Below are 115,343 nucleotides of genomic sequence, written 5' to 3' on the forward strand. Positions count from 1 at the left end.
CACCGACACCGACGCCCAGGGGTGGGGCGTGGTCCGTCAGGACCGCCTCTACCAGCTGGTACGCCAGCACGGCCCGATCGTCGATCGCACGGTACGCGTGGAGTTCGCTCGTCCAGGCGTGCAGGCCTATTCGCTCACCTTCGGGTGATTCGGGCCGGTTCTCGATCCGCGATTACCTCTCCCATGCCCGGCGGCCATCGTATAGATAGCTGCATCTTGCCTCCTTGCGGCAGGGTAGCGCGTGGTATTGGGGCAGATCGGCATAGTGGCGGATTTCGAGAGTCAGGGACTGGGGGAACGGATGTCCTTCGGGCGTTTCTGCGTTCATCCCGGCAAACGCCTCCTGACGCGGGACTCCCAGCCGCTGGAGATCGGCGGCCGTGCGTTCGATCTTCTCATGGCGCTGATAGAGCAACCGGGGCGCGTCCTGTCCAAGCGCGAACTGATGAAGCGCGTCTGGCCTGACGTCGTCGTGGAGGACGGCAGCCTGCGATTCCATATGGCCGGCCTGCGCAAGCTGCTGGGCGAAGGTTCGGACGGTGGCGATGCGCGCTTCATCGCCACGCAGGTAGGGGTGGGTTATGCCTTCGTAGCTCCGGTGGAGCGGCTTGGACTGGAACCGCCGCTGCCGGATCATGCCGCCACCAGACCGGCGTCGCCCGAGCCGCAGGTCGGCGGGACAACCAATATCCCTCCGCCGCTGCCGCACCTGATCGGCCGCGAACGGGACCTCGATCTGCTGATTGCCCGCGTCGCCGACATTCCGCTGTTCACCGTCGTCGGCCCTGCCGGCGTCGGCAAGACCTCGCTCATGATCGAGATCGGGCATCGGCTGACCGCGCAGTTCAACGGCAGGGCGACCTTCGTTGATTTCAGCATGCTGGAGAACCCGGCGCTGGTCCCGCCGATGATCGCGGGGGCAATGGGCATCTCGGTGCAGAGCGGCGATCCGGCTGCGGCGATCCTCGGCCATTTCGGCAGTGACCCGTTCCTGCTTCTGCTCGACAATTGTGAACATGTGATCGACGAAGCCGCACGGATCGCTGAGCGCATTGTCGAAAAGGCCCCGCACGTCCGCATCGTCGCAACTTCGCGTGAGCCGCTGCGGGTTCGCGGTGAGCACGTCCATCGGCTGGATGCGCTGGATTATCCGCTGGACGTGGAGACACTTACGCGCGACCAGCTGCTGGCATACCCCGCCATCCAACTGTTCAGCGAACGCGCCCGCGCTGCCGACAGCGCCTGGGAAATCGACGGGGACGAGGTCCGTCTGATCGCGGAAATCTGCCAGCGATTGGACGGCATGGCCTTGCCGATCGAACTTGCCGCAGTGCGCGCCGCTACACACGGCATTGCCGCCACTGCGCGGCAAATCGGTCAGCGGTTCAGTCTTGCGTGGTCGGGCCGCCGCACCGCGCAGCCGCGCCAGCAGACCCTGCGCGCGACGCTGGACTGGAGCTACGATCTGCTCTCCGCGAAAGAGCGGATCGTGCTCGAAAGGCTGGCGGTCTTCGTCGGCCCGTTTTCGGTGGATGGCGTGCTGGATGTGGTGACGGATGTCGCGCTAGGGTTCGATGAAGCGGCCATCGCGCTGGACGAACTTGCCGCCAAATCGCTGATCTCCGCCAATCGCGTTCGCGGGGCGGGCACGTACCGGCTGCTGGAAATGACCCGTGCCTATGCGCGCGAGAAGCTGGCGGCACGCGGCCCCGACGATCATCGCGCGACCACTCGCCGCCATGCCATGTTCTTCGTGTCGGAACTGGAAGCCATCGCCGCGCAGGACAGCTCCGCACTCCAGGACGCCCGCGCACTGCGGCCGCAACTCGGCAACATCCGCAGCGCACTGGACTGGAGCTTCGGACCGGATGGCGACATCGGCCTCGCGGTGCGGCTTGCTGTGGCGAGCATGCCGGTGTTCCTCAACCTCTCACACCTTGTCGAATGTCGTGCCTGGGCGACCCGCGCGATCGCCGCGCTGGAGCCGAGCCAGCGCGGCACGCCGGTGGAACTGGAATTGCAGGCCTCGCTGGGCATCGCCCTGATGTTCGCGCACGGCAACAGCCCGGAGGCAGGCAAGGCGCTGACTCGCGCACTCGATGTGGCGACCCTGATGGAAGATCATCGCAGCAGCCTGGGCATCCTGGCGCGGCTGCACATCTTCCATGAGCACGTCGGCGACTATGCCCTGACGATGGCCTGTGCCGAGCAAGCCATCGCCGTTGCACAGGCGCTCGCTGACCCGGAGGCGCTCGCCATCGCCTACTCGCTTTCGGGCATCTCGCATTACCAGGTAGGCGACCAGATCTGCGCGCGCCGTGATCTGGAACGGGCGCTGGAGCATAGTTCCGCCGCGCAGGGCAGCCGCTCGGTCGCGCACGGCTTCGATCATCGCAACCGCACCAGTATCGCGCTGGCCCGTGTGCTCTGCCTGTCGGGCGAGCCGGAGGCGGCGCGGCGTCTGGCGGAGCGGACAGTGGTCGAGGCGGTCGCTCTCGACCATCCGGTCACGCATTGCATCGCACTCATCTGTTCGATGTCGATCGACCTGTGGATGGGCGAGTTTGCCCGCGCTCGCGAGACGCTGCCCATCCTGCGCGATTGCGCGCAAACCAATACTCTGGCTCCCTACATCGCCGTCGCACAGGGCTTCGAGGGCGAACTGGCGCTCGAATTGGGGCGTCATGCCGAGGCGGTGCAACTGCTGGAGGACAGCCTCCAGCAGTTGCACGAAGCACGGTATGAACTGCTCACGACGCGGTTCTCGCTTGCTCTGGCGCGGGCATTGACCGCCGTGGGCAGGCTGGCCGATGCGCGCCGGGTCGTGGACACTGCGATCGCAAGGTGCATGGACATCGGCGAAGGTATTGCGCTGGCCGAACTGCTCAGGGTCAAGGCTGCCATCGCCAGTGCCGCGGGCGCTGTGGATGACGCTCTTGCCCTGCTGGATGAGGCGGCAGCCGTCGCCCGATCGCAGGGCGCTTGCGCCTGGGAGATGCGCGTTGCTGCCGACCGGGCGGGGATGCATGTTTGATCAGTCCTGGTGGTTCGTGAGCAGCGCGGCCAAGCCTGCCCGCGCTTCCGGTGACGATCCAGGCACCGGAGTATTCACCGGGCCGGCTTCAGGATCGCGCGCGGTTCAAGGAATGCGTCGAGGCCATAGGCCCCGATCTCGCGCCCAAGGCCGGATCGCCTGAAACCGCCGAATGGCGCGTGGGGATCATGCGGCGCGCCGTTGATGACGACGCGTCCGGCTACGAGATGCCGCGCGACCCGTATCGCGCGATCCTCGTCCGAGGACAGGACGTAAGCCTGCAATCCGAAGTCGGAATCGTTGGCGATTGCCACGGCATCGTCTTCGTCGTCATAAGCGATGACGCTCAGGACCGGGCCGAAGATTTCCTCGCGGGCGATACGCATGGTGTTCGTCACGTCGGTGAAGATCGTCGGCTTGGCGAACCAGCCTTTGTCCAGCCCCTGGGGCCGCCCCTCGCCGCCGGTCAGGAGCGTCGCGCCTTCTTCTTGCCCAAGCCGGATGTATGACTGCACGCGCTCCCAATGCGCGGCGTTGGCCAGTGGACCGATGCGCACTTCCGGGTCGGCTGGGGCGCCGACCCTGAGCCGTTCCGCCTCCAGTTTCAGTCTCGCGGTGATTTCCGCCTCCCGGGAACGGGGCACCAGAATGCGCGAACCCGCAACGCAGGCCTGGCCGCTGTTGGCGAAACCGCTCATTAGCGCGACGGGGACAGCGGCGTCCAGATCGGCATCGTCGAGCACGATGGTCGGGCTCTTTCCCCCCAGTTCCAGCACCAGCCGCTTCATCGTATCGAGGGCGCTGCGCTGGATGATCCTGGCCGCCGGGGTCGATCCGGTGAAGGTGATCAGCGCCACATCGGGATGCGCGGTCAGCGCTGCGCCGACCTCCGGCCCGGTGCCGTTCACGACGTTGAGCACGCCCCTCGGCAGCCCCGCTTCGTGCAGGCATTCCAGCAGCACCTGCGTCTGGATCGCACTCTGCTCGGCCGGCTTGATAACGATGGTCGATCCCGAACCGATAGCATGGGCCAGCTTGGTGGCAATGAAGCCGAAGTTGCTGTTCCACGGCGTGATCGCGCCGACGACGCCCAGCGGCAGCATCGTCACCGCGCTAGAACCCGCCGTCCGCTCGAAGGCATAACTCTCGACCGAAGCGGCCATCACTTCAAAGACCGAGGCGGTGTTCTGCACGGAGAAGGCGATGAAATAGGCCGGCGCGCCGTATTCCTCGGTCATCGCGGCGACGAGGTCGGCACTGCCAGCCTTCACCGCGTCGCGCAGGCGGTGCAGCATGGCGATCCGCTCCGCCTTCGAGGTGCGGGCCATGGCCGGAAAAGCCCGCTTCGCAGCCGCTACCGCGATGCGCAGGTCCTCCGCGTCTCCCAGTCGTACCGTGCCTATCTTGGCTTCGGTCGCCGGATTGAAAAGGTCGAGGCATCGGTTGCCGTGCGGCGTCACGAAGGCACCGTCGATGTAGATCCTGTCGATATTGCGCATTGTCGTCTCCATTCGTCATCGACGATATGGCGCACGGCTCATGATCCGATTAGAAGCGCAATCGGAGACAGGCTGATGAAAGATATTGCGCAATGCCGAAACCCAGTTTTGCCGAGCTGGAAGCCTTCGCCACGGTCGCGCGCAGAGGCGGCTTCCGCGCCGCCGCGCGCGAGTTGGAGGTTTCCTCCTCCGGATTGAGCCACGCGATCGCCGCGCTGGAAGAGCGCATGAACGTGCGGCTGTTCAACCGCACCACCCGCAGCGTCGTGCTGACGGCGGCGGGAGCGCAGTTCCTGGAGGAAATCCTCCCCGCCCTTGCTGCGATCGACGGCGCGATCGAAAATGCCGGAGAGCACGTCGGCGAGCCGTCCGGCGTGCTGCGGCTGAACATGGCAGCTGGCGCCGGGCATTTCGTAATGGAGCCGCTGATCCGGGAGTACCTGAAGTGTTTCGCCCGGATGCAGGTGGAGATCGTCACCGAAGCCGCTCTGGTCGATGTCATCGGCAAGGGCTTCGATGCAGGCGTCAGGCTGCTGGATGCCATTCCGCCGGACATGATTGCGGTTCCCATCATACCGGACCTTCGTTTGGTCGTGGTCGGCGCGCCGGCCTATCTGCAGGGCCGTGCGCCGCCCCTCGTCCCGCGCGACCTGCTGTCGCATGACTGCATCCGCTACCGTCTGGGCAGCGGGCGCATCTACCATTGGGAATTCGTGCGAGACGGCGGGCGGATCGAACTGGATGTGCCCGGTCGCCTCATTGTCGATGACAGCAGGCTGATGCTCGACGCGGCCCTGAACGGCATGGGACTGGCCTACCTGGCGGAGCAAACCGTAGCGCCGCACGTCGAGGAAGGACGGCTGACCCGGCTTCTGGCAGACTGGATGCCGGCGGAGCCGCCCTTGTGCCTCTACTATTCGGGGCGCCGCCAAGTCCCCGCCAAACTGCGCTTTTTCATCGATCTTGTCCGCAGCCATGCGCGAGAACTGAGACCTGCCTGACAGCGGCCTCGTTGCATCCTTTCGATGATACTTGACTGATCGTTCCATAACACCTATCTCGCACAGCATGGCAAGACCAAGGGAATTCGATCAGGATAAAGCGCTGAGCGCGGCCATGGCGGTATTCCGTGAACATGGCTTTGAAGGCACGTCGGCCGGGATGCTGGTCGAGGCGATGGGCATCGGGCGACAAAGTCTCTACAACACGTTTGGCGACAAATGGCAGCTCTACCAGATGGCCCTGCGCCGTTATGCTGCCGACGAAACGGGCGAGCATGTCGCCATGCTGCAAAGCAAGCCGCGTGCTCTCGATGGCATAGAGTCGATGGTAGATCGCGTCGTCGCCAATGCCCGGGATGCCTGCCTGGGGGTCGGCTCGATTTGCGAGTTCGGCCGTAGCCGGCCGGAACTGGTCGCAATCCGCGACACGGCCGACCGTGCCATGCGGACGGTCCTGACCGCTACCATAGCGCGGGCGCAGGCCGAGGGTGACGTGGCGCCGGATTTGGCGCCCGATACCATAGCCTCATTCATCGTCATGAGCTTCTCGGGTTTGCGGATTGCCGCGCGCGCCGGCGCAAGTGACGAAGACTTGCGTATGCTTGGCGATCTGGCCTTGCGCGCCTTGCGATAGATGCGTGCGCGCCTTTTTATTTGCTCTGTTTTAGAATGATTGTTCAATAAAGGAAGCTGACATGCAGGCGATTGTGATGACCGGAACGGGAAGTGCGGATGTGCTCGAACTGGTGGATGTACCAGAACCGCATCCGGCGCCCGGTCCGGGCGAGGTTCTTGTTCGGATTGCCGCTGCGGGCGTCAATTTCATGGATATCGGCGTCCGCCAGGGCATGGCCTGGACGGAGATGCCCAACCCCAAGATCCTGGGCGTGGAAGGCGCGGGACGCATCATCGCGGTAGGACCCGACGTTTCCATGGCAATCGGCCAGCGTGTCGCCTGGGTCTATGCGCCGGGCAGCTATGCAGGGAAGATCCTACTGCCCGCGGCATCGCTTGTGACGATCCCTGACACAGTGGACGACAGGACGGCGGCCGCGATCATGATGCAGGGGCTCACGGCCAGCCATTTCGCCACCGATTTCCACCCTGTGCAAGCGGGTGAAATTGCCCTCGTCCATGCGGCGGCGGGGGGACTTGGGCTGCTGCTGACCCAGATCATCAAGATGCGCGGCGGGAAAGTCATCGGCCGCGTGTCGAGTGCCGACAAGATGACAATCGCCATGGAAGCGGGCGCGGACCATGTCATCGTTGACGCCGAAGGCGATTTCGCTTCGCAGGTTCTGGCACTGACCGGCGGCGAAGGCGTGCATGTGGTCTACGACGGATCCGGGCCGACGACGTTTCAGGGATCAATCGATTCCCTGCGTCGCAGCGGTACGCTCTGCTGGTACGGCCCCGTCCTGGGTGGCCCGGGCCCGCTCGACATCATGAGCCTGCCGCGAAGCATCAAGCTCGGCTACGCGACTTTCTTCGACCATATCCATAGCCCTGAACTGCTTCGGGAGCACGCCGCGCGTCTGTTCGATTGGGTCGTGAGCGGTGATCTCAAGGTCCGGATCGGCGGCATCTATCCGCTGGCGGATGCCGCCCGTGCGCACCGCGACATGGAAAGCCGGGCGACCACCGGCAAGCTGCTGCTGATCCCCTGATCTTCCTGAGCATCATTTTCAAGAAAGGACCTGCAATGAATATCGAACTCGCTACCAAAACCGCCCTTGTCTTTGGCGAATCAAGGGGCATCGGCGCCGCTGCCGTCGAGCGACTGGCGCAGGACGGCTATGCCGTCGGCTTTACGTATGCCAACAGCGAAAAGCAGGCCACGGCGTTGGTCGAGGCTATCGCCGGGCAAGGGAGCGAAGCCGCGGCGATCCGCGCCGACAGTGCGGACCCCGCCGCGATTACCGCAGCTGTCGCGCAGTTGCTGGTTCCATTCAAATTGACTCGGACTTCCAGAACAGAGTGACTCACAAATCCATTTGGACTGACTCCGCTGGGAAAGGCAGGGGCAACGCATAGCCATCGGTATAGCGTAGCGATGCCCCTGCCTCGCGCCGAGCCCTACCCAAGATGCCCCGGACCCATCGCTTTGCGATGGGCTCTCTCACGCCTTCAATAAACGTGTATAGGAGCAATCCATCTGACGGCGGTCAACATCACGGATCGTCTTGGCATGGTCATGATTGGGACATTCGCGACAGTCGGGTTCGGAGTGCCACAGCGTCGAATCCTGCCATGGTGCGGGAGCAGGCGGACGTCCGCTCGCGCCAACATAGCGGACCTTTAGTGATCCCAATGCTATCCCTGAAACCCACCGTTCATTCATCAAGCAGGCAGGTCGGACTCATTGGCTGGCTCTAAGGTGTATCTGTGATCAATCATCAGGCCCTTCTGCCATGTTGGATTTGAGCCGAGCAAGCGCCTGCTCGCATCGCTCACGTCCGTATTTGCTGTCTTCCTTTCGGAAAACCTCCAGCGCCGCTTCGAAATATTCCATGGCCTTTGGCAAATCGTGTTGCCGCGTTCGGCCGCCATCGAAATCAGCGTGATGCGCAAACACCGAACCAATATACATTTGGCAATCCGCCCAACTAAGCGTCAGCTTTTCCTGTTGGAAGACTATACCCGCGATTTCGTAGGATTGGATGGCCCTGAACAAATAATGTTCGGCTTGGGGATGATCAGGATTGAGCCCCTGCTGAAACATGATGTTCGCGAGCTCGAAATGTGTTTGGGCATAACGAAGGGGGAAAACAGTTTCAGGATATGTCTCGATGCTTGCTTGGTAATCTGCGATTGCGCGGATTCGCAGAAACGCCCGCTCATGCTCTGGCCGGTCGGCTTGGCGGGCGCGCCGTTCGAATAGGCGAGCGCGATTGATTTGCGCGGCTCCCCAGATATCGATGCAAAAATGTTTGGCGGCACTGTCGATCGCCTCATCAAAATGACCAATTACCTCTTCAATGCGCGCGTCGGAAAGTGTATCGTTGGTCAAGCGCTCGATCGCGAGAATTATCGCGCCAATTCCACTACTGGCGTGGGCGAGAAGAGGGGCGGCGCCTTCCTCTTCTAGGGTAATCAGTCTGGCGGAACGATTGGTTGTAAGCGCCTCGTTGAGCGCGTCTAGATCGCCGTCATAGACGCCTTTGTCGAGTAAGCAGTTTGCCAAAGCGTTCATCGATGACACGACTTGGAATGCGTCCCCCGCCGTCACGGTTTGTGAGGCAGCTTTACGCGAGTGATCGATAGCGCGTTGCACTAGATTGCGGCGTTCGTCGCCAGACTTTTGGCCGGCTGCATTTCGGAGGATCAGGCCGAGTTGATAATGCGTTCGGCTTTCCCGGATTGAATTGCTCTTGATAGTTTCAAGGCCGAGCATTTCTTCAAGTAATCGGATACCAATCTGAAAACGCGGCCGAAGTGTTCGGAGGCCACTTTCATACATCTTATGCGCATTGTCGTATAGGATACCGATCATCCCTTCTTCGTCGAAATGCTCGAAGAAATTAGCGGCTCGAAGATAATGGTCGAGGGCTTGATCCGGATTCTCCTGCATTAAACTGGTGTCGCCGCGCGTGACACGTATCTGTGCCTGCTTAGAAATCTCGGCCAGCGTGCGCTGAAGCTGGAAGCCCTCCTCGATACGAGCGAGCAGCACATCGACCTTCTCGAACTGTCCCTCAGCTAAGGCAGCATTCACCTCCGTTTTTAGACCTTCCAGTTCGTCGCTACTGGCGTCGATCAGCTCTACGCGCGCGATCAACTGACGCCATTCCTTGGCTTTTGATCGGAGGAAATCTTCAAGATCAGAAAGAGATGCGTCGGGTCTTGCGTGATCAAACTGGTAAGCGAGCGCGTCGATGAGATTGCGCGCCTCGCGATAGGCGCGATCAAGATCGGGATCGACTTGTCTGTTGGTGGCGCGAGCGCACTCCTCCACTTCTGAGTCCGTGATGCCCAGCGCGACGATAATCGGGTCGATCGTCGTCGGATGCGGGTTGTCCACCTGCCCGTTCTCAAGCTCACTGATCCGACGCGTTTTGGCTGGGGTGCCGAAAGCATCTTCGGACAATTGCATCTGCGACAGCCCCTGAGTCCGCCGCTTCTGAAGAATCAAAGCACCGAGTGCCTTACCGAAACTGAAATTGGTCATATTTCCGCTCATGTTCCGCATATTAGCCGCACGTCAACCGCATGCAGAGCCAGATACAATGAGAGACATCTACTGCACCAATCTGGCAGACAGAGGACCCTGACATGTATCTCGTACTACACGTGGTCGATGCGATAATCGCGACGTTTCATGCGTCGCATCCGTTGAACGATTCGGTGCTGGCTGTTGATTTCCACTGAGAAGTGACCCGGGTAGGGCGTAAATTTCCACTGAGAATTGACCCATGTTGAACTCGTCCCTGGCTTTGACAAGCGAGGGTATATGGAGTGTTGGACATGGCGTTATTAAGCGTTATCCGGCGCTGGCATTTTCGCGATCATCTACCGATCCGGGAGATAGCGCGGCGCACCGGACTATCACGCAACACGATCCGCAAATATTTGCGGTCCGAGACGATCGATCCGCGGTTCAAGGTGCCCGATCGACCAAGCAAACTGGACCCATTTGCTGAGCATCTGGCGGCCTGGCTGCGGCGCGAGATGGGCCGATCGCGCAAGCAGAAGCGCACGATCAAGCAGTTTCACGCCGATCTGGTGAGCCTGGGCTATGAAGGATCCTACAACCGGGTTGCCGCTTTTGCTCGGGACTGGCGCGAAGATTATCGGCGCCAGCAACAGATTGGCGGGCGTGGGACATTCGTGCCCCTATCGTTCGCGCCGGGGGAAGCTTTTCAGTTTGATTGGAGCGAGGACTGGGCAATCATCGCCGGGGTTCGGACCAAGCTGCAGGTCGCGCATTTCAAGCTCAGTTACAGCCGGGCATTCATCGTGCGTGCCTACCTTCTGCAAACCCATGAGATGCTGTTCGACGCCCATAATCACGCCTTCCGCGTGCTGGGCGGCGTGCCGCGCCGGGGTATCTATGACAATATGCGCACTGCCGTCGACAAGGTCGGGCGTGGCAAGAAACGCACCGTCAACGCACGCTTCCTGACGATGGTCAGCCACTATCTGTTCGAAGCTGAGTTCTGTAACCCGGCTGCGGGATGGGAAAAGGGGCAGGTCGAGAAGAATGTCCAGGATGCGCGGCACCGTCTGTGGCAACCAACGCCGCAGGCCGAGAGCCTTGATGCGCTGAACCTGTGGCTGGAGGAGCGCTGCAAGGCGTTATGGGAGGACATCCCTCACGGGATCGAACCCGGATCGGTTGCCAATGCCTGGGCCGATGAATCTGAGTGTCTGATGGTTGCGGGCTGAAGCGTCCCGGGTTTTCTGGAGGCTGTGCAGTTTGACTCAGGCAGCCATATCGAGGGTCTCAATGGCCGCATAGTAGTTAGCTTCGGCCTCGGCGGGTGGGATGTAGCCGAGCGGGCCGAAAAGGCGATGGTTGTTGTACCAGTCGACCCAGCTCAGCGTCGCCATTTCCACCGCCGATGCGCTTGGCCAGGACCGCTGGCGCCAGATGACCTCGGCCTTGTAAAGGCCATTGATCGTCTCGGCCAAAGCATTGTCGTAACTGTCGCCGACGCTGCCGACCGAGGGCACGAGGTTGGCCTCCGCCAGGCGCTGGGTGTAGTTCATGGCGAGGTATTGCACGCCCCTGTCGCTGTGGTGGATCAAGCCGTCATCCGGGCCGGGTCTGCGCGCATGGATCGCCTGCTCAAGGGCATCCAGAACGAACCCGGCCGTGGCTGAAGTACTGACCTTCCAGCCCACGATGCGCCGCGCATAGGCATCGATCACGAAGGCCACGTAAACGAACCCTGCCCAGGTGTGGACATAGGTGAAATCGACTACCCACAGGGCGTTCGGCCGGTCCACACGAAACTCCCGGTTCACCTTGTCGAGCGGGCATGGCGCCTTGGGATTGCTGACGGTCGTGGTCGTCTTCTTCCCTCGACGAATACCGGCCAGCCGCATGCTACGCATCAGTCGCTCGACCGTGCACTTGGCGACATCAAGGCCCTCGCGCCGCAACTGATGCCAGACCTTGCGCGAGCCGTAGAGTCCGAAGCTGGCCTCGTGAACGCGCCGGATCTGCTCGCACATGTCGTCATCCCGGCGCGCACGGGCGGAACGCTTCGCCGGATCGGCAAGACGGGCCGCGTGTTCGTGATAGGAGGACGGGGCGATCGCCAGTTCGCGGCAGATCGGCTCGATACCCAGGTCCTCGCGATGGACGTCGATGAACGACATCATCATCTCTCGCGGCGGTCGAGCTCCGCCATCGCAAAATATGCCGACGCCTTGCGAAGGATCTCGTTGGCTCGACGGAGCTCCTTGACCTCGCGCTCCAGCAGCTTGAGCCGGGCCTTATCATCAACACCCTGCGCCGCTGGTGCCGCCCGTCGGCCTGCCTCCGTGCGGCACCAGCGGCGCAGCGTCTCGGCCGTGCAGCCGATCTTCGAGGCAATCGAACTCATCGCCTCCCATTCCGAGCCGTAATCCGCACGGTGCTCGCCAACCATTCGCACCGCTCGATCACGGACCTCAGGCGAAAATCTGTTTCCCATCTTGCTCATACCGGATGCTCCTTCTCACAGTTCGGAGCCTCCGGAAAACCCGGGACGCTTCAGGCAGGCCCTTCGATGGTTTTGTGGAATATCGCAAACGGGTATCGCCGACCTGCCTCATCCACTTTGAGCGCAATCGCTACAGCGTACCGGCCTCTTTCGCCAATCGCACTGTCAGCCTGCGCGTCTATCCTGATCGCTTCCAGGTCGTCGCCGAGGGACAGCCAATCTGCACGCATCAGCGCATCATCAACCGCTCTCACGACGGTCCAGGTCATACGGTTTATAACTGGCGCCATTATCTGGCGGTCGTGCAGCGCAAGCCCGGCGCCCTGCGCAACGGTGCGCCCTTCCTTGAGCTACCCGATGCGTTCCAGCGTCTGCAGCGACATCTGTTGCGCAATCCTGGCGGCGACAGGGAAATGGTCGAAATACTGGCGCTGGTTCTTCATCATAATGAGCAACTGGTGTTGACGGCGGTCACCATGGCGCTGGAGGCTGGCGTTCCGACCAAGACCCATATCCTCAATCTGCTCTACAGGCTGGTCGACGGAAAACCGATCTCCACGCCGCCGGTGACGGCGCCCCAGGCGCTCAAGCTGGTCAGCGAGCCGATGGCCAATGTCGAACGCTATGATGATCTGCGCAAGGAGAAGCGTCATGCGTCATGACCCTGCCAGCGGCGCCATCGTCGTCATGCTCCGCAGCCTCAAGATGCATGGCATGGCGCAGGCCGTCACCGATCTCATGGAACAGGGATCTCCAGCCTTCGAAGCCGCCATTCCGATCCTCTCCCAGTTGCTCAAAGCCGAGACAGCAGAACGGGAGGTTCGATCTGTGGCCTATCAGCTTAAGATCGCGCGCTTCCCTGTCTATCGCGATCTGGCCGGCTTCGACTTTACCAGTAGCGAGGTCAATGAAGCTCTGGTGCGTCAGTTGCATCGCTGCGACTTCATCGACATCGCCGACAATATCGTGCTGGTCGGCGGTCCTGGCACCGGCAAGAGCCATGTGGCAACGGCGCTGGGCATCCAGGCCATCGAACATCATCGAAAGCGCGTCCGCTTCTTCTCGACGGTCGAACTGGTCAATGCGCTCGAGCAGGAAAAAGCACAGGGCAAGGCCGGTCAGATCGCCAATCGCCTCCTGCACTCTGATCTCGTTATCCTGGATGAGCTTGGATATCTGCCGTTCAGTGCTTCAGGGGGCGCGCTGCTCTTCCATCTGCTGAGCAAACTCTACGAGCGCACCAGCGTCATCATCACCACAAACCTCAGCTTCAGCGAATGGGCCACCGTGTTCGGCGACGCCAAAATGACCACGGCGCTTCTCGATCGGCTTACCCATCATTGCCACATCCTGGAGACCGGCAACGATAGCTTCCGCTTCAAAAACAGCTCTGCCAAGCAGATCAGAACCGAAAGGAGAAAACCACGGGTTGACCCGCCCATGACACCCGAAACATAATCCGCAGACGGGTCACTTCTCGATGGAAAACCCGGGTCACTTCTCAGTGGAAATCAACAGGCGCGGGCGCTGACAGGAGACGCCTCATGCTCAAACTCGCCAGGCTTCCCGACCGCACCCCGGTCAAGATCGGGATCACCGTCACACCGGACCTCGACGCGGACCTGCGCGCCTATCTGGAACTCTATCGCACATCCTATGACGACAAGGGCACGACGGTCGCCGACCTGATCCCCGCGATGCTCGAATCCTTCCTTGCCAGCGATCGGGCCTTCGCCAAGGCGCGCAAGGAAACCGCGGCATGATCCGCCGCAGGGAAATCGGCCGGTTCAAGCGGTCGAAGCAGGGCGGATGGGAGGGCGAAATCGAAACCCTCACCATCCAGCGCAAGCTGCGCCTCGTTCCCAATGACAACCAGGTCAGCGATAACTCCCCCGCGTTCCGCGTCATGCTCGGTTGGCAGGTTGTCGGCGAGGCGTGGGAGAAGCAGACCCGGACCGATCCGCCGCGAGATTTCCTGCGTGTCCGCATCGATGATCCTCTTTGCCCGATCAGCGCCGCGCTGTTCCCGGATGTTGAAGGGATGACCGCAAAGTTGATGATGAACTACGGTGAAGGAACTCCACCCTCTCAAGGCGACACCGCCCCGCTCAAAGCCTCTCCAATACTACGCTACGTCACCCCAAGCGACATTCCCGCGGAACGGGTTCGTGCACTGGGACCGAAGCGGTCGTTCTCGCTTAGTGGCCTGAACGACCGCTTCTGCAGTAACCCAACTTTTAGCGTGAAGCGCATTCGGCGACTCGCTGCGGTGAGCAGCCTGCAATTGAGGGCTGCAAGCTTGATCATTACCGCCGCCGCTCCGAAGCCCACAAGCCATGTAACTGGTTTGATACCGGGAGTATGGGGAGGGCGATCAGCCCTCCCAGAATTTCCTCAGGCAGCGTCGACCATGACGATCTCGCTATCCTCCAATGCAGTGACGCGAATCACATCGACATCCTTGATCGCGGCACCGTCACGGGCGTTAACCTGTACCTCGTCGATCTTGATCGCCCCGGTAGCGGGAACCAAATAGGCCTTGCGGTCCTTGCCGATCGGATATTCGACGCTCTCTCCAGCCTTCAGGAAAGCGGCAACGATGCGGGCGTCTGTGCGAATCGGCAGGGCCTCATTGTCGTTCTCGTAGCCGGAGGCTAGCGTGATGAAATGCCCGGCGCGATCGCCCTTTGGGAACGGCCGGGCGCCCCAGCTTGGTGCATCGCCATTCCGAGTAGGCACGATCCAGATCTGGAAGATTTTCGTCGCGACATCCTCGAGATTGTATTCGGAATGGCGCACGCCGGATCCGGCGCTCATAACCTGAACGTCGCCAGCTTCGGTCCGACCCTTGTTGCCCAGGCTGTCTTCATGCGTGATGGCGCCTTCGCGAACATAGGTGATGATCTCCATGTCGCGGTGTGGATGCGGCGGGAAGCCGGTATTGGGCGCGATCGTGTCGTCGTTCCAGACACGCAGGTTGCCCCAGTTCATGCGCGCCGGATCGTGATACCCGCCAAAAGAGAAGTGATGCTTGGCATTGAGCCAGCCGTGGTTGGCTCCGCCAAGGTCTGCGAAGGGGCGAACTTCGATCATGTGATGTCTCCTTTCGAACAGCGTCAGGCTGTCGTTGGAACTGATTTACGCCTTGCGGGAACTTCGATGCAGATAGATAAAGCCGGTGTATTCGTTCGAGAAAGTAGAACAATGAACTCACCCGGCACACCGACATTCGACCAGATCCGTATTTTCCTCACCATCGTCGATCTTGGCAGCTTCGCGGCTGCCGCGCGCAAGCTCAATCGCGCGGTGTCGGTGATTAGCTATGGCATCGCCAACCTGGAGGCGCAGCTCGGGCTGACGCTGTTCGATCGGGAGGGTACCCGGAAGCCCCAGTTGACGGTTGAGGGCCGCGCCTTGCTCGCCGAGGCGCGCAGCATATCGCATGGCTTTGATGGACTGCGGGCAAAAGTGAAGGGCTTGCTCGACGGGCTGGAGGCTGAGGTCGACCTGGCGGTCGACGTCATGGTGCCGTCCGAGCGGCTGGGAAAGGTCCTGCGCAATTTCGCGACGGCGTTTCCGACGGTCCAGCTTCGCCTGCATGTTGAGGCTTTGGGCGCGATTACGGCCATGGTGCTGGATCGCGGCGCGGCGATCGGGATCTCCGGGCCATTGGCGGCCGGCGTCGAGGGCGTCGAGTGCATTGCCGCTGGTTCGGTCCCGATGGTGCCTGTCGCCGCACCCGATCATCCGCTTGGCCGGATGGAACGCATTCCTCCCGGCGCCGGGCGCGAGCATACCCAATTAGTGCTGACGGATCGCTCCCGCTTCACCGAGGGGCAGGATTATTCGGTGATGAGTCCCAAGACCTGGCGCCTAGCCGATTTAGGCGCCAAGCATGCGCTGCTGCGCGAGGGAATTGGGTGGGGCAACATGCCGCTGCCGATGATCGAGCCCGACCTTGTCGATGGCACCTTGGTCCGTCTCGTGATGCCGGATCACATAGGCGGAACCTATCGCTTCGCTGGTGTGTGGCGCAGAGATGCGCCACCGGGACCTGCCGCCTCCTGGCTGCTTGATCAGTTCGTGGCGCTGGGTGCGAACGACAAGGAACTGGAGGGTATGGGTGATGTCTGATCATGCCGCAGGCAGGCCGAAGCGCGGCATGCGGTCGGGCCGACTCGAGGCCTTCACCGATGGCGTGGTCGCGATCATCATTACGATCATGGTGCTCGAGTTGAAGGTGCCGCAGGAAGGCACGCTCGAGGCGCTATCGGACAGCATGCCGATCCTGCTCGCCTACGTCCTGTCCTTCATCAATGTCGGCCTGTACTGGAATAACCACCACCACTTGATGCAGGCGACCCAGCGCATTGACGGTCGCGTCCTGTGGGCGAACCTCTTCCTGCTGTTCTGGCTGTCGCTTGTCCCCTTCGTCATCCGGTGGCTCGATGCCAGCGGCTTCTCGGCGATGGCGACGGCGTCCTATGGCGTCGTGCTGGGAATGGCAGCGATTGGCTATGAACTCACCGAGCGGTCGATCATCGCCTGCAATGGCCATCAGTCGGCTGTGGCGAAGGCCATCGGGCGCGATTGGAAGGGCAAGATCAGCCTTGCCCTCTACGCCGTCGCTGTGCCCGCGGCATTCTTCGCTCGGCCGGTGGCGATCATTCTCTATGTAGCAGTGCTGCTGTTCTGGCTCGCGCCCGACCGCAGGATCGAGCGCACACTGGAGTATTAGAGGGGCTTGGCGGCGGCCGGGTGAAGCATGCAGGCGATCGTGCCCGCGAAGATCAGCCCGCCGGCGAGGATGAGCGGGGCAACCAGTCCGCCATGGGTGACGAGATAGGCGCCGATGGTCGCGCCGAGGAAGATGGCGGCCACGCTACCGATGCGGCGTGCCCAGTTGGGGTTGGCACCGCCAGCAACACTGGAATCGGCCGCAAGACCGGTGATGGTGAGCGTGAGGACGGTCGTGGTGAGGTCCGGAACCTTCAACCGGCGGATGGTCGCATTGCGGAAGCCCATGGCGAGCCCGGTCAACGCGATGATGATATACACGCTCGATCCGGGGGTTTGCGTGGCCACGTCGAACCCGACTGCGACACCCGCAGCGATCCAGAGGAGGACGGCTTCGACGGAGGCGGCGATGAGCAACCAGCAGCGAAGGGGTGAGCCTGCATGGTGCTTGCCGACGCGGCCGGCAATCAGCGCGCCGACCATGAACGACGCGATGGCAAAGACATAAGGCGCGATCTTGAATCCCGGCGCGCCGCTGGCAGCGAAACCGAGGAAGACGACGTTGCCGGTCATGTTCGCCGTGAAGACCTTGCCCAGGCCCAGCACCGATATTGCATCGACAAGGCCCGTCGTCACTGAGAGGAGCAGTAACAGCCAGGGAAGCGGCGATGCGGCGGGCTTTTCGAGGGTCATGACGGTCTCCATGAATGTCTATGACTTACGTCTAGCCGCTGTCGCCGCATCGATGCAGTGGAATAAGATCGATCCTGTCTTTCGATAAAATCGAATAGCAAAGTCAAAAGCGAAAGTTGCTTTCCATGCCCAGCATGGTGATCGTCTTGGCAGGACCGGTCTCACGGATGAAGGCGCCCGGCGCGAAAGCGGACAGGGATGCCGACAATTCCCACTCTGGCGTCGCCTGCCAGGCGATCGTCGCTTCGGCCTCCTGGCCAATGAAGCGTGCCTGGCTGCCGCCTGCATCGCGGATCAGATTGCCGGGTATGTCGTACACGCCGTCCGCAATGCTGTACCGCCAGTACGCCATGCCGGCGAGGCTGACTGACACACCACCACCCAACGTACCGTTGATGCGTGGATTGACGCTGATGATATTGGTCGGACCGACCGGCGAAAGCTCGCCGAAATACTTCCCCTTGGGGAAGAGCGCGTTGAACGTGCCGATCTTGCCGTCGCCCGCCTTGCCATCGCCGCTCACGATATTGACGCGTAGGGTCGCATCCGGCGAGAAGGTGAGCGCGGGAAAGCTATGGCCGACCTCCATGCCCAGCGTCCATGCCGAAATCCTCTGCCCCTCGAAATGACCGAACTGCGCCACTCCCTCGACATTCCAGTGCCAGTCACCCCGAACCCCGTGTGATCGCAGGCCGATGCTATGCCTGACCTCACGCCCTGTCTGGCCGCCAAAACGCGCAAGCCGGTTACGGTAGCCGAGGTAGTAAAGGTCCAGCTCCGGGAGCGTGACGTAGGCGCCCCATAGCGCCTTGTCTTGAGAGGTTGCGTCGTCGAAGCTGCCGGGACCGGGCTGGACGGGCCGCATGTTCAGCAGGCTGATCTTGGCACGCCAGACCGTGACGTCTGCCCGCACGCCATCGAAGGCGAGCGGGACATTGGGGCCATAGCGCGTCCCGACCAACCGTTCGGTGCCGAGCGATAGCATCTGGCGGCCGGCACGCACTGTGACCGGGCCGAGGTCGACCTCGCCGAACCCCTGGAGCAGATCGGCCCGCGTCTGATCTATCGGGCTGGCCGATGGGGAGACGCCGAGCGCGTAGGCCAGGATCGGCTGCACGAAAGCTCGCACCTTGCCCACATGCAGATCGGCATAGGGCAGCGCGCGCAACCAAAGATAGCTGTCATCCGGCACGCCCGCACCGCCCCATAGATTATTCTGATAATTCTCGTTGCGGGCGCGCAGTTCGATGCCGGTGCTCAACCAACTGTCGCCGCCGAGCGGGATATATTTGAGCGGGCCGGTCCAGTGATGCGCGCGTTTCTCCGTATCGGCGAGATCGGACCAGTCCTCGTCATAGCGTGTGATGCTGAGCGTGGGGGCCTGCCATGCCTCGCGCTGCTGGGCGCTGGCAGGTGCCGAGACGGCTCCCGCCAGCAGCCCGGCCGCGATAAGGCTCCTAAGCACGTCGCCGATCCCTTTCGGCAACGAGTGCCACCAGCACGAAGCCGCCGACCAGCCCCACATGCTCGAAGAAGGCATTGGTCGCCATGAAGCGCTCCTGCCCCGCCGGCATCTCCCAGAAGGCGTTGGCGGTGAAGGCAGCCAGCAGCGTAAAGACCCCCAGCATGCCCGCGCCCAGCCAGACGAAGCGGCCGGTCAGGATGAGGATCGGCCCGGCAAGCTCTATCCCGATGGTCAGCGCAGCCCAAAAGGCAGGCGGGCTCATGCCGAAATGCGCCTGTTCGGCGACCGCCGCTGGCCAGTCGGTCGCCTTGACGACGCCACCCAGTAGATAGGCACCTACCAGCGCGAGGCGAGCTAGAAACCAGGTCGGTCGCCAGCCGAGGATCGCATCGACGAAGCGGGGTTCATCCGTGCCGGTCACGGTTTCACCGGCGTATGGATCTCGGCGATGTAGCCGCCGGGGAAACGAACAATCGCAGCCTGGCGATCCCCCTCAGCATGCGCGGGGACCAGCGTCTCGACCCCAGCGGCTGTTGCCTTGGCCAGCGTCGCGGGCAGATCGCCCACCTCATAACCCGTGATGTCGCGGCCGTAGGGCCAGGGAAGTTGGCCGTCCGAGACGATCACGCTCATCTTGCCATAGCCCGATGTCATCCGGATACGGCGATAGCTCTTGCCCGGCTGGCCGATCTCCGCGCCCGGCACGGCCTTTTCGTCGGAGGTGACCGTCGCATGGGCGAAGCCGCTCCACTGCCTTACGAACTGGTCTGCCGCATCGGCGGTCAGGTAGATGCGGTTCTCCGGCACGGTATCGAGGGCAGGATAGTTGGGTTTCGCGGTGTGCCAGTAGAGCTGCATGTTCACGCCTCCTGCCCACTGCACCACGACATCGCGACCAATGGGGTCAGGAAAGCTGGTGATGAGGCGCGTCGCACCGTGCCGCATCGCGGAGGCGACTGCCGCATCAAGGTCGGTCACGAGATAGCCGGTGCGTTCAGCACCGAACGGTACCGGGATCGGGGTGACGAAGCCGAAGACCGAAACGGTGCCGGCCGGGGTCAAAGCGAGCTGCGACTTCGTCTTGCTATCTGTCGGCGTGACCTGGAACACGCCCTGCTTGCTCGCGGTGCCGCCAAAGATGGCGGTGAAACTCGCGACGAAGCGGTCGAAATCCTCCGGCGCGACATAGACATGGGTGGTGTCATATTGCGGACCGACGGAGAAATCGGTGACCGGGTTCTGCGCGGATGCCGTAGTTTGCGCAAGCGCGGGAATAGGGCTGATGGCGACCAGAGCGGTTGCCATCAGGAGGACGATGCGGTTCATGTCAGTATCTCCGTAGAATGTTGTCCGGCGTCCGATCAGGTCGCGAGCACTTTCTACGCGACCAAGAATATCCGAACGATCCGAATAAAATCAGAGTAATAGTTCCAAATTATCGAACAAAACGGAGCGCACCTCCGATCGGGGGCGGAGGGCGCGCTCCTCCTCTCAAACGGCCCAGCAGCCGCAGCCCATGACACCCCAGAAGCTCTGAACGTCGGCGGCGGGCACGTTGGCGCCAAGCGCCGCCGCATGATCATGGCCGTGGACATTGCACGATGAGGCGCAGCCGCATACCGACGCTATCTTCTTGGCCGTATCATCGCCGCGCCAATGTCCGCCGAAGGTCACGACCGGTGACCAGTCGGGCATTGCCTTGGGCGGTTCGGGCGCGAGCGGACCGAAGCTGCCCTCGCCATAAACGATCTTGCCGCCCAGCACGGTCAGCACCGAGCGCAGATGCGTGATCTCGCTCTCAGGCACGCTGAAATAATCGTCGGACAGCAGCGCCAGGTCGGCCAGCTGGCCAGTCTTGATCTGGCCCTTCTTACCGACCTCGTTCGAGAACCATGTGTTCTTCTCGGTCCACAAGCGCAGCGCGGTTTCACGATCGAGGCGATTGCGTACTGGATAGAGCGTCAGGCCGCCCACCGTCTTGGATGTGACCAGCCAACTCAGCGACACCCAGGGGTTGTAGCTGGCGACGCGGGTAGCGTCTGTGCCTGCGCCCACGGGCACACCGGCATTCATCATCTGCTTGATCGGCGGGGTGGCTTCCGCCGCTTTCGCGCCATAGCGCTCGACAAAATATTCCCCCTGGAATGCCATGCGATGCTGGACCGCAATGCCGCCGCCCAGCTCGGCGATCCGGTCGATATTGCGCTCGCTGATCGTCTCGGCATGATCGAAGAACCAGTTCAGCCCTTTAAGTGGGATGTCGTTGTTCACCTTCTCGAACACGTCGAGTGCGCGGGAGATGGTCTGGTCATAGGTGGCGTGCAGACGCCAGGGCCAGCGACGCTCGGCGAGCAGGCGGATTACCGGTTCCAGATCGCCTTCCATCTCGGGCGGCATGTCCGGCCGCGCGATGCGGAAATCCTCGAAATCGGCGGCGGAATAGACGAGCATCTCGCCCGCGCCATTGTGGCGGTAGCTGTCATCGCCATCGCCCGGCTTGATCTGGGTGGACCAGCTGGCGAAGTCCTTCAGCTCCTCCTTCGGTTTTTGGGTGAAGAGGTTGTAGGCGATGCGCAGCGTTAGCTCGCCGTCCTTGTGTAGCTTGTCGATGACCTCATAGTCGTCAGGATAGTTTTGCGATCCGCCGCCCGCGTCGATCACGCTGGTGACGCCCAGCGAGTTCAGCTCGCGCATGAAATGCTTTGTCGAGTTAAGTTGATAGTCCTGCGGCAGCTTCGGTCCCTTCGCCAGTGTCGAATAGAGGATCGTCGCATTGGGCTGGGCCAGCAGCAGACCGGTCGGATTACCCTGCGCATCGCGCACGATCTCGCCGCCCGGCGGATTGGGCGTATCCTTCGTATAGCCCACGGCCCGAAGTGCTGCCGCGTTCAGCAACGCGCGGTCGTAGAGGTGAAGGATGAAGACCGGTGTGTCGGGTGCTGCCGCGTTGATTTCCGCGATCGTTGGCAGGCGCTTCTCGGCGAACTGGTGCTCGGTAAAGCCGCCGACCACGCGTACCCACTGCGGCGGCGGCGTATTTTCTGCCTGCTTCTGCAGCATCGCCATGGCATCGGCGAGCGTCGGAACGCCTTCCCAGCGCAGCTCCATGTTATAGTTCAGACCGCCACGGATGACGTGGATGTGGCTGTCGATGAGGCCAGGGATCAGGCGGCGGCCGCCGGCGTCGATGACACGGGCATTGGGCGCGGCGGCAGAGCGCACTTCCTGCTCGGTGCCGACGGCGAGAAACTTGCCATCGCGGATCGCGACTGCCTGCGCCTGAGGGTTCTCGCTGTCCAGCGTCGTGACCTTGGCGTTGGTAAAGATGAGATCGGTCTGGGTCATGGCGAAACTTTCCGTGGTGGCAGTCAGGGCGGTGGTGGCGGCGGCGCTGGCGAGCAGCTGGCGACGGGTCATCATGCGTCGCGCTTACCGTGTGGGGGCAGTTTGCCCAGTACATGATTTACGCAATCCTGGCGGACGAAGCGGGTCAGTTCAGGAAGGCTGGCGACGCGCTTGGCGACCGGGATCAGCTGTTCTCCGAGCAAGATGCCCGCCAGCCCGACGAGCGCAATAACCGGCGGTGCGGGAGAACGGACACCCATCAGACTGTAGATGATACCGACGATCAGGCCGGCGCCGAGGGAGAGGATATAGGCTTTCATGTCCGTTCTCCTGCGTTGCCTGGGTCAGGCCGGGATGAAAGCGAGAATGTCGGCATTCAGCACGTCAGCGTTCACTGTAAGCATCCCGTGCGAATAGCCTTCATAGATTTTGAGCGTGGCGTTCGGCAGGATCTCGGCCTGAAGGACACCGGCGTTCTTGTATGGAACCACCTGGTCGTCATCGCCGTGCAGGACCAGCGTTGGCACGGTGATCGCCTTGAGGTCGTTCGCCTGGTCGGTTTCGGAGAAGGCCTTGATGCCTTCATAATGGGCCAGCGCGGAGCCCATCATGCCCTGCCGCCACCAGTTGTCGATGACTGCCGCCTTCACGTCGGCGCCTTCGCGGTTGAAGCCGTAGAAGGGACCGGCGGCGACGTCGCGGAAGAACTGCGCGCGGTTAGCGGCGAGGCCGGCGCGCAAACCGTCGAACACGTCCATGGGCAGGCCCCCCGGATAGCGCTCGGTCTTGAGCATGATCGGCGGCACGGCGCTGACCAGCACTGCCTTGGCGACGCGGCCCTGCGGCTCGCCGAACTGCGCCACATAGCGTGCGACTTCGCCGCCGCCGGTCGAATGGCCAATGTGGATGGCATTGCGCAGATCGAGATGTTCGACGACCGCGGCAGCGTCAGCGGCATAATGATCCATGTCGTGCCCGAAATCGACCTGGGCCGAACGGCCGTGACCGCGGCGGTCATGGGCGACGACGCGATAGCCCTTCGAGAGGAAGAACAGCATCTGCGCGTCCCAGTCGTCGGACGAGAGCGGCCAGCCGTGGTGGAACATGATCGGTTGGGCATCCTTGCTGCCCCAGTCCTTGTAGAAGATTTGCGTGCCATCGGCAGTGGTGACGAAGCTGGTCATGGCGGGATCCTGGATGCTGGATTTTGGGTAAGAATGGCGTCCGGGGCGGAAAGGGACGCCCCCGGACGCCGAAGGGTTGAGAGCTTAGTGGGCGCCCTCGGAAGCGTTGAACATGGTCTTGGCGTAGGTGATGCCCAAGCCATAAGCGCCGCCCCACTTCTTCGCGAAACCGGTGGTCATGTCGTAGGTCTCGGTGCGCGCCCAGTCGCGCTGCAACTCGAGGAGATACTGGAGCGAGGTCATCGGCTTCGCACCTAGTTGGATCATGCGCTCGACGGCACGCTCATGGGCTTCTTCGGAGATGTCGCCGCAGGCGTCGGAGATGAAGTAAACGTCGAAGCCCTGATCGATCGCCGAGGCGACGGGACCGACGATGCAGACCGAGGTCCACAGGCCTGCGAAGATGATACGCTCTTTGCCGATGCGGTTCACCTCATCGATGACAGCGGCATCTTCCCAAGTGTTCATCGAGGTGCGGTCGAGCAGTGGCTGGTTCGGGAAGGCGTGAGTAATCTCGCTGAACATCGGGCCGGAAAAGCTGTCGAGGGCGACCGTGGTCAGGATGGTGGAGACGTTGAAGCCAGCAGCGGCGTTGGCGACCAGCGCGGCATTATTGCGCAGAAGTTCGGTCGAAATCGACTTGGTGGCGAAGGCCATCTGCGACTGGAAGTCGATCATGACGAGGGTGTGATCGTTCGGCGTGATCAGGGATTTGCCGGGGGTCGGGTTCGCTTTGATGGTCATGTAGGTCTCCAATCGAATTTCGTTCACTCGGTTCGTTCCGGTGTGCTTGGAGATCTAGCGTGGCCCGTTACTGCTGCGCAGCCTGATAAAACATGGCCTATCATTCGATTAATTAGAACAGTGCAGCGAGTCGAAGTTAAGGGGCCACATTCGCGGATCTGCGACTGGGCGATCTCCCCGGCAGATCGCAACATTCCAGATTCATCTTGATGCGCTGAAATGGCACGCGATCACACCGCCATCCTAACATAATGCACCCTATGCTCACGAGCTGCCAATAAATGATTAAAATTCAAGATGTTGTGAGTTTTTCTTTTCACCTCTCAGGACACATTTTTGAGTCATTTACGCCGAATCGCGAACTCCCCTACGCTGTATCCGTTGCGCTGGTGTTGGAATATGAGGCTGTGCTCAATCGCGCGGCGATGCGCGAGGCGAGTTGGGCATCGAAGATGGAGTTGGATCAGGTGCTAGATGCCGTGGTTGGACAGGCGCGGCGGATCATGTCTATCAGGACCAAGCTTCGTCCGACGCTGCGCGATCCGGCCGACGATATGGTTCTGGAATGCGCGGTCCAAGCCGGGGCAGATGCCATCGTTACTATGAACGTACGGGACTTCACGCCAGCACGAGAATTGTACCGGGTGGATGTCATCAAGCCAGGTGAGTTATTTTTACGCCTCGAACGAGGAGAGATGAAATGAGTAACTATCCTTTGCGGTTGCCAGATCATGTTATGGCAGCGGCCAAGCATCTAGCGGAGCTGAACGGCCCGTCGCTTAACCAGTTTCTGTCGTCGCTGATTGCGGAGCGGGTAGGGGAATTGAGGGCAACCGCAGACATTCGGCTCCGTGCCGAACGCGCTAATCCGGCTAAGGCGCTTGCAATCCTCGCGCAGGTGCCAGATCGAACTCCGCTTGCCGGTGACGAATTGCCTGGGACGCATTGAAGAAGCGGCTGCCTCAATAAAGGGGAAGGTAATGCACCCGGCGCACGGGCAATTCACCCTACGCTCATGATCTGCCAATAAATAGTGTAAAATCAAGAGTTTATGAGCACGGTCCATATTCTCTCAGGGCACATTTTTGCGTGAAATGTTGCGCTGGTCAAGGGATATTCGCAGCATAGTCTAGGGTTCTCTGCGCCGCCCATTCTTCACTATCGCATCAGAAATGGCTTTGATGATTTCGGGGAGCCGGTCAATTAGGCGAGGCAACACCCGCCACACGAGGGTCAGCAGCGTGAGCGCGAATAGCCCACTGGCGCTCACACCTCCTGTCAACAATGTTGATGCAATTTCCGACATACCGATATTTTCAACCACAGTTGAGTGATAGATCAAGGGCAGTGCGGTTCAAAAAAATGAAATAAAGCCGTTGACTCAGCAAATCCACGGAAATCATGGAATAATCAAATTATCATTGTCTATCAGTATGTTGTGACTCACTTCATTTCGAAGTGGCATTAAGTCGCGAGCATTCCGATATCTCGAATGGCTGGCGAACAACTATCCTCACTCAAAGTTTTCATTCAAATTACCGGCGCTATCATTAGGGTGACGCAGAGGGATTGAGCAGTTCGGCGGCAAGCGCGACCAATCGACCTCACCCCAAAGCATCGGCGGCGGTGTAGTTCGGCGCGCGTCGGCGGTCGACGCCCGGCGGCAGCTCTATAGGCGACGCCGATTCGTTATTTTTATCCTGCGCGGGGCGGCCGATTTGAACATGCCCTGTCGTGCCAGAGGGACGCCACCGCCTGCCGTTCGAGCTAGGCCCGCGTCGCGGTATAATTGGGCGTCGTGCGGAAACTGCCTGCCCCGCTCGGCGTGATGCGGCGACGAGCAGGAGGAGGTGAAGTATCGAATCAGTCCCCATTAAGCCGGCCAGACATGCAGGCGGCGGACAGCCCAGATGATCGTCAGTGCGGTGACACTGGCAAGATAAAGCAGGCCGAAGCCGATCGCGCGCATGACGGCGCCATGGTCCGGCGCGGGCACGAAGCGGGGCACGTCGTCGTACCGCGTGAAGTTCAGGCGTCCGGGACAGTCGGGGCAGCTTCGGTGGGGATCGGCGGCGTTGGTGAGCGCGAGAGGCTCGAACCAGCGGCGCAGGCGCTCGTCATAGGCGTCGGCCGCCGCAACGAAAGCAAGCTGGTGCCGCACGTCATTGCCGGCGGCGGCCTGCAGCGTGCCGTCCAGCATCATCGCCGGTGACATGAGGCGCTGCCAGTCGGTCGCACCCGCAACTGCAAGATCGCGCGCGACGAAAGTTTCGCGATCCGATTTGAGCGCGTCGCGATAGAATGCGTCGCGGGCGAAGCGCTTCACCTCAGGGCTTTTCAGCATCTCGGTCGAGCGGCTCTCATCGTGTGGAAAGCGGCCAAGCCATGCGGCGTGAACCGCCGTCTCGTCGCGGTAAAAGGCGTCCATCGCCGCCCGGCTGCGGTCGATATAGGCGATACGCGACGGCGCCGGCAGCGCGGTTCTGACGGCAAGCGCGGCGATAGTCGGCGCCAACACGGTCAGCACCGCCCATCCGAGCACCAGCATGACCACCGAACCGACCGTCCCACGCCAGAAGCTCGCGGCCAATAGGGTCAGCGCCACCCAGAACAGCACCCACATCGCAACCAGCAGCGCCACGCCCAGAATCACCAATGAGCCCAGCGAGCCCGCGATCAGCAGCGCGAGCAGCATTCCGCCGACAATGGCGACCAGCGAAACTATCGCCAGCGCGCTCGCCTTGGCAAGCGCGACCCTACGCAGCGTTACAGGCTGCGCGGCGATCATCCTAAGCACGCCCGAGTCCTGCTCGCCAGTGAGCCGGCTCGCGCCGATCGCGATCAGTCCGAGCGGCACCAGGTAGATCAGGACGAAAGCGAGATCGAAGCTGCCGAGATCGAGCGCGTGCAGGTTTCCGAGATCGAAGGCGGTATCTGGAAATATCTTGTTGAAATCGATGCGGATATGGGAGGGCTGGAGATCCGCCTGACCGGTCGCCAGTCCCGCAAGCGGCAGCGGCGGCTTCACCGCATGCGTCACTAGGAAATAGTTCATGTAGCCGAATGCGTCAGTTGGATCGCGATGATACTCGATCCGCAGCGGCGAAGGTTTGGCGTAGCGCGCGGCGGCTGATTTGGCGGCACTGATCGCTTCGGTCTGCTCGGTGGCGATCGTGGCAAGCGCCGCGTGGGTCCGCTTCACCTGTTCGGCGCCGACCAGCGCTGCCGCGAGCATTGCAGCGAACAGTGCAGCGTACACGGCGACCGCGAGCGGCTGGCGGACCAGCGCCATGACCTCGATGGCGAAGAGGCGGCGGATCATGCCGGTCATGGCCGCACCCTTCGCGCGGCACGGTGGCCGATGGCAACACCGGCCAATAGCCAAAGCACTAGCAGCGCGACCGGCAGGAGTGCCTCCCTCACGGCAGAGCCCAATGGCGCCGGGCGATAGGCGAACGGGGGTAGTTTGGCCCAAACGTCGCGCCCGGCCAGATAAGGGTGCTCCGCACTCCCCGGATGCGCGGCCAGGTTCAGGTTCATGGTGTCGGAAAGCCGGCGCCGATAGGCTTCGGCGGCGCGTAGGAAATCGGCGTGGCGGCGAAGGCCGCTGCCTGCCAGCCCCTCGGACAGCGTCTGCAAGGCGATCGCCGGAGAGAACAGCCCGCTCAGCCGGGCGAGCCGTTCCTGGCGGTCGAGCGCTGCCTCGAATCGGCCAAGCTCGCGATCGAATACCCCATAGTCGTGCTGTTCGCGATCATGCATCATCGTCCCACGCAGATCGACCGGCAAGGCGCGCGCGTCCTCGACCCCATAGCGTGCGAGGATCGCATCCTGGCGCTGCTGGTGAAGGTCGGCGCGGTTGTAGCGCTTGATCTCGGTCTCGATACGCGCCTGCGTCTCGGCATAGATCGGCGTGGGGGCGAAAATCTCCACCGCGCTCGCGGCGAGGCGGGGCGCCACCATGCACAGCAGCACCCAGACGAACAGCGAGGCCGCCAGCGCCGCCCGCGCTGTTCGCGCGATCAGTGACGCGGCGGTCGCGATCAGCAGGAACATCGCGGCATAGCCGATCTGCGCAACCGTCCAGAGCAGCAATCGTGGCCAGGACTGCCACTCGGCAGCCGCCGGCACGAACAGATTGGCGAGCGTGCCGAGCAGCAGCGCGGGGATGCCGACGATCGCCGCGACCGCCACGAGCAACGCGCCCAAGCGCGCGATCAGAAGGTTCGCCGGCACCGCGCCATTCCCCAGCGCCAGCCGCAAGGTGCCGCGCTCCCGGTCCGCCGCGAACGCCGTGAAGCCGAGCAGGATGACCGCGAGGGGGACGAACAGCCGTATTACGCCGGCGGTCGAAGCCACGGCTCCGCGGGAGGTCGCCGGTTCATCCTGAACGGACCGGAAGATCGCGTCGTTCCGGCGATGCGCCTCGATGCGGATCATCCGGCCCAGATAGGGATTGAGACCCGGCTCGATCGCGGCGAGCGGCGGCGTCGGCTTGAATACCCAGATGCCGTAATGCGCCGCCGAGTGCGGGTTTTTGGGGTCCTGTGACAGCCATCGTTCGCGCTCTACGATGGAGAGACTGGCGGCATCCTGCGCGGTTCGGCGGACCTCGCCCAATCTCAGCACGAAGCTGGCCGACATTAGGCCGATCAGGATCACGGCAATCCAGCGCAGGCGCCGGTCCCGTGCGAGCAAGCCCAGTTCGAGCTGCAGCAATCGCGCGATCATACCGCCAGACGCTCCATGTAGAGCTGTTCAAGATCAACATGATCGAGGCGCTTCGGATCGACCTCCTCGGCAATGCGACCGTGGTGAAGGATGCCGACGCGATCGGCGACCTCGTTCAGGCGGTAGAGATCGTGCGTCGCCATCATCACCGCAGTGCCCTGCGCGGCGGTATTGCGCACTATGCGCGAGAATTCGGCGGACGCCGCCGGATCGAGGCCAGATGTCGGCTCGTCGAGCAGCAGCAGCCGTGCCGCGCGTGCCACCGCGATAGCAATACCAACCTTCTGGCGCATCCCTTTGGAATAGCTTCCCGCCTTGCGCAGTTGTGCCTCGGCGGCGAGTCCGGCATCGTCCAGCAGTGCCGCACAACGTTTGTGGTCGAGCGCCAGACCGGCAAGGGTCGTGAAGTAGCGAAGGTTCTCGATCCCTGACATCGCGGGATAGAGCGCGACCTGTTCTGGGATATAGGCAACGTGCCGACGCGCGGCGATCGGATCGGCGCCAGCATCCACGCCCGCCACCTGGACCATGCCTTCGTCGGCGCCAAGGAAGCCGAGGATCAGGTTGATCGTGGTGGTCTTGCCCGCGCCGTTGGGGCCAAGCAGCGCGAAGACTTCGCCGGGAGCGATCGAAAGGTCGATGCCGTCGAGTGCGACCTTGTCGCCGAAGCGCTTGTGTACGCCGGTCAGGGACAGGACCGGCGCCTGCCGACCGAAGGGATCATCGTCTTGGTGGAACATGGGCGGATATCCTTGGGAAATGTCTGGCATCGCGCGGCTCAGAAGCTGACGCTGAGGCTCGCGAAGGCGGAGCGTCCGGTGAAGCCGAAGGGCGAGATTGGGTTGTAGGGGAGGGTTCCTGCATTGTCGGAACCGTTGGTTCCGGCCGCAACGCTCGCCGGTGTCGAGGCGAGATTTTCGGCGGGATAGATGTTCAACAGATTGTTGATGCCCGCCGTCAGCATGATCGCGTTCGTTAGCTGATAGCTCGCCTCGATATCGGTGAGTATGCGGGCGCCGAAGGTCTGGACGATATCGACGTTGGGCGAAGTCGATGAGACCGGCACCAGCCGCACGTCATAGCCGGGCGTCAGCGCCGCGACCTGCGTCGGCGTCCGCCCGGTCAGAGCTACCGCCGAGACCTTTCCGTAACGTGTGTTGGTCAGCCGGATCGTGGCCGCCCCTGATCGATAGGCGAGGCTCAGCAGCAGCTTGTCGCGCGGCTGGCTGTCGGTCAGCCGGACCTGCTGCGTCAGGTCGAACAGCGGGGTCGTGATCCCGATCGCCGCGAGAGGCGGGGGCGTTCCCGCGATGCGCTTGAGCCGCGTCCGGTTGATATTTGCCGCGAAGCTGGCGGTCAGTCGGCCGCTCGCGAACGGGAAATGCGTATTGGCGGTAACATCGATGCCCTGCGTCACCGTATCGACCGCGTTGGTCAGATAGCTGACCGCGGAGATTCCGGGAAATCCGTTCTGTGCCAGCAGGGCGGTGATGCGCGTGTCCTGGAATTGCGAGGAGATGGCGATGCGGTCTTCGATCGCGATGCGATAATAGTCGATCGAAGCGGTGAAGCCCGGCAATGTGACGATGCCGCCGAGCGAGAGGTTCTTCGACGTCTCAGGCTTGAGGTCGCTTGCGCCGACCAGCCGCGCTGCCGGCTCGTCCACCCGGAAGATGCGGAGCAGCACCTGCTGCCCGTTAATGAAGGTACTGGTCGTCGCGTTGAAATAGCTGTGAGCGAGCACCGGCGCCCGGAACCCCGTGCCGTAGTTGGCGCGCGCCGCGAGCCACGGGGTGACGGCGAGGCGGCCGGCGACCTTGTAGCTGGTCGCCTCGCCAAAATCGGAATAACGCTCGTGGCGGAGCGCGCCGACCAGTGTCAGGCGTCCGAACAGCTCCTTCTCTACCTCAGCATAGACGGCGACGCTGTGGCGGGTAGCGCGCACCGCATCGGCATCGGTGGTTCCGGGCGTGGGCTGCGCGCCAATCGGTGCAGGCCGGCCGTTATTGGGGCCACCGGCGATGATCGCGCCGCCATTGCGGTAGCTGTCTGGCTCGCCCGCGATCAGATGATAGCGATCCTCGCGATACTCACCGCCGGCCGCGATCTTCAGCGGCGCGCCGTCGCCAAGCTCGATCGTCCGGATCAGGTCGAGATTGGTCGTCCATTGCCGGTTGTCGGTGCCGCCCCGGTAGAATTCGGTCGGACTCGACGCGCCGAGCGATGGATTGACCGAATGGCTATGGGTGGCGCCGATCTTCACGCCGCCATAGGTCGTCGACAAATCCCAGCCGAGCATCGCCGGATCGCCGCCGCGCATCCCCGCTGAGACGGTAAAGTCGTCGAAGCGCACCCGGGTGGCGGGACGATAGCCGTCAGGAAAGATCGACCGGACCGTCTCGTCCTGCCCGGCGCGACGGAAGAAGCCTTCCGACACACCGTCCAGCCGGCTGTACCCACCTAAGCCGTAGAACTCGATCGTGTCGGCGAGCGGGAGCCGGACGTTCACCAGGCCCGACTTGATCGTGTAAGCTGATTGGCCGAGCGCGAAGACGTCGCGATCGATTGTCGCCTCGCGCGGGTCGAACGTCCCGTTGGCGGGCGTAAGTCCGGTTCCGGAGCCATAGTTTGCCGACGGCGCACGCGTTCCGCCCGCGCCGAAATATTGTTGCCGCGTATCCGGTCGGGCGCGGTTGCTGGCGTTCTGGTCAAGATAGTGGACCGTCGCCCGGATGACGCCGCCATCGCCGACCGGCACCCCGTAGGACGCGCTGATATCCACCAGTTCGCCGTCGCCGGCAGTGTTGGTGCCGACCACAGCTTTGGCCGCCCCGCCGATGCTGTCGTCGAGCACGACGTTGATGACGCCCGCGATCGCGTCGGATCCGTACTGCGCTGCGGCGCCGTCACGTAGTACCTCGATCCGCCCCACCGCGCCGGCAGGAATGGGATTGAGGTCGTAAGTGATGTCGCCGCGGCCGAGGCTGTTGGCTTGGTTGAGCTCGCCGACGGTGTGGCGGCGCTTTCCGTTGACCAGGATGAGCGTCTGTCCGGCCGACAGCCCTCTTAGAGAGATCGGGGTCGCGAAGTCGGCGAAGCTCGACCCCGTGGGCCGCGGCGTGTTGAAACCGGGGACTGCGGCCTTGAGTCCCGACGTGAGGTCCGAGCGGCCGCCCTGCACCACCTGGTCGACCGGTAGCGAATCGATGGGCGTTGGCGAGTCCTCGACCGTCCGACCGGTGAAACGTGTGCCGGTTACGACAATGTCCCTCGCGTCTTCCCTGTTATCGCCCTCCTGCGGCACGACTGGTTGAACCCCCATGGTCTGGGCCAGTGCCGGTTGATACAGGGACGCTCCGGCTAGAGTGATGGCAACCGTTACGGAATCCCGATTGATTAGGCGATCGAACAATTGGCTTCCCCTGAGCAACAGGGGAGACTTTATGACATGAGATATCATAACGCAACCGAGTAGCTTTCCCTGGTCCGAGCGCCGCCGAGCAGGCCAAGCGATAGCGCCAAACTCAGTGTAGACCTCAACAGCATCCACGAGATTGCGCGAGACGTTGAGATAAGCGGCAAACATCGGCTGCGAGACATGCTCACGCTCGCGGATCGCACGGATTTCATCGCCCGCCGGCGCAGGGGCGGGAGCAAGGCACGCCTCATCAAAGCTGCGCAGCGTCGCGCGCGACACCACGCCCGCCTCATGCGCGTCACTCATCATTTCGTGGATCGCGCTCGCAATCTCGCTGGGATAGCCCTCGACGACGATCATGCGTCCGCCGCAACAAGGACATGGTGACGGGCTCTATGGTGGTTCGTCCGGCGTATCAGGTCACGCATCATTGGCAGCCGCCCTGCGCGATTGCGCGCGTCCGATCCCACTTGCGTTCCCGGCAAGGCCAAGGCACCCCAGCTCGGATGCACACAGAGACAGATCTGGAAACGACCCTGCTGGGCCCCGTCCTTTCCAACCGGACGTGCGACGATTGCACGATCTGTTGCACCATCCTGACCGTGGATACGCCTGATTTCAAAAAGCCGGCCGGCACCCCTTGTACACACCTTGGCAGCCATGGATGCAGCATCCATGCCGTGCGTCCGCATATTTGCCGGACCTGGTTTTGCGCCTGGCGCAGGATCGCGGACATGCCCGAAGAGGCCCGTCCAGACCGGTCCGGCATTTTGGTGTCGCTCGATTTTGTCCGTGGGCCGCGCAATTGCTTTGAAGGCGTATCGATCATGGTCCGCTTGCTCCCCGGCAGCGCGGCGATCGGAAATGGCATGGCCGGCGCCATTCTCGACAGCCTCTGCGATGACCTGGTGCCTGTTTGGTTCACTGATGGATCGAAGAAGATGCTGATGCACCCCGAGAGCAGCGTCGTCAGCCTCGTCCTGTCGGGAGAGACCGCGCCTGCACATTTGAGAGCCGAAGTGACCGCCTGGCGAGAGCGCTATGCTGCGTTCGCGACCAAGGGCTAGACCAGGACCCCCGGTCGAGCGTCACCCGTTGGTGCCGATCGTCACGCTCGTGAGCGCCTGAAGGGCCGCAAGCAATCGATCCCCATAGTCGGCGCTCGCCGCAGGCGCCGCAGGCTTTTCACGCCGCATTGCGTGCCAATAGCCGCCACTGGTCCGCGCGCCCTCATCATCGCTCGCGGCCAGCCAGCCTTGTGTCGCCTGGCCAGTTGCAATGTCGACCGGTGCCGAAGCCCCGCCCATGCGCGTATGAACCCAACCCGGATCGACGGCATTGCTCAGAACGTCAGGCCAGTGCCGCGCAACTGTCAAGGCAAGCGCGACGATCTGAAGCTTGGTATCGGCATAGGCCTGGTCCGACTGCCAGCGGCGCCTGGTCCAGTCGAGGTCGTCGAGCCTAGCATTGCCGCCACGATGAAGTCCGCTGCTCATATAGACAAGACGCTTGGGCTGATCGATGCAGGCGGTCAGGACATAGGGCGCCAGCAGATTGACCGCTGTCATGACGCTATGATCTTCCGCCGTTCGACCGCTGCCGGTTGCGCCATAAAGTCCGGCATTGTGGATGACCGCGTCCATGGGGCCGATCGCATTCACCGCATTGGCCAGGCCCCGTGTTTCGGACAGTAGGCTGAGATCGCCGGTCACGATCGTCAACGCTTGGGGTACCTCTGTTTTCAGAGCATCGGCGCGTTCGGCATTGCGCGCATGCAGAACGACAGCATGTCCAGCGGCAAGCAGCGACTGTGCTGCGGCTAAGCCAAGTCCGGTAGAGCTGCCGGTGATGAAGATCCTTGCCACATCAACTCCGTTTCAGGTCTTTTTACGGGAGCCCGTAAGGGGAGAAACGCGTCAAGCCAATTTGCGCTGCCAGCTGTCGCGCTCGGCAAATATCTTCTGCACTTCCGCCATATTTTCTGTCCCCCAGCTGCACAGGGGTTCAAGCGCTTGGGCGAGGCTCTCCCCCAAGGGGGTCAGCGTATAGTCGACCCGCGGCGGCACTTCCTTATAATCCGTACGCAGAAGTATCCCGTCCGCCTCCAATTCCTTCAGTTGCTGGATCAGCACCTTGTCGCTCACGTCGCGGATCGCGCGTTTGAGGGCGCCGTAGCGGTTTGGCCCCTGGAGCAGAAAGTAGAGGATCAAAGGCTTCCATTTGCCGGCAATGACCTTGAGCGTCGCGTCGAGACCGCAGGTGAAATTGGGTGCAACGGTGCCGGCTGAGCAGGTCCCTGCGGGCAGTGAGGAGTCAGGTGCAGGTTCAGGGGTGTTGGACATTTTTGATACTTACCTAAAGGTGCATACTTGTCGGTAGGTATGCGCGCGGCCAGCTACGTGCAACCTTAGATTTGGAGGCACTTATGAACAGACTGGAAGGCAAGACCGCCATCATCACCGGCGGAGGCACAGGCATAGGCCTGGCATCGGCCAAGCGCTTCATCGCGGAAGGTGCGTTCGTCTACATCTTCGGACGTCGACAGGAAAAGCTCGACGGCGCCCTGCTTGAACTCGGCAGCAACGCCCGCGCCGTGGCGGGTTCGGTTTCCGATCCGGCTGATCTCGATCGCCTTTTCGAGACCGTGAAGGCCGAACGTGGATCGATCGACATCCTCTTCGCCAATGCCGGCACCGGCGCGCTGGTGCCCCTCTCGGCCATCACGCCTGACCATTATGACGAAACTTTCAACGTCAACGTGAAGGGCACTATCCTCACTGTGCAGAAAGGGCTGAAGCTCATGGGCGCAGGCGGATCAATTATCCTGACCGGTTCGACCACGGGCGTGATGGGAACGCCCGCCTTCAGTATCTACAGCGCGTCCAAGGCGGCCGTGCGTAACCTTGCGCGCAGCTGGGCGCAGGATCTGCGCGGGACGGGAATCCGTGTCAATGTGCTTTCGCCCGGGCCAACGCTGACCGAACTGGCGGCCGAGGTTGTCGGCAAGGACGCAATGATCGAGATGGGGGCGACCACGCCGATCGGTCATGTCGGTGACCCTTCCGAAGTAGCGGCTGCGGCAGCGTTCCTTGCCTCATCCGACAGCAGCTTCATGACCGGGAGCGAGCTGTTCACCGACGGCGGACTGGCTCAGATCTAAGCCATCGACGTATTCCTTTCGCGCGGGCTCGCCTTATGGCGAGCCCGCGCCCGGCAGCGGGAAAAGGCGAAATCGCGGAAAACTTCACCGCAATCGCTTTTTTATCGATGACACCTGCTTTGCAAATTGGGCGCGCAGGACGAATAGTTGCGCCACAACCAAGTAAGATAGCGGACAGGCTGGAACTGGGTTCGAGAAATCTTCCGCTAAATGACGGGAATGGGTCGATGGCGAAGGTCGCATTTATATCTTACCGCACCAGCGCCACGCCGATGCGCAGGCGGGTGGTGCGGCGGTTGTAGTCCAGCAGATTCTCGCCATAGCCGACGAAGCTCTGTCCAAAGAGATAGAAGTCCGGGCCGCCGCCCAGAATGCGACGCAGCGGGTAGGATAGGTCGGCTGCGATCGATCCTTTGCCGCTGCCGAAGTTCATACGACTGGAGGTGGAGAGGCGCAGACCGTCGTCCTGGCCAATCTCGACGAAGAGGTCGCTATTGCCGCGATAGCGGCGGATGTCGGGATTGTCCGACAGGTCGCCGGCATAGAGCCATGCGCGCGGCGCCACGATCAGGCGGGTTTCGTTGCCCAGCGAGAATGCCGCCATCGTCGCGACATAGACAGTGTTGAGGCTGCGTGAAAAATCACCGTCGCGTCCGTTGGATTCGTGGCGCAGGCCGACCTGCGCGCTGAGCGTCGCCTTGGCCGATAGCGCCTTTGGCGGAGTGGTGTAGAAGAGTTCCGGCTGGAAATCGATGTTGCGGAAAGGAGAGGAATGCGCCCCCAGATCCCAGAACATGCGCTGCGTATAGGCGAAGTAGAAACCGTCGCCCAGCGCTGGGCGGTCTTCGCGTGCCTGGCTGCCGAACAGCTGATATTTGAAGCTGAGCTGGATGCGCGCCTCGCTATTGGTGCTGGGACCATAGGCCGCATAGATCGGCTGATAGGCGCTCAGATTTTCGAGGAAGGCGTTGCCGACGGTGCGGTCGCTGGGTGAGGGGGTGGCGGGCGTTGGCGTGCCGACAGGCGCAGCGGCGACCTGCGTGTCGGCATCCGATGCGGGATGAGTGGTGCGGTTGGGGGCGGGCGCGGCGACCAGCATCACCGCTTGACCGCTCCAGCTGGGGATCGAGAGCAGTGCGCCGTCCTGAAAGGCGTCCGGCTCCAGCCGATAGCGCGCGGTGGCGAAGCTGCGCGGCGCGATGCTGAGCGCGGCGGGGGTGGCGGGATCGCGCCGCAGCATAACAGTACGCCCGGTGCCAAGCGCGCCTGGCCGGACGAGCTGGGCTTCCACCATGTCGGCCACATCTGCCTGCATCGTCGCCGTACCGGTGTTGAGCAGGCGAATATCGACCAGTGTCCCGCCGATGGCCTGTGGTTCCACATGGCCGATCAGCGTTTCGATGCCGTTCTCGGCCAGGGCCGCACCGGGCAAGACCGCGGCTAAAATGGCGGACAGCAGGAGCGTGAGGTCGATCTTCATTAGGCTGTCTTCTGTCGAAGCGGGCGTTGTGCCTCCCTTACCCGATTTCCCGGACCAGACGAAATATTTGTGCTGCTGTGATAACGGGACTGTCAGCCATCCTAGCATTCCCGTGGCCGAAGTGATCGACTGCGGCGTGGCGGCTGCCTCTTCGATGGGATGGGCAGCTTTGCCAAGTCGCTGGCTAGTGGTCACTCGTGAAGCGTCCTCGCAGACGAAGATGGCGGGGAACGGATTGAGACGGCAGACAGCTCTACTTTGGAACCAGATGTTTGACCGCATAGAGGATTGTTTTGAGCCGGTTGCTACTGAAGCCCGTGCTTGCCGCGCAGCATTTGAGCGGCCCGCTCGCCGATGATAGCGCAGGGCGCCTGCGTGTTCCCGGTTGTCACTCTCGGCAGGATTGAGCCGTCGGCAACACGCAAGCCTTCTACACCGTGGACGGCAAGCGTGGCATCGACGACTGACATGTCGTCCAGGCCCATTTTCGCCGTTCCACACTGGTGCCAGTAGGTAACCGCGGCATCTCGAAGGAAGGCGTCATCGATGTCGGTTCCCGCGCCGGGAATGGCCTCGCGGCTGACATGAGGCTTGAACGCATCGCTGTTGCCAAGGTCGCGGCAGAGCTTTACGCATGCACGAGCGGCTTCCATGTCCCGGGGATCAGACATCATGTTCGCATCGACAATCGGCGGTACGGAAGGGTCTGCTGACGCCAATCGTACCTGTCCGCGACTGTGCGGTTGTGCGAGGCCGGCGAACATCGTCCAGCCGTGGGCCGGAACGCCACGAAGCGCGGTACGCTCGCTGGGGACGGGGAACTCGACCTGACAAAACAGCAAATCCGGCGTTTCCAGCTCGGGCCTGCTTTTCCAGTAGAGTGTTGCCTCGCTTCCACTGTTGCGCGGCGCCAACGGCTCGCGATATTCCCACGTACAGCCGAAAGAGACATGATCCTGAAGGTTGCGGCCCACACCTGGAAGATGCTGCACGAGTGGAATGCCGTACTGGGCAAGTTGATCGCGCTCGCCCAGGCCGGACAGCATGAGCAGCTTTGGCGTGTTGATCGCGCCGGTAGAGGCAACTATTTCGGTACTAGCCGTGATCCTCGCGATTGCGCCCGCGCGTTCGATCTCGACCCCGGCGGCCCGGCTCCCATTGAAAAGAACCCTGCGAACAAGCGTGTCGGTCAGAATGGTCAGGTTCGAACGGTCGGCCAAAGGTTGGACATAGGCCCTGTAGAGCGAATGGCGCCGTCCATCGCGCACCAGCATGTCAGTATAGGCTGCGCCACCTGCGCCTTCCATCATTCGCCCGTTGGGATTGTCGAAACGGGGAATGCCGAGCGCCCCGGCGGCATCTAGCAGCGCGCCGGCGAGCGGGCTCGGATTGCGGGCTGGCTGCACCCAGACCGGCCCGGCGGTGCCCCGATATTGCGGATCGGGCGTGCCCTGCCAGTTCTCGATTCGACGATAGATGTCGAGTACAGCATCATAGCCCCAGCCAGGATCGCTCGATTGCGCCGCAAAATGGTCCCAGTCGCTGCGATGGCCTCGCGCCCAGACCATGACGTTGATACTGGACCCGCCACCCAGTCCTTTGCCCATCGACATGGAAAGTGCCCGGCCGTCGAGATGGGGATTAGGTTCGGTCTCAAACCCCCAGTCGCGCTCGCTGCCGAGATTGGTCGGCCAGAGGGCCGGGTCCAGCACAGCTTCCGCTTCGTCGCTGCCGCCCGCCTCGATCAGGAGTACATCGCAAGCGGGGTTTTCGGCGAGGCGCCGTGCAATCACCGACCCGGCAGCGCCTGCGCCGCACACGATGAAGTCATAGGCCGGCTTGAGGTTCGCACAGCGCTGAGCCTGATTTTCGCGCGCACGGCGGTCCTGGTCCCCGGGATCACCAGAGAAGTTGGTATCTGTCATTGTATGGATCTTTCCTTGGTCGGCTTATCGCCGTTCCCGCTGAACCGCTCGGAGCGGGCTGGGATATGGGCTCTGGTTTATCGCGCGGCGGCGAGCGACTGCCTGGCAGCCTCGTCGATTACGTCCGCGACAGCTTTTGGCTGGGTGAAAAAGACTGCATGACTGGCCGGCACGTTGGTAATTTTGGCGCCGATGCGCTTCGCCATGTCCTGCAGCATCCGCTGGTCAAATGCCTTGTCTTGCGTTGCGATTACGGCCCAGCTTGGTTTCGTGCGCCATGCGGAATGCTGGAGCTTGGTGCCGAATGCCGACATTTTGACCGGCACCTGTGAGATGTTGAGAAAAGCAGCGTCAGCCTTGGACGCATCAGCCGCAAATCCGGCAGCGAAAGTGTCGGGCTTGATGAAGCCAAAGCCGTCCTTGCTGGTTTCGATGACGAACTCGGGCGGTGTGGTGTAACCGTCATATTGCTGGGCTGTGGTCTCACCAGCGTCTGGTGAAAGAGCGGAGACATAGACGAGGCCGCGCACGTTGGGGTGCACGCCAGCCTCAGTGATGACGGTACCGCCCCAGCTATGCCCGACGAGGACGGTGGGGCCGTTCTGCTGGTCCAGCACACGCTGAGTGGCTGCCACATCATCGGCAAGTGAAGTCAGCGGATTCTGAACGATGGACACATGATAGCCGCGCGCAGTGAGATTCTGATAGACCGCGCGCCATCCCGATCCATCGGCAAAGGCACCATGTACAAGGACGATATTCTTCACTGTCGGAGCGGCGGCCGCTTCAAGCGGGCTTTTGCTGGTCTGAGCGGCGACTGAAAACGGCACGCTGCTTGCTGCGGCGGTAGCGAGGACGATATTTCGGATCGTTCTGAACATGGGAATGCCTTTCGCTATGAGATAACCTTTTCCATATTGCAATATCATTTATCGCGATAATTATGTGGCATTTGAGATTGCGTTTGTCAACAATAAATATTATCACGATATATATTCTCGCAACGATGCTATTTGAGCGCTATAAAGGACGCCAATATGCCCAAAACCGCTACCTCTCCGGTGCCGCTGGATGACCAGCTCTGCTTCGCAATCTACTCGGCGGGAATTGCGATCCAGCGTGCTTACAAACCGATGCTGGATGCGTTGGGTCTAACCTACTCGCAATATCTCGTGCTTAACGTACTGTGGCGGAATGATGCCCAGACTGTAGGAAGCGTGGCCCATCAACTCGCCCTCGAATCGAGCACGCTCACACCGCTTCTCAAGCGACTCGAAATAGCCGGGTTGGTGCGTCGAACCCGGAACCCTGCCAATGAGCGACAGGTGGTTATCGCCCTCACAAAGGAAGGCGATGACATGCGCTTCCGCGCAGGATGCCTTAACGACACTTTGCTTGAGGCATCCGGGCAAACGCCTGCTGCGCTTGCCAAGCTTAACGGCGAGATCAACCAGCTTCGTAACGCCGTTTATAGTCATATCGGCGGTTGGTCGGCGCCCGAGGCGCCGACCGAAGCGGATTGAGGGACCCGCTCGTAACTTTTATGGGGTCTCAGACTGTCGGCACCGTACCGCCGTCGATCACATATTCGGTGCCTGTGATGCTTGCCGCGAGGTCGGATGCCAGGAAGGCGATCAGATTTGCGACTTCCTCAGGTTTCGCGGGACGGCCGATCGGAATTCCGCCTAGCGTCTCCATGATCATTTTCTTGCCCTGTTCGATGTCACCCCCATGCTCGGCCGCGAGCCGGGTCGCGAGATCAATGGAGGCCTCGGTTTCAATCCAGCCAGGGGAAACCCGCACGACGCGGACCCCTTGAGGCGATACCTGCTTGGAAAGGCTTTTGCTGTAGGTCGACAGAGCCGCCTTCGCTGCTGCATAGGCCGTGGTTGCCTCCGGCAGGGGCAGTTGGCTCTGGATCGATGTGACATGGATGACGACGCCACTGCCTCGTGACGCCATTGCTGGAACGAGTTCGCGATCAAGGCGAACGGCAGGCATCAGATTGAGATCGAGTTCGTTGCGCCATATATCGTCGCTAAGAGCCTCGAACCCTCCTGCAGGAGCAGATGAACCGCCCAGCATATGGACGATGATATCCACGCCGCCCATGCGCTCCTGTACGGCCTCAGCCAAGTCCGCACAGCCTTGAACACTCGTCAGGTCGGCGGCGACGAACAGTGATTCTGGAAAATCGCCAGGGTTGGTGCGGGCGGTCGTCAGGACCTGCGCCCCAAGTTCTCGAAAGAGGCCGACCGTCGCGGCGCCAGCGCCGCGCGTGCCGGAGGTAATCAACGCTTTCTTCCCATTCAGGTTGAGGAAGCGATCAACACCCGCGCCATGGCTGGCGTCCCGCGGTTTCGCGCTCACGGCACGATCTCCAGCTGGGCGATCTTCTCGTTATCGAGGACGAACAGATAGCGCAGGTCTACCGGGCTTCCGGGAAAATCTCCGGTGAGATGGCTTGTGACAACCGTTTGGTCACCCTCGGCCGTTATCGCAAACGGCTCAGCCGTGTAACTGTATTTCTGAGACGAATCCGCCTTCCACCGCCGGATCGTATCGCGGCCACTGTAGGTCTGTCCCTCATCCTTGACCACCGCGGTGGCCGTGAAGCACGCAGAGACTGCGTCAGCGTTGCGGCTTTTGTCGGCGTCGAAATAGTTCGTGATTACATCGGGCAGCGCGATAGCCATCGTTGATCTCCTTCATGCTGACAGGGCGCATCGGGTCGACGCCCCTCTCGATCTGGCCAACATAAGGCTGGACCTTCTTATTGATAATCGGGATAAACCGCGATGTAACATTGCGAAAAGGAGGACAATGTCTCGCGACGGCTTGACTGAACTTGATGCAGTACTCGCGATTGCGCGGCGCGGCTCGTTCCGGGCGGCTGCGTTGGATCTTGGACTTTCGACGACGGCCCTCAGCAACGTCCTCGGGAACGCTGCGGATCAACGCATTTGCGACCGCCGCGCGTGAGAGATACCCGCACCGCTGCTGTTGCAATTCCTTCGCTGTTGCCCCCAAGTGCATATTGATCTTGTCACGGAGGGACGGCTTGTCGCCATCGTTGCCGATGGCTTCGACCTTGGCGTCCGAAACGCAGATATCGTTCCCAGTGACATGATCGCAATTCCGGTGGGGCCTCCCCGCAGCTACGCTGTCGTCGCCTCACCGACTTACTTCCAGACGCACGGCAGGCCGCGCGTCCCGCCCGACCTGCTTGGTCATTCATGCCTTCGCATCCGATTGCCGAATGGCGCGCTTCACCGTTGGCAGTTCGAAAAGGACGGACAACCTTTCCAGATTGAGGTTCAAGGCCCGATCACTCTTGAGGCCAGTCTCTCGCGCATGGCGATCCTGGCCGACGTCGGTATCGGCTACTGCATGGAGTCCGATGTTCGCGATGATATCGCAGCAGGGCGCCTCGTTCGCATTTTGGAAGATTGGACTCCGCCGCTCGCGCCGCTGTGCCTCTACTATCCTAGCCGACGAAATCCGTCGGCTGCGTTCACGGCCTTGATTAGTCTGGCGCGCGAGCTTGCCGGAAGGAACGCACCAGCAGTGCGCAGCTAAGTTCCGATCAGGAAGTCCGATGGTCGCTTTTGTCATTAGCGGCCATTTAGCCAGCGCACCTAAATGGCCGGACTTGGTCGGCAGGAGCCAGAACCGGACCGTTCGCAGCTGGGGTCTGAATATCGTGAGGGTCGGGCCTGGCGTTCGCTCAAACAAGCACGTTCGTGGCCCGATGCCCCGCACTGCCGAAAACTTGTAGATAGCGTTCGATCTCCTCCGGTCTGCCGGTCGCTTTGGCCGGATTGTCCGAAAGCTTGACGGCCGGTCGGCCATTGGCTTCCACTACCTTGCAAACGAGCGATATCGGATCGAGGCCGTCCGTCTCGAATGGCGCGCAGCCTCGAAAGTCGTTGGTAAGGTTGGTGCCCCAGCCGAAGCTCATGCGGACGCGGCCATGGAAATGGCGATAGGTCGCCTCAATGCTGTCGATATCCATGCCGTCCGAGAAGATCAGCAGCTTCTCGCGAGCATCGCGTCTCTTGTCCTGCCACCAGCGGATGATCTGCTCGCCGCCCTCGATGGGCGGCGCGCTGTCGGGACGGAAGCCGGTCCAGTCAGCGAGCCAATCGGGCGCATTTTTGAGGAAGGCGGTCGTGCCAAACGCGTCCGGAAGGGCGATGAGCAGATTGCCACCATAATGCGCGCGCCAGTCTTCCAGCACGCGATAGGGCGCCTTGGCCAGTTCCTCGTCCCCATCGGCCAACGCTGCGAGCACCATCGGCAGTTCATGTGCATTGGTGCCGATGGCTTCCAGATCGGCGTCCATCGCCAGCAGCACGTTGGAGGAACCGATGAAACGCTTGCCGAGCCCTTCCTTTAACGCCTCCACGCACCATCGCTGCCACAGGAAGCCATGGCGCCGCCGGGTGCCGAAGTCGGAGATGACGAGGTCGGGCAACTGGCTGAGGCGTTCCACCTTGCCCCAGAGCTTTGCCTTGGCGCGGGCATAGAGAACGTCGAGTTCGAAGCGGTCCCGGCCCTTCACCGCGGTGCGCGAGCGCAGTTCGTTGATGATGGTCAGCGCCGGGATCTCCCACATCATCGTGTGGGTCCAGGGGCCATGAAAGCGGAGTTCATACTGGCCGTCGATCTTGCGCAGGTCATAGTCCGGCAGGCGGAAATCTGCGAGCCATTGGATGAAGTCCGGGCCGAACATCTGGGCCTTGCCGTAGAAGCTGTTGCCCGCGAGCCAGATCAGCTCCTTCTTGGCGAAGCGGACGGTGCGAGCATGATCGAGTTGGGCGCGCAGTTCGGCCTCATCGATCACATCCGCCAGTCGTACCGTCTTCGTGCGGTTGATGAGTTCGAAGGTCGCCGGCACGTCCGGATAGAGGTGCCGGACCATCTGCAGCATCAGCAGCTTGTAGAAATCCGTATCGAGAAGGCTGCGCACGATCGGATCGAGCCGCCAGTTATGGTTGTAGGTGCGCGTTGCGATGTCCGTGAAAACCATGGGAGACCTGTTAAGCCGGTAATGAGGGTGAGCATAGGGCCGGCGGGCGCGACTGTCAGCCGACGTCCCCAATCGAAGGCGATATGATCCTGCTCGCTATGAACGGTGACAGTAGATTTCGGGCTGCTTTTTTCCAGGTGAATCATATGCACCGAATAGCACCAGCCTCAAGAGTTCTACCGCAAGATCAGATTTCCCCTGTCGCACAAGCTCTTCGCCCGCAAGCATTCGAGGTGTTGGCGCAGTTGGAACAGCCGCCGCGACTCTAATGACACCAGCCACCACGGCATCTGGCACCTTTATTCCAGCCCTTGCATAGCTTTGGAAATAGGCGATCGCGGCCGTCGGATCACCTTCATCAACCTGCAAGGCATATTCAATCGTTCGGCGGGCCGACGCCAACGCGTCATCCTGCTCGGACGGTGAGGCAGTCAGCGTTAATTCGGTCTGGGCGATGCCTTTCCAGGCGATCGCGCGCGCATTTTGCGGCTTCCTGACGGTTGCCGACAGGCTGCGCGGCGACGAACGCGCCAACGCTATGGAAGCGCAAGGGCAAGCGCGCGTTCGAGGTGGAACGCCTTCGCAGCGAACTTCATGCTCGTGGTTGATACATTGGCCAGTAAGGTTTGAGCCGCCATAGGGCGCGTATGGACGAACAAACGAGTGCAATCATCCTGCGCGTAATCGAACGCGCACCGCAATGGATACGGCATGACCTGGAATCGAAGAATGTCGGCGCGCGTGCCAGAGCGGAGGAAACGCTGGCGGCGATGATTGCCAATGCGCTTTGGGAGGAAGCTGGTAACTCTCCCGAAAATTAGGGCAGTGGTAGCACAAGGGAAAGGCATCTAGTCGCCGGCTCTTGTTGATATGCAACCACTGCGCAACCATGGGCTCGAACCTCGTCGGGCCTTGAGCAAGGTGCCGGACAGCGCGCCGTATCCGACACATGATGACTCATTTGAATGTGCGCTTGCGCTTGGCGATCTCGCCATAGCTGAGATGGCCGATCCGATGAAGTGTGAACACCTCCCATGTGTCCAGCGGCATCCGCGCCGTGCGCAGGATCATGCCCTTGCCGTGGGCGACGCCCAGCAGAAACTCGTGCCGCCGGCCTCGATGCATCCGAAAAGTGGTGGCCGTCTCATTGCGCGGCTGCCGTCCATAGGACATCCCAAGCGTCGATCGTCGTCCGCTGCCCGATTGCTTGTCCGGTAAGCCTGTTTATTCGGCCGGACGGCAATGTGAGGGGCAGGGGGATGGCGCCGAAGTTGAGGAAAATCAGATCCTGTCCGCAGTTCATTCCCAATATCGCTGTATGCCCCGTCTCGAAAGCGGCCGGAGATTCTATCCCACGACTTGCAACACGAGCATCGCGGAGGACCCGGATGTCGGAGGAAATCCGTTGTGCGGTGGGACTGTCCGCGTCAAACCAATCCATCTCGGGGCGATGCACCCAGCGACCCTCGTGCGCACGCGTGGGATCGGTGAGATAGTCGTGATCGTTCAACAGGCCCACTTCGTCCCCCATGAAGATGGTGGCCAGGCCGCCGCTGGCGATCGACAAGGCATTGAGAAGGCAGATGCGCTGCAAGGCCTCTTCCCCTGCTTTGCTCATCCGTCGCGCGCTCAAGGCCTGCCAGGGAGCCCAGAGTTCCGTTCGTGCCGTGTACGCTCGTGCCGTCTGCTTGGAAGGCTTCCCCACATGACCAGCTGCCCTGGCCGCCCTCGATGAAGCACGCTGCCCGGGTCAGGCGTTCAATCGGACTGGGATCGAAGCTCGCAAGGTCATCCAGCACAGTACTCCATCTGATAACATCATGGCATCGCACATAGCTCAGCCAATTCGCGCCCGGGGGAAGACTGCCGTTAGCGCGGATGATCGCCTCCGGCAAAGCCGCATCCCCTTCCGAGAGGGCGACCCATCCGGCCACCATGAGCGAATTATTGTAGACCAGATGGCATTCAGCCTCGAAGCCCTCGCCTTCATCCACGCTGAAATAGGGTGGGACAAAAGCGGTCGGAACGATCGCCTCCGCCTTAATGAGCGTTGCGGGGCAGCGATGTCGAGTGCGGCGCGCAATGCGCGGACGATGTGATGCGCTGCTGGGCGGTTGCGACTGTCCGTCCCGGCCTCCTTCCAGAGGAAGGCGATCGAGTCGAACCGGAAAGCCTCGAACCCATGATTGGCCAGGCGCAGCATCGTGTCGAGTATCGCAAGCATCACCTCCGGGTTGGCCCAATTGAGGTCCCACTGGAAGGGATAGAAGGTTGTCCAGACCCAGCCGCCCATCTCGGGCACTTGGGTAAAATTGCCGGGAGCGGTGCGCGGGAAGACCTGGCGCAGATCCTTCTCGCGCAGGCGCGCAGTTTCCTCGTCGACGACGATATAGAAATCTCGGAACAGGGGGTCGCCTGCCTTGGCGGCCAAAGCCCAATGATGATAGTCGGACGTATGATTGAGTGCGAGATCGACGCAAAGGCTGATCCGGCTGTCCCGAAGTTGCGCCGCCAGCCTTTCGACATCGGCCATCGTCCCTAGCACCGGTTCCACCGCCAGATAGTCCGCGACAGCGAAGCCACCATCGCTGTCGCCCTCCCGTGCCTTGAGAAGCGCGAGCAGGTGAAGGTAGCGAACGCCCAGCGCCTCCAGATGATCGACATGCTGTTCAAGCCCCTGGACGGTCGAGGCGAAGCGATCGACATAGGTCGAATAGCCGAGCATTTCTGGCGCCACGAACCAGGCCGGGTCTGCCGCGCGCCTCGCATCGAGATCGCATAATGCCGCAGAACGATCTTCATGCCTAGCTCGCAGGATTGCCTCGACACGCTTCCAGATGGCATCGACATCATGGGCGTCGCCATACAGGCGGTCGAATTGCCGACGAAGCGTCCGGCCAAAATGCTCGAGGCGATGATCGAGAATGGAACGGTGATATATCACAGGGCCTTGAAACGGATTGCCTGGCCGCCGCCGGGTGCCAGTCGGAGCTCAAGCATATCGGTCGCCGTCACGATGCGCCGACTGATCGCAACGCTGTCAGGCGCGGTTCGCCAGTCGGCCCCGGGACCGTCTGCATATATCTGCGCCTCGTAGCGCTTCCCGGCGGCAAGAAAGTCGAGCGGCACGCTCAACGTGCGCGCCGCTTCATTGGTGATGGCTCCCAGGTACCAGTCGGCGCTGCTGCGGTCCTGTCGCGCGGTCATGACATATTCGCCGATACGTCCCTGGAGTGTCCGGCTGGTTTCCCAATCGGTCGGCACGTCCTGGATGAACCGGAATGCATCGGGATATTCATCATAACGTTCAGGCAGATCGACCGCCATCTGAACCGGGCTGTAGAGTATGACATAGAGGGCGAGTTGGTTGGCGAGCGTCGAGGGCACCCGATTGTTCGGCCGGGTCGCGCGATAATCGAAATGGAAGACGCCCGGCGTATAGTCGAGCGGCCCGGACAGGAGCCGGGTGAAGGGGAGGATGGTGGTGTGATCGGGTGCGTTACCAGTGTCGGGGCTGCCCCCATTATATTCCTGACCCCTTGCCCCTTCCCGGCTCAGAAGATTGGGCCAGGTCCGGCGTAGGCCGGTATCTTTGACGGGTTCGTGCGGGAAGACTGAAATGTGGTGGCGCGCGGCCGCTTCGACGACCTTCTGCAGATTCTCGACGGCATATTGGCTGTCCGGCCAGTAGATCGAGTCCAGCTTCGTGCCGACATAGCCGAGCTTGATCGAGCGAACATCATATCGGTCGTAATAGGCGAGTGCGGGTCCGAGCTGGCGCAGATAGTCCTGCACCTGTGCGCCGGTCTCATGATGGCCGATCAGATCGATGCCTTTGGAGCGAGCATAAGCCGATATGGCGCGCATGTCGAAGGCGGGCTGCGCCTCATCGAAGATGAAGCGCGAATGCCCGTTCACCCACCATTGCGGAACCTCCCATCCCTTGTTCCACCCCTCGACCAGAACGCCCTTGATGCCATGGGCTGCTGCCCAGTCGATATAGTGCCGCGTTCGCTCCGTCGTCGCACCGAGGCGCTCTCCCGGCTCCCAGGTGAGCAGACCGGTATGCATCGCCCAGAAGATGCCGATATACTTTCCCGGGTGAACCCAGCTCACATCGCCCAGTCGATTGGGCTCATTGAGGTTGAGGACGATCGTGGAATCGGCAAGACGGGCGGCATCATTGGCTACAATGACGACGCGCCAGGGCGTTTTCTGGCCGCCATGGACCCGTGCACGGTCGCCATTGGGCCATGGCGAGAGATCAGCCTTGAGCATGCGGCTATTCTCCTCCGGCATACGCAGGTTCATCGAGGAATAGTCGACGAGGGCCGCCTCATGCACGGCCAGGGCCACGCCATCGCCTTCGAGCGTCAATGGCGTCTGTGCGGTCTGGAGGGCGGAGAGCGAAGAGCGGCTATACTCATATTCGCTGTATTTCTCGCGATAGGCAGGGATCGACCATGTGCGATAATTCTGGGCGAAATGGAATTCGGTCTCCTCATCTCTCACGATCAGTTGATCGTCGGGTTTCCCCGGCAGCGTGTAGCGAAATCCGAACCCGTCATCGAATACGCGCAGTTCCACACCGAGCTGTCGTCCGTCCGGTGCAGCTAGCGTAAGAATCAGACCATGATACTTGTCGCGCATCTGGCGCCGTTCGCCCCATGGCTGGCTCCAGCTCTCGTCATGGTCGAGGGACTGGGACGCGGCGACACGAAATCCTGAGTCCAGCGGTGCTGCGTTACTGAATCGAAATCCCAAGCGCGAGCGATCGAGGATCGGCCGTCCGTTGAATGTTGCGCGATAGGCCGCCTCTCCCTTGTCGAGGGAAAGCTCGACCGCGAGTCTGCCATCTGGTGACAGGACAGGTTGGCGAAATTGCGCCAGCGCCGTCGCTGGGGCGGCAAAAGCCGCCGCCAGCACCAAGACGGTCCATTTACGCATCGTGGCGGCTCCGTTCAGAAGGTGTAGGTGATGCCGCCACGAACGCGGCGACCGAAGATCGGGCGGCCCTGGAAAGCCGTTTCCTGAACGCCGATGATTGCGCCCACCCGCGGGTTGCCTTCGGTAAGCCCGACCGTATCGAAGAGATTGGTGACGACGAGCTCCGCCGAAAGCCGATCACTGACCTTGTAGCTCGCGCCAAGTCTTACCTCGGTATAGGCTGGAAGGGCGATCGTGTTCGCGGCATCTGCATAGCGCTTGCCGGTATAGGCAACCTCCCCGAAGATCGCCGCCTTGCTGTCGAACAGATGCAAGGTGGGGCGGATCGAGAACATCCAGTTCGGCTGACGGACGATGCGATTGCCGCTGAAATCGAATGTTGTCCCGTTCTCTACGCCGGAGAAGCCGGTGTAGGAGATATCCTGATAGCTTCCACTCGCGGAGATATCGAAGAAGGAGACCGGACGCAGCGACAATTCGACCTCTACGCCCTTGGAGCGGGCTGCCGCCGTCGCATTCTGGGTAACGGTGTTTCCATTCGACCCCGCTACTTGCGTCTGGAAAGCGACGTTGGGGAAGTTGTTGTAGAAGAGCGTGACGAAAGCGGAGAAAGGCCGCGTATTATATTTGAGCCCACCTTCTACGAGATCGATCCGATCTTCAACGGGAACACCGCCGAACCATTGCGCGAACTCAGGCGTCACACGGAAACTGCGGCTGTAGCGCGCGAAGGCGGCAACCCGCCCGCTGAACTCATAGTTCGCGCCGGCCGAGAAGGCCCATTTTCCTGTCTTGAACCGATAGGGGGTTTCGGCGCCAGTGAAGACCAGGACATTGTCGTCGGCGATCGTCGTTGCGTCGCCCAGGTTCATGCCGATCGTTTGCGCAATCGTGCCCTTCTTACTGACATGATGGTAGCGTGCGCCGAGATCGATCCGCAACTTCGGGGTCACTTGCCAACTGTCGGTCGCATAAAAGGCGTTGATATCGACATTGTCATGGAAACGCTGGAGGTTGCTGTGCAGGTTGAGGAGACCATTGGTGGTCAGCGAGACCGTCTGCTGGCCTGCCGCATCAAGACCCACCACATCGAAGAAGCGCGGGCGATCGACACCCTCAACAAGAATGTCGTTCCAGTTCCAGGTCTGCGTCTGGATGAAATGGCTGAAATAATAGCCGAGTGTCACAGTATGTTGGCCAAATCCGGTCGGCAGCTTTTTCGTCACGCTGAGGTCGTTGACGAAGTTGCGCAGCTTGACCCGCGTATTGAAGATGCTCTCGGGAAGAGCCAATTGATTGCCGAGGGCTGACGCTGCGACCTGCTGGCCGGTCGTTGCATCGAGATAGACGGCCGAAGCCGTATCGGGGCGCGCCGCCTGCAAGCGGCTCAGCGCGCTGTCAAGAAAGTCCTCGCTGGTGGACACGCCCGAGGAGAAGAGGCCATTAAAGTCGACACTCCCGCTTGTGTAGCGGGCGCGATTGTTGACCTCCCAACCATCCCCGAACGGCTTGTTGAAGATGAGCGTGCCTGTATCCGTGCTCGTGTGAACGCCGTCGGTCAGATCGACATCCTTGGCGAATGCGCCGGTGCCATCGGGCACAGTGAGGCGCGCGAAGGCGTTATTGACGAGCGTTCCGTCACCAGCATCGAGGCCGGGCAGTCCCTTCTGCGGGTTTGCCAGTGGAATTGCAGTATAGAAGATGTTGCGATCGTCAAGCTTGCGATAACTGATGAGGAGCGAACCCTCGTCGGCAAAATCATATTGAAAGCCCAGTCGCAACTGGCCGCCACGGTTCCCCGTGAAGCCAGGGTCACGAAGACCGCTGTCACGCCGATAAAAGCCACCGATCGAATAAGAAAGGCGCTCGGTCAAAGGCCCTGAGATGTTGATATCACCGCGATAATGATCCCAGTCACCAAGCTCTATTTTCGCCAGCCCCTGGAACTCGCGCGTCGGCCGCTTCGTAATCACGTTGACAACGCCGCCCGGCGCATTGGACGCGGTGATGGAAGCTGAGCCGCCGCGAACGATCTGCAAGGAGTCTACCGTTGCATCGACGCGGAAGAACTCGTCGGCGTTGGTGAAGGCACCCGCCCCTTCCTCCCAGACCGGAAGGCCATCCTCCAGCAGCGGAAGATAGCGATAATTGTCAGCCGGGAGGCCACGGGAATAGACGTTGTTACCGACTTCGCCGCCGGAGCTTTCGACATAGATGCCGGGCGTCGATGAGATCAAGTCAGCGACGCTGAGTGGGGCCTTCTGCTTGATCTGTTCATCATCGATCGTGGTGATGGCGTAGGACGTCTCGAACTTGCGGCGGCCGGTCCTTGTGCCCGTCACGACGATGTCGTCAAGACCAAGCGTACCTTGGGCGGTCTGGGCGCGGTCGACCTGCGCTGACTCACCATCGGCGCTGCTAACCGTGTCTTGCCCGAACGCCATTTGCGGAAGCGCTACGAGGCAAATCCCCGATGAGCAGAACAACAGATAATGCCGGAAATACCCCATGATCCTCTCTCCCTCAGCGTCGCGAGATCGCTATCGATTCTCTTCATGTCTTTGGTACATCGGACAGCAAACGTTTGCAATATAGAATTGCAAACGTTTGCCGATAATCTGCATGTAGATTGAGTCAATTTGGGGCGCACTTCTCCATGCAACGCCTTGAACCGATATTACGGCGCCCAGACCAGATGGTAGCGATGATGAGACGCAGTCCAGCGCAGCTAAATGTTGTGTGACAACCGCTGCTGCAGCCGATAGCCTGAACCCTCGGAGAAAAATGAAGTGAAGCGTCCCGGGTTTTCGGAGGCGGTTTCATTTGAGTCATGCAACCATATCGAGGGCCTTGTTGGCTGCATAGTAGTTGGCCTCGGCTTCCGCGGGCGAGATATGCCCGATGGGGCCGAAGAGGCGATGGTGGTTGAACCAGTCGACCCAGCGCAGGGTTGCCATTTCCACTGCCGACGCGCTTGGCCATGACCGCTGCCGCCAGATGACTTCGGCCTTGTAGAGGCCGTTGATCGTCTCGGCCAAGGCACAGTTGTAGCTGTCGCCGAGGCTGCCCACCGACGGCACGAGGTTGGCCTCGGCGAGGCGCTGGGTGTAGTTCATGGCAAGGTATTGGGCGGATTCAATTGGTCGTCGCTATGGTGGATCAACCCGTCATCAGGGCCAGGTCTGCGGGCATGGATCGCCTGTTCCAGAGCATCCAGCACGAAGAGCCGGCGGTAGCCGACGTGCTGACCTTCCAGCCCACGATGCGCCGGGCATAGGCATCGATCACGAAGGCCACGTAGAGGAACCCTGCCCAGGTGTGGACGTAGGTGAAGTCGACCACCCACAGGGCATTGGGCCGGCTGACGCGGAACTGGCGGTTGACCTTGTCCAGCGGGCACGGCGCCTTCGGGTGGCTGATGGTCGTGACCGTCGTCTTGCCCCGCCGGACACCTGCCAGCCCCATGGCGCGCATCAGCCGCCACCGTGCACTTGGCGATCACTACACCTTCACGCCGCAGTGGGTGCCAGACCTTGCGCGTGCCGTAGAGACCAAAGCTGGCTTCATGGACACGCTTGATCTGTGCCCGCATTCATCATCGCGCCGAGCACGGACAGGACGTCTGCCAGGATCAGCAAGCCGCCTGGTGTGTTCATGATAGGAGGACGGGGCGATCGCCAGTTCACGGCAGATCGGCTCGATACCCAGGTCCTCGCCATGGGCGTCGATGAACGCCATCATCATCTGCCGTGGCGGTCGAGCTCCGCCATCGCAAAATACGCAGACGCCTTGCGCAGGATCTCGTTGGCCCGTCGCAGTTCCTTGACCTCGCGTTCCAGCAGCTTGAGGCGTTCCCCGTCACTGGCGGCCTGCGCCGCTGGTCCCGCTCGTCGGCTCGCCTCTTCGCGGCACCAGCGGCGCAGCGTCTCGGTCGTGCAGACAACCTTCCCGGCGATCAAGGTCATCGCTGCCCACTCCGACCGGTAATCCCCTCGATGCTCATCCACCATCCGCACGGCACGGTCGCGAAACTCAGGCGAAAACTTGTTCCTTGCTGCGCTCATCACAGCTCCTGCTCACAGATAGGAGCCTCCGAAAAACCCAGGACGCTTCATTCTTCCATGGCCCGTCCCCCGTAAGCAGGGGGCAAGGCGCCGGCCCATCCGACGCAACCCCCGGTTCTTGCTTACTACGAGGGCGGGCTACCTTCACCGACCGATCATATGGTCTAAGAGCAGGCCAACATGGCCGTCTTGCCAGTGATGGGCGGACCGCCAACTATCCACCTCGCTTAAGCGTTCACCGATTGTTCGGCCTTGGCGTTGTCTGGCGTATTTTCCCTCAATAAGGATTGTCCGATAGGACCGGTCTCAAAAATGCGATGGAGCATTGTACATCGTTGCGTGCACGTACGACTGCTTCCACGCAAAGCCGATCGAGAAGGATTTTCACGATTCTGTTTCGATGCGGCATATAGCTTCCCATCACTTGCATGCCACCCGGCAGCAGTTTCTTGATCTGTATATCAGTCAGGATTGGGCCGTCCTGCAAAATGGCCAGCGGGATAGGCCGGCTCCTGAAAGTTTCGTAGATGATCTTGGCGTCCATGTCCTGTGCCTGCTGTCAATTCATGGTCCCTGGCGACCAACCACTTGAAGCGAGGACAGCCGGGATGGCTTCAGGCCGTAAATTCCGCCGGAAGTCGGTACAGGTTAGAGTCCGACTTTTCCTAAGGCCATGTTCATGAAAGGAAATTCAGCTGAACCGTGCGCCATGAACGGCTTGATGAAATTGTCCGGCAAAGACAGTCACCTTGGCCCAATCTCTCCATTGCCGGCAATTTTAGATGGTTGGCGCTCGGCTGTACCACCTGGGTCGAGCTGTATACCGTGAGCGCTCTTCGCCGCTCCGACGATAGCTTCACCCACCAAATTCTCTTCCACAGCGAGGTCGTGTCCCGGCCGGTCAGCTCCGCTAACGTCGAGCTACACCACCAGCCGGGACAGGACCCGTCGCGGACCAGTATAGTAGCGTTCTGCACCCCAATCCCCTGCAGGCCGCAGAAAGGACATCTATGATCTTGACGCGCTGGCGGCCTTGACCAAGGCGAGGAAAAGCTTTGGGTGAAGTTCTCGACGCTGGGACAGGGCAAGGCTTTTGCAGAAGCTGATCGCGCGCCAGCCTGCTCTTCGTCTGGGGTTGCTGCTGGATGATCTCGCCGAGGCCTTGCTCATTGTCGGTATAGCCGATCTGCGCACGCGCAAAGGCGCACTGCTGGTACTGGAATGGATCGATGACGGCTTTACCGCCCCATTGCTGCCGCCATCGGTTTTAAACGCATTCAGGCCAAAATTGCGGGCGCTGCGGCTGAGGAGCGTGCGGCCATCGAGTATCCACATGTGTGGCTGTCGGAAGACCAATTGGAACGCTATCGCGTCGATGCCGGCTGGGCGGCGATTTTTCAATGACTCATACCCCGCGCCTTTATAGGGACACTGCATGGACGAACCTACCAAGATGACCATATTGCGCGTGATTGAGCGCGCGCCGCAATGGATTCGGCATGATTTTGAGGCAAAAGATTCAAGAGTCCGTGCCAGAGCAGAGGAAACGCTGGCGGCGATGATCGAAAATGCACTCCATGGCGATCAATCGGGAGTTTGAGACGCGGATTTGTGAGGAGCAACGAAAGCATGTGTCGCTGGACCGTCCAATCGCTTGCTACCGCCCTGGCGCTCACCTTCAGCCTATCACAGTTCGCCTCGGCGGAGACGAAAGCGCAAATTCGAGTCCGCTGCGAGGGTGGCCGGTATTTTCTCCTGCGCCTCGATCCTCAACGAGCAACCGTCGTCGCGGAAAAGCGCCGCTATGAAATGCGCCGCAAAGTATCTTCTCTTGGCCAATATTATCATAGTACCGAAGCAACGCTGATCATTGACGGCAATTTTGTCGCCTTCGTTCCGAGGGAGGATTGGGATTGGCAAGGTTGCCGGATCGATCGACCACCCGAACCATCAACGAAGGATTGAGCCGGAGCGTCACTATGAACCACAAGGATATCGACACGGACCGGATCGATGAGGCGGTGCTGGCGCTGCTGTTCCTGACGCTACACGAGGAGGATCAGCTATTCGGCACGGCTAGGTCTTGGAAGTCCTTCGACTGGAGCGCGCTCGACCGCCTGCATCAGCGAGGGTTGATCCTCGATCCGGTGGGCAAATCGAAATCCGTGATCCTGACACGGGAAGGCAGACGGCGCAGCCAGGAACTGTTCGGCCAGCTTTTCACGAAAACCGCGTGACGATGGGGCAGAACGAGGCTTCGCCGGATGCAGTCCTTGTAATGACGAAGCCCCGTCCTGTCTAACCTATGGCTGGATGGCATTTATGCGCCATGAACCGATAGAGCGGGAGACTGCCATGGCAGTCTGTGATCGGTTGGCTTGCCTTCCATATTATTGATGCAAGAAGAGCAATAATTTGGCAAATTTGATCTGCCCATGTTATCGGACGAAGCTCTTCTCGCGACACATTCCGGTGCCTTGATGCTGACGATCAATTGTGAACTGCTGGATCTTCGAGCCCTTGTCGCTGTTTCCGAAGGGCGCAGCTTCCATCGTGCGGCGCAGCAACTCAACCTGTCCCAACCCGCGCTAAGTAGACGAATACAGAAGCTCGAAAATGCTGTGGGAACCTTGCTGATCGAGCGGACCACCCGCACTGTTCGGCTGACACCTTCAGGACAGGAGGTCATTCCGCTTATCCGTCGCATGCTGGACGAAATCGACGGATCGCTCGTGGGGCTGATGGTGCAGGGCGAGCATCAGGCGGGGCGCATTACGATGGCTAGCGTACCCAGTGCCACCGTGCGTTTCTTGCCGGAAGTGCTGCAACGGTTCGCAGAGGATTATCGTAATACCCGCGTCCGCATCCTCGACCTGTCCGCCACCGAATGTGCGGAGGCGGTGCGGACGGGGGAAGCGGAATTCGGCTTGTCGCTGCCCGTGTCCGTCGATGCGGACCTGTCCTACACAGCGCTGCATGAAGACCCTTATGGCTTGATATGCCGCAAGGATGATCCGTTGGCGGCGATGTCGGACGTGGCGTGGGCCGACCTGATCGGTATGCGGCTTGTCACCGTCCACCGTGCCAGCGGCAATCGCACGACGCTGGAAGCGGGCCTTGCCGCGCACGGCATCAATCTGACATGGTTCTATGAAGTCACGCGGTTGACATCGGCGCTGGCACTGGTCGATGCGGGGCTGGGTCCGTCGATCCTGCCGCGCCTCGCCTGCGCGGGGCCAGAGGCGCGGGATCTGGTCTGGCGGCCGCTTGGCGAACCTGTCATCGCGCGCACGATCGGGCTGCTGAAACGGCCTGCCGCGCCGCTGTCGCCTGCTGCGGCGCGGCTCGTCACTCTTCTGTCCGAAGCGTGGGCGGCGGCGTGACCAGACTGATCGTCGCGCCATCCCATCGCGCGACCAGCAACGACGCGCTGATATTCGCCAGCCCGCTGGTGAGCGCCCGCATGGTCGACAGGATGCGATCCACCGCGATCAGCATCGCCGCTGCGCCGACCGGTATATCGGGCAGGAGCGACAGGGTCAGCAGAAGGGCGGAAAAGCCGCTCCCCGTGACGCCCGCAGCCGTCTTGGACGTTGCCAGCATGACGATCAGGTACAGTGCCAGCCGGTCCGGCGGCATCGCGATGTCAAGCGTTTCGGACAGGAACAGCGTTGCCACCACCAGATAGACCGCTGTTCCTGCAAGATTAAGGGTATAGCCAAGCGGCACGACCAGACCCACGACCGCAGGGCTGGCTCCCAAAGCTTCCAGTTTCGTCATAAGTCGCGGCAACACGACCTCGCTGGATGACGTACCGGCCACGATGAGCAATTCGTCGCGAAAATAGCGCAGCAGCCTGAACGGTGACAGGCCCGTCACACCCCGGACGACGATCAGGAGTATGGCGATCACGGCCATGCAGGCCAGCGCTAAAGTGGCTACCAGCATCCCCAGCGAACCGATAAAGCCGATGCCATAGGTGCCGACCGTATAGGCGATCGCGCCAAAGGCGCCGACGGGCGCGATCCGTACGAGAAAGCCGAAAATCGCGAACTGCAATTTGGTCAGCGCTCGCAATCCCTTGGCGATCGGATCACCCGCCGGGCCGATGCGCACCAGCCCGAAGCCGACCAGGCCCGCGATGAACAGCACCGGCAATACATCGCCAGCGGTGAAGGCGGAAAAGAAGGTTTCCGGCACCATCCGCAGCAGGAATTCCCCCGGACCGTTGATCGGCGCGGCGGCCAGTTGCCGGTGCAGGTCGAGATTTACGGGAACCGGCGGCAGGCTCAACCCCGCGCCGGGCCGCATCAGGCTGGCGACGGACGTGCCGGCCAGCAGGGCGATGATGGTTATCGCCAGAAAGATGATCAGCGCGCGGGCGATGGTCGACCCGGTGCGCAGCGCCCCACCATGCAGCACGATGCCGTCGACGATGGTGCAGAACAGGATCGGCGGCACCATCATGCGCATCGTCTTGATGAAGGCGATGCCCAGCGGACCCAGCACGACACCGACCGCAGGCCAGACATGACCCACGATCGTCCCGGCGACGATGCCCAGAATCATCTGGACATAAAGCTGACGAAGCACCCCTGCTCTCCCCATTTATGCGCAAAGCACATCAACTGCGCCGGTCATTGCATTTGATAAATCTATGGCCAGCCGCTTCTATCGTCAAATGAATGTCGCGTCGCGGATCGGTTCGCATCCATCGACGCAAGGATCGCCCGTAGAGGCAGGCGCAAGGGAGCGGAACGGCAATGCAACGGCCATCGGATAATTTTTCATGACCGCTTTGCGATCGTTCCGCTTGCGGCGGCGCATGGGATCGGCGCTGGCCCTGTTGGTTGCGCCTCTGCTCTTTGGGTGTCAGACCGCGTCCACTACGCCCGTGCTCAAGGCGGCACCTTCCGCCGAACTGCACGTCCTGACGTCAGGCGGTTTCAACATCGCGTTCGACGCGCTGGCCAAACAATATATGGCTGAAACCGGCACGCGCATCGTCACGGGACACGGCCCGTCCATGGGCGACACGCCCCAGGCCATTCCTGCGCGTCTTGCCCGGCATGAGGACGCCGATGTCGTGATCCTTGCCCGGTCTGCGCTTGACCGGCTGGCGGTTGAGGGCAAGGTGACGCCCAGCACGCAGGTCGATCTGGGCCTGTCGAAAATCGCGATTGCGGTCAAAGCGGGTGCGCCCGTTCCCGACATTTCGACGCCGGAAGCTTTGCGCGACACCTTAATCGCTGCGAAATCAGTGGCGTGGTCGGACAGTGCGAGCGGCGTCTACATCCAGACCACGATGCTCGATAAACTGGGTATCGCCGATCAGGTCCGTCCCAAGGGCCGCATGATTCCCGCCACGCCCGTCGGCGAGATCGTCGCCAGCGGGCAGGCCGAGATCGGCTTCCAGCAATTGTCGGAACTGAAACCCGTCAAGGGCATCCGTATCATCGGCCTGCTGCCCGACTCCCTTCAGAAAGTCACGGCCTTCTCCGGCGGCATCGTCGCCTACTCCACCAGACAGCAACCGGCCCGCGCCCTGCTGGACTATCTCTCCTCCTCCAAGGCCGATGCCGTCATCCGCGAAAGCGGGCTGGAACCAGCATCACGAAAGGCAAATCCATGACCGCGCAAACGACGCTGGCTTCCGGCGGCACCGCCGAAGTCACGGCGGAAAAAAAGCAATCCGCCTTCAAATCCATCTTCATCGTCGCCAGCGGCAACTTTCTGGAGATGTTCGATTTCATGGTGTTCGGCTATTACGCCACCTATATTTCGAAGGCCTTCTTTCCGACCGGCAGTGAATTTGCGTCGCTTCTGCTGACGCTGATGACCTTTGGCGCGGGCTTCCTGATGCGGCCGGTGGGTGCGCTGGTGCTGGGCGCTTATGTGGATCATCATGGGCGCCGCAAGGGGTTGCTGCTGGTTCTGGGCCTGATGGCCCTGGGCACGTTGGCTATCGCCATTACGCCGACCTATGAGCAGATCGGCCTTGCCGCGCCGCTGATCATTCTAGCGGGACGCCTCGTTCAGGGTCTGTCGGCAGGGGTCGAGGTCGGCGGCGTATCCGTCTACCTCAACGAAATCGCGCCGCCGCACCGCAAGGGCTTCTTCACCTCGTGGCAGTCGGCCAGCCAACAGGCGGCGGTAGTGTTCGCCGCGCTGATCGGCCTGATTGTATCGACCAGCCTGTCGCCCGAAACGATGCAGGCCTGGGGCTGGCGCATCCCCTTCATCATCGGCTGCGTGATGATCCCCTTCCTGTTCATCATCCGCCGCCATGTCGAGGAAACCGAAGCCTTCCTTAACCGCAAGGAACATCCCAAGATCGGCCAGATCATGCGGATCATCGGCAATAACTGGGGCATCGTTCTTCAGGGCGCGCTGATGGCGGTGATGACGACCGTCTTCTTCTACATGATCACGGCTTACACCCCGACTTTCGGCAGCAAGGTGCTGAACTTGGGCGCAGGCGACGCGCTGTTCGTCACCGCCTGCGTCGGCCTCACCAACTTCATCCTTTTGCCCGTCATGGGCGCGCTGTCGGACAAGGTCGGTCGTCGACCGCTGCTGATCACCGCAACGGTGCTGGGCGCGGTGCTGGCCTATCCGCTGATGAGCTGGCTGGTTGCCGATCCCAGCTTTGGCAAGCTGCTGGCCGTCGAACTGCTGCTGGCCGCGATCTACGCCACCTATAACGGCGCCTTCATCGTCTATCTGACCGAGATCATTCCGGGGCATGTCCGCACCGTGGGCTTCAGCCTGGCGTACAGCATGGCGACGGCGATCTTCGGTGGCTTTACCCCGGCGATCAGCACCGCGCTGATCGGCGTGACGGGGGACAAGGCGATCCCCGGCGCGTGGTGCGCCGCCGCCGCCGTCATTTCCCTGCTCGCGCTGCTGATCGGCAGCCGTATCAACCGCCGCGCAGAGGATCAGGCCTAAACACTCACTGACGTTTCAAAACCAACGATAAAAAATCCGGGAGAATTTGAGATGCACACCAAACTGAAAAGCCTGTTCGCGCAAGGGTCAGCGCTGATGCCGATGGCATTGGCGCTGGCGATCGCAACGCCGGTCATGGCGCAGGATGCGGCCGCGCCGGTCGCGGAAACGGCGACGCCTGCCGATGATGCGCCACCTGCACAGGGCACGGCCGCCGTCGATGACGCATCGATCGTCGTCACCGGCAGCCGCGTCGCCAACGGCTTCAAGACACCGACCCCGGTGACGATGGCCAGTTCCGAACAGTTGCGCGTCGCAGCACCAACTAATCTGGCCGACGGCCTGAATCAGTTGCCGGCCTTCAGCGGCAGCACGAAGACATCCAGCCCGTCCACCACCAACAGCCGTGGCGGCAGCAGCGGCCAGAATCTGCTCAACCTTCGCGGCCTTGGCGCGCAGCGGACACTGATCCTGCTCGACGGACGTCGCCTGCCTGCGACCAACAGTGGCGGGTCGGTCGACATCAACATCATTCCGCAGGAGCTGGTCAGCCGGGTCGATGTCGTCACCGGCGGCGCATCGGCGGCCTATGGTTCGGACGCGGTGGCGGGCGTCGTCAACTTCGTCCTCGACACCAAGCTCAAGGGCTTCAAGGCCGAGGCGCTGACCGGTATTTCGACGCACGGCGACCTGCCATCCTTTGGCGGCTCGCTGGCCTATGGCACGGCGGGCGCCGACGACCGGCTGCGTTTCGTCGCGGGCGTGGATTATTTCTACCAGAAGGGGTTGCGCGCGGATCAGGAAACCGGGCGCGACTGGTTCGACGGCAATGCAGGGCAGATCGTGAACCCTGTGGCAGGCGCGCGTCCGCTCAACCTCATCATCCCCTCGATCCGCAGTTCGATCGGCACCTATGGCGGCCTGATCAGTTCGGGGCCGCTCAGGGGCACGCAGTTTCTGGAGGGCGGCAGGTCTGCGCCCTTCAACTATGGCACGGTGACAGGCACGGCATTCCAGAGCGGCGGCGACGGTGCGCGTGCCAATATCGGCCTGCAACCCACGCAGGAACGGTATAACGGCTTCGCCCGCGCCGAATTCGATCTGTCGTCGGCGGCGACCTTCTTCGTCGAAGGGCTGTATGCCCGCAGTCACACGAACCAAGGCGCATTCGTTAGCCAGAATGTGGGGTCGAACGCGGCCTACACCATCTATCGCGACAATGCCTATCTGCCGGCCGACATCCTGGCCCGCATGATTGCGGCCAATGTCGAGTCGTTCCAGCTCGGCCGGTTCGAAAAGGAACTCCCGCTGGTCGAAAATGAATCGACCATCGACGTCTATCATGGCTCGGTCGGCGTGCGTGGCGACCTGGGCGGACCGTGGAAATATGATGCGTCCTATAATTTCGGCCAATCCGATCAGGAACTGCGTTCCAATAACCTGACCATTGCGCGCAACCTCTATGCGTCCGCCGACGCGGTGCGCAATGCGTCCGGCCAGATCGTCTGCCGCTCCACGCTGGCGGGTCTCGACTCGGGCTGCACCCCGCGCAACCTGTTCGGACCGCAAGCGGCCAATCAGGCGATCACCGACTATGTCACCGGCGACAATGTGCTGAACCTGCGCCTGCGCCAGCATGTCGTGTCCGCCAACATCAACGGCGACCTGGGCGAAAGCATCCAGCTGGCCGGGCCGATCGCGATCGCTGCGGGTGTCGAATATCGCAAGGAAACGGCGAACCAGACCACCGACGCGCTGTCGCCCACGCGCATCGACTTCACCGGTATCCGCGGCGGACCAGCCGCGCTGTCCGGGCGTCAGGGGCCTTATCGCTTCTTCAATCCTCTGCCATTCTCCGGCGAATATGATATCCGGGAAGGCTATCTGGAAGTCGCGATCCCGATCCTGAAGGACAGCCCGATCGCCCAGTCGCTCGACCTCAATGGCGCGGTGCGCTACGCCGATTACAGCACATCAGGCGGCGTCACGACATGGAAGCTGGGCGGAAGCTGGGAATTGAACGATGCCCTGCGCCTGCGTGGCACCATGTCACAGGATATTCGCGCGCCCAACCTGCTCGAACTGTTCAATCCCGCGACGCAGCTCAACGGCAATGTCGTCTATAATGGCGTGACCACGCCGCAGGTGAACTTCGCCACCGGCAACCCCAATCTGAAGCCGGAACGCGCGCGCACCCTGACCTTCGGCGGCGTCTATCAGCCCGGCTGGCTGCCCGGCTTCCAGGCGTCGCTCGACTATTACAAGATCAAACTGAAAGACGCGATCTCCACGCTGCCAGAACAGCGGGTGGTCGACGAATGTGCGGCGGGCAATCAGGTCCAGTGCGCGAACATCACGGTGCTGCCTTCGGGATCGCTCAGCATCCTGCGCCCCAACCTCAATCTGGCGGTGCAGACCGTCGCGGGCATAGATTTCGAGATTGGCTACAAGACCGACTTTGCCGGCGGCGACCTTAATGTGCGTCTGATCGGCAACCATGCGACGACGAACAATTCGCAGACGCCGGGTTCTCCGGTCCGCGAAGGGCTGGGTGAAACGATCACGCCCAAATGGAGCGGGGTGCTTCAGGCAAACTGGTCGAACGAGGCCTTTTCCCTGTTCGTGCAGGAACGCTTCATCAGCGCGGCAAAACTGGACGCCACCCGGATCGAAGGTATCGACATCAACGACAACAGTACGCCCGCGGTGTTCTACACCAACGTCACCGGCACCTATAATCTGAACATCGGCGGCGGAAAGCAGCAGATCTACCTGTCGGTGGCGAACCTGTTCAATCGCGCGCCGCCGCTGTCGCCTCCGCCCGTCACCACCTTCACCACGGCGGCGAGCAGCGCATATGACCCCATCGGCCGTTATATTACGGCAGGCGTGCGGGTTTCTTTCTGAACGACCATCGCGGGCGCGGCATGAGTGTCGCGCTCGCACTTTCATAGGGGAGAGGAGATAATGACCAATGCCCGTCTCGCCACGATGCGGCCGGTGCCGCAGCATGTGGTCGATCATATGGTGGCCGGAATGGTTGGCCAGACGAGTGACGTGCTGATGATGCAATTTGGCATCAGCTATAATACTTGGCGTAAGATCCGGGCGGGCGATCCGATCCGGGATTCGGTTGCACAGAGATTGGAGCGACGTGTTCTTGGCAGCGACGCAAGGGGCGACAGGTCAGGGCTGGAAAATATGGCCGGATAAGATCGCGCCGGAAACCAGCGGTCGAGACGCTTCCTTTCCCATAAAATCGGGGCATTCCGTTGTCTGATCAGCCCCGCAACTACCGCATTATCGCGCTGGTCGTCGCCTTTGCGCTGTTCATGCAACAACTTGACGCGACGGTGCTGACCATCGCCCTGCCTGCCATGGCGCGCGATCTAGAGGTCACGGCGTCCAGCCTCAGCCTTGCGCTGACGGCCTATCTGGTGTCCCTCGCGGTGTTCATTCCCGCCAGTGGGCGATTAGCCGACCGTTTCGGCTCCCGCACCGTCTTTTGTGGTGCGATTGCCGTCTTCATGGCGGGATCGATCGCCTGCGCCCAGTCCACCAGCCTCGTCATGCTGGTCGCGGCCCGCTTCATCCAGGGGCTGGGCGGGGCGATGATGGTTCCCGTCGGCCGCCTTGTCCTGTTGCGCAGCGTGGCGCGACAGGATCTGGTCGCGGCCCTGTCCTGGCTGGTGATGCCCGCTCTGGTCGGGCCGATCGTGGGACCGCCGGTCGGCGGCCTGATCGTCACCTATCTGGACTGGCGATGGATATTCTACATCAACATCCCGATCGGCATGGTCGGGCTCGTCTTGTCGCTCCTGCTAATCCCGCAGGTAAAGGACGACGCCCCCGGCCGATTTGATGGCAAAGGATTCCTGTTGTCGGGCATGGCGCTGGGCTGCCTGATATTCGGCTTCGAACTGGCCAGCCGCCCGCTGTCCGTCCTGGTGATAGTCCTGCTGCTGGGCAGTGGGGCGGTGTTGGCCTTCGCCTATTTGCACCATGCCCGCCGGATCAGCGACCCGATCCTCGACCTGTCGCTGTTGGGCATCCCGACCTTCGGGCTGTCGGTGGCGGCGGGTAATCTGGCGCGGATCACGCAGGGTGCGCAGCCATTCCTGTTACCCCTGCTGTTCCAAATCGGCCTTGGCTTATCTGCTGCGACAACCGGCACGATCATGATGGCGAGCGCGGTCGGGGCGTTGGCGATGAAGCCGATCGCGCCAGCTATCATCCGCCGGTTCGGCTATCGTGACAGCCTCACAGCTGCCACGATAGCCGCCAGCATCGGCTATGCCAGTTGCGCCTTTTTCCGCCCAGACTGGCCGTTGGCCGCGATCGTCGCGATCTTGGTGGCCTCGGGCTTTTTCATGTCTTTCCTGTTCACAGCCTATAACGCCGTTGCCTTCGTCGATGTCGAGCAATCGCGGATGAGCGCCGCGACTAGCCTATATGGCACGTTCCAGCAGCTTAGCCTGTCGCTCGGCATTTGCGTTGCGGCCGCAGCGCTCGAACTGGGTACACGGCCGTTCGACACCTATGCCGGTTTCATGATCGCGTTTCTGCTCGTGAGCGCCATTTCCGCAGGAGCGACAATCCTCAATCGAGGCTTCGCCGCCGACGCAGGACTATGAGGGGAGGGGATGATAGGCATCGGATGGATGATCTCCGGTAACCGCCCGATTGGTACGGCCCGCCTAATAGCGGGGTGATTTCGTAAGAGACGGTCATAGCGACGTCTCATGATTGAGGTTTGCGATGCGGACGGAGATACTGGGTCAGGAACGGCGGTGGCGGTGGACGGATCAGCAGAAGGTGGAGATCATCGGATCCGTCGGTGTCAATAGCGCGACGCTGGCAGATGTGGCTCGTCGCCACGAGGCGGTGAATGGCTCACCATGTCGGAGGCCGCAGCCAAGTTCGGCGTCACAAACCACAAAATCCGCTGTGTCGTCGAAGCTGGCTTGCTCCCGACCGAGCAGATTATGCCTGGTGCACCGCATCAAATCCGCGCCGCGGACCTCGAAAAACCCGAAATCCAAGCCGCGATCCCGCGAAAAAGTCCGTGTCGCACTCAAGACGAAAACCAAAAATCCCTGTTTCCCACCATTTGAAAAGGAGCAGCACAATGAATCAGGCATCGCTCTGGGACGGCGTAACTGGCTCTTCGCTGGCGCCGACACAGGCGCCGAGACGCTGGCACGTGAAAGCGCCAGGATGAACGGCCTGGATCCGCAGGCGTACCTCGCCGACGTGCTCGAGCGTCTCCACGATCACAAGATCAACCGGATCGACGAATTATTGCCGTGGAAATGGGCACCGATAAGCGCGCCTCAAGCCCTCGCTGCCTGATGGCCACGGTCACTCACATCCGCACCCTCGACTATGTCGCCACGATGCTCGGCGAGGACGTGGAGTTGCTCGAAGCGATCGTCTGGAATGACGACAACCTGACATACGGCACCATCATCAGCGTCTACACCGGCCCGGACGAGGCCGTCACAGCGCTGACCGACGACGGCGTCGAAGAATTGGGCGACATGCTTAGAAATGCGCGCCTTACGACTCAAGCCTGGTACGACTTCCTCGATGCCTTCGTCGATGATCCCGAACTCGCCGCCCGCTTCAAGGCCCAAACACTGCGGTAACAATCGGCTTGCGATTACTCTATGTAATCGCAAGAACAATCGGACGGTTACGTTGTGTCGCATCCCACTGACAGCTTTCGCGATCCTGTTGCTGTCTGGTTGCCAGACACGCCCTACGTCGACCGCGCGTCCGGCCGAACGTCATGTCCTGACCTCAGGCGGCTTCAGCGCGGCCTTCGATACGCGGACTACAGCATCTCGGGCGGTGTCACGACAGGGAAGCTGGGTGGCAACTGGCAGTTGAACGATGCGTCGCGCTTTCGCGGCACATGGTCTCAGGACATTCGCGCGCGCAATCTGCTCGAGCTGTTCAATCCCGCAACGCAGCTAAACGGCAGCCGCTTCGGCAATGGCCGCTGCGTGCGTCCACAGCGTCGTTTTTCAGCCTCTTCACGAACGGTTTGGCGTGGATTGGTGGGTATCCCGTTGGTCGGTTTATTCGGGACACCACTTATTTTTGCGGATTCGGATGCGCCTTGGCCCAATCCAGCGCACCCTGCAGGGTGGTCACCCAGACCTCGCTACGGTGGGCAGCGAGCCATGCGATCAGCTCGCGATGCGCGGCGTCGGAGACCTGCAGGTAGTCACCGCCGACGCCATGGAACAGGTAGACCGCCATGCCACCGCCTGCTTGCGCCTGCTTGGCGAAATCGATCAACTGCGCACCTGTGACCCCCTCATCGAAGCCACGTGAGGGGATATGCATCGGATCCATCCGGTCGACGTCGGCGCGGAGGTCGTCGGACGAGGCGTAGACCCCGCGCACATAGGTCACCAGATTCGCGGCCCTGAGAGCCTCGATATAATCGAGGGAGCCGACCATGGTCTGGCCACATGGCGATGCGAATCCGTGGGTCGGTTTGCCATCCAGCGCGGTCAGAAAAACGTTCTGCTGCTCGATCTCTTTCAGCATGCTCGCCAGCGTATAGGCCTCGGATGTGTTGCGCGGGTCGGTGGAAAATTTGGAGGCAGGACAGGGGTGGAAGATGGTGTGGTTGGCAAGTTCATGGCCCTCCGCGCCCACGGCGCGCCAACGCGGAACAGCCTCCACCTTCAAGCCAGAAAGGAAGAAGGTCGCCTTGAACCCAGCCGCGTCCAGCACCGGCACGGCATGGTCGAGTTGGGAGTCCAGGGCGTCGTCGTAGGTCAGCACCACCGCCGCCTTGGTCCCCTCAGGCCATGTCGTTGCCGATGCGGCCGACACACCCCAGACCAAGCTCAGCGCGAGTGCCAGAAGCGTCTTCATCGTTATCACCCTTCTCAACAATCGAATTCGGCGAAATTTTGATGCGGCTACCATTCACGCGACGGACACACAACACGCTCGCTGCTTACCAGTCGCCCTGTCCGGGCACGGCCTGCGGCCCTCCTGTGCGACCCGTTCCCGAACTTCGCGTCCCGGAACCAGTTGAGCACGCGATAAACTTCGAGCGATGCAACGTTCGAATTGAACGGGCCTGGAATGGCCTAGAGTGCAACGTTTTCCTCGCCGCTTCCTTTTACCCGCACTCCCGCCGACACTCTCAACGCCGCCACAAGTGGCGCGGATGGGGAGTCCTTCATCGTTCCGCGCCGCTAAAGCTACAAAACTCCCTCGATTCTGAAGGCAACGCCGAACGGATGCCGCGCGCCGGCGGGCAAGGTCACCCGGAGGCCCGTTTGATCCTGGTGGAAGGCCAGCGGCGTCTTGTCGCCGACCATGGTCACCCGTCGCACTGCTCTCCTGACGTGGCGGTCGTCTCTAGCGAGAGTCGTGACAACGACCTCTCCCCCCTCGGGCTGACCCAGGGTAATCGCATAGAGCGCGTCGCCTTTTGTCGTAAAACGGATGTCCCGAGGCGTGAACGGCTTCTGCTTGCCTTCGCTGAACATACCCGCAGCTACGGTCGTCGGTCCTTCACCGAAGATCGTCCAAGGCCGCGTGCCGTGGATCGCGTCGGAGAACCTGCCCATCCAGCCGCCGATCTCCTCGACGATCCGTCGCTCCTCGGAGTCGATCGTGCCGTCGCCGCGAACGGGAATGCTGAGCAGCAGATTGCCGTTCTTGGAAACGATGTCGCAAAGCCGATGGATGACCTCGGCGGCGGGCAGGTAACGCTTCTCCTCGAATATCCGGCGATTATAGTGCCAATCGCCGATGCAGGTATCGGTCTGCCACGGCTCGGGGCTGATCTCGCTGCGCAGGCCCCGCTCGACGTCGGCGACGATCCCCGGGCGGTGGGTGTCGTGGGGTTTAATGTTGATGACCGCGTCCAGCTTGCCGTGCCATTGCACCGACGCGTTGTAGTAATGGGCGGCGATGTCCAGGCCCGCCTGCTCAAGCGGCAGGTCGAAATTGTCGAAATAGACGAGATCGGGCCGATAGCTGTCGATCAGGTCCTTGCACCGCAAATACCATTGGCGGGTGAATGCCGGATTGTTCAGCGGAGCCTTCTCGGTCCACACACGGTCGTTGGCCTCGTGCCACGCGGCGGCGGCGGCGTTCGTCTCGACACCCTCCGGCAGCGGCATGACCGAGCCGGCATAGAGCTGCTGTGGATCCAGACCTTCCCACCATTTCCCTTGCCCATCCACCGCGAAGCGTTTGAAGGCATCGTAGCGCTCACCCTTGCGCGGCCCTTCGGTGTCATAACCGTAGGCGGTCTGGAACCAGTGCCAAGCATGGGCCGAATGATTGGAGACGCCGAAACGCAAGCCCTGCTTGCGGGCGGCCTTCGCCCATAGGCCGATGATGTCCCTCTTGGGACCGACACGGACCGAGTTCCAGTCATGGAACCTCGATTGGTAGGCGTCGAAATTGTCGTGGTGATTGGCCATGGCCACGAAATATTTCGCACCAGCCTTGGCGTAGAGATCCAGCAGGTCCTCGGGGTTCCAGTTCTCCGCCTGCCATCGGGGATAAATGTCGATGAAGCCGGTATCGGCCGGGTGGCCATAAGTCTTGAGATGGTGGTCGTAGGCAGGCTGGCCGGGCATGTACATACTGCGAGCGTACCAGTCGCCCGCCTCCGGGACGCATTGCGCACCCCAATGCGCCCAAAGCCCGAACTTGGCGTCGCGGAACCAGTCGGGCGCCCGATAGCCGGCATTGAGAGAATTCCAGGTTGGTTCGAATGCCCCCTTGGCGATTTGATCGAAATCAGGAGGAACCAGATCGGCTGCCAAGGCCTTCGACGCACCAACCAACCCCGCCGCTGCGACGGCGCTAAAAAGGCTTCGTCTCGTGATAGTCATTGCAACATTTCCTCGCCCGGGCGCGCTTCATTTACGTATATGAAACAGTGTTTTCAAATTAATTTGTCCGACTATTTCTTTGCTGTCAAGGCATCGATCCCGACCGACTTCAGCGCACCGGCGTCGCGCTCTATAACAAGGGGAAACATTGTGTAGGCTTATTTACAGTTGGACTCTTATCAAGGGTGACCGAGGCCAGCGCGGGGCGGCCCGGCCAGGTTGCGGGATAGCCCTGGGCGAACTGCCGGACTGTCACGCGGGGGTCGGAGCGGCCGAATTCCGCCGGCACGGGTATCCAAACGGCGTGCCTCAACCGTCTTCAATGCGCGCTTCTTCTCGGGACACCCGGCCGTCATGATCCGTGTCGGCCACGTCGAACCGCTGTACCTCCAGCATATGGACAAAGGCCTCGAACGACATTTCTCCATTGGCGTCGAACGGCGGGTTTTTCGGGCGATGGCGGAGGGAGAGAATGGGGTCGCGGGCCTTGAAGATCAGATGCTTGAAGGCATAGCCGCGAAGTTCACCCCTGGTGATCGACCCGCTCCGATCGCTATCGATCGCATCGAAACGAACGCGCACGGCTGCGCGGAATTCGGCGCGATCCAGATAGCCATCGCCATTTCGATCGAGCGCTGACAGGCTGCTTCCGTCACTGGTGTTCGCCTCTGCGTCCGAAGCCGTGGAGAAGATGACGGCGAGCAGGATCGCACGGCCAATATCACGCATCATGGGGTCTCCCTTGTGTTGGGCCTGGAACTGATTCAACAACAGCTCCAGCCTCGAAACCGGGTCCTTTCGGACTTGATCGACCGGATGGATGAAAGCGCCGCTTGATCCATTGCTCGAGGTCGTCGAGATAGGTGAACACGGCCGGCACGATCAGCAGGCTAAGCGCCGTCGAGGCGAGCAAGCCGCCGATGACGGCGATCGCCATCGGTTGCCGGAAGCTTGCCCCCGAACCAAGGCCGAGCACGATCGGCGCCATGCCGGCGATCATGGCGACGGTGGTCATCACGATCGGGCGGGCGCGTTTGTGACAGGCGTCGATCAGCGCGTCGCTGCGCGAAAGCCCGCGATCGCGGATGCCAACGATCGCGAACTCGACGAGCAGGATCGAATTCTTGGCGACGACGCCCATCAACATCACGAGGCCGAGCATGGAGGGAATGTCGAAGGCACTGCCCACGACAAGCAATGCCAGGAACGCGCCGCCGATCGATAAAGGCAGTGCCGCGAGGATCGTGATGGGTTGAAGGAAATCCGCAAACAGCAGGACAAGCACGCAGAACACGCACAGAATCCCGACCACGATTGCAAGGCCGAAGCCTGAGGCGAGTTCGGCCTGAATCTCGGCATCGCCTGTCTTCATCAGGTGGACACCCGATGACAGGTTCTGCAATGCCGGAAGCGCCGCGGCTTGTTTGAGCGCCGTGCCTAACGGGACGCCGCCAAGGTCGGCATTGACGGTTACATAGCGGTGGCGGTCATAGCGATCGATCTGCACTGGTCCGCTCTCGATCGAAAGATCGGCCACGCTCGACAACGGCACCAGCGCATCGCGGGCGTTGACGCGCGGATTGGCGAAGGTGTCGAGGCTGTACCGGTCGAGGTCCGGGAACCGCACCCGGATGTAGAGCTGTCGATTGTCGAGGTTCAGGCGCGCGACATTCTGGTCGCGGTCGCCCGCCGTTGCGACGCGCACGACATCGCCGATCGTCTGGGTGGTGACGCCAAGTTCGGCGGCGCGCGCGAGATCCGGTCTGATCACGATTTCCGGCCGATCGAGGCTGGCCGTGGTCTGGATATTGGAAAGCCCCGCGACCTCCCGCAGTTCGCGAGCGAGTTGCTCCGCCGTGGCGACGAGCGCCTGGCTATTGTCGCCGAAAAGCGTGAGCTGCATCTTTTCGCCCGGACGACCCGCGCCGATCGAGAAACGCGCGCCTGGAATGGCGAGCAGGCGGGCGCCGACCTGCTTCTCGATTTCCGCCTGCGACGGACGCTCGTTGGGGGCGGCGAGCGCCAGTACGAGCGCTCCCTTTTCAATCCTGCCGGCTTGCTGAAGTCCCCTTCCCGCTTGTTGAGGTTGCCCTATGGTCGTGAAGATCGTCCGTATTCCCGGCACGTCCTTGATGGCGAGCCGGGTGGCCTCGGCAACGCCGAGCGTGTCGTCGAGCGAGCTTCCGGTCGGAAGCTCGAAGTTGATCGTGGTGCTACCGCGATCCGTGGTTGGCAGCAGACCGAAGGGGATAAACGGTACCAGGGCGAGCGACGCAACAAAGAACAAAGCCGCACCGCCGATCGCGATGCGCCGATGTCGAAGACACCAGTTCGCGGCCGTCAGGTAGCGAAGCATCACCCAGCCGTCCTTTTCTTCCCTGGGTGGACGCGGCTTGAGGATGTATGCTGCCATCATCGGCGTCAGCAGACGGGCGACCAGCAGTGAGGAAAGCACCGCGATTACCACGGTCCAGCCGAACTGCTTGAAAACCAGGCCCGCCACGCCGCCCATCATCGCGGTCGGCAAGAACACCGCCACCAGGCTCATCGTCGTCGCGATCACCGCGAGCCCGATCTCGGATACCGCCTCCTTGGCGGCATCGCGGATCGGCTTGCCCGACCGCGCATGGCGCTCGATATTCTCGATTTCGACGATCGCATCGTCCACCAGGATGCCCGCTACGATGGCGAGCGCCAGCAAGGTCACGACGTTGAGGCTGTACCCGAGCACAGCCATGCCCGCGAACGCCGGCAGGATCGAAAGCGGCAGCGCCGTCGATGCGATCAGCGACGCTCGCCAGTCGCGCAGGAATAGAAACACCACGAGGACCGTCAGGCAGGCGCCCTCGTAGAGCATGTCCATTGAGGCATGATATTGATCAAGCGTGAAATCGACCGTGCCCGACACCTGATCGAAGCTCAATGAGGGATGTTGTACCCTGATCTGCTCCAGCGCCCTCCGCACATCTTCGGCGATCCTGGTCTCGTCGAACCCCTTTGCCCGATAAATCTGGAAGCCGACTGCAAGCTTGCCGTCGCGGCGCGCGAGCTGCGTCCGTTCGGCGACCGTGTCCCTGACGGTAGCGACCTGATCGAGGCGCAGATGGCGTCCGCCCGGAAGCACGATCGGCAATGCGGCTAGGTCGGCGGCCTGCCGCACGGTTGCGATGGTGCGAACCGACTGTTCCTGGCCGCCGATCTGGCCGCGACCGCCCGAGGATTGCTGCTGGACCTGACGAAGCGCCCGCGAGACGTCAGCCGCGGTGACGCCTAGCCCCGCCATGCGCACCGGATCGACCTCGACACGGACCTCGCGGTTCACGCCTCCGATCCGCTCGAAGCGTCCGATGCCTCGAATGGCCGAGATGGCCTTGGCCAGCGTGTCGTCGACGAACCACGACAGTTCCTCCTCATTCATCCGCGAGGAGCCCACGGCATAGACCAGGATGGCGCCGCCGCTGGTGCGCACCGCGCTGACCGTGGGTTCAAGCACATCGGTAGGTAGATCGGAACGAACCCTGTCGACAGCGTCCTTCACACTGATGAGCGCCTCGGGGATCGCCGTTTCAAGGGCGAATACAGCGGTAATCGCGACCTGCCCGTCGCTGATCGAGGTCGTGATGTGCCTGACGCCAGCCACGCTTGCGATCGAATCCTCGACCTTGCGCGCGACCTCAGTCTCAAGTTGCGCCGGCGCAGCGCCTGGCTGGGTGAGCGTCACCGTAACAGTCGGTCGGTCGAGATCGGGCAAGTCCTGGATAGGGAGATTAAAAAATCCCCAAAGGCCGCCGAGCGCGAGCAGCGTGAAGAGCAGGATGACCGGAATCGGATTGCGGATCGACCATGTGGCGAGATTCACCGATCGCGCCTCGCGCCCGCGGCCGAAGTTCCTCGCCTTTCCACCGTTGCCACGCGGACGACATCGCCCTCGTTGAGGAAGGCCGCACCCTGGATGACCACCTGATCGCCTTGGCCAAGTCCATCGATGATTTCCACGTCGGACCCGTTGCGACGGCCAACTTTCACCTCCGACAGGGCGACGCGCGGTGTCGCGCCCGGATCTGCGGGTTTCACAACATAATTGCGACCGTCCCGAATGATGACGCTGGCCGCCGGGACGACCAGCGCCGGGCTTTCGCCCAGCCGTACCGAGCCATTGGCGTACATGCCTGCGCGCGCCCGGCTTCCGGGCGCTAGATCGGCGTAAACGATGCCGAGGCGGGACTGCGGATCGAGGCTGGGTGCGGTCTGGCGTACGCGGGCGAAGGCCTGACTGCCGTCGGGAAGGTCGAGTGCGACTGGCTGGCCTCGCTTCACCTGCACGAGCTGCACGGCCGTGAGTTCTCCGCGCCACTCAAGGCGACCCTGACGGATCAACCGAAACAGTTCCTGGCCAACGCCAGCGACCGCACCCAATGTGGCGGTGCGCGCACTAATGGCGCCGTCATCGGGGGCAACGACGACGGTATAGCGCAACTGGAGACGCTTGGATGCGAGTTCGGCGGCGGCCATCTTGGCCTTGGTGACGAACTGGAGAACATCCACCGCGCTGATCGCACCGCTGGCCCGGAGCTGAAGGTTGATTGCGCGCTGGCGATTGGCCTCGGCTTCGGCGTAGCTCGCCTCCAGCCGCGCCTCGTCAGCCTGCAGCAGCGCGGAGTCGATGCGCGCGAGCACGTCACCTTTCGCCACATGGTCGCCAACATTTACGCGGACTTCGATGAGCGGATAGCCGCCGACCTGAGCGCCGATGCTGGCCTCCTGCCAAGGCGAGAGAGAACCCTGCGCGGAGAAGCTTACCGGCCAGACGACCCGGCGCGGCGCTGCCACGGCCACGGTGAGCGCCGGCGTGGACTTCGTCGCAATGGGGGGTGACTCGCGGCGGGCAAAGCCAAGAACGCCAAAACCGACAATACCGATGATGACGATAACGATCGCAAGGCCAATGAGAATCCAACGGCGCGGGCGAGGGCCTGCAACTTCACCCATGGATGGCGCCGCCCGCAAGCTGCGGGCGGTTGCCCTCTACGCTTTGGAACGGCCCGATCACTTCTGGCGGCGTCCGAAGACGTAACTCACCGCCAAGCCACCGGACCATTGATTCCGCGAACCGAAACGGTCGACGATGGGCGAGTCTGCTGCGGTGCCGAGCAATCTGTCATATTTGGCATAGCCGAAAACGCCCCAGCGGCGGCTCAATTGCCGACGTGCGCCGAGGGCCACGCCCGCAGCGAACAGACCGCCGTCGGGGCGATAGGCGGGCAGGCCCGTCGCAGCCGCCTCGCGCGGCGTGACGGCAAAATAGGTTTTCGCATAGCGGCCACTCGCCAGGGTCAATCGCGGTCCAAGGGACCATAGCCACCGATCGCCGTCGCGCGCGACATAGTCGGCCCTGATCACGCCGGTGAGCGCCTTATGCCCGTTGACCCCCTGCCGCGCTTCGGCCGACAGGTAAAAATGAGAATCGAGCGAGTAGCGAACGAAAGCGCCCGCTTCTACAGTGAAGGCGACCTTGTCGAGCCCACCGACATCGTCTCGGCGACGCTCCCCCACCAAACCAATTACGGGACCGAATATTATGGCGCCCCGGTTGTAGGCCACCACGCTGGGATTCTCATCAGGCGGCCTGAAAGGAAACAGCTCGTCTCCGCGCCTGCGCGAAACGTCGACATAGGGGCGCAGGCCCATTCCGTCGGCACCCGGAAAGCTGGGGACCAGCCGTGCTCCCAGCGTCACGCGGGTTTCCCGCACGCCTTCATCATCGTCCTGCGCTTCGGCGGGCACAGGCATGAGCGCCAGCACGGTAAGCACGAAGGTGTTGAGCAAGCGCGTCGCCATCGCACGCGCCCCGAAATTCTGCGCGGACGGAGAAGGGATCTGCAGGCGAAGGTGGGTCTGCGTCTTCGTATCGACTGTGGACATCGCGCGCCACCTCATCTGCTTCGCTCCATGGGAGCCGCAGAGTTAGAGGAGGCCGCGACGGCGTAGTTTTAACTTGTGTGAAGAGTTGTTTCGTCGCTCGGTGTGCGAAAAACTACAGGTTCATACTGGGGATGACGATCCTGACCGTGAACCCGGCTGGTATCTCCTGCCTTAGAAAAATGTCCCCGCCATGAGATCGTACTGTCGCTCGCGCAATGGAAAGGCCCAATCCAAAGCCCCCGGAACTGCCGCCTCTTGCGTCATCAACCTTGAAGAAGGGGGCGAACACCTGGTCGTGTAGAGACTCCGGAATCCCCGCGCCATTGTCGATGATATCAATTTCGGCGGCAGTGTCCTGGTTGACATGCAAGCGGACGCGCACTTTGGAGCCATGCTGCAAACCATTGTCCACGACATTGCTGATGGCCCGCGCCAATGTGCTGGGCCGACATATCCAGGTGAGACGCGCCGGCCCCTCATAGGAGACATCATGGCCGATATCCGCGAAGTCGGCGCAGATGGTTTGCAAGATGCTTGGCAGATCCGCACGCGATGGCCTTTCGCCACCGGCGTCGTCGCGCAGGAAGTCCAAAGTCTCGCGCAGCATCCGATCGACACGCTCGAGTTCGCGCAACATCCCCTCGCGCATCGGCTGATCGGCGACGCGTTCCACGCGCAGGCGTAACCGCGTCAGCGGCGTGCGCAGATCATGGCTGACCGCCGCAAGCATTCGCGTACGGTCATCGATGAGAGCACGGATTCGCGAGCGCATATCGTTCAACCCGTCGGCAAGTTGAACAATCTCAATCGGCCCCTTGCGAACGATCAGCCGATCATCGTGCGGAGAGCGCCCGAAAGATTGCGCGGCCGTCGCAAGCGTGGACAGCGGCGCAATGATCCGGCGAACTGCATAAACCGACAATACCAGGATCAGCAGGATCACCATTGGCGTCATCAGCGCTACGAGAGCCCCGACGAAACCCCAGATGTGCGTTGTCTCGGGCTCGAAAACGAGCACCTCGCCGCTGCTGAGTCGCGCAACCAACTGGCTGTCGGAAAACCGGCGAACGAGCTGGATGCTGCGGAGCCTTTCACGCTGGTTGGTATCGGGTTCGTTATAATTGGGCGACGTCTCGGCACCTTGGAAATCTGTCCGCTTCCCAAGCTGGACCTTGATGTTCGCGCGCTGCGCCGTCTCGACAATGATCGCGACCTTTGCAGGGTCATTCGCAGCCTCTGCAAGCTGAGCGACGGCGGCCATCCGTTGGATCTCATTTGCCGAATCGCGATCGGGAACCCGCACGTTGAATAGAAGAACCACGGTAACTGTCAGTAGAATGCCGAGCAGAATCGAAATGACGGCAAGCAGGCTGATCTGCGTCTGGACTCTATTGAACTCCAGACGTGGCCACCGCATCACCCTTCCTCCACCTGGGGCGTGAACATATAGCCGCCCAGCCTCACTGTCTTGATCAGCGTGGGGTCGCGTGGATCTGTTTCGATTTTCTGCCTGATCCGGCTCACATGAACGTCGATGCTGCGATCGATCTGCCCCACCGGCCCGCCGTGAACGCTTTCGATCAACTGTTCGCGCGAGAGAACCCGGCCGAAATTTCGGCAAAAGGCGAGAAGGAGATCAAATTCCACGCTTGTCAGCGCGACTGTCACCCCCTCGGGATCGCACAACCGTCGCGTGGCAGGGTCGATCACCCAACCGTCGAACGCAAGCGGCTTTGCTCTTTCTCTCGCAGAATCGATACCGCTTCGCGTGCGACGAAGGAGAGCACGGATGCGTGCTATGAGTTCGCGGGAATTAAACGGCTTGGGGAGATAGTCATCGGCGCCGATTTCGAGACCGATGATGCGGTCGACATCCTCACCGCGCGCAGTAACCATTATGATCGGTATGTCGGATGACGCGCGCAGCCGACGGCAGATACTCAGCCCATTCTCCCCCGGCAGCATCAAATCCAGCACGATAAGGTCGACCTGCCCGCGACCGAGGAAGCCGTCCATCTCCCACGCCGATCGGGCCGCGGACGCACTGAAGCCGTTATCGGATAGCATGTCTACAAGCAGGCGAGAGATTTCCGGATCATCTTCTACAAGCAGGATGTGGGGCGTTGATGCCAACGACCGCATGAGTGCCGGAGAGCGCGTCTTTTCCGTCATGAGGCTATTTTGATTAGCAGCGCCGGGCACGTCAGCAACTCAAATATGTCTTTTTGTTAAGGCGTAGGTCGCAACGCATGGTCATGGACGGGGTGGTCGGTTTAATGCGTCTTCATCAATGCCGGATGCACATCGAGCGAGTAGGGCAGGGGGCTATGCCGTGAGAGACTGCCACTCGCCCTGAGCGGCCGAGCTCCTTCTTTGTAGGCCTTCCGATCGGTGAGATGACGTTCGAGGGAGAAGTGATTGTGGAAATTGGCATGGACGGAGACGAATTTCAGCAGTGCTTCATTCGCCTGAATCTGAGCATCGCCTGTTGTCTTCGTCGCTAAGGTTGGTGGCTACTGTCGATATAATTGTTGGTTCACCGGCTGATTTCCTGTCTCGCGAATGCCGCGCCAATGAAGCTTAGGCCGTCATAGGCTGTTTGTGGATCGGTTTTCGGGATTTGCTAGGCGGCATCGGTTTTGATTCAGGCTCAGGATGTGGACGCTGCCGGGGGCGAATGGCCCAGATTGCCGAGAAAACGAAGCGCTACCCGAGTGATCTGACCGACGAGGAATGGGAGCGGATAACGCCGATGATGCCCAGGCCCGGGCGTCGCGGTCGGCCTCGCGAGGTGGATTTTCGCGAAGTGATCAATGCAGTTCGCGATCTGGTTCGTTCGGGGTTTGGCCGGGGCGGATGCTGCCGATCCATTTTGGAGCTTGGCAAACGGTCTATGGCTGGTTCCGAGAACTGGCCCGTAGGTTTCTGTTCCAGACCATTCACGACATCGAACTGACGCTGGATCGTGAGCGCCAGGGCCGGGAGGTCAGTCCGAGCGCAGCGGTGATCGACAGCCAGTCAGTCAAGGCGCTATCGGCAGAGTAGCGCGGGTTTTATGCAGGCAAGAAGATCGTCGGGCGCAAACGCCACATTGCTGTCGACACCGATGGCCGGCTGCTGATGGTCCCCATTATTACCGCCGACATTTCGGACAGTGTGGGCGCGCCGACGATCCTTGATGGTATTCGCAAGCGTTAGCCATGGTGAAGCATCTCTTTGCCGACGGCGCTTATGACCGCCTGAAACTCATGGACAAGGCCAGCTATCTCGATTTCGTCGTTGAGGTCATTCGTCGCAGCGATCAGCAAAAGGGCCTCAAGGTGCCGCCGCGCCACTGTTGGGGTGGACGGCACCGTACGGCATCGAAATGTGCCAGAGTGAGTCGTTGCGAACTCAAGCAGGAGGCCGTCCATCCCAACAGTGACCGCTACAGGTCGCGACGCTGTTTGGAACTCGCGCTGCGGAAACCATCTTGGCTAGCGGTCATGTGCAACCGCAACAAAGGCTGGACATATGAACGCAAGCGATCCGATCAAAAACATATGCATGCATCTTGCAAGCTGGGGCCGTCCACATATGGGCCGTCGAGCGTAACCGCCCCAGAAGCTGATCAGCGAGGTAGCGGCTCAGAAACGGTAGGAGAGCATGAGGTCCCCCGCCGATATCCCGGAACCCGGATGGTGAGCCGTAAGGCCGCTCGCGCTCGCGCTAGCTTGGTCGATCCCGAAATAGGTCCGGCTATGCTCCGCGTTCGCCAGCATGCCGTTATGGGTGTTCGATATTTCATGGATGAGCGCGAGTTCGACATGCTGCGGTTCTTCCAAGCGCGTTGCCGCCGAACCGATAGCTGACGAAACCACCCGTCTCGATCGCGGTGTCGATCTCTGGAAGCAGGCCAACGGGACGATCGGCATCCCTGCGTTGTAGGAGCGGTCCGATGACCGGACCGATCGCGAACCATGGGTCCGACGAGACATCGACCCGTGCACCAGCCCCGCGAATCTGAAAATTGATGTCACCCTAGCAAATGTCTGCGACGGCGATTGGAAACGGACGGACATCACTGGCAACATAATGCCCAGACGACGCCAGCTCCGAGCGCGAGAATGTCCTGACGCGCGCCATCGTCCGGTGTCGTCGTCTGAGCATGGCCGGCGGTGGTGGTCATGACTGCCGCACAGGCAAACGAGATCGAGAGGAATATACGTATCGACAGGACTCCTTCGTGGGGACTCAATTGGGGGGGCACCGAAGGTGCATGGTCAGGAGCTTCCTCTGGTGGCCAGTCGAGGGCGCCGGTTTCAGGAGGCGTGTTTGACGACTTCGCCTCGGATTGGGGCTGGTGGGGTGCCCCTGATCCGAATTCAGTTCGTCACCATCCTCGCCAGCCGCATCCCGAGCACCACGCGAAGGCTAAAGAGCCCAAGGCTTAAGGTCAGAAGCGGAAGCCTGTGGCGATAGCATAGGTGCAGGCCGCGGCGATGACGATGCCGACAAGTGCCTTCCATGGCGATGCTTCGACATGATCGATCATATCCTCTGCGGATGCGGCACGGTGGCCATGGATCATGGGACCGACCAGATCATGGCGCAGGCGCAGTAGATAGAAGAGGATCGCGACCACATGCAGTGCGGTCAGCGCCAGCAGCAGGTTGAACAACACACCATGGATGTCCGACGCGCTGCGCCCCTGGTCGAAGCTAACATAGTCGGCGAGCGGCCCGGATTCGAGGCCATCCACATCCACGGCGAACAGCCCCGCTGTCACCATTCCCATCAGGGCCGCGAGCATCAGCAGCACGCTCCAGCCGCCGACCGGATTATGACCGGGCGTGGCGCGATATGGGCGTTGCCCGAGCGTGCGAAGATAAGCGATGGCCGCGCCCGGTCCGCGCACGAAATGCGCAAAGCGAGCTGTCCTCCCACCGAAAAAGCCCCAATAGAGGCGGAAGGCCAGCAGGAAGAGGATGGCGTAGCCCGATAGGCGGTGCCATTCCATCTCATGCCGCTCGCCACTCCACCAGGAAAAGGCGAGCAGGCCGACCAGCAGCCAGTGGAACAGCCGAATATAAAGATCCCATATCCGGACGTGCAGGGACGCGGCAGCGGCGGGCACGGTCAGGTATCGGCACGAAACTGGCGATGGCAGGCGGCACAGGTCGCGCCGGTCGCCTTGGCCTGGACGCGGATCGCTTCGGCATTGCCGCCATTGGCGACGACCACCAGCTTGCCGGATTCGCCGATCAACTTGGCCATCTGCGCGTCGAAGTTAGCGCGGTCGGTCCAGATGTTCGGCAGCGCGTCGGTGGGAACACCGGCAGCCGGGCCGCTGCCGGCGGGGAAGAATTTGGGCTGTTCGCGTGCCGTTGTGGCGAGGGCCTGGGCTGCAGCGACTAGCGTGGCCTTCACAGGTGCATCGCTCTTGAGCTGGTCGTTCAGTGCCTTCATGGCGGCGCCCATCTTCTTATAGCCCGCCTGGCGTGCGGCTATGGCCGCCTTGGGTGCGGAACTGGCTGCGGGCGCGGCTGTCAGCGGCCCCATCGTTGCGAGTGCGGCAAACGCCGCTGTGAGCAAGGCTAGGGTTCGATGAGTTGGCGATATGGTCATGCGATAATTCACCCTGCTAGATGCTGTTAGTTTTGGGGAACGGTTTGCAGAGTGGCACCCGCCATCTGCACTGCGGTCTTGTCGGGAAAGACTGAGCGAAAAATCTGCTTCACCTCGGCCAGGCCATTGTCCGCCATCTGTGCGGCGGTGGCGCCGGATTTGCTCTGGATATCGGTGCGTGCGCCATGCGCAGCGAGGATACGCAGCATTCCCTCCAGTTCGAGCTGGACCCCACCGCCGATCAGCAGGTGGAGCGGGGTCATGCCGCTTGCGTTGGCGACATTAACATCGGGGGCAAGGCCAAGGGCATAGTCGAGCGTGGCCGCGCTGCCGCCGCGGGCCGCCGCCAGCACCACATTGGTGCCATCCACCGCGACGAAGCGCGGATCGGCGCCCGCAGCGAGCAGCAGCTTCATCGCGGTTTCATGTCCGTTGGCGGCGGCGATCAGCAGAGGCGGCGTCGGCGGTATGGGTGGTGGCGGCTGGCCGAAATTCGCTTCCGTCACCCACTTGATGCGCGACGAGCCGGTCAGACCGTTGGGATCGGCGCCCTTTGCCAACAACAGGCTGATCAATCTGGCATCGCCGCCGGCCGCTGCGCTATGGAGCGGTTGCTCGCCGGTCCGGTCGCGTTCGGCCAGGTCCGCGCCACGCGGGACCAGCAGGGCGGCGGCACCGTAATTCTTCTGATAGAGCGCCAATTGTATCGCGCTGCTATTTTCGGGGCCGCGATAACGGCTGTCAGCGCCCGCCGCGAGCAGGGCTTCGCTGGCCGGGACGACACCGCTCTTGATAGCGAAGAAGAGGGGGGTGAAGCCGCCCTTCGACACCCGGTTCGGGTTCGCGCCGGCCTTCAGCAGCAGGGTGATCGCTTCGGTCCGGCCGGACGCTGCGGCCCACATCAGCGGCGTCTGGCCGCGGCTGTCGGGCCTGTCGGCGGGGGCGCCTATGGCCAGCATGCGCGCCACGGCGTCGGCCGGGCCATAGCGGGCGCAGATGGCAAGCGGGGTCGCGCCATCGGCACGCGCCGCGCGGATATCGGCGTGCGCGTCGAGCAACTGCGTGACGATCCCGGCATCGCCCAGTTCGCAGGCAAGCGACAGCGGCGTGACGCCGTCCTGGTCACCGTCGTTCGCGGTCGCACCGCCGGCCAGCAGGGTGGCCACCATCGCCGGGTTCTGGATATTCACCGCCCAGGCGAGCGGCGTGGCGCTGAAGGCGAGGCGCTGGTTGGGATTGGCGTGCTGCGTCAGCGCCGTCTGGGCACCGACCAGATCGTTCGCCTGGATTGCACGCGCTAGCCCGTCGTCCACGGTACGCGCCTGGACGGTGCCGCCCCATGCGAGCAGGGCGAACAGGACGATGACTGGGCGGACGGGATCATGCATGGGCCAGCGCCGCGAACGGACCTGTGCTGTCGCCGAAACTGGTTGCGGGCACATCCAGCAGATGCAGCGCGCTCAGCAGCAGGTTGGACATGGTAGTCCCCTTTTGCGCAACGATATGCCGGTCGCCCGGCACCAGTCCGCCCGCTACGATGACGGGCAGGTCCATATGATCATGTTCGTTGGGATCGCCGAAGGCCGATCCGCGCAGCACCAGCGTGCGGTCCAGCAGCGACCCCTCGCCATCTTTCACCGCCTTCATCCGATCGAGATAATAAGCGAAATATTCCATATGATGCCGATTGATCCGCGCCAGCTTCGCCATCTTTTCCGGGTTGTTGCCGTGATGGCTGAGCATATGGTGCGAATCCGGCACGCCGATTTCGGGATAGGTGCGGTTGCTGAGTTCGCGCCCGATCATGAAGCTGCCGACGCGGGTGATGTCGGCTTGCATCGCCAGCACCTGCAGGTCGATCATCAGGCGGACATGCTCATCGAACGAATCCGGGATGCCCGCCGGGCGCTCAAGCCCGGCCGCCTCGGCGCCGCCGCCCGAGGCAATGGAACGCTGGATGCGCCGTTCGATGTCGCGGGTCGCCTCCAGATATTCGTCCAGCTTGTGGCGGTCCTCCCTGCCGAGCGTGCCGGACAGGCGGGCGCTGTCGTCCATCACGAAGTCCAGGATGCTCGATTGCCGCCGCAACTGGACAAGGCGGCTCTGGGCATCCAACGCGTCGCCATCGCCGAACAGCCGTTCGAACACGTCGCGCGGATTGGCGGTGACGGGTAGCGGCACCGTCGGGTTCCGCCAACTGATGCCGTTGGTATAGGCGCAGCTATAGCCGATGTCGCAGCTTCCCAGCAGGCTGGCCTGGTCGATGCCCAGTTCCAGCGAACTGAGCTGGGTCGCGTCGCCCAGGTGGTTGGCATAGGCCTGATCGACCGAAATGCCGCAATGTATGTCGGTGCCCTCGGTCTGCTTGACGTGGACGCCGGTGATGAAGGCGGGGCAGGAGCGGCCATGCCCCGCAGGCCGATCGCCCATCGCCGCCGCGCTGGGATGGCCAAGGCCGGTAACGACGCTGATCTGCGCGCGGTGCGACGCCAGCGGCTCCAGCGTCGGCGGCAGTGTGAAGCCCGGCCCCTGCGTCGTGGGCAGGAACTGGTTCATCATCATACCATTGGGGGAGTAGAATATCTGCAGTCGCTTGGGCTGGGCGGCGATATCGGCTGCCTGGGCCGAAGGCATCATCGCCTCCAGCAACGGTAGCGCCATCATCGTGCCCGTGCCGCGCAACAGGGTACGGCGGCTCAAGGGCTTGCGCAGGATTATCATCGTGCCAACCTCATTTCGTGGCCGTCCTTCGCAGGGTGAAGGGGGCGCTGTGCACAATCCCTTTGATGACCGTCTGGATATGATAGTTGTCCGCCGCCGCGCTCCGGCCGATTGTGCGAATGGCGGGCATGTCGCGCGCGTCCACGCCACGGGCCAGTGCGTAGGTAAGCAACCGCTCGGTAAAGGCGTTGGCGAACTCGTCCTTGCGCGCCAGCAATATCTGCTGAAGCCCGGCGAGCCCGGCAAATTGGGTGCCATCCGGCATCCGCGCCGACACGTCGATCGGCTGGCCCGCATCCTTCTGGCGGAAGGCGCCGACCGCGTCGAAATTCTCCAGGGAAAAGCCGAGCGGGTCCATCTTCACATGGCAAGCGGCGCAGGCCGGGTTCTTGCGGTGCAACTCCAGTTGCTCGCGTGCGGTCAGCAGGCGGCCGTCATGCTTGTCCTGCAACGCGGGGACGTCTGGCGGCGGCGGCGGCGGCGGCGCGGCCAGCAGATTGTCGAGGATCCACTTGCCCCGCTTCACCACTGACGTGTGGTTGCCGTAGGATGTGACGGTGAGGATGCTCGCCTGACCCAGCAGTCCGCCGCGATGGGACGCGGGGTCCAGGCTGACGCGGCGCATCGCCGTGCCGTTGACGCCGCTGATGCCATAGTGATCGGCCAGCCGCTGGTTGAGGAAGCTATAGTCCGCCGCGATGAAATCGAGCAGGCTGCGGTTGGTCCGCAGCACATAGCTGAAGAACATCTCGGTCTCTCGCGCCATGGCGCTGTGCAGGCGGCTGTCGAATTTGGGGAAGACGGTGATGTCCGGCCGCTGCTGGTCCAGATTGCGCAGATAGAGCCATTGCCCCGCGAAATTCTTCGTCAACGCCTCGGCTCGCGGGTCAGCCAGCATCCGTGTCACTTGTGCGTCCACGATGCCCGGCTGTTGTAACTGGCTGGTTTCGGCAAGGCGCAACAGGGTTTCGTCAGGAATGCTGCTCCACAGGAAGAAAGAGAGGCGCGAGGCCAGTTCAAGGTCGGTCAGGCGCCGGACGCTGCCAGGCTGGCTGCCCGTCGGATCCTGTTCGACCAGGAACAGGAAGTGCGGGGACACGAGGATGGCCTCCACCGCCGCCTCGACGCCATGCTCGAAATCGGACTGTGCGCGCTCGGTGGCGTAGACCCGCATCAGCGGCGTCATGTCGCTGTCGGTGACGGGCCGACGATAGGCGCGGCGGGCGAGGGTGGCGACGATGCGCCGGGCGCAGGCGGCTTCGGCCGAGGCACGGGGCGGCCTGCACAGGAAGATGCGTTCACGGCTGGGCGTCTTGCCGACGCTGCTGGGCGAGAATGGGCCGGCCACGTCGATCTGCAGCACGTCGCGGGGGAAATTCTGCTGCGAATAGCGTGGCGACATTCGGTAGGAGGGCACGTGGACCGTTTTCACGCGCACGCCATCGACCGAAACGTCCATCGGCAGCAGTACCGGCGCATCGATCGGGACCGGCACCTTGTCGAGATCGTTGCGCAGCGTCTGCACGCTTTCGTCCGGCGCGATCTGGCGGCGGAAGGACAGGCCGATGACATGCGCGCCAGCCTTCAGCGGCACGCGGACGCTGACCTTGTCCTCCTTCTGCCGGTCGGTTTCATTATTGGTGTTGGCGTTCAGCCAGCCGCTGACCTCATAGGTCGCGTCATAACGGGCATAATAGGTAAAGGCACCGCCGCCGCGCGAACCGAGCGGCAGGTCGTCGCTGGCGCGCTCATTATAGGCGGGCCGACCGGAGTTCATCACCGACCCGTCCTTGGGCACTTCATAGGAGGTCACGAATTCGCGGCGCGATGTCAGCCCGGTCGCCATCCGGCCGACCTTGCCCGCCACCGCGATATAGCGGTCCATCAGGGTCGGTGACACGCTGAGTACGTCGGCGATATTGTCGAAGCCATAGCCCGAATTATCCTGCGGCAGCTCCCGGCTGACATCGATGTTCAGCGCCAGCAGATCGCGCACGGCATTGGCATATTCGACCCGGTTGAGGCGGCGGATGGTGGAGCGGCCCGGATCGGGATGGGCGGCGGCATAGGTGTCGAGTGAGGCTTCCAGCCACTGTATGAAGGCGGCCCGCGCGGCCGGTGTCGGCTGCGGCTTGTTGAGCGGGGGCATCTCGCCCTGCCGGGTGCGGCGCAGCACCTTTTCCCAGATGTCCATGTTCGCGCCATGCAGCAGGTCGACATTTTTCAGATCGTCGAGCGACAGATTGGCGATCTTGTCGCTGTCATTATGGCAGCGTGAACAATAGTCGCCGAGGATTACGGGCGCGGCGTCGGGGGTGGCCGATGCGACGGCGGCGGGCAATTGCGGTACGTCGTCGGGCCGCGCCAGAACGGATGCCGTGGCGACAAGCGCGCTCAGCGCCAAAATGCAACTGGGCAAAGTCGGACGCCAGTTCAGGCCCATCAATTCCGATCCCATTGTCCCGCAAGCGGCCGTGCGCCGCTCCTTCGTCTCAAACATAACGGACAGCGGCCCATCGTCCGCCGTTCGCCCCCGAATTTGGATATGAGCGCGGACCTATGGGGGAATCAGGATTGCGTCCATTGCCGTTATCGGCACGGCAGGATCGCAAAATTAGGCCGCCCTCCCTCTGCTGCACGACAACCAGCCCGTTAATCTCCAACGGCACGAAAACCGCTCTGATTTCGGCAACGGGACGTCCGTAATATCATCATTGAACATCATGGGAGCGGCCGTCAGAAGGACCGCCGAACCGCTTAGCGGCTTGGGGGGTGACGAGATGCGGGTGGCTGCACTGTTGATGGCGCTGATATTGGGCGCCGGGCCGGTCATGGCGCGGGCGCCCGTCGGCCCTTTGTCCAACGAGGCGCGGACGGCCGCCTATCTGGATCATATCGCGGACAGCCCGCCGCGCCTGCGCATCTTCCTGCAGGCCATGCCCAAGGGCGGCGACCTGCACAATCATGCGGGCGGGGCGAATTTCGCGGAGGATTATCTGCGCTGGGCGGCGGCGGATGGCCTCTGCATCGCGACCGATAGCTATCATATCGTCGATCCGCCCTGCGACGCGCCGGGCCGGATCGCGGCGGCCGGACTGGAGCGCGACTATCCCCATTATTCGCGCGCGATCGACGCCTTTTCGACGCGTGGTTTCGAGGCGGGCGTGGGTGATCCCATGGTGTCGGGCTATGACCGCTTCTTCGCGACCTTCGACGCGTTCGGCGCTGCCTATGGTCGGCATGTTGGCGAAGCCATGGCGCTGACACGCCAGCAGGCCGCCGCCGATCATATATCCTATGTCGAACTGGGCAGCGGCGCGCGCGCGGGCTGGCTGCTGGGCCTGAAGATGGCCGATGCGGATGCCAGCGATTTCGCCGCCCTCTATGCCAGGATCGCGCCGCTGCTGCTTGAGGCCGTTGCGAGCGCGCGCGCCGACTATGACCGTTATGAGGCGGAAGGGGCGGCGATCGATGGGTGCGGGACGGCAACGCCTCGGCCCGCCTGCGGCGTGGAGATACGCTATCTCTACACCGCCATCCGTACCAATCCGCCCGCGCAGGTCTTCGCGCAACTCACCTTTGGTTTTGCCTTGGCCGAGGCGGATCCGCGCTTCGTTGGGGTCAACATCGCTGCGCCCGAGCATGATCCCGTGGCCGTGCGGGACTATGCGCTGCATATGGCGATGATCGCCTTCCTCAAGGCCCGGCACCCGACGGTGAAGCTGTCGCTTCATGCCGGCGAACTGACGCTGGGGCTGGTACCTTCGCGCGATCTGGCCTTTCACATTCGCGACGCGGTGGAGATCGCGGGCGCCCGCCGGATCGGCCATGGCATCGATATCACCTATGAGACCGACGCGCCGTCGCTGCTCGCGCGGATGGCGCGCGACCGGATCGCGGTAGAGATCAACCTGACCAGCAACGCGGTCATCCTGGGCGTGAAGGGCAGGGATCATCCGCTCTCGCTCTATCGCGCGGCCGGCGTCCCCGTGGTGCTGTCGACCGACGACGAAGGCGTGTCGCGCAGTGACATGACCAACGAATATCTGCGCGCCGTCACGGAGCAGGGGCTGCGCTATGCCGACCTCAAGCAGATCGTCCGGGACGGGCTGCACTATAGTTTCCTGCCCGGCGCCAGCCTGTGGCAGGATCGCGCGGGCGGGGCACGGGTTGCGGCTTGCGCCATCATGGATGCGCCGGGGTGCAAGGCCTGGCTGGCGGGGAGTCCGAAGGCGACCAGCCAGGCGAAGCTGGAGCGCGAGTTGGAGGCATTTGAGGCTATGCCGCGCTGATCCGCTTGGGCACGATCAGGTTGAGGATTACCGCCACCAGCGCGGCAGGCAGGACGCCAGAGGTCAGGATGATGCGCAGGGTTTCGGGCAGGTGCGACACCGCGTCCGGCTCCAGCTCCAGTCCGATGCCGATCGACAAAGCGACGCCGAAGATCAGCATGTTGCGTTGAGACCAGTCGACCCCCGACAGGATCGACAGCGCGGCGGAGGCGACTATGCCGAACATCATAATCACGCCGCCGCCTAGCACCTCGATCGGGATGGTGGTGATGAGCGCGCCGACCTTGGGGGCGAGGCCGCACAGGATCAGGAACAGCGCGCCGATCGTCACGATATGGCGGCTCATGATGCCGGTGATCGCGATCAGCCCGACATTCTGGCTGAAGGAGGTATTGGGCATCGCGCCGAAGATACCGGCCAACGCGGTGCCGAGGCCATCCGCGCTGGTAGCGCCGATGAGTTCGCGGTCGGTGGCCGGGCGCCTGGCGCCGCCCTCGCAGATGGCGGAGACGGCGCCGATCGATTCGATCGCGGAAATGAAGCCCATCAGGCAGAAACCCAGGATCGCGGGAAGCGACACGGCAAAGCCGAAATGGAACGGTTGCGGTATCATCACCCACCCGGCGGCTTCGACCGGGGCAAGCGACACCCGCCCCATCGCCGCAGCGACAGCATAGCCCGCGAGCAAGCCCAGCAGCACCGAGGCGGTCGACCAAAGCCCGCGTCCGTAGAAGCTGAGGCCCAGGGTGACGGCCACGACGACCCCCGCCAGCAGCCAGCTCGTTCCCGCGCCATAAGCGGGCGTGCCCTGTGCCATGACGCCGCCAGCGGCATATTGCACCCCGACCCGCATCAGCGACAGGCCGATCATCAATACCACCAGCCCCGTGACCATCGGCGGCAGGGCGAAGCGGATGCGGCCGATACAGCTACTGACGCAGGCGTGGAACAGGCCGCCGATAATGGCGGCGGTAGTGAGTTGGGCCATCGCGATCACCCCCTGCCCCGCGACAATCGGAATCATCACCGGCAGGAAGGCGAAGCTGGTGCCCTGCACGATCGGCAGGCGCGCACCGACCGGGCCGAGGCCGATCGTCTGCATCAGCGTGGCGATGCCAGCGAAGAACATGGCCATTTGGATCATGTATATCATCGGACCGGGATCGGGCGAGCCGAAGCCGAACCCGGCCGCGCCCGCGACGATGATTGCCGGGGTCAAGTTGCTGACGAACATCGCCAGCACATGCTGCACGCCGAGCGGGATCGCGACGGCGAGGCCAGGGAAATGATCGGGATCACGGGCCTGCTCCGCCGTCATGATGCCCGTGCTATCTGCGCTGCCGATATCGGAGGCGAGGGAATGGGTTGCGGTCATGGGGCACTCCACGGGCGGGGCAACGAGGGGCGGGCGGCCATCAGGCGAGGCTCATCAGCCGGGTGAGCGAGCGATCGGCCGCGCGCAGGATAGTGGCGCGGTCGGCCTGAACCAGTTCCCCGTCGCGCACCACGGCGCGCCCTTCGACGAATACATCGCGCGCGCCTGCGGGCGGGCTGAGGATCAGGCCTGCAACCTTGTCCCAGGCGCCCATGGAGGAGAAGTTCACACCGTCCCAGAGGACGATGTCGGCGCGCTTGCCCGGCTCGATCGAGCCGCAGTCGTGACGCCCCAGCATCTGCGCGCCGCCACGGGTCGCGATGAACAGCGCGTCGCGCGGATCGAAGGCGGCGGGGCCACCGATCGCGCGCTGGAGCAGCATCGCCTGCCGCGCCTCCAGCAGCAGGTTGCCGCTGTCGCTGGAAGCCGATCCGTCGACGCCCAGGCCCAGCGGCACGCCCTGTTCGAACACCGCCTTGAGCGGGGCAATGCCCGAGCCGAGGCGGCAGTTGGAGCAGGGGCAATGGGCGATGCCGGTGCCGGTCCGGGCGAACAGCGCGATTTCCCGCGCATCGAACTGGACGCAATGGGCGTGCCATACGTCCGGGCCGACCCAGCCCAGACTTTCGGCATAGTCGCCGGGACGGCAGCCGAAGCGTTCGAGGGAGAAAGCGACGTCGTCGGCATCTTCCGCCAGATGGGTGTGCAGCATCACCCCCTTGTCGCGCGCCAGCAGCGCCGCGTCGCGCATCAGGCCCTGGCTCACAGAAAAAGGCGAACAGGGGGCGACGCCGACGCGCACCATCGCGCCGTCACGGGCATCGTGGAACCGGTCAATCACCCGGATCGTGTCGTTCAGGATCGCGCGCTCCTCCTCGACCAGGCTGTCGGGTGGCAGGCCGCCGTCGCTTTCGCCCACGCTCATCGCGCCGCGCGTGGGGTGGAAGCGGATGCCGATCCCCTGCGCGGCGGCGATCGTGTCGTCCAATGTCACGCCATTAGGGAAAAGATAGAGATGATCGGAGGTCAGGGTACAACCGGACAGCGCCAGTTCGGCGAGGCCCAGTTGCGTCGCGGCGAAGACATCCTCCGGCCGGTACTGCGCCCAGATCGGATAGAGGCGTTTGAGCCAGTCGAACAAGGAGGCGTTAATCGCGCCGGGCAGGGCGCGGGTCAGCGACTGATAGAGATGATGGTGGGTGTTGACGAGGCCGGGCATGACGACGCAGCCACGCGCGTCGATCACCGTGTCGGCGTCCACCAGCCAGGACGTGAAATCCGTCGTCGGCCCGACCGCCAGGATGACGCCGTCCCGGAACGCGATGGCCCCGTCGGCGATCTCGCGGCGGGGATCGTCCATGCAGACGACGATATCGGCATTCCGGATGACGGTGAGGGCCATCCCTATTGCGGCACGGTCTTTTCGTACCGGTCCCAATGGCCGACCAGTTCGTCCACCACCTTCGATCCCACCAGATAGAGGCTTTCCAGCGCCGCGGTCATGCCGGCATAGCCTTCATTCTCGGTCAGCAGATAATGGGCGGCGGTGTCGCCGGGCGGCGGCATGGTGAAATTGCTGCCCGCGCGCAGCACCATGAAGCGGTCCTTGTCCACCCGGCCGATCCGGTCGAGATAGACGATCGACTGATAGGTGCCGGTCTCCTCCATGGCGGAGGTGACGAACTCGCCCTTGCCCTGCGTCCAGTAACGGACCCAGTCATTGGCCCATTCGGTCATACGCGCGCCGTGCCAGAAGGTCATCGCCGCCAACTGGTCGCCCTTGAGCACGAAGGGCGGGCGTTGCGCCATCGGATGGTTGGTGAAGCGCGCCCGTTCCTTCCGGATCGAGGGATCGTCGGGCAGCACCATGTCCTTGGTCAGGCCATAGGCCCAGTCGCGTAAGCGCGGATTGATCTCGAATATCTCGCCCTGCCCGACCGGCGGGCTGGGATCATTGGGGCCTTTGCTGTGCAGCGGGAAATAGCCCGATTTCCAGTCGGCGGGGATTTCGCGCGCGTCGATCTCATGGGCCAGGTCGCCATCGACCAGATAACGCGCCCAGGCGGCCGACCCGATCGAGGCATCCGCCGGATCGATGCCCGCGATGCCCGCGACGAGCCAATAGGCGTGGGTCAGGTCGAACCGCTGGTCGAGGCCCAGCGCCATGGTCGCGGTCGCCGACTTGATGTTGCCCATGCCGGTGACCATGCCCAATGTCTGGGTCTTGGGATCATAATAGAGGTCGTGGTGGGACTGCGGGAAGGGGATGCGCATGTCGAGATGCCGCCGTTCCTTCCACAACTGGAACTCGCCGGGCGCGTCGCCGCTGTCCTCGCCGATTTCGAACATGGTGACGATCACCACGCGGATGGGCAGGGGATGGGTGCAGGCGGCGCCTGGTGCGCAACTTTCGATGCCGGTGGGCGCGGCATGGGCCGGGACGAGTGGGAGAAGCGAGAGGCAGACGCTCGCCAGCAAGGCAGTAGGTGTCAGGAAGCGAATGATCGGGGCCTTTCCCTTGTCATATAAAAGCGGCGCCGACACTTGGCCGACGCCCCTATTTTTCCTCAGAATTTGTAGCTGACCGTCGCCTGGAAGCTGCGGGGCCGTTCGGGAAGCACGATGGTGCTGCCGAACAGTTCGGTGAAGTTGGCTCGGTAGTAGGTTTCGTTGGTCAGGTTCTTGACGTTCAGGCGGAACAGCCAGTCGTCCTTCTCGTAGGATACGCCCACATCGACCAGCGTATAGGCCGGCAGCTTTACCACGCGCGACTGGCCCGAATAGACCGAGTCTACCTTGACCACGCTCGCCGAGAAGGCGAGGCCGCTGTCGAAGGAATAGGTGCCCGTCAGCGAGTAGAGATTCTTGGGAATACCCGCACGCCGCGCCGCTGCCTTGTCGGAGATCAACACCAAGCCGCCCTGCTGGCCGCCATAGATCAACGACGGATCAGTGACGTTGACCAGATCCTCGGCGCCGAAGAAGCTGAAGGTCGTGCCTGCATCCAGGAAGGTGAGGTTGGTGACGACGGTGCGGGTGTAGGCGCCGGTGAGGAGCAGATGCCGGTCAACGGACCAGCGCATTTCCGCCTCGACACCCTTGGTCTGCACCGACTGGTTCACGGTTGACGACTGGATGTCGTGATCCGTCCGCTCCTGCTTGTAGACCGATACGGCCGCATACAGCTTGCTGTCGAGCCAACTGCCCTTCACGCCGGCTTCATACAGCTTGGAGGCGGTGATGAAGGTCTTGCCGATGGCGGTGGCCGGGTCGATTTCCGACCCCTGTCCCGCAATCACCGTCGATTGGCGCGATAAGGTCACATAAGGAATGAGGCCGAAGGGCAGCTTGTAGGAAGCGCTGCCATTCCAGGACCAGCCGCCTGCGCTACCCGAACCGTTCGGGACGACGCCGGTGGGGTCTTCCAGCTTCTCCAATATGTTCGTCGATTTGACCTTGACCTGGTCGTACCGCAGGCCGCCGATCACATCGAGGCCGAAGTTGAAGTCCATGTCGACGAGCGCAGCCATCCCGTAATCGGTGTAGTGGCCCTTGAGATAGTTGGTGAAATTGCAATCGCACTCGGTCGACAGAAGGCGGTCCGACAGTGGCGTATATCCGACCGTCAGATCGACACGATGGAAATATTCGTAATTGAAATCGTCGCCATGTAGGAATTTGGTGTAGCGGATCGACGGTGATGCCTGGATCGAGAATTTACCGGCCGCGGTATCGAACGTCTTCGATACGACGATCTTGTCTTCGAGAACCCAGGATCTGTGGAACTGCGAGAAGCCGTAGCTATTCTCGTTGATGTTTTTGATGCCATCATAGAATAGCTGGTTTTTGATCTCATAGCCGCTGTCCGGCGCGAAGATGATGTCGAAATAACCGGTCTTCGCGATGTTATCGAGGCGATCATTCTTGCCCGTCAGCACGTCTCGCCGGCTAAGCTTGGCCGTCCCCACATTGTCCAGCGCGAGCGGCGCCGTGCTGGAGTAGCAGGCGTCCGTGATCGAGGCGGCGAACACGCCACCGCCGCAGGCAAATCCACCGAACGGGTTGAGGCCCTTGCCGCTGAGTTCCGCCTGCGACAACTGGCCGTCGCCATCGGTGTCGAGTGGCTTGGCCGAGCCGGTCATATAGGTGCCATTATCGACCAGCGCCTGGGTCAGGCGGTTCCAGCCGCCATTCTGCTGGCCTTTGAAATTCTGGTACATGCCGCCGAATTCGATGCGCAGGCTGTCGGTCAACTGGTTGTCGAACGCGGCTTGCAGGATGGTCTGCTTGGTCGACATGTTGCGGTAATAGCTGCCGGAATCTTCCATTTCGGCATACAGGCTGTAGCCGAATTCTGTAGCGCCCAGCTTGAGCGGGCCACGGACCTGGGCCTTGAGGACGTTATAGTCCCAGCTGCCACGGGTGTAGCTCATCTCGCCTTCGGGATGATCGAGCAGCTGGCCGTTCGCACCACGCGCCGACTTTGGCACGAAGTTCATGTAGCCGCCGGTCTTGGAGGGGCCGTAAATCGGCGAGGATGGACCGCGGACGATGTCGATGCGTTCCGATGCGCCGATCGGTGTGGGATAGTTGCCGGGATTGTCGAGGCGGCGGACACCACGAAAATAGACTTCGCCGGGTGTACCGCGAATGTCGAGCGCGCCGCCGACACCGAAGAAGCTGTTGGTGAAGGTGCCGGGCGATTGTGCGACCAGGCCGTAAATATCGGTGATGCCGAAACGTTCGATCTGCTCGCTGCTGATCGTCGATGCGGAGCGCGGCGTTTCCACCAGCGTCTTGTTGAAGCCGAAGATAGAGCCGACATTCGCGACGGGCAGCGCCTCAAGCGCGCCGGTGACGACGATTTCGGCGCCTGGCCCCGGATCGACGGCAGGGGTGGCATCCTGCGCCCAGACCGTCGACGTCATCGCGGTGCAGGACAGCAGGCCGGTGGCGATCAGGGCAAATGACTGGTAACGACTGCCGCGGTGCGGCACCGCATTTCCCAATGCGTGCAAGCGATCAATTTTCGCCATGAATATGATACCCCCTTCGAAGCAGAGGCGAAATTTGTTGGCGCTCTGCTGGTTAAATTCCCTTTTCTCCTCTCCATTTTATTGTGATAATTTATATTTTATTTGATTTTATCGTTTCTATTATTGGTAATATCGCACTTGGTTGGAAACGGTATCTTCTTATAATTCCCGCTCCTGACCAGCCCGATGGGCAAGGACCGTGCCGGAAAAACCGCAGGGTGCCATTGGCGCGCGCGAACCGGCGGCACGCACACCGCCGCAGCCGCAAAGGCGCAGGCCGTGATGATGCTCGAGCGGATGCCCCACAATTTGCCTCCCGATGCGGTTGTCCCCACGCCGCCGACCCTGCCCGCAAGGCTGCGCTGCAACGAGCGCGGCCTCAGTCTCATGGGCGCACCACAAGGCGATGTGGTGTGTATTGCAACTAGGGGCTTGACGTGATGCGATCAAATGCAATGAATTCGACGCAGTGTTGCAAAAAATAGGGTGGGTATGCCGGCACTTTCACGTTTTCTGCGCTATTTCATAGCGGTAGGCCGGCTCGGATCGATCCGGCGCGCGGCGGACGACCTCAATGTTTCGGCTTCGGCGATCGACCGACAGATATTGAACGTCGAAGCCAATCTGGGGATGCCGCTGTTCGAGCGGCTGCCGACCGGGCTGCGCCTGACCGCGGCGGGCGAGATCATGATGGCGGCGGGCACCAAGTGGCAGAAGAATATGGCCGACGTGCGGGCGCAGATAGAGGATCTGCGGGGCCTGAAGCGCGGCCATGTCGATATCGCGGTCATCGATGCGCTGGCCAAGGGTTATATCCCGGCCGCGATCCAGGCGCTGCACAGCAAATATCCCGGCATCACGATCGGCGTCCGGGTGCTGGAGAATGATGCGGTGCGCCAGGCAACGGTGCGCGGCGAGGTCGATTTCGGCATCTTCTTCGAGCCGCAGACGGTTCGCGACCTGGCGGTGCGTGCCTTCGTGGAGGTGGTGCTGGGCTTCGTGACGCCGACGGGGCATCCGCTGGGAACCAGGCGGGAGGCGCGCTTTTCGAGCTGTGTCGGATCGAAGTTGATCGTGCCGGCCGAGCCGCTCGCCGTCTATGAACAGATTTCCGTGCTGGAAGGGACAACCGGCGTGGCGATCGACCGGGCGGTCTCGTCCGACAATATCCAGATGATCACTTCGCTCGTCACCCAGGGGGTGGGCATCGGCATATTGACCTCGCTCGACGTGATTACCGAAGTGCGGCGCGGCATCCTGTCCTTCACCAAGATTTCCGACACGATCCTGCGGCCGATGACGCTGGCGCTGTGCACCGCGTCGGCGCGCACGCCCTCCTATGCGGCGGGGATCGTGTTGCAGGAGATCGAGAATGGCTTCCCGCAACTCAGCTATCCGATATCGATCGACGGTCCCGCCGGACCTTGATGCATGATCCAGTCTGTCGATTGCCCAATGCGTGCAGACCGGATAACGGATGCCCTTTCCCGACCGTCAACGGACTAACCTGACATGAGCCTATCTGCCGAGCCGCAACTCCATTATATCTCCAACGACGCCTTTGTGGCCGACGTGCAAAAGCTCGCGCAGCAGATCGAGCGCGACGAGTGGAAGCCCGATTTCGTCATCGGCATCGGCCGGGGCGGGCTGGTCCCGGCAGTCTACATCTCGCACCAGACCGAATTGCCGATGCTGTCGATCGACCATAGTTCCAAGGTGCCGGGCTTTGCCGACGAACTGCTCGCCAAGGTGGCGGCGAAGAGCGCGGCGGGACTGCGCCTGCTGTTCATCGACGACATCAACGATAGCGGCGGCACGATCGACTATGTCCGACGCCTGCTGGCGGACAACGGATGCCGGGCGGACAATTTGCGCTTCGCCGTCATCGTCACCAACAGCCGGTCGCGCGTGACGGTCGACTATTGGGCGCAGATCATCGATCGGGACGAGGACAAGCGCTGGTTCGTCTTCCCCTGGGAAGCGGTCGGCGCCAAGGGCACGATCGTCGAAGAGGCGCTGTCCGTGCCCGAACGGCTGAGCTGAGCCGATGCGGATTTGTGTCTATCTCGGCTCCTCTCCCGGCAATTCCCCCATCTATCGCGAAGCGGCCGAGCGGGTCGGCAACCTGCTCGCCGAACGGGGCATCGGCCTGGTCTATGGCGGCGGCACCGTGGGGCTGATGGGGGTAATCGCCGATACGGTCTGCGCCGCGGGCGGGGAGGTGATTGGCGTCATTCCCGAAGCGCTGCGAGCGCGGGAACATGACCATCCGGGGATTACACAGCTACATGTCGTCAAGACGATGCATGAGCGCAAGGCGATGATGGCGAAGTTCGCCGACGGCTTCCTCTGTCTGCCGGGCGGTATCGGCACGCTGGAGGAGATATTCGAGGCCTGGTGCTGGTCGCAGCTTGGCTATCATGAAAAGCCGTGCGGGCTGCTCAATGTCAACGGCTTCTACACGCCGATGTCGACCTTCATCGATTCGGTGGTGGCGGAGGGCTTTCTTCAGCCGCGCCACCGGGCGATGCTGCTGATCGAGGATGAACCGGAAATACTGCTGGACCGGATGGCGCAATATCTGCCGCCCCAGACCGAACATTGGCTGGGCGACGGGGACGTTTAACCGATCGCGTCGGTGAGCTTGATCGTTATTATGCGGCTTTAATGGGTGGCCAGATAGGCGTCCAGTCGCGCCAGATGCGCCACTATCGTCTGTTCGGGCAGGAAGGAGCCGGTGAAGCTGTTGCGGGCGAGGGTCGCCAGTTGCGCCTTGTCCAAATCGCGCGCCGCCGCAACCGCGCGATAATTGTCGGCGACATAGCCGCCGAAATAGGCGGGATCGTCGGAATTGATCGTGGCGCGCAGGCCCAGGTCCAGCATCCGGTCGATCGGATGATCTGCCAAATCGTCGACCACGCATAATTTGAGGTTGGAGAGCGGGCAGACGGTCAGCGTCATCCCTTCCTGCGCGAGTCGGCCGACCAGGGCATCATCTTCCAGCGACCGGTTGCCATGATCGATCCGGTCGACGCGCAACAGGTCGAGCGCCTCATAGACATAGGCGGGCGGGCCTTCCTCCCCGGCATGGGCGACGAGGCGAAGGCCCTTGGCTGCGGCGGCAGCGAAGACGCGGGCGAATTTCTCCGGCGGATGGCCCACTTCGGAGGAATCGAGGCCGACGGCGGCGATCCGGTCGAGCCAGGGGTCCGCAGCGGCGAGCGTCTCGAACGCCTCCGCCTCGCTCAGATGGCGCAGGAAGGAGAGGATGAGCGCGCTGCTGATACCGTGGCGCGCCTGCGCATCGGCCATGGCGGAGAGCAGGCCTTCGATCACCACGGCGAAGGGAATGCCGCGATCGGTGTGCGTCTGGGGATCGAACATGATTTCGGCATGGACGACGCCATCCGCCGCCGCCCGGTCGAAATAGGCAACGGCCAGATCATGGAAATCCTGCTGCGTCCGCAACACGTCCGCCCCGGCATAATAGATGTCGAGGAAATCCTGGAGATTGCTGAACGCATAAGCGGCGCGGACATCCTCTACGGTGGCGTAGGGGATGGGCACGCCGTTGCGCTGGGCGAAGGCGAACATCTGTTCCGGCTCCAGGCTGCCCTCGATATGCAGATGGAGTTCGGCCTTGGGCAGGCCGAGGATGAAAGTGTCGAGATCGGTCATCGTGGAACTGTGGCCGCCAACGGCGCCGAATGCCAGAGGGCGATGCAAAAATCAGGATGCCGCACGAACGCTTCCCGCCCTTTCCCAGGCGCAATCGCCCATGATGTAGGTGCGGGCGACGGCGCGGTCGTCACCCAATATCTGGAGCGCGAACAGCCGGTCGGCGAGCGGGGCGTTGCGGGTCCGGCGCGCAAGCAAGGGTGTCGATTCGCTGTCCAGCACGACGAAATCGGCCTCCTGTCCCGGTTCCAGGCCGCCGACCCGATCGGCGATGTGGAGCAGCGCGGCGCTGCCAGCGGTAGCCAGATATAGGGCACGGAACGGATCGAGCGGATAATGGCGCGACAGGGCCGCCTGATACGCCAGACCCGCCGTGTGGAGCAGAGAGAAAGACGTGCCCGCGCCAACGTCGGTGCCAATGCCAATGCGGACGCCATGCGCGTCCGCCTGTCCGAAGTCGAAGAAGCCCGATCCCAGGAACAGGTTGGAACTGGGGCAGGTCGCGATCCCCGCACCGCTTTCGGCCAGCCGGGCGCAAGCGCGGTCAGGCAGATGGACGCCATGGGCGAAGACCGAGCGGTCGCCGACCAGCCCGAATCGGTCATAGGCGTCGAGATAGTCCAGTGCCTGCGGGAAGCGACCGGCCACGGCGGCGCATTCGCGCAGATTTTCGGCCAGATGGGTATGCAGCAGCACGTCGGGATGGTCGGCGAGCAGCGCCCCGGCGACATGAAGCTGCGCATCCGACGATGTCAGCGCGAAGCGCGGCGTCACCGCATAGCCCAGCCGCCCGCGTCCGCGCCACCGGCGGATCAGGGTCTCGCTCTCGTCGCGGCTGGAATCGATCGTATCGGCCAGTCCTTCCGGGCCAAGGTCCATCAATACCTTGCCCGACAATAATCGCATCTTCCGGTCGAGCGCAGCATCGAACAGCGCATCGACCGAATGGGCATGGACGGTCGGAAACACCAGGGCGCTGGTGGTGCCGTTGCGCAGCAGTTCGTCGAGGAAGACGGCCGCCGTCCGCTGGGCATGGGCGCGATCGGCAAAGGCCTTTTCGGCCGGGAAGATATGGCGGTCGAGCCAGTCGAGCAACTGTTCGCCATGGGAGGCGATATGGTCCATCTGCGCATAATGGACATGGGCGTCGATGAAGCCGGGGACGATCAGGCCCGGCAGAGGCTCGATCGCGAGGCCTGGCCAGCGGTCGGCCAGCGTCGCATGATCGCCCCGCGCGACGATGATGCCGTCTTCCACGACCAGCAGCCCGTCCGGCTCGTGCCGGATCGCGTCGGGGTGACGATGCGGATCGCGTGATACCGACAGGAGTTCGCCGCGAAATCCCCGGATCGTCATGCGATCCTCAATTGCAGCAATTGGGCCAGCACGGCGATGGCGATGACGTCGGGTTCCTTGCCGGTGACGCCGGCAACCCCGATCGGCGATGTCAGCCGACTGCGGCTTGGCGCATCGATACCGTCGCGCTCCAGCCGCGCGTGGAATCGCGCGCGCTTGGTGGCGGAACCGATCAGGCCGATGAAGGCGCAGGGCGGGCGGCGGAGGGCGGCGTGGGTCAATCGATAGTCCAATCCATGGTCGTGGGTCAGGATCAGGATGGCGGCGTCGTCCGGCGCGTCGGCGACGCATTGTTCGATCGCGGCTTCGGGCACGACAGCGACGCCCTCGATCGTCTCGAACACCGGGCGGGTGTCGAACCAGGACAGGCGGAAGGGCAGATTGGCGGCATGGCGCGCGATCGCCTGTCCCACATGGCCTGCGCCGAACAGATAGAGCGGCCTGCGATGCTGGCCGATGATCTCGGCCAGGCTGTCGCCCGCGCGGGGACGGTCGCCGCGCGCGGACAGGCCGGACGGCATGGCATGGTCGTTGACGTGGCGCGCCACCCGATCGGTCATGAAGGTCGATACCAGGATGCGCTCCTCCGTCGCGTCCGCGATCCAGCCAAGGTCGGCCGGATCGACATGTTCGACCAGCAGCCTCACCCGCCCGCCGCAGCACTGGCCCAGCAGCGGACCGAGCGGATAGTCCTGTACGCGCCAGCTTCCCGGCGGGTGCGCCAATATCGTGCGCGCCTGCTCCACCGCGCGAAATTCGAGCTGGCCGCCGCCAATCGTGCCTTGGAGTGCATCGGCCGTGACCAGCATACGGGTGCCCGCACCGCGCGGCGCGGAGCCTTCGCTCGCCACGATGCTGACCAGTGCGCTCGGTTCCTTGCCCGCGACATCGCGCAGCCAGCCCAGCCATTCGGTCATCGGGCACGATGCTCCGTCACCGCGCGCAGGATGCGTTCGGGCGTGGCGGGCGCATCAAGGCGAGGGAGCGCGCGGACATCGGGCGCCACCGCCGCCACGGCGCGGGTCAGGGCCGAGAAGACCGAGATGGCGAGCATGAAGGGCGGTTCGCCGACGGCCTTGGATCGGTTGATGGTGGGTTCCACATTCTGGCCGTCCCACAAGGTGATCGTCATATGGGACGGCCGATCCGACGCGGTCGGGATCTTGTAGGTCGCAGGCGAATGGGTGAGGAGGCGGCCCCGATCGTCGAAGATCAGCTCCTCCGTGGTCAGCCACCCCTGTCCCTGGATGAAGCCGCCCTCAATCTGGCCGATGTCTATCACCGGATTGAGCGAGCGACCGACATCGTGGAGGATATCAACGGCCAGCACCTTATGCTCGCCGGTCAGCGTGTCGATCGCCACTTCCGACACCGCCGCGCCATAGGCGAAATAATAGAAGGGGCGGCCCTGATGCGCGGCCCGGTCATAGGCGATGCCCGGTGTGGCATAATAGCCGGTGGCGGCGAGCGAGATGCGGCCGACATGCGCTTTGCGGCAGAGCTGGGCGAAGGACAGGAGCTCGGCCCCGGCGAGGATACCTTCGGGCGTGAAATGCACGTCGCTGTCGCTGCAGCCGAAGGTCCGGGCGAGGAAGCCGGTCAGGCGATCGCGTATCGTCATCGCCGCGTTGTAGGCAGCCATGCCGTTGAGGTCCGCACCCGAGGAGGCGGCGGTGGCCGACGTGTTGGGCACCTTGTCGGTGCGGGTCGCGGTGATCCGCACCCGATCGATTGGCACGGCGAAGACGTCGGCGACCACTTGCGCGACCTTGATATAGAGGCCCTGGCCCATCTCCGTGCCGCCATGGTTGATCTGGATCGAGCCGTCGGCATAGACCAGTACCAGCGCGCCCGCTTGGTTGAGATGGGTGGTGGTGAAGCTGATCCCGAACTTGACCGGGGTGAGGGCGATCCCCTTCTTGATGACCGGACTGGCCGTGTTGAAGGCGGCGATCGCGGCGCTGCGGGCCTCATAGCGGGCGTCTGTGCGCAGCCGGGCGATGATCTGCGGTGCGATATTGTCGGTTATCGTCATGCCATAGGGCGTCACGTCGCGGCCTGGGCCGTAGAGATTGATGCGCCGGACCTCCAGCGGATCATGCCCCAGATGCGCGGCAACTTCATCCATGATCCGCTCGATCGCCAGCATCCCCTGCGGCCCGCCAAAGCCTCGAAAGGCGGTGTCGGACACGGTGTTGGTCTTGAGCCGTTCCGAGACGATCTCGACATCGGGCAGCCAGTAGCAATTGTCGGCATGGAACATCGCCCGGTCGTTGATCGCCGGGGACAGATCGACCGTGGCGCCGCAGCGTGAGGCGAGGCGCAAGCGCAGCGCCAGCACGTGGCCTTCATCATCGAAGCCAACGTCATAGCCGATGCGGAAGGCATGGCGCTTCCCGGTCATCACCATGTCGTCGTCGCGGTCGCAGCGGAACTTGGTCGGGCGGCCGGTCCTGTCCGCCACCAGCGCCGCCGCCGCCGCGAATAGCGCGGCCTGCGTCTCCTTGCCCCCGAAAGCACCACCCATGCGCCGCACCTCCACCGTCACGTCGGCGGAGCTGCGGTGGAGCATGTGGGCGACCAGATGCTGGACCTCGCTGGGATGCTGGGTGGAACTCAGGATATGGATCTGGCCGTCCTCGCCGGGGGTGGCGACCGCGACCTGCCCCTCCAGGTAGAAATGATCCTGCCCGCCCATGTCGAAGCCGCCGGCCAGGCAATGGGGCGCCGTCGCCAGCGCGGCATTGGCGTCACCGCGCGCCATGCGCTGGGTCGGTTCGATCAGCGATCCCGCCGCCCGCGCCGCCTCGATCGTCAGGCTGGCGGGCAGCGGCTCATAGTCGATGCGGCCAAGGCGCGCGGCCTTGCGCGCAGCGCGCTGACTGGTGGCGGCGACCAGAAAGACCGCCTGCCCGACGCACAGGACTTCGCCGTCGGCCAGCAGCCGGTCGTCGCCTGCGACCGGGCTGACGTCATTGGCGCCGGTTATGTCGGCGGCGGTGAAGACATGCACTACACCCTCGGCGGCGCGGACGGCGGACAGGTCCATGGCCAGGATGCGAGCATGGGCATGGGCGCTCTGGCCGAAGGCGAGATGCAGCATGTCCGCCGGTTCCGGCCCGTCGTCAGCGTAGCGGGCGGCGCCGGTGACATGCAGATGGGCGCTGTCGTGCGGGTGCGACGGCTTGGACAGCACGTCCCATGCGGGATCGCGCTCAGCCATGGACGGCGTCCAGGTCGAGCACCGATACGGTCTGCCCCTGGGCTTTGTGCCACAGGCGCAGCAGCAGGTTTGCGGCGGCGTCGAGCCGGTAGGTGGCGGTGCCGCGTACGTCGCTGAGCGGGGCGTAGTCCGTGCGCAGGGCGCTGGCGGCCTGTTCCATGGTGGCCAGCGTGAAGGGCTGTCCGACCAGCGCGGCTTCGCACAGGCGCGCGCGGCGCGGCGTGGCCGCCATGCCGCCGAAGGCGATGCGCGCGGCGCTGACGTTCCCATCACGCACAGTCAGATGAAAGGCGCCGCAGACCGCCGAGATGTCACTGTCGAAACGGCGCGACAATTTGGCGATATGGATGACGGCATCGGGACCGGGCCGGGGAATCCAGAGGCTTTCGACAAATTCCCAGGGGCGACGGTCCTGCTTGCCATAGTCGAGGAAATACTCCTCCAGCTTCATCGTCCGCCGACCGTCCCGGCTGCGCAATGTCAGTTCGGCGTCCAAGGCGATGAACGCAGGCGGCCCGTCGCCGATCGGCGATCCGTTGGCGATATTGCCGCCGATCGTCCCGGCGTTGCGGACCTGCAATCCGCCGATCCGCCGGGTCAGTTCGCCAAGATCGGGATGGAGGCGCGCCAAGGCCGCATGGGCATCGGCATAGCGCACGCCAGCCCCCAGTCGGACGCCGGCCGGGCTTTCTTCTATCCCCTGCAATTCGGCGATGTCGCCCAGGAAGATCAGCGTGTCGATGGTGCGCAGCCCCTTCGTCACCCACAGCCCGACATCGGTGGCGCCGGCGACCATGCATGCATCTGGATGGTCGGTGAGGAGGTCGGCCAGCGCGGCGCAACTGCGCGGTGCAAACCAGCGGCGATCGCCATGCTGGCCGGACACGGTGCGGGCGTCCGCGAGCGCTTTCAGCGCTATGACGGTCCTGCTGTCATCCCGCTGCAGCGGCCCGGTCGCGTCCGCCGCCGCAAGGATCGGGCCGTAACCGGTGCAACGGCAGAGATTGCCCGCCAATATATCGGCGACCGGCAGGTCGTGGCCGCTGGCGCCGACACTGCGGCCATAGAGCGACATGACGAAACCGGGCGTGCAGAAGCCGCATTGCGAACTGCCATTGCCGGCCATGCAGGCCTGGAGCGGATTGAGCGCGCCGCCGGGCGCCAGGCTTTCCACCGTCAGCAGCGCCCTGCCGTCCAGCATCGGCAGGAAGAGGATGCAGGCATTGACCGCGCGCCATGCGATCGCGTCGCCGTCCAGATCGCCCAGCAGCACGGTGCAGGCGCCGCAGTCACCCTCGGCGCAGCCTTCCTTGGTGCCGGTGCGACCCATGGCGTAGCGCAGATGGTCGAGCAGGGTGGCGGTGGGATCAACGTCGGCGATCTCGACCGTTTCACCGTCGAGGAGGAAGCGCACGCTCATCTCAACTGCCCCGGTAGGTCGAATAGCCATAGGGCGAGACGAGCAACGGCACATGATAATGGGCATCCGCGTCGGCAATGCCGAAGTCGAGGACGACGATGTCGAGGAAAGGCGGGTCGGGCAGGTCGACGCCCTGCGCGCGAAAATAGGCCGCGACGGCAAATTCCAGCCTATAGCGGCCGGGTTCTACCGGGGGCAGGCCGGGGCATCGGCCGTCCGCATCGGTGACGGTGACGAACAATATGGTCCCGTCGTCGTCGATCAGGCGCAGCGCGACGGCTGCGGCGGGGCTGCCATGGCTGGTGTCGAGGACATGGGTGGAAAGACTGGCCATCATGCCGCCTCCTCTGTGGATTTTGGCCATTCGCCGACAAACTCCGCCTCGTCATAGGCGATCAGGTCGGCGACCAGTGCGGTCCGATCATCCAGGAAAAGCTGGTCGGTGATGCCCTTCACCAATCGCGGCAGCGCGGTCCGCAGGCCCGACAGGGCGGAGGCGGACAGGCCCAGGCTGATGAGCGCGGAATAGTTGAAGGCGAACAGGCCGTGCAGCGCGGCGGCGGCGCTGCTCGTGCGGGGCAGCAGCTCGAAGCCCGGTCCGAGATAGGGATGCGCGTCGATCAGCGCGTTGGCGCTGCCCGGCGGCGGCGCGAAGCGATCGGCCCAGCGGGCGATGCCGTCGGCGACGAGGGCAAGTTCCGGGCGCAGGCCGGGATCGCTGACGAGGCCGGTGGACAGGATAACGAAGTCGAAATCATGACGGCCCTGTGGCGTCGTCACCCGGACCCGATTCTCCGTCTGCTCGACCGCCAGCCAGGGCGCGCCCAGATGCAGGGCAAAGCCTGGCCATGCGGCGGCGCGGTCGAACGTATCGTTGGTCGGCGGCTGATTGTGCCCCAGGAAGGACGCCATGACCGCATATTTGTCGGCATCGTCCAGCGCGGGATAGCGGCCGGTGAAACCGACCCGCTCCATGAAGCGGATCGGGTTGATCCGCGGCAGGATGGGTCGGCGGATGAAGACATGGGCCGCCTCGACGCCCAGCGCCAGTGCTGCATTGGCATTGTCGAAGGCCGATGCCCCGCCGCCCAATATGCCGATCCGCCTGCCCGCCAGCGCGGCATAGTCGATCGGCGCGCTGGTATGGGCGTAGAGGGCAGGGGACAGCGCATCGCGGATCATCGCGGGCGTATGCCATTCGCCGCCACCATGGATGCCGGTCGCCAGCACGACCTTGCGCGTCAGCAGCGGTGGCTGGCTGTCGAGATGCAGGCGATGGATGCCATCCCCCAGCGGCTCGATCAGCGTCAGTCGGGTGTCGTTGCGCACCGGTAGCGCCAGCACGCGGCGATACCAGCGCAGATAATCCATCCAGTCGCCGCGCGCGATCTTGTCGACCGCCTCCCAGCCCGCCGCGCCATGCTGCGCTTCCCACCAGGAGCGATAGGTGAGGGCGGGGATACCGAAATCGATCGGGGTGAGATCCTTGGGCGTGCGCAGGGTAATCATCCGCGCATAGGTTTCCCAGGGGCCTTCATAGCCTTGGGTATTTTCGTCGATGACGAGGATGTTGGATACCCGTTCGCGCAGCAGGCCGAAGGCGGCGGCAAGCCCGCTCTGCCCACCGCCGACGATCACGACGTCATGGACATGGCCCTGCGGATGCGCGCGCGGCCGGGTCCAGTCGGTGCCGCCATGTCCGATCAGGACGAGCTGCCTTGCGAGGTCCGCTTCCAGCGCGGGCAGGCCGATGGTCGCGCTCATGCGACGTCCTTCAGGCGCAGGCGGACGATCTCGCCGATCTGGGCGAGCGCGGTTGCGATCTCTTCGTCGCGACCATGGTCGAGACGGCTTTCCATGGCCGCCAATATACCCGCCTTGTCGGTCAGCCGCACGCAGATGATGAAGGGAAAGTCGAAGCGCGCGCGATAGGCGGCGTTGAGCGCGTGGAAGCGCGCATATTCGTCCGGGGTCAGGCGATCCAGCCCGGCGGAGGCCTGCTCGGCGGCAGACGCCTCGGTCAGCGTCCGGTCGATCGTCGCCTTGCCCGCCAGTTCTGGGTGGGCGCGGATGAGCGCCAGTTGCTCCTCCGGCGTCGCATCATGGACAACCGCCATCAGATCGGCATGGCGGTCGCCCGATGATGGCCGTGCGTCGGCGCGCGCCTCCACCCAAGGGCTATGTTCGAACAGCGCATATTTGGGGCGATTCAATGCGTGTTCCCCTCCAGGCTGACATGGGCGGAGACGACCTTCCAGCCATCAGGAAACTTGACCCAGCTCTGGGTCTGGCGGCCGCGGCGGTCGCTATTCTCGCGGAAGAATTCAGCGTCGGCGGTGGCGAATGAATCTCCGTAGACGGTGATGGCGACCTTCCCCAGCTTGCGCTGGGGCGATCCGCCGCGTCCTTTGCGAAATTCGCGGATTGCCTCGATGCCATAGAGGACTTCGCCCACGCCATAGCGGTTGGTGGTCGGCGCGTCATGGAACAGCGCGTCCATCGCGGGCACGTCGTCCGCCATCAGCGCGCGCTCATATTCGGCGAAGGCGGCGGTGACTTCGGCGAGCAGGATCGGATCGTCAATTGTCATGCGGGGTGGACCTCCATCCAGTGGCGGGCAATGTCGATGCGGCGGGCGACCCAGGCGTCGCCGCTGTCGATCACATGATCGAGGAAGCGGGCGAGCGCGGCGGCACGGCCGGGCCGCCCGGCGATGCGGCCGTGCAGGCCGACCGACATCATCCGGCCACCCTCGGCGCGAAGCTGGTCGAACGTGTCGCGCAGATAGCGGAAGAACTGCTCGCCCTCGGTAAAGCCATTGAGCGCCACGAACTTCATGTCGTTGGCGTCGAGCGTATAGGGGACGATCAGCTGGCCCTGCGCATAATAAGGCAGGTCGTCGGCATAGCTGTCGGCGTCATAGATAAAGCCGCCCTCCTCGCGGATCAGTCGCGCGGTGTTGGGTGACGTGCGGCCCTGATACCAGCCCAATGGCCGGCTGCCGGTCAGTCGCTCATGCAGGTCGATGGCCTGTGCGATATGCGCGCGCTCCACATCTTCGGACACATATTGATAGTCGATCCATTGGAGGCCATGGCTGGCGATTTCCCAGTCCGCCGCCAGCATGGCTTCGACTGCGGCCGGGTTCATCGCCAGCGCGTTTGCGACGCCGAATATCGTCACCGGCAGGCCGCGCTGCGTGAACAGCCGATGCAGCCGCCAGAAGCCGGCGCGGCTGCCATATTCGTAGAGACTCTCCATCGCCATCGCGCGGGCAGGATGGCTGGTGGCGCCGACCATTTCCGACAGAAAGGCCTCCGACCCCTTGTCGCCGTTGAGGACGCTGTTTTCCGCGCCTTCCTCATAATTGACGACGAACTGGACGGTGATGCGCGCGCCATCGGGCCAGCGCGGGTCGGGCGGGGTCGGGCCATAGCCGATGAGGTCGCGGGGGAGGATCATGCGTCCCACGCCTCCAGCGCCGCGCCGACCGCTGCGCCGGGGGGCAGGTGGAACCCCTCGCGCATCAGACAGGCTTCCAGTGCACCCAGCGTTATCAGCACCTTATGCTTCATCGCATTATAGCCCATGGCGCCGATGCGCCAGATGCGCCCCTGGAGCGGGCCGAAGGCGGTGCCGATCTCGATCTCGAAATGGTCGCGCATCGCGGCGCGGACCCGGTCATTATCGACGCCATCGGGGATGAACACGCCGGTCACATTGGTCATGCGATGGGCGTCGTCGCCGAAGATCGTCAGGCCCATGGCGCGCAGGCCCGCGCTCATCGCCCGGCCGGCTGCGGCATGGCGGGCATAGCGCTGCTCCAGCCCCTCGCCCAGCATCACCCGCGCACATTCCCGCGCGGCATAGAGCATCGAGGTCGCTTCGGTATGGTGGTTCAGACGCTTATCCGACCAGTAATCCATCACCATGGCAAGGTCGAAATAGTTGGAGCCGATGCGTGGTCCCGCGCCATCGACGCTGTCGGTGCTGCGGATGCCCGCTTCGGTGTGGCGGCGGGCGAAGATATGGTCGGCCGCAAGGTCCGAGATGGTGATCGGCGCGGAGCCGGAGGGGCCGCCCAGGCATTTCTGTAAACCGCCCGTGACGACATCGACGCCCCAGCGATCGGTGGCGATTTCCATGCCGCCGATAGTCGCGGTGGTGTCGACATAGCTGAGCGCGCCCGCCGCGCGGCACAGGGCGCCAAGGCCCTCCAGCGGCTGGGCCATGGTGGTCGAGGTATCGCCATGGACGCAGGCGACAACCCTGGGCGCGGTGCGCGCAAGGGCGGCGGCGATCGCCTCCATCGGCACGACCTCACCCCAGGGCGCATCGACGGTTTCGATGACCGCGCCGATGCGGGTCAGGATTTCGCGCAGCAGCAGGCCGAAACGGCCGAAATTGACCACCAACACCCTGTCGCCGGGCGCGACCAGCGATACTAAGGCGGCCTCTATCCCCGCGCGCGCGGTGCCGTCGATCAGCATGGTCCACTGGTTGTACGTCCCGAAGATCGGGCGATAGAGCGCCATGACCTGATTCATATAGTCGGTCATTTCGGGATCGAACTGGCCCAGCAGATCGGCCGACATGGCACGCAACACACGGGGATGGGCATTGACCGGCCCCGGTCCCATCAACAGCCGCTGTGGCGGGTCGATTTCGCCGAACAGGTCAGAGGGCAGGGTCATCGGCCAACATCCTTACAAATTGCAGCATCACCCGCAGCGCGGCATCGGCGTCGTCCGGCGCGACATGCTCGGCCGGGTTGTGGCTTATCCCGCCCCGGCAGCGGATGAACAGCATGGCGGTCGGGCACAGGGCCGCCATCACCATCGCATCATGTCCTGCGCCCGACACCAGCCGCCGCGGCGGCTGGCCCTCCGCCACGATAGCCGCGTCTAGCAGATCCATCAGGCGCGGATCGCAGGGACTGGCGGGCAGGTCGTGGACTTGCTCGGTCCATATCGATAGCGTCCGTCCGGCGGCGATCCGGGTGATCCGGTCGATGATCGCGTGCGCCGCCCGATCGCGCCGCGCCGCATCGCCCGATCGTATGTCGATGGTGAAGGTCACATGGCCCGGAATGACATTGGCCGCACCTGGCGCCGCCTCGATCCGGCCCACGGTCGCCACAAGGTCGGACGTGTCATCGCGCGCGATCGTCTCGATGGCCAGCATCATCTCCGCTACACCGGCCAGCGCATCGCGCCGTAGCGGCATCGATGTCGTTCCGGCATGACCGGCCGTGCCGATGATTGTCACCGACAGGCGCAATTGCGCGGCGATGCCCGTCACGGTGCCCAGTGCCAGCCCCTCGGCCTCCAGCACCGGGCCTTGTTCAATATGTGCTTCGAGATAGGCGAGCGTCGCGCCAGGCACGCGGGCGGCGGACAGATAGTCGGTCAGGCTGACACCGGCCTGCGCCAGCGGTACGCCCTCGCCATCGACAATCTCTAGTGCTTCGGGTGCCAGCGTACCGGCGACGGCGCGGCTGGTCAGCATGGCGGCGGGGAAGCGCGATCCTTCCTCGTCCCCGAATGCGATCACCTCGATGGGAAAGGGCAGGCGTTCCCCTACGCGATGCAGCACATCAACCAGTTCGATGCCCAGCATGATCCCCAGCGGCCCGTCATAGCGGCCGGCATCACGCACGCTGTCGAGATGGCTGCCGATCAGCAGAGCGGGAGCGCCGGGCGCGTTGCCTTCATAGCGGCCGATGAGGTTGGCGGCGGCATCGCGGAGGACGATCATGCCCGCTTGCGCCATCCATCCGGCCAGCGCTTCCTGTGCGGCGGCATAAGCGGGCGTCAGATAGCCGCGATAGAGGCCGTCTTCCATGTCGCTATAGGGGGCGACGCCCAGCGCGTCGCAGCGTGCAACGGCTCTCGCGCCGCCGGGAGGGAAGCTGCTCACCATGACGCCACCTGCCCGTCGCTGCGCGGATCGGTCGCGCCGTCGAGACTGCCGTCGGGATGGCGGACGATCGCCCCGGCATGGCCCATCGTGGCCGTGCGCGGCTCCACCCGCTCGACATCATGACCGGCCGCCGCCAGTTCGGCGTAGAGTCCTTCTTCGAACCCATCCTCCAGCTTGAGCGTCGTGCTGTCCTCGCCCCAGGTCCGCCCCAGCAGCCAGCGCGGTGCGCTGATCGCCTGCTGGAGGTCAATGCCGAAACGGGCATAGCGGGTGAAGAGCGCGGCCTGGGTCTGTGGCTGGCCTTCGCCGCCCATCGTGCCATAGGCCATGACCCGCCCGTCATCGAAGCGGGCTAGGGCGGGGTTGAGCGTATGGAAGGGCTTGCGACCGGGTGCCAGCGCGTTCCAACCGTCCGCCGCCAAACGAAAACTGCTGCCGCGATTCTGCCAGGTGATGCCGGTCTGCGGCAGCACCACGCCCGATCCGAATTCGAAATAGGTCGACTGGATCGCGCTCACCATCCGCCCGTCGCGGTCTGCGGCGGCGAACCAGCAGGTATCGCCCTGCGCCGACGGGCGAGGCCAGGGCAGGGCGCGGGCCGGATCGATTGACGCCGCGATGTCATCCAGCGCGGCTGGATCGTCGAGCAGGCCCTGATAGTCGAAGTCGTGGAAAGCCGGATCGCCCACATGTTGGTCGCGCAGCAGGAAGGCCTGCTTGGTCGATTCGACCAGACCATGGACATGGTCGAAGCCATCCGCCTGCGCGGCGGCAAGACGATCGAACAGCGCCAGGATCATCAGCGACGCAAAGCCCTGGGTGGGCGGGGCGCTGTTATAGAGATCGATGCCGCCGATCCGTGCGTGCAGCGGGACCGGGCGGGTGGCCTGATGCGCGGCAAGATCGGCGCGGCCGACCGGGCTGCCTAGCATCGCCAGATCCTGCGCCACCTTGTCGGCCAGGGCGCCGGTGTAGAAATCGGCGATCCCATCGACGGCGATCGCCCGCAACGTGGCGGCCAAAGCAGGCTGGCGCAGCACAGCGCCTTCATGCAACGGAACGCCATCGGGTTCGAAGATCGCGCCATAGGCGCCCGGCTGGATGCGCAACTCGCTGCCCTTGGCGGCTGCGATGGCCGCACCGCCAGGAGTCACGGCCACGCCGGTTTCAGCATGGTGGATGGCGTCGCGCAGCAGCCGGGACAGCGACAAAGCCCCACCGCCACTCTCCAACATGGCCGCCCAGCCCGACAAGCTACCTGCCACCGTATTGGCCGCCAGGGGGCCGCGCGTCGGTACTGTGGCATGACCCGCATAGAGGCCAAGGTCGGCCCGCGCCGCCGCGCCGCCGCAGCCATGCACGCTATCGATCGTCCCATCTGGTTGTACGACCAGCCAGAAGCTGTCGCCGCCGATACCGGTCATATGGGGATAGACAACCGCCAGCGTGGCAGCGACGGCAACCGCTGCCTCCACCGCATTGCCGCCGTCTTTCAGCACGTCGCAACCCGCCTGCGCCGCCAGCCAATGGGGGGCGGTCACCATGCCGTTCGTGCCGCTGATGGTGGAAAGCGTCATCATCCTAGTCCGGCAGGGCGGCGACGAAGGCGCGCACCACGTTCGCGCTGTTAACCGAGGCCAGCGCCATGAAGGTGTTCATCTGGTTCGTGCCCGCATCGCCCCCGGCGAGGTCGGACAGGCTGCGGAAGACGATCGCCGGGACGGCATTGGCATAGGCGACCTGTACCACCGCCGCGCTTTCCATGTCGAGTACGCGCGCCTTCCACGCGGTTGCCAGATAGTCGCGAAACTCGGCATTGTCGGCATAGACCCCGGCGCTGACGCCCGTCCCGCCGACCACGAACTTGGGATCATGGGCAAGGCAATGGGTAGGGGCGGCCTGCCCATCGACGCAGCGGCGCAGCGTCACGTCGGATGCGACCCTGCGGGCGAGCGCCAGTAGTGCGGGATCGACCGCCAGCCTGTAATGGCGGCGCGACGGATCGGTGGCATTGCCCAACCTTACGCCGCGCGGGAACATCATGCCGAAATGGGGCGGCGCATCCTGGTCGACCGGCTCCGGCACAACCCACCCCTCGGGCGTCTGGCGCGCGAAGGATACCTCCAGATATTGCGCCCAGTCTTCTGGCACCACGACGTCACCGATCGACAGCGCCGGATCGACACCGCCCGCTATGCCGGAAAAGACGATCCGCTTTACGGTGAAACGGTCCAGCACCAACTGGGTGTTCATTGCGGCGTTGACCATGCTGACGCCGCTCTGCATCAGCAGCACCGGCTTGCCCACCATGCGTCCGGTCAGGAAAGTCAGGCCGTTGATATGGTGCGTTTTCGGCTTTTCGACCGAATGGGCCAGCGCATCCCATTCGGGCGCAAAGGCGGTCATGACCACGGTGCGCGGCGTCCGGTCGAGCGGTGTGGCGGTGGCGACTGTCGGCAGGACAAGGGCCAGCAGCGCGATGAGGAGCGCGCGCATCATGCCGCGCTCATCCAGACGAAGCGGACGACGAACAATGCCGCGAGCAGGAAGAGGAACCAGTCCGCCTTGGTCGCGGTCCCACGCAGCAGCTTCAATATGGCGTGGGCCGTGATGCCGAAGGCGAGGCCATTGGCGATCGAGAAGGTCAGTGGGATCAGCGCCACCGTCAGGAAGGCCGGGATCGCCGACAGCGGGTCTTCCCACTCCACCTCGGTCAATGGCAGCAGCATCAGGCCGCCCACGATGATGAGCGCGGGCGCCGTCGCCGCCAGCGGGACGATCTGCGCATAGGGGGCGACGAACATGGTGGCGAGGAACAGGATACCGGTGACGACCGCCGTCAGCCCGGTGCGCCCGCCCGCCTGCACGCCGGCCGCGCTCTCGACATAGCTGGTGACGGTGCTGGTGCCCGCCATCGACCCGATGATGGTGGCGGCGGCGTCGGTGATGAGGATGCGGTTGAGACCCGGGATGCGTCCCGCCTTGTCGATCAGCCCCGCGCGTTTGGTGACCGCGACCAGCGTTCCGATATTGTCGAACAGGTCGACGAAAAGGAAGACGAACAATATTTCGAGCAGGCCAAGACCATGGCTGCCGGTCAGGCCGAACACGCCCGACAGGTCGAGCTTGAAGGCGGTGCCGGTCAGCGAGCCGAGGCTGTAGGGTTCGGGACTGACGACCACCTGGCCGCAAAGCCAGCCGACCAGCGTCGTTGCGACGATGCCGATCAGCATCGCGCCGCGCACGTTCCAGACGCTGAGCACGCCGATCACCAGCAGGCCGAACAGCGCGAGCGCGGCGCCCGGCGCCTTGAGGTCGCCTAGAGCCACGAAGGTCGCGGGATTGGCGACGACGATGCCTGCATTTTTGAGGCCGATGAAGCCGATGAACAGGCCGATGCCACCTGCGACTGCGGCGAACAGGTGCATCGGGATAGCGGCGACGATCATCTGGCGCACGCCGGTCAGTGTCAGGATCAGGAAGGCGATGCCGGAAATGAACACGCACCCCAGCGCGATCGGCCAGGGCACGCCCATCTGCTGGACGACGGTGAAGCTGAAATAGGCGTTGAGGCCCATGCCCGGCGCCAGCGCCAGCGGGGTGTTGGCGACCAGCCCCATCAGGATCGATCCGAAGGCGGCGGCAAAGCAGGTCGCGGCTGCCACCGCTGCGATCGGCATCCCCGCCTGACCCAGGATCGCCGGGTTGACCAGCACGATATAGGCCATGGTCAGGAAGGTGGTGATCCCAGCCAGTATCTCGGTCCGGGCCGAAGTGCCCCGTTCCGACAGGCTGAAATAGCGTTCGAGCGCGCTAACTTTCGATTGTACCACCGCGTCTGTCATTCTGCTTCCCTCGCTCCGGCCGGCGACGTTACGCCGGTCAGCCCCTTGTCTTCCAGTAGCGCGGCAAAGCGGAACAATGTCGCTTCGCCCCCCGGCCTGCCTATCAGTTGCAGCCCCAGCGGCAAGCGGCCCGGACGGCGCAGGGGTACGCTCAGCGAGGGCAGGCCGGTGAAGCTGATCGGCTGGCTGTGAATGCCCAGGTCCGCGCGCGCGGGCGACAACGCGCCGTCGATCAAGATGCGCGGGTCGGCGACCGGTGGCGCAACGCAGGGCGTGGCGGGCGCGAGCAGCACATCATGGTCAGCGATCAGTTCGATGATCCGCTGCTTATATTGCGCGCGGAAGGCCTGAGCGGCCTTGTACAGGCTGTCGGGCAGCAGCGCGCCGGCCAGCAGGCGATCGCGGGTCGCTGGGTCGAACGCCATCGCGTCACGGCCGAGCGCGTCGCGATGCAGCGCGCCGCCCTCCGCAGCGGTAATCAGGAAAGCGGCCGATCGCGCCCGCGCGATATCGGGCAGGTCGATCAGCGGCGCGTCCGGGGCGATAGCGTCCATCGCCGCGATCTGGTCGGGATCAGCATTGTCGCGGAAGCGCCCGCCTAGCCGCGCGACGCGGATGGGTTCGCGGGGCTCTTGCGCAGGGGTTCCGGTCAGCACCTGCCAGACGCATTGCATGTCGGCGACCGACGATGCGAAGGGGCCGATATCATCGAAACTCGCCGCAAAGGGAAATACCCCGCCCATGGGTAACGCGCCATGGGTGGGCTTGAGGCCGTATATGCCGGTCAGGCTGGCGGGGACCCGCACCGATCCGTTGGTGTCGGAGCCAAGCGAGAAGGGCAACAGCCCGGCCGCGACCGCCGCCGCCGATCCGCCCGAAGAGCCACCCGCCAGCCGGTCGAGATCGTGGGGGTTGCGCGTGGTGCCGTGCTGGGCGTTGATCGTCGCAAAGCCATAGGCGAACTCGTCCATGTTGAGGGTTGCGACCAGCACGGCCCCCGCTTCGCGCAGCCGGACGATCGCTTCGGCATCCACCCGCGCAGGCGCGGCGTCAACATAGAGGGCGGACCCGGCGGTCGTCGGCAGGCCCTGCACATCGAACAGATCCTTGACGCCATAGGGGACACCTGCCAGCGGTCCCGGATCGCGCCCGGTGGCGATGGCGGCATCGACGGCCTTCGCCTCTGCACGCGCCCGGTCGGCGAGTGGGCGCGTGACGGCGAGCAGAGGCGGATTGCCCGCTTCCAGCCTCGTCAGGCATGTATCGATGACTGCGCGTGCGGTGATGCGACGGCCGCGCACCGCATCGGCGATGGCTACGGCGGAGTTAGCGATGTCGGAGATCAGGCGCATGGTCTGAAATCCGGCCCGAAAAGCCGGTCGGCATGCTGGGCGAGCAAGTCAAGGTTAGCGATGACCCCGGCCAGGCAGAGATCCGGGATGGTCAGGCCGCGCGCGGCTGCCGCCGCTGCGATCTCATTTTCCGAACGGGGAATCGGGCCGGGCTGCATGGCAACGAAGGACGCTTCGCTCATGCCGCATTGGCGCCTTTTGCCGATGAATTAGGGGCGAACGGGAGGGATAGGACGGGTGCGCGCATGGCAGATCCTATGAAGCCGATTTTGCCCGCCCGATCCAACGCAATGATCGGCACGGAACGTTGCAAAAATGAGAGCGGTCGGTCGGCAGGATCAAGCCTCAGGCCCGGTCATTGAAGAGACCGGTCGCTTATGGAAGGAGGCGACATGGAGCTGAACTGTCCTTTGTCAGAACATTTGGCACAGTTCGCGGCGTAGATTAGCGGAGTGCAGGCCTCGTCTGGGAATGCTGTTATGCGGCGAGTTTGCGCTGACTTTCCCAACAGCTGATCGTCACGCGGAAAATTAATCATACGCGAACTCCATCGAGGCAAAAAAGCATTCGCTGGGACGATTTTCCGCAGGGGGGCTTGTCGCCGTTAGCATCAACAGCACAGATTTGGGGTTGTGATTTAGGGAGGGTCTGG

At 62.8% G+C, this 115,343-nt stretch carries 98 protein-coding genes, 7 pseudogenes and 2 other annotated features (1 of these 107 running past the window's edge); of the genes and pseudogenes, 38 read left to right on the plus strand and 67 right to left on the minus strand.

Annotated features, from left to right (window positions below; translation table 11 throughout):
• Positions 1–148, plus strand: partial view of a redoxin domain-containing protein gene (locus tag MOK15_RS20760; protein WP_242933576.1) — the final stretch only. 944 nt of this gene lie to the left of the window's left edge; the window shows 148 of its 1,092 coding nt (coding positions 945–1,092); its start codon lies beyond the left edge, outside the window; it ends in the stop codon at positions 146–148.
• Between the two features lie 93 nt (positions 149–241).
• Positions 242–3,034 carry a winged helix-turn-helix domain-containing protein gene (locus MOK15_RS20765; protein WP_242933577.1) on the plus strand — a complete coding sequence of 931 codons (2,793 nt, stop codon included), beginning with the start codon at positions 242–244 and terminating at the stop codon, positions 3,032–3,034.
• Between the two features lie 74 nt (positions 3,035–3,108).
• Here the strand turns inward: MOK15_RS20765 and MOK15_RS20770 are convergent, their stop codons facing one another.
• Positions 3,109–4,533: an aldehyde dehydrogenase family protein gene (locus MOK15_RS20770; protein WP_242933578.1), complete on the minus strand. Its 1,425-nt coding sequence runs from the start codon at positions 4,531–4,533 to the stop codon at positions 3,109–3,111.
• A 92-nt stretch (positions 4,534–4,625) separates the two neighbouring features.
• Between MOK15_RS20770 and MOK15_RS20775 the strand changes: the two genes are divergently transcribed.
• From MOK15_RS20775 to MOK15_RS20790, 4 genes are all read left to right on the plus strand, one after another.
• On the plus strand, positions 4,626–5,534 hold the full coding sequence (locus MOK15_RS20775) for a LysR family transcriptional regulator (protein WP_242933579.1): 909 nt from the start codon (positions 4,626–4,628) through the stop codon (positions 5,532–5,534).
• A 67-nt stretch (positions 5,535–5,601) separates the two neighbouring features.
• The gene (locus tag MOK15_RS20780) at positions 5,602–6,168 is read left to right on the plus strand and encodes a TetR/AcrR family transcriptional regulator (protein WP_242933580.1); all 567 of its coding nucleotides are present in this window, start codon (positions 5,602–5,604) and stop codon (positions 6,166–6,168) included.
• A 61-nt stretch (positions 6,169–6,229) separates the two neighbouring features.
• Positions 6,230–7,201: a quinone oxidoreductase gene (locus tag MOK15_RS20785; RefSeq protein WP_242933581.1), complete on the plus strand. Its 972-nt coding sequence runs from the start codon at positions 6,230–6,232 to the stop codon at positions 7,199–7,201.
• A 35-nt stretch (positions 7,202–7,236) separates the two neighbouring features.
• Positions 7,237–7,515 carry an SDR family NAD(P)-dependent oxidoreductase gene (locus MOK15_RS20790; protein ID WP_242933582.1) on the plus strand — a complete coding sequence of 93 codons (279 nt, stop codon included), beginning with the start codon at positions 7,237–7,239 and terminating at the stop codon, positions 7,513–7,515.
• Positions 7,516–7,923: 408 nt separating this feature from the next.
• On the opposite strand, the gene MOK15_RS20795 is transcribed toward MOK15_RS20790, so the two are convergent.
• Positions 7,924–9,702: a helix-turn-helix transcriptional regulator gene (locus MOK15_RS20795; protein ID WP_242933583.1), complete on the minus strand. Its 1,779-nt coding sequence runs from the start codon at positions 9,700–9,702 to the stop codon at positions 7,924–7,926.
• A 296-nt stretch (positions 9,703–9,998) separates the two neighbouring features.
• Here MOK15_RS20795 and istA point away from each other — a divergent pair.
• Positions 9,999–10,907: pseudogene (gene istA, locus MOK15_RS20800) on the plus strand (IS21 family transposase); the annotation flags it as partial.
• A 48-nt stretch (positions 10,908–10,955) separates the two neighbouring features.
• On the opposite strand, the gene MOK15_RS20805 reads toward istA, so the two are convergent.
• A protein-coding gene (locus MOK15_RS20805) for an IS3 family transposase (RefSeq protein ID WP_242931456.1) occupies positions 10,956–12,184 on the minus strand; the annotation gives its coding sequence in 2 pieces (ribosomal slippage) (positions 10,956–11,896 and positions 11,896–12,184; 1,230 coding nt in all).
• Positions 11,789–11,903: a sequence feature (AL1L pseudoknot), on the minus strand. Its footprint overlaps the gene before it by 115 nt.
• Positions 12,185–12,237: 53 nt before the next feature.
• Between MOK15_RS20805 and MOK15_RS20810 the strand changes: the two are divergent.
• The 4 genes and pseudogenes from MOK15_RS20810 to MOK15_RS20825 form a co-directional block, all read left to right on the plus strand.
• A pseudogene (locus MOK15_RS20810) lies at positions 12,238–12,846 on the plus strand (IS21 family transposase); the annotation flags it as partial.
• Positions 12,836–13,642: an IS21-like element helper ATPase IstB gene (istB, locus tag MOK15_RS20815; protein ID WP_242930106.1), complete on the plus strand. Its 807-nt coding sequence runs from the start codon at positions 12,836–12,838 to the stop codon at positions 13,640–13,642. The pseudogene MOK15_RS20810 and the gene istB, both read left to right, overlap by 11 nt.
• Positions 13,643–13,728: 86 nt before the next feature.
• Positions 13,729–13,947 (plus strand): DUF2274 domain-containing protein, encoded by a 219-nt coding sequence (locus tag MOK15_RS20820; protein ID WP_242933584.1) that lies wholly within the window; start codon positions 13,729–13,731, stop codon positions 13,945–13,947.
• Positions 13,944–14,231 (plus strand): annotated as a pseudogene (locus MOK15_RS20825) (DUF736 domain-containing protein); the annotation flags it as partial. The gene MOK15_RS20820 and the pseudogene MOK15_RS20825, both read left to right, overlap by 4 nt.
• A 347-nt stretch (positions 14,232–14,578) precedes the next feature.
• Here the strand turns inward: MOK15_RS20825 and MOK15_RS20830 are convergent.
• On the minus strand, positions 14,579–15,277 hold the full coding sequence (locus MOK15_RS20830) for a pirin family protein (protein WP_242933585.1): 699 nt from the start codon (positions 15,275–15,277) through the stop codon (positions 14,579–14,581).
• A gap of 111 nt (positions 15,278–15,388) precedes the next feature.
• On the opposite strand from MOK15_RS20830, the gene MOK15_RS20835 reads away from it, so the two are divergent.
• Entirely contained in the window at positions 15,389–16,318 is a 930-nt protein-coding gene (locus MOK15_RS20835; RefSeq protein WP_242933802.1) for a LysR family transcriptional regulator, read from the plus strand.
• Positions 16,311–16,922 carry a TMEM175 family protein gene (locus MOK15_RS20840; RefSeq protein ID WP_242933586.1) on the plus strand — a complete coding sequence of 204 codons (612 nt, stop codon included), beginning with the start codon at positions 16,311–16,313 and terminating at the stop codon, positions 16,920–16,922. Before MOK15_RS20835 ends, MOK15_RS20840 begins: the two co-directional genes overlap by 8 nt.
• Here the strand turns inward: MOK15_RS20840 and MOK15_RS20845 are convergent.
• The 8 genes from MOK15_RS20845 to MOK15_RS20880 form a co-directional block, all read right to left on the minus strand.
• Entirely contained in the window at positions 16,919–17,614 is a 696-nt protein-coding gene (locus tag MOK15_RS20845; RefSeq protein ID WP_242933587.1) for a YoaK family protein, read from the minus strand. The genes MOK15_RS20840 and MOK15_RS20845 overlap by 4 nt on opposite strands.
• Positions 17,615–17,717: 103 nt before the next feature.
• Positions 17,718–19,079, minus strand: a complete 1,362-nt coding sequence (locus tag MOK15_RS20850; protein ID WP_242933588.1) for an alginate export family protein — start codon at positions 19,077–19,079, stop codon at positions 17,718–17,720.
• A complete protein-coding gene (locus MOK15_RS20855; RefSeq protein WP_242933589.1) occupies positions 19,072–19,500 on the minus strand; it encodes a DoxX family protein in 429 nt (142 codons plus the stop codon). The genes MOK15_RS20850 and MOK15_RS20855 overlap by 8 nt, the downstream gene beginning before the upstream one ends.
• Positions 19,497–20,405 (minus strand): glyoxalase, encoded by a 909-nt coding sequence (locus MOK15_RS20860; RefSeq protein WP_242933590.1) that lies wholly within the window; start codon positions 20,403–20,405, stop codon positions 19,497–19,499. Before MOK15_RS20860 ends, MOK15_RS20855 begins: the two co-directional genes overlap by 4 nt.
• 165 nt (positions 20,406–20,570) lie before the next feature.
• Positions 20,571–22,499, minus strand: coding sequence for an amidohydrolase (locus MOK15_RS20865; protein ID WP_242933591.1), 1,929 nt, complete (start codon positions 22,497–22,499; stop codon positions 20,571–20,573).
• A complete protein-coding gene (locus MOK15_RS20870) occupies positions 22,496–22,744 on the minus strand; it encodes a XapX domain-containing protein (RefSeq protein ID WP_242933592.1) in 249 nt (82 codons plus the stop codon). Before MOK15_RS20870 ends, MOK15_RS20865 begins: the two co-directional genes overlap by 4 nt.
• A gap of 24 nt (positions 22,745–22,768) precedes the next feature.
• Entirely contained in the window at positions 22,769–23,608 is an 840-nt protein-coding gene (locus MOK15_RS20875; protein ID WP_242933593.1) for an alpha/beta hydrolase, read from the minus strand.
• An 84-nt stretch (positions 23,609–23,692) separates the two neighbouring features.
• Positions 23,693–24,352 (minus strand): isochorismatase family protein, encoded by a 660-nt coding sequence (locus MOK15_RS20880; RefSeq protein WP_242933594.1) that lies wholly within the window; start codon positions 24,350–24,352, stop codon positions 23,693–23,695.
• A gap of 281 nt (positions 24,353–24,633) precedes the next feature.
• Between MOK15_RS20880 and MOK15_RS20885 the strand changes: the two genes are divergently transcribed.
• Positions 24,634–25,056 carry a PIN domain-containing protein gene (locus tag MOK15_RS20885; RefSeq protein ID WP_242933595.1) on the plus strand — a complete coding sequence of 141 codons (423 nt, stop codon included), beginning with the start codon at positions 24,634–24,636 and terminating at the stop codon, positions 25,054–25,056.
• Positions 25,053–25,301, plus strand: a complete 249-nt coding sequence (locus MOK15_RS20890; protein WP_242933596.1) for a pilus assembly protein HicB — start codon at positions 25,053–25,055, stop codon at positions 25,299–25,301. The genes MOK15_RS20885 and MOK15_RS20890 overlap by 4 nt, the downstream gene beginning before the upstream one ends.
• Positions 25,302–26,225: 924 nt before the next feature.
• On the opposite strand, the gene MOK15_RS20895 is transcribed toward MOK15_RS20890, so the two are convergent.
• From MOK15_RS20895 to MOK15_RS20910, 4 genes are read right to left on the minus strand one after another with little or no spacing between them, the layout of a single operon-like run.
• On the minus strand, positions 26,226–27,683 hold the full coding sequence (locus MOK15_RS20895) for an ABC transporter permease subunit (protein ID WP_242933597.1): 1,458 nt from the start codon (positions 27,681–27,683) through the stop codon (positions 26,226–26,228).
• Entirely contained in the window at positions 27,680–29,083 is a 1,404-nt protein-coding gene (locus MOK15_RS20900) for a DUF3526 domain-containing protein (protein WP_242933598.1), read from the minus strand. Before MOK15_RS20900 ends, MOK15_RS20895 begins: the two co-directional genes overlap by 4 nt.
• Positions 29,080–29,823 carry an ABC transporter ATP-binding protein gene (locus MOK15_RS20905; RefSeq protein WP_242933599.1) on the minus strand — a complete coding sequence of 248 codons (744 nt, stop codon included), beginning with the start codon at positions 29,821–29,823 and terminating at the stop codon, positions 29,080–29,082. Before MOK15_RS20905 ends, MOK15_RS20900 begins: the two co-directional genes overlap by 4 nt.
• A 38-nt stretch (positions 29,824–29,861) precedes the next feature.
• Positions 29,862–32,861: a TonB-dependent receptor gene (locus MOK15_RS20910; protein ID WP_242933600.1), complete on the minus strand. Its 3,000-nt coding sequence runs from the start codon at positions 32,859–32,861 to the stop codon at positions 29,862–29,864.
• Between the two features lie 146 nt (positions 32,862–33,007).
• Between MOK15_RS20910 and MOK15_RS20915 the strand changes: the two genes are divergently transcribed.
• Positions 33,008–33,568 (plus strand): YkgJ family cysteine cluster protein, encoded by a 561-nt coding sequence (locus MOK15_RS20915; protein WP_242933803.1) that lies wholly within the window; start codon positions 33,008–33,010, stop codon positions 33,566–33,568.
• A gap of 21 nt (positions 33,569–33,589) precedes the next feature.
• Here MOK15_RS20915 and MOK15_RS20920 read toward each other — a convergent pair whose 3' ends face one another.
• Positions 33,590–34,366 (minus strand): SDR family NAD(P)-dependent oxidoreductase, encoded by a 777-nt coding sequence (locus tag MOK15_RS20920; RefSeq protein ID WP_242933601.1) that lies wholly within the window; start codon positions 34,364–34,366, stop codon positions 33,590–33,592.
• 51 nt (positions 34,367–34,417) lie between these two features.
• Positions 34,418–34,843: a helix-turn-helix domain-containing protein gene (locus tag MOK15_RS20925; protein ID WP_242933602.1), complete on the minus strand. Its 426-nt coding sequence runs from the start codon at positions 34,841–34,843 to the stop codon at positions 34,418–34,420.
• A gap of 83 nt (positions 34,844–34,926) precedes the next feature.
• Between MOK15_RS20925 and MOK15_RS20930 the strand changes: the two genes are divergently transcribed.
• Entirely contained in the window at positions 34,927–35,661 is a 735-nt protein-coding gene (locus tag MOK15_RS20930) for an SDR family oxidoreductase (RefSeq protein WP_242933603.1), read from the plus strand.
• A 250-nt stretch (positions 35,662–35,911) separates the two neighbouring features.
• Here MOK15_RS20930 and MOK15_RS20935 read toward each other — a convergent pair whose 3' ends face one another.
• The 3 genes from MOK15_RS20935 to MOK15_RS20945 form a co-directional block, all read right to left on the minus strand.
• Entirely contained in the window at positions 35,912–37,141 is a 1,230-nt protein-coding gene (locus MOK15_RS20935) for a phospholipase A (RefSeq protein ID WP_242933604.1), read from the minus strand.
• Between the two features lie 305 nt (positions 37,142–37,446).
• On the minus strand, positions 37,447–39,066 hold the full coding sequence (locus MOK15_RS20940; protein ID WP_242933605.1) for a GMC family oxidoreductase N-terminal domain-containing protein: 1,620 nt from the start codon (positions 39,064–39,066) through the stop codon (positions 37,447–37,449).
• 77 nt (positions 39,067–39,143) lie between these two features.
• Positions 39,144–39,995: an alpha/beta hydrolase gene (locus tag MOK15_RS20945; protein ID WP_242933606.1), complete on the minus strand. Its 852-nt coding sequence runs from the start codon at positions 39,993–39,995 to the stop codon at positions 39,144–39,146.
• Positions 39,996–40,103: 108 nt separating this feature from the next.
• Here MOK15_RS20945 and MOK15_RS20950 point away from each other — a divergent pair, with 108 nt between their 5' ends.
• Positions 40,104–40,589: a MarR family transcriptional regulator gene (locus tag MOK15_RS20950; RefSeq protein WP_242933607.1), complete on the plus strand. Its 486-nt coding sequence runs from the start codon at positions 40,104–40,106 to the stop codon at positions 40,587–40,589.
• Between the two features lie 28 nt (positions 40,590–40,617).
• Here MOK15_RS20950 and MOK15_RS20955 read toward each other — a convergent pair whose 3' ends face one another.
• Both MOK15_RS20955 and MOK15_RS20960 read right to left on the minus strand, forming a co-directional pair.
• Positions 40,618–41,436, minus strand: coding sequence for an SDR family oxidoreductase (locus MOK15_RS20955; protein ID WP_242933608.1), 819 nt, complete (start codon positions 41,434–41,436; stop codon positions 40,618–40,620).
• Complete coding sequence (locus tag MOK15_RS20960; RefSeq protein ID WP_242933609.1) at positions 41,433–41,762, minus strand: nuclear transport factor 2 family protein; 330 nt, start codon at positions 41,760–41,762, stop codon at positions 41,433–41,435. The genes MOK15_RS20955 and MOK15_RS20960 overlap by 4 nt, the downstream gene beginning before the upstream one ends.
• Positions 41,763–41,889: 127 nt before the next feature.
• Between MOK15_RS20960 and MOK15_RS20965 the strand changes: the two are divergent.
• Positions 41,890–42,645 (plus strand): annotated as a pseudogene (locus MOK15_RS20965) (LysR family transcriptional regulator).
• Positions 42,646–42,793: 148 nt separating this feature from the next.
• Here MOK15_RS20965 and pncB read toward each other — a convergent pair.
• Positions 42,794–44,098 carry a nicotinate phosphoribosyltransferase gene (gene pncB / locus MOK15_RS20970; protein ID WP_242933610.1) on the minus strand — a complete coding sequence of 435 codons (1,305 nt, stop codon included), beginning with the start codon at positions 44,096–44,098 and terminating at the stop codon, positions 42,794–42,796.
• A 96-nt stretch (positions 44,099–44,194) separates the two neighbouring features.
• Positions 44,195–44,632, minus strand: a complete 438-nt coding sequence (locus tag MOK15_RS20975) for a hypothetical protein (protein WP_242933611.1) — start codon at positions 44,630–44,632, stop codon at positions 44,195–44,197.
• A gap of 113 nt (positions 44,633–44,745) precedes the next feature.
• Between MOK15_RS20975 and MOK15_RS20980 the strand changes: the two genes are divergently transcribed.
• The gene (locus MOK15_RS20980; RefSeq protein WP_242933612.1) at positions 44,746–44,919 is read left to right on the plus strand and encodes a DUF6771 family protein; all 174 of its coding nucleotides are present in this window, start codon (positions 44,746–44,748) and stop codon (positions 44,917–44,919) included.
• 136 nt (positions 44,920–45,055) lie between these two features.
• Here MOK15_RS20980 and MOK15_RS20985 read toward each other — a convergent pair whose 3' ends face one another.
• The 7 genes and pseudogenes from MOK15_RS20985 to MOK15_RS21015 form a co-directional block, all read right to left on the minus strand.
• A complete protein-coding gene (locus MOK15_RS20985; protein ID WP_242933613.1) occupies positions 45,056–45,223 on the minus strand; it encodes a hypothetical protein in 168 nt (55 codons plus the stop codon).
• A gap of 19 nt (positions 45,224–45,242) precedes the next feature.
• Positions 45,243–45,716 carry a hypothetical protein gene (locus MOK15_RS20990; RefSeq protein ID WP_242933614.1) on the minus strand — a complete coding sequence of 158 codons (474 nt, stop codon included), beginning with the start codon at positions 45,714–45,716 and terminating at the stop codon, positions 45,243–45,245.
• Positions 45,717–45,935: 219 nt separating this feature from the next.
• Positions 45,936–47,042, minus strand: a complete 1,107-nt coding sequence (locus tag MOK15_RS20995) for an alpha-amylase family glycosyl hydrolase (protein ID WP_242933615.1) — start codon at positions 47,040–47,042, stop codon at positions 45,936–45,938.
• The gene (locus tag MOK15_RS21000; RefSeq protein ID WP_242933616.1) at positions 47,039–49,045 is read right to left on the minus strand and encodes a glycoside hydrolase family 97 protein; all 2,007 of its coding nucleotides are present in this window, start codon (positions 49,043–49,045) and stop codon (positions 47,039–47,041) included. The genes MOK15_RS20995 and MOK15_RS21000 overlap by 4 nt, the downstream gene beginning before the upstream one ends.
• Before the next feature lie 14 nt (positions 49,046–49,059).
• Positions 49,060–51,489 carry a TonB-dependent receptor gene (locus tag MOK15_RS21005; RefSeq protein ID WP_242933617.1) on the minus strand — a complete coding sequence of 810 codons (2,430 nt, stop codon included), beginning with the start codon at positions 51,487–51,489 and terminating at the stop codon, positions 49,060–49,062.
• 384 nt (positions 51,490–51,873) lie between these two features.
• Positions 51,874–53,109, minus strand: a pseudogene (locus MOK15_RS21010) (IS3 family transposase).
• Positions 52,714–52,828, minus strand: a sequence feature (AL1L pseudoknot). Its footprint overlaps the pseudogene before it by 115 nt.
• Positions 53,110–53,386: 277 nt before the next feature.
• Positions 53,387–53,653: a hypothetical protein gene (locus tag MOK15_RS21015; RefSeq protein WP_242933618.1), complete on the minus strand. Its 267-nt coding sequence runs from the start codon at positions 53,651–53,653 to the stop codon at positions 53,387–53,389.
• 549 nt (positions 53,654–54,202) lie between these two features.
• Between MOK15_RS21015 and MOK15_RS21020 the strand changes: the two genes are divergently transcribed.
• The 5 genes from MOK15_RS21020 (at position 54,203) to MOK15_RS21040 (ending at position 56,492) form a co-directional block, all read left to right on the plus strand.
• Entirely contained in the window at positions 54,203–54,535 is a 333-nt protein-coding gene (locus tag MOK15_RS21020; protein WP_242933619.1) for a hypothetical protein, read from the plus strand.
• A gap of 9 nt (positions 54,536–54,544) precedes the next feature.
• A complete protein-coding gene (locus MOK15_RS21025) occupies positions 54,545–54,709 on the plus strand; it encodes a DUF6771 family protein (RefSeq protein WP_242933620.1) in 165 nt (54 codons plus the stop codon).
• A gap of 29 nt (positions 54,710–54,738) precedes the next feature.
• Complete coding sequence (locus MOK15_RS21030) at positions 54,739–55,074, plus strand: hypothetical protein (RefSeq protein WP_242933621.1); 336 nt, start codon at positions 54,739–54,741, stop codon at positions 55,072–55,074.
• Between the two features lie 14 nt (positions 55,075–55,088).
• Positions 55,089–55,346 carry a DUF6429 family protein gene (locus MOK15_RS21035; RefSeq protein ID WP_242933622.1) on the plus strand — a complete coding sequence of 86 codons (258 nt, stop codon included), beginning with the start codon at positions 55,089–55,091 and terminating at the stop codon, positions 55,344–55,346.
• A 243-nt stretch (positions 55,347–55,589) separates the two neighbouring features.
• A complete protein-coding gene (locus MOK15_RS21040) occupies positions 55,590–56,492 on the plus strand; it encodes a LysR family transcriptional regulator (RefSeq protein WP_242933623.1) in 903 nt (300 codons plus the stop codon).
• On the opposite strand, the gene MOK15_RS21045 is transcribed toward MOK15_RS21040, so the two are convergent.
• Positions 56,458–57,717 carry a cation:dicarboxylase symporter family transporter gene (locus MOK15_RS21045; protein WP_242933624.1) on the minus strand — a complete coding sequence of 420 codons (1,260 nt, stop codon included), beginning with the start codon at positions 57,715–57,717 and terminating at the stop codon, positions 56,458–56,460. The genes MOK15_RS21040 and MOK15_RS21045 overlap by 35 nt on opposite strands.
• 181 nt (positions 57,718–57,898) lie before the next feature.
• On the opposite strand from MOK15_RS21045, the gene MOK15_RS21050 reads away from it, so the two are divergent.
• The 7 genes and pseudogenes from MOK15_RS21050 (at position 57,899) to MOK15_RS21080 (ending at position 65,708) form a co-directional block, all read left to right on the plus strand.
• The gene (locus tag MOK15_RS21050; protein WP_242933625.1) at positions 57,899–58,741 is read left to right on the plus strand and encodes a substrate-binding domain-containing protein; all 843 of its coding nucleotides are present in this window, start codon (positions 57,899–57,901) and stop codon (positions 58,739–58,741) included.
• Positions 58,738–60,060 (plus strand): MFS transporter, encoded by a 1,323-nt coding sequence (locus MOK15_RS21055; RefSeq protein WP_242933626.1) that lies wholly within the window; start codon positions 58,738–58,740, stop codon positions 60,058–60,060. The genes MOK15_RS21050 and MOK15_RS21055 overlap by 4 nt, the downstream gene beginning before the upstream one ends.
• Positions 60,061–60,111: 51 nt before the next feature.
• Positions 60,112–62,967, plus strand: a complete 2,856-nt coding sequence (locus tag MOK15_RS21060; RefSeq protein WP_242933627.1) for a TonB-dependent receptor — start codon at positions 60,112–60,114, stop codon at positions 62,965–62,967.
• A gap of 60 nt (positions 62,968–63,027) precedes the next feature.
• Positions 63,028–63,273 (plus strand): hypothetical protein, encoded by a 246-nt coding sequence (locus MOK15_RS21065; protein ID WP_242933628.1) that lies wholly within the window; start codon positions 63,028–63,030, stop codon positions 63,271–63,273.
• 59 nt (positions 63,274–63,332) lie between these two features.
• Complete coding sequence (locus MOK15_RS21070; protein ID WP_242933629.1) at positions 63,333–64,694, plus strand: MFS transporter; 1,362 nt, start codon at positions 63,333–63,335, stop codon at positions 64,692–64,694.
• Between the two features lie 505 nt (positions 64,695–65,199).
• Positions 65,200–65,412, plus strand: a pseudogene (locus tag MOK15_RS21075) (transposase domain-containing protein); the annotation flags it as partial.
• Entirely contained in the window at positions 65,412–65,708 is a 297-nt protein-coding gene (locus MOK15_RS21080) for a hypothetical protein (RefSeq protein ID WP_242933630.1), read from the plus strand. The pseudogene MOK15_RS21075 and the gene MOK15_RS21080, both read left to right, overlap by 1 nt.
• 451 nt (positions 65,709–66,159) lie before the next feature.
• On the opposite strand, the gene MOK15_RS21090 is transcribed toward MOK15_RS21080, so the two are convergent.
• The 8 genes from MOK15_RS21090 to MOK15_RS21125 form a co-directional block, all read right to left on the minus strand.
• Positions 66,160–66,954, minus strand: coding sequence for a polysaccharide deacetylase family protein (locus MOK15_RS21090; protein WP_242933631.1), 795 nt, complete (start codon positions 66,952–66,954; stop codon positions 66,160–66,162).
• A 335-nt stretch (positions 66,955–67,289) separates the two neighbouring features.
• Positions 67,290–68,942: an alpha-L-fucosidase gene (locus tag MOK15_RS21095; protein WP_242933632.1), complete on the minus strand. Its 1,653-nt coding sequence runs from the start codon at positions 68,940–68,942 to the stop codon at positions 67,290–67,292.
• Positions 68,943–69,251: 309 nt separating this feature from the next.
• Entirely contained in the window at positions 69,252–69,674 is a 423-nt protein-coding gene (locus tag MOK15_RS21100) for an EF-hand domain-containing protein (protein ID WP_242933633.1), read from the minus strand.
• Positions 69,664–72,801: an efflux RND transporter permease subunit gene (locus tag MOK15_RS21105; protein ID WP_242933634.1), complete on the minus strand. Its 3,138-nt coding sequence runs from the start codon at positions 72,799–72,801 to the stop codon at positions 69,664–69,666. The genes MOK15_RS21100 and MOK15_RS21105 overlap by 11 nt, the downstream gene beginning before the upstream one ends.
• Positions 72,798–73,931, minus strand: coding sequence for an efflux RND transporter periplasmic adaptor subunit (locus tag MOK15_RS21110; protein ID WP_242933635.1), 1,134 nt, complete (start codon positions 73,929–73,931; stop codon positions 72,798–72,800). Before MOK15_RS21110 ends, MOK15_RS21105 begins: the two co-directional genes overlap by 4 nt.
• Before the next feature lie 57 nt (positions 73,932–73,988).
• Entirely contained in the window at positions 73,989–74,864 is an 876-nt protein-coding gene (locus tag MOK15_RS21115; protein ID WP_242933636.1) for a MipA/OmpV family protein, read from the minus strand.
• Positions 74,865–74,976: 112 nt separating this feature from the next.
• Positions 74,977–76,281 (minus strand): HAMP domain-containing sensor histidine kinase, encoded by a 1,305-nt coding sequence (locus MOK15_RS21120; RefSeq protein ID WP_242933637.1) that lies wholly within the window; start codon positions 76,279–76,281, stop codon positions 74,977–74,979.
• Positions 76,281–77,036, minus strand: a complete 756-nt coding sequence (locus MOK15_RS21125) for a response regulator (RefSeq protein ID WP_242933638.1) — start codon at positions 77,034–77,036, stop codon at positions 76,281–76,283. Before MOK15_RS21125 ends, MOK15_RS21120 begins: the two co-directional genes overlap by 1 nt.
• A gap of 505 nt (positions 77,037–77,541) precedes the next feature.
• Here MOK15_RS21125 and MOK15_RS21130 point away from each other — a divergent pair.
• Together MOK15_RS21130 and MOK15_RS21135 are read left to right on the plus strand one after the other, a co-directional pair.
• Positions 77,542–78,196, plus strand: a pseudogene (locus tag MOK15_RS21130) (IS5 family transposase); the annotation flags it as partial.
• Positions 78,197–78,653: 457 nt separating this feature from the next.
• Positions 78,654–78,791: a hypothetical protein gene (locus MOK15_RS21135; protein ID WP_242933810.1), complete on the plus strand. Its 138-nt coding sequence runs from the start codon at positions 78,654–78,656 to the stop codon at positions 78,789–78,791.
• 508 nt (positions 78,792–79,299) lie between these two features.
• Here MOK15_RS21135 and MOK15_RS21140 read toward each other — a convergent pair.
• The 5 genes from MOK15_RS21140 to MOK15_RS21160 all read right to left on the minus strand — a co-directional run bounded on the left by MOK15_RS21140 (position 79,300) and on the right by MOK15_RS21160 (position 85,650).
• The gene (locus tag MOK15_RS21140; protein WP_242933804.1) at positions 79,300–79,986 is read right to left on the minus strand and encodes a cytochrome b/b6 domain-containing protein; all 687 of its coding nucleotides are present in this window, start codon (positions 79,984–79,986) and stop codon (positions 79,300–79,302) included.
• Positions 79,983–80,405, minus strand: a complete 423-nt coding sequence (locus tag MOK15_RS21145; RefSeq protein ID WP_347567240.1) for a cytochrome c — start codon at positions 80,403–80,405, stop codon at positions 79,983–79,985. The genes MOK15_RS21140 and MOK15_RS21145 overlap by 4 nt, the downstream gene beginning before the upstream one ends.
• Before the next feature lie 92 nt (positions 80,406–80,497).
• On the minus strand, positions 80,498–81,859 hold the full coding sequence (locus tag MOK15_RS21150) for an ankyrin repeat domain-containing protein (RefSeq protein ID WP_242933640.1): 1,362 nt from the start codon (positions 81,857–81,859) through the stop codon (positions 80,498–80,500).
• Positions 81,852–83,192, minus strand: a complete 1,341-nt coding sequence (locus MOK15_RS21155) for a DUF1552 domain-containing protein (protein WP_242933641.1) — start codon at positions 83,190–83,192, stop codon at positions 81,852–81,854. Before MOK15_RS21155 ends, MOK15_RS21150 begins: the two co-directional genes overlap by 8 nt.
• A gap of 10 nt (positions 83,193–83,202) precedes the next feature.
• Positions 83,203–85,650: a DUF1592 domain-containing protein gene (locus MOK15_RS21160; RefSeq protein ID WP_242933642.1), complete on the minus strand. Its 2,448-nt coding sequence runs from the start codon at positions 85,648–85,650 to the stop codon at positions 83,203–83,205.
• A 322-nt stretch (positions 85,651–85,972) separates the two neighbouring features.
• On the opposite strand from MOK15_RS21160, the gene MOK15_RS21165 reads away from it, so the two are divergent.
• The gene (locus MOK15_RS21165; protein WP_242933643.1) at positions 85,973–87,484 is read left to right on the plus strand and encodes an adenosine deaminase; all 1,512 of its coding nucleotides are present in this window, start codon (positions 85,973–85,975) and stop codon (positions 87,482–87,484) included.
• Here the strand turns inward: MOK15_RS21165 and MOK15_RS21170 are convergent.
• The 4 genes from MOK15_RS21170 to MOK15_RS21185 are packed head-to-tail and all read right to left on the minus strand — an operon-like array spanning position 87,471 to position 93,895.
• Positions 87,471–88,859, minus strand: a complete 1,389-nt coding sequence (locus tag MOK15_RS21170) for a nucleobase:cation symporter-2 family protein (protein WP_242933644.1) — start codon at positions 88,857–88,859, stop codon at positions 87,471–87,473. The two genes, MOK15_RS21165 and MOK15_RS21170, sit on opposite strands and share 14 nt — an antisense overlap.
• 40 nt (positions 88,860–88,899) lie before the next feature.
• Positions 88,900–90,261, minus strand: a complete 1,362-nt coding sequence (locus MOK15_RS21175; RefSeq protein WP_242933645.1) for an 8-oxoguanine deaminase — start codon at positions 90,259–90,261, stop codon at positions 88,900–88,902.
• Positions 90,262–90,263: 2 nt separating this feature from the next.
• Positions 90,264–91,403: a purine nucleoside permease gene (locus tag MOK15_RS21180; RefSeq protein ID WP_242933646.1), complete on the minus strand. Its 1,140-nt coding sequence runs from the start codon at positions 91,401–91,403 to the stop codon at positions 90,264–90,266.
• Between the two features lie 23 nt (positions 91,404–91,426).
• On the minus strand, positions 91,427–93,895 hold the full coding sequence (locus MOK15_RS21185; RefSeq protein WP_242933647.1) for a TonB-dependent receptor plug domain-containing protein: 2,469 nt from the start codon (positions 93,893–93,895) through the stop codon (positions 91,427–91,429).
• A gap of 492 nt (positions 93,896–94,387) precedes the next feature.
• Between MOK15_RS21185 and MOK15_RS21190 the strand changes: the two genes are divergently transcribed.
• The 3 genes from MOK15_RS21190 (at position 94,388) to MOK15_RS21200 (ending at position 96,521) form a co-directional block, all read left to right on the plus strand.
• Positions 94,388–95,323: a LysR family transcriptional regulator gene (locus MOK15_RS21190; protein WP_242933648.1), complete on the plus strand. Its 936-nt coding sequence runs from the start codon at positions 94,388–94,390 to the stop codon at positions 95,321–95,323.
• A gap of 84 nt (positions 95,324–95,407) precedes the next feature.
• The gene (locus MOK15_RS21195; RefSeq protein ID WP_242933649.1) at positions 95,408–95,938 is read left to right on the plus strand and encodes a phosphoribosyltransferase domain-containing protein; all 531 of its coding nucleotides are present in this window, start codon (positions 95,408–95,410) and stop codon (positions 95,936–95,938) included.
• A gap of 4 nt (positions 95,939–95,942) precedes the next feature.
• On the plus strand, positions 95,943–96,521 hold the full coding sequence (locus MOK15_RS21200) for a TIGR00730 family Rossman fold protein (protein WP_242933650.1): 579 nt from the start codon (positions 95,943–95,945) through the stop codon (positions 96,519–96,521).
• Between the two features lie 38 nt (positions 96,522–96,559).
• Here the strand turns inward: MOK15_RS21200 and MOK15_RS21205 are convergent, their stop codons facing one another.
• From MOK15_RS21205 to MOK15_RS21285, 17 genes are read right to left on the minus strand one after another with little or no spacing between them, the layout of a single operon-like run.
• Positions 96,560–97,573, minus strand: a complete 1,014-nt coding sequence (locus tag MOK15_RS21205; protein ID WP_242933651.1) for an adenosine deaminase — start codon at positions 97,571–97,573, stop codon at positions 96,560–96,562.
• Between the two features lie 51 nt (positions 97,574–97,624).
• Entirely contained in the window at positions 97,625–98,929 is a 1,305-nt protein-coding gene (guaD, locus tag MOK15_RS21210; RefSeq protein ID WP_242933652.1) for a guanine deaminase, read from the minus strand.
• Positions 98,926–99,846 (minus strand): xanthine dehydrogenase accessory protein XdhC, encoded by a 921-nt coding sequence (gene xdhC, locus MOK15_RS21215; protein WP_242933653.1) that lies wholly within the window; start codon positions 99,844–99,846, stop codon positions 98,926–98,928. The genes guaD and xdhC overlap by 4 nt, the downstream gene beginning before the upstream one ends.
• A complete protein-coding gene (xdhB, locus tag MOK15_RS21220; RefSeq protein WP_242933654.1) occupies positions 99,843–102,152 on the minus strand; it encodes a xanthine dehydrogenase molybdopterin binding subunit in 2,310 nt (769 codons plus the stop codon). The genes xdhC and xdhB overlap by 4 nt, the downstream gene beginning before the upstream one ends.
• Entirely contained in the window at positions 102,145–103,602 is a 1,458-nt protein-coding gene (gene xdhA, locus MOK15_RS21225) for a xanthine dehydrogenase small subunit (RefSeq protein WP_242933655.1), read from the minus strand. Before xdhA ends, xdhB begins: the two co-directional genes overlap by 8 nt.
• The gene (gene uraH, locus MOK15_RS21230) at positions 103,574–103,906 is read right to left on the minus strand and encodes a hydroxyisourate hydrolase (RefSeq protein WP_347567250.1); all 333 of its coding nucleotides are present in this window, start codon (positions 103,904–103,906) and stop codon (positions 103,574–103,576) included. Before uraH ends, xdhA begins: the two co-directional genes overlap by 29 nt.
• The gene (locus tag MOK15_RS21235) at positions 103,906–105,336 is read right to left on the minus strand and encodes an FAD/NAD(P)-binding protein (RefSeq protein WP_242933657.1); all 1,431 of its coding nucleotides are present in this window, start codon (positions 105,334–105,336) and stop codon (positions 103,906–103,908) included. Before MOK15_RS21235 ends, uraH begins: the two co-directional genes overlap by 1 nt.
• Positions 105,333–105,785 carry a 2-oxo-4-hydroxy-4-carboxy-5-ureidoimidazoline decarboxylase gene (gene uraD / locus MOK15_RS21240; RefSeq protein WP_242933658.1) on the minus strand — a complete coding sequence of 151 codons (453 nt, stop codon included), beginning with the start codon at positions 105,783–105,785 and terminating at the stop codon, positions 105,333–105,335. The genes MOK15_RS21235 and uraD overlap by 4 nt, the downstream gene beginning before the upstream one ends.
• A complete protein-coding gene (gene hpxZ, locus MOK15_RS21245; protein ID WP_242933659.1) occupies positions 105,782–106,162 on the minus strand; it encodes an oxalurate catabolism protein HpxZ in 381 nt (126 codons plus the stop codon). The genes uraD and hpxZ overlap by 4 nt, the downstream gene beginning before the upstream one ends.
• Positions 106,159–107,034: an allantoinase PuuE gene (gene puuE / locus MOK15_RS21250; RefSeq protein WP_242933660.1), complete on the minus strand. Its 876-nt coding sequence runs from the start codon at positions 107,032–107,034 to the stop codon at positions 106,159–106,161. Before puuE ends, hpxZ begins: the two co-directional genes overlap by 4 nt.
• Positions 107,031–108,266 (minus strand): alanine--glyoxylate aminotransferase family protein, encoded by a 1,236-nt coding sequence (locus MOK15_RS21255; protein ID WP_242933661.1) that lies wholly within the window; start codon positions 108,264–108,266, stop codon positions 107,031–107,033. Before MOK15_RS21255 ends, puuE begins: the two co-directional genes overlap by 4 nt.
• A complete protein-coding gene (locus MOK15_RS21260; protein ID WP_242933662.1) occupies positions 108,250–109,494 on the minus strand; it encodes an allantoate amidohydrolase in 1,245 nt (414 codons plus the stop codon). The genes MOK15_RS21255 and MOK15_RS21260 overlap by 17 nt, the downstream gene beginning before the upstream one ends.
• The gene (locus MOK15_RS21265) at positions 109,488–111,071 is read right to left on the minus strand and encodes a gamma-glutamyltransferase (protein WP_242933805.1); all 1,584 of its coding nucleotides are present in this window, start codon (positions 111,069–111,071) and stop codon (positions 109,488–109,490) included. The genes MOK15_RS21260 and MOK15_RS21265 overlap by 7 nt, the downstream gene beginning before the upstream one ends.
• A gap of 4 nt (positions 111,072–111,075) precedes the next feature.
• Complete coding sequence (locus tag MOK15_RS21270; RefSeq protein WP_242933663.1) at positions 111,076–111,993, minus strand: 5'-methylthioadenosine/S-adenosylhomocysteine nucleosidase; 918 nt, start codon at positions 111,991–111,993, stop codon at positions 111,076–111,078.
• On the minus strand, positions 111,990–113,339 hold the full coding sequence (locus MOK15_RS21275) for an NCS2 family permease (protein WP_242933664.1): 1,350 nt from the start codon (positions 113,337–113,339) through the stop codon (positions 111,990–111,992). Before MOK15_RS21275 ends, MOK15_RS21270 begins: the two co-directional genes overlap by 4 nt.
• A complete protein-coding gene (locus MOK15_RS21280; RefSeq protein WP_242933665.1) occupies positions 113,336–114,691 on the minus strand; it encodes an AtzE family amidohydrolase in 1,356 nt (451 codons plus the stop codon). The genes MOK15_RS21275 and MOK15_RS21280 overlap by 4 nt, the downstream gene beginning before the upstream one ends.
• The gene (locus MOK15_RS21285) at positions 114,682–114,873 is read right to left on the minus strand and encodes a DUF4089 domain-containing protein (RefSeq protein ID WP_242933666.1); all 192 of its coding nucleotides are present in this window, start codon (positions 114,871–114,873) and stop codon (positions 114,682–114,684) included. The genes MOK15_RS21280 and MOK15_RS21285 overlap by 10 nt, the downstream gene beginning before the upstream one ends.
• Between the last annotated feature and the right edge of the window lie 470 nt (positions 114,874–115,343).

The organism is Sphingobium sp. BYY-5 (assembly GCF_022758885.1).
GTDB lineage: Bacteria > Pseudomonadota > Alphaproteobacteria > Sphingomonadales > Sphingomonadaceae > Sphingobium.

Bases quoted from the DNA above. Each gene is read 5' to 3' on its own strand.
- MOK15_RS21200 (WP_242933650.1), top strand. From the start codon at position 95,943: ATGCGGATTTGTGTCTATCTCGGCTCCTCTCCCGGCAATTCCCCCATC.
- MOK15_RS21100 (WP_242933633.1), bottom strand. From the start codon at position 69,674: ATGATGCGTGATATTGGCCGTGCGATCCTGCTCGCCGTCATCTTCTCC.
- MOK15_RS20985 (WP_242933613.1), bottom strand. From the start codon at position 45,223: ATGCATCGAGGCCGGCGGCACGAGTTTCTGCTGGGCGTCGCCCACGGC.
- MOK15_RS20980 (WP_242933612.1), top strand. From the start codon at position 44,746: ATGGACGAACAAACGAGTGCAATCATCCTGCGCGTAATCGAACGCGCA.
- pncB (WP_242933610.1), bottom strand. From the start codon at position 44,098: ATGGTTTTCACGGACATCGCAACGCGCACCTACAACCATAACTGGCGG.
- MOK15_RS21265 (WP_242933805.1), bottom strand. From the start codon at position 111,071: ATGACGCTTTCCACCATCAGCGGCACGAACGGCATGGTGACCGCCCCC.
- MOK15_RS21270 (WP_242933663.1), bottom strand. From the start codon at position 111,993: ATGATGCGCGCGCTCCTCATCGCGCTGCTGGCCCTTGTCCTGCCGACA.
- MOK15_RS21035 (WP_242933622.1), top strand. From the start codon at position 55,089: ATGAACCACAAGGATATCGACACGGACCGGATCGATGAGGCGGTGCTG.
- xdhA (WP_242933655.1), bottom strand. From the start codon at position 103,602: ATGGCTATTCGACCTACCGGGGCAGTTGAGATGAGCGTGCGCTTCCTC.
- MOK15_RS21095 (WP_242933632.1), bottom strand. From the start codon at position 68,942: ATGACTATCACGAGACGAAGCCTTTTTAGCGCCGTCGCAGCGGCGGGG.
- MOK15_RS20770 (WP_242933578.1), bottom strand. From the start codon at position 4,533: ATGCGCAATATCGACAGGATCTACATCGACGGTGCCTTCGTGACGCCG.
- hpxZ (WP_242933659.1), bottom strand. From the start codon at position 106,162: ATGACAATTGACGATCCGATCCTGCTCGCCGAAGTCACCGCCGCCTTC.
- MOK15_RS21160 (WP_242933642.1), bottom strand. From the start codon at position 85,650: ATGGGATCGGAATTGATGGGCCTGAACTGGCGTCCGACTTTGCCCAGT.
- MOK15_RS20910 (WP_242933600.1), bottom strand. From the start codon at position 32,861: ATGATCGTCGTCGAGGGCTATCCCAGCGAGATTGCGAGCGCGATCCAC.
- MOK15_RS21000 (WP_242933616.1), bottom strand. From the start codon at position 49,045: ATGCGTAAATGGACCGTCTTGGTGCTGGCGGCGGCTTTTGCCGCCCCA.
- MOK15_RS20940 (WP_242933605.1), bottom strand. From the start codon at position 39,066: ATGACAGATACCAACTTCTCTGGTGATCCCGGGGACCAGGACCGCCGT.
- MOK15_RS20925 (WP_242933602.1), bottom strand. From the start codon at position 34,843: ATGTCCAACACCCCTGAACCTGCACCTGACTCCTCACTGCCCGCAGGG.
- guaD (WP_242933652.1), bottom strand. From the start codon at position 98,929: ATGACGATCCGGGGATTTCGCGGCGAACTCCTGTCGGTATCACGCGAT.
- MOK15_RS21015 (WP_242933618.1), bottom strand. From the start codon at position 53,653: ATGGACGCCAAGATCATCTACGAAACTTTCAGGAGCCGGCCTATCCCG.
- istB (WP_242930106.1), top strand. From the start codon at position 12,836: ATGCGTCATGACCCTGCCAGCGGCGCCATCGTCGTCATGCTCCGCAGC.
- MOK15_RS20785 (WP_242933581.1), top strand. From the start codon at position 6,230: ATGCAGGCGATTGTGATGACCGGAACGGGAAGTGCGGATGTGCTCGAA.
- MOK15_RS21260 (WP_242933662.1), bottom strand. From the start codon at position 109,494: ATGGTGAGCAGCTTCCCTCCCGGCGGCGCGAGAGCCGTTGCACGCTGC.
- MOK15_RS21205 (WP_242933651.1), bottom strand. From the start codon at position 97,573: ATGACCGATCTCGACACTTTCATCCTCGGCCTGCCCAAGGCCGAACTC.
- MOK15_RS21090 (WP_242933631.1), bottom strand. From the start codon at position 66,954: ATGAAGACGCTTCTGGCACTCGCGCTGAGCTTGGTCTGGGGTGTGTCG.
- MOK15_RS21120 (WP_242933637.1), bottom strand. From the start codon at position 76,281: ATGCGGTGGCCACGTCTGGAGTTCAATAGAGTCCAGACGCAGATCAGC.
- MOK15_RS20835 (WP_242933802.1), top strand. From the start codon at position 15,389: ATGAACTCACCCGGCACACCGACATTCGACCAGATCCGTATTTTCCTC.
- MOK15_RS20960 (WP_242933609.1), bottom strand. From the start codon at position 41,762: ATGGCTATCGCGCTGCCCGATGTAATCACGAACTATTTCGACGCCGAC.
- MOK15_RS21185 (WP_242933647.1), bottom strand. From the start codon at position 93,895: ATGGCGAAAATTGATCGCTTGCACGCATTGGGAAATGCGGTGCCGCAC.
- MOK15_RS20935 (WP_242933604.1), bottom strand. From the start codon at position 37,141: ATGAAGATCGACCTCACGCTCCTGCTGTCCGCCATTTTAGCCGCGGTC.
- MOK15_RS20875 (WP_242933593.1), bottom strand. From the start codon at position 23,608: ATGACCAGCTTCGTCACCACTGCCGATGGCACGCAAATCTTCTACAAG.
- MOK15_RS20885 (WP_242933595.1), top strand. From the start codon at position 24,634: ATGATTAAAATTCAAGATGTTGTGAGTTTTTCTTTTCACCTCTCAGGA.
- MOK15_RS21050 (WP_242933625.1), top strand. From the start codon at position 57,899: ATGACCGCTTTGCGATCGTTCCGCTTGCGGCGGCGCATGGGATCGGCG.
- MOK15_RS21255 (WP_242933661.1), bottom strand. From the start codon at position 108,266: ATGACCCTGCCCTCTGACCTGTTCGGCGAAATCGACCCGCCACAGCGG.
- MOK15_RS20900 (WP_242933598.1), bottom strand. From the start codon at position 29,083: ATGATCGCGCGATTGCTGCAGCTCGAACTGGGCTTGCTCGCACGGGAC.
- MOK15_RS21285 (WP_242933666.1), bottom strand. From the start codon at position 114,873: ATGAGCGAAGCGTCCTTCGTTGCCATGCAGCCCGGCCCGATTCCCCGT.
- MOK15_RS20870 (WP_242933592.1), bottom strand. From the start codon at position 22,744: ATGAAAGCCTATATCCTCTCCCTCGGCGCCGGCCTGATCGTCGGTATC.
- MOK15_RS21135 (WP_242933810.1), top strand. From the start codon at position 78,654: ATGAGCGCGAGTTCGACATGCTGCGGTTCTTCCAAGCGCGTTGCCGCC.
- MOK15_RS20830 (WP_242933585.1), bottom strand. From the start codon at position 15,277: ATGATCGAAGTTCGCCCCTTCGCAGACCTTGGCGGAGCCAACCACGGC.
- MOK15_RS20945 (WP_242933606.1), bottom strand. From the start codon at position 39,995: ATGATATTGCAATATGGAAAAGGTTATCTCATAGCGAAAGGCATTCCC.
- MOK15_RS21005 (WP_242933617.1), bottom strand. From the start codon at position 51,489: ATGGCGTTCGGGCAAGACACGGTTAGCAGCGCCGATGGTGAGTCAGCG.
- MOK15_RS21235 (WP_242933657.1), bottom strand. From the start codon at position 105,336: ATGAGCGCGACCATCGGCCTGCCCGCGCTGGAAGCGGACCTCGCAAGG.
- MOK15_RS20780 (WP_242933580.1), top strand. From the start codon at position 5,602: ATGGCAAGACCAAGGGAATTCGATCAGGATAAAGCGCTGAGCGCGGCC.
- MOK15_RS21190 (WP_242933648.1), top strand. From the start codon at position 94,388: ATGCCGGCACTTTCACGTTTTCTGCGCTATTTCATAGCGGTAGGCCGG.
- MOK15_RS21170 (WP_242933644.1), bottom strand. From the start codon at position 88,859: ATGACCGCAACCCATTCCCTCGCCTCCGATATCGGCAGCGCAGATAGC.
- MOK15_RS21065 (WP_242933628.1), top strand. From the start codon at position 63,028: ATGACCAATGCCCGTCTCGCCACGATGCGGCCGGTGCCGCAGCATGTG.
- uraH (WP_347567250.1), bottom strand. From the start codon at position 103,906: ATGGCCAGTCTTTCCACCCATGTCCTCGACACCAGCCATGGCAGCCCC.
- MOK15_RS21110 (WP_242933635.1), bottom strand. From the start codon at position 73,931: ATGGGTGAAGTTGCAGGCCCTCGCCCGCGCCGTTGGATTCTCATTGGC.
- MOK15_RS20880 (WP_242933594.1), bottom strand. From the start codon at position 24,352: ATGACCATCAAAGCGAACCCGACCCCCGGCAAATCCCTGATCACGCCG.
- MOK15_RS20930 (WP_242933603.1), top strand. From the start codon at position 34,927: ATGAACAGACTGGAAGGCAAGACCGCCATCATCACCGGCGGAGGCACA.
- MOK15_RS21125 (WP_242933638.1), bottom strand. From the start codon at position 77,036: ATGACGGAAAAGACGCGCTCTCCGGCACTCATGCGGTCGTTGGCATCA.
- MOK15_RS20865 (WP_242933591.1), bottom strand. From the start codon at position 22,499: ATGATGACCCGTCGCCAGCTGCTCGCCAGCGCCGCCGCCACCACCGCC.
- MOK15_RS20990 (WP_242933614.1), bottom strand. From the start codon at position 45,716: ATGAGCAAAGCAGGGGAAGAGGCCTTGCAGCGCATCTGCCTTCTCAAT.
- MOK15_RS20775 (WP_242933579.1), top strand. From the start codon at position 4,626: ATGCCGAAACCCAGTTTTGCCGAGCTGGAAGCCTTCGCCACGGTCGCG.
- MOK15_RS21165 (WP_242933643.1), top strand. From the start codon at position 85,973: ATGCGGGTGGCTGCACTGTTGATGGCGCTGATATTGGGCGCCGGGCCG.
- MOK15_RS21080 (WP_242933630.1), top strand. From the start codon at position 65,412: ATGGCCACGGTCACTCACATCCGCACCCTCGACTATGTCGCCACGATG.
- MOK15_RS20950 (WP_242933607.1), top strand. From the start codon at position 40,104: ATGCCCAAAACCGCTACCTCTCCGGTGCCGCTGGATGACCAGCTCTGC.
- xdhC (WP_242933653.1), bottom strand. From the start codon at position 99,846: ATGACCGAATGGCTGGGCTGGCTGCGCGATGTCGCGGGCAAGGAACCG.
- MOK15_RS21045 (WP_242933624.1), bottom strand. From the start codon at position 57,717: ATGGGGAGAGCAGGGGTGCTTCGTCAGCTTTATGTCCAGATGATTCTG.
- MOK15_RS21040 (WP_242933623.1), top strand. From the start codon at position 55,590: ATGCTGACGATCAATTGTGAACTGCTGGATCTTCGAGCCCTTGTCGCT.
- MOK15_RS21195 (WP_242933649.1), top strand. From the start codon at position 95,408: ATGAGCCTATCTGCCGAGCCGCAACTCCATTATATCTCCAACGACGCC.
- MOK15_RS21150 (WP_242933640.1), bottom strand. From the start codon at position 81,859: ATGCATGATCCCGTCCGCCCAGTCATCGTCCTGTTCGCCCTGCTCGCA.
- MOK15_RS21145 (WP_347567240.1), bottom strand. From the start codon at position 80,405: ATGGGGCCGCTGACAGCCGCGCCCGCAGCCAGTTCCGCACCCAAGGCG.
- MOK15_RS20820 (WP_242933584.1), top strand. From the start codon at position 13,729: ATGCTCAAACTCGCCAGGCTTCCCGACCGCACCCCGGTCAAGATCGGG.
- MOK15_RS21115 (WP_242933636.1), bottom strand. From the start codon at position 74,864: ATGTCCACAGTCGATACGAAGACGCAGACCCACCTTCGCCTGCAGATC.
- MOK15_RS20895 (WP_242933597.1), bottom strand. From the start codon at position 27,683: ATGACCGGCATGATCCGCCGCCTCTTCGCCATCGAGGTCATGGCGCTG.
- MOK15_RS21175 (WP_242933645.1), bottom strand. From the start codon at position 90,261: ATGGCCCTCACCGTCATCCGGAATGCCGATATCGTCGTCTGCATGGAC.
- puuE (WP_242933660.1), bottom strand. From the start codon at position 107,034: ATGATCCTCCCCCGCGACCTCATCGGCTATGGCCCGACCCCGCCCGAC.
- MOK15_RS21055 (WP_242933626.1), top strand. From the start codon at position 58,738: ATGACCGCGCAAACGACGCTGGCTTCCGGCGGCACCGCCGAAGTCACG.
- MOK15_RS20790 (WP_242933582.1), top strand. From the start codon at position 7,237: ATGAATATCGAACTCGCTACCAAAACCGCCCTTGTCTTTGGCGAATCA.
- MOK15_RS20860 (WP_242933590.1), bottom strand. From the start codon at position 20,405: ATGAACCGCATCGTCCTCCTGATGGCAACCGCTCTGGTCGCCATCAGC.
- MOK15_RS20890 (WP_242933596.1), top strand. From the start codon at position 25,053: ATGAGTAACTATCCTTTGCGGTTGCCAGATCATGTTATGGCAGCGGCC.
- MOK15_RS21155 (WP_242933641.1), bottom strand. From the start codon at position 83,192: ATGATAATCCTGCGCAAGCCCTTGAGCCGCCGTACCCTGTTGCGCGGC.
- MOK15_RS20840 (WP_242933586.1), top strand. From the start codon at position 16,311: ATGTCTGATCATGCCGCAGGCAGGCCGAAGCGCGGCATGCGGTCGGGC.
- MOK15_RS20915 (WP_242933803.1), top strand. From the start codon at position 33,008: ATGCACACAGAGACAGATCTGGAAACGACCCTGCTGGGCCCCGTCCTT.
- xdhB (WP_242933654.1), bottom strand. From the start codon at position 102,152: ATGGCTGAGCGCGATCCCGCATGGGACGTGCTGTCCAAGCCGTCGCAC.
- MOK15_RS21275 (WP_242933664.1), bottom strand. From the start codon at position 113,339: ATGACAGACGCGGTGGTACAATCGAAAGTTAGCGCGCTCGAACGCTAT.
- MOK15_RS20795 (WP_242933583.1), bottom strand. From the start codon at position 9,702: ATGACCAATTTCAGTTTCGGTAAGGCACTCGGTGCTTTGATTCTTCAG.
- MOK15_RS21280 (WP_242933665.1), bottom strand. From the start codon at position 114,691: ATGCGCCTGATCTCCGACATCGCTAACTCCGCCGTAGCCATCGCCGAT.
- MOK15_RS20905 (WP_242933599.1), bottom strand. From the start codon at position 29,823: ATGTTCCACCAAGACGATGATCCCTTCGGTCGGCAGGCGCCGGTCCTG.
- MOK15_RS20845 (WP_242933587.1), bottom strand. From the start codon at position 17,614: ATGACCCTCGAAAAGCCCGCCGCATCGCCGCTTCCCTGGCTGTTACTG.
- MOK15_RS21030 (WP_242933621.1), top strand. From the start codon at position 54,739: ATGTGTCGCTGGACCGTCCAATCGCTTGCTACCGCCCTGGCGCTCACC.
- MOK15_RS21025 (WP_242933620.1), top strand. From the start codon at position 54,545: ATGGACGAACCTACCAAGATGACCATATTGCGCGTGATTGAGCGCGCG.
- MOK15_RS21060 (WP_242933627.1), top strand. From the start codon at position 60,112: ATGCACACCAAACTGAAAAGCCTGTTCGCGCAAGGGTCAGCGCTGATG.